The organism is Spirosoma aerolatum (genome assembly GCF_002056795.1).
Classification (GTDB): Bacteria; Bacteroidota; Bacteroidia; order Cytophagales; family Spirosomataceae; genus Spirosoma; species Spirosoma aerolatum.
This window is the reverse complement of sequence record NZ_CP020104.1, coordinates 7,050,686-7,165,688: the sequence shown is the minus strand read 5'-3', so window position 1 is coordinate 7,165,688 and position 115,003 is coordinate 7,050,686. Positions and strand designations below refer to the sequence as shown.

Sequence of the window (115,003 nt, the reverse complement as noted above, 5' to 3'; positions counted from 1 at the left end):
TACCTAATAAGCATTTAACTGCTTCACTGTTCAACTAGAATCACAAGTGCTGGCCATTTTTCGTAAAGAAATCAATCAATTTTTTTCGTCGCCCATTGCGTATATCATCATGGGCGTCTTTCTGACAGCTATGGGGCTGCTCCTGTGGGTGTTTCCAGATACGAGCCTACTGGAAAATGGGTATGCCGACATGGGTACGTTTTTCAATCTGACTCCCTACCTGCTGCTATTTCTGGTACCGGCTATCACGATGCGTTCCATTGCAGACGAAGTACGGCTTGGTACGTTAGAATGGCTATTGACAAAGCCCGTTAGCCGCTGGAGTATCATAGGGGGTAAGTTTCTGGCAAGCTGGCTGCTGGTAATCATTGTTCTGTTGCCAACGCTTCTTTATTATATTAGTCTTTATAAACTTGGTTCGCCCGTTGGGAATATCGACTCGGCAGGGGTGTTTGGTTCCTACACGGGTTTGATCTTACTAGCTGGTGTATTTGTGGCTATCGGCTTATGGGCCTCATCGTTCAACGATAATCAGGTGGTGGCCTTTGTCCTGGGTGTATTTGTAAGCTTTCTGCTGTATGTTGGGCTAAGTGCGCTGGCAGGCCTATCGGTACTGGGCGGTATAGCGTACTATTTATCTTTGTTGGCGTTAGACGAACAGTATCGATCGCTTGGGCGTGGGGTAATTGACAGTCGAAATGTTATTTATCTGATTAGCGTGATCGTGCTTTTTCTTCTTCTGACAACCAATCGATTAAAATCAACTTTATGAAAATTTCGCCAATACTAGCTCGGTGGCTGGCTATAATCTGGACAATCATTATGCTGATTGGCTGTCTTACTCCTCATGAAGAGTTACCTGATGAGTTACTATCCTGGAGCGACAAACTGTTACATGTGCTTATTTTTGCGCCATTTACGCTGCTATGGGCACTGGCTGGTTTTCCTATGGGCCGAGTACTCATTGCTGGTGTACTTTTCGGCGCCCTGATCGAAATCCTTCAATATGTTCTGCCCATAAATCGAAGTGCTGATTGGATTGATCTGTTGGCCGATAGTCTGGGGGCTGTTGTCGGAATAGGTATGGCATGGCTAATTCCGCAGAGGTATCGATTCGTTTAAAAACGGCATCAGGTTTCAAGTTGCTCTCTTGCACAACTTGAAACCTGATGCCACAAGTTACAACTTACAATTTTGCGGCTGTTGCCCGATGAACAGAGTTGCATTTAGCGCTAATAATTTTGTAGGCCTCCGTGTAGCCCAGCTCGCCAGCCCGACTCATATCGATACAGGCATTAGCCTCATCTCCCGAATCGTAACGAATGATTCCCCGCAAATAATAAGCCTCTGCATGGCGTGGATTCAATTTGATGGTGCTGTTGCAGTCGATCATTGAGCCCCGTTGGTCGCCCAGTGAAGAGCGAACGATTCCCCGGATAAAGTAGGCTTCGGCATTGGTCGGATTCAGTTCTACGGCACGGTTTAAGTCCTGTAAAGCTAGTTTGCCATCGCCAGCCGCATTTTTCAATATACCTCGCACTAAAAAAGCATCTGAACGGTCATCGGCAAGTTCGACCACTTTATATCGATCCTGTACAACAGAGCCAAATAAAGGTAAGGTACTGGTTGTGATAAAATCGCTGTAATACGCCTTGTTCTGGTTGGTGGCCGATCCCGTTTCAATGGCTTTGTCGAGATCGCTGATCGCCTGTTTCGTCGTATTCAGACGGCTCTTGGCAAAGCCACGACTAAAAAGAGCTTTATGGTGGTTGGGGCTTAGCTGGATTGTTTTGTCGAAATCGGCTATTGCGTTCTCAAATTCACTCAAGCGGGACTTGACCAGGCCACGCCGATAGTATAAGTCAGCTTCGTCTTTACTGAGTTCAATGGCCCGGTTGAAGTCGGCCATCGAGCCTTTGTAATCTTCCAGTTTAAAACGGGCATAGCCACGACCGCTCAGAGCCTGGGTTTTGTTGGGCATTTTTTCCAGCGCCAACCCATAATCGGCCAAAGCGCCTTTGTAGTCGTTCAACTGCATTTTGCAGTTACCTCGAGCGGTCAGAATATTGGCATCGGTAGGAGCAAGCCCAGCCGCTTTATTAAAATCGGCCAGAGCACTATTGGTATAGTTGATCTGAAGACGACATAGACCGCGTTGATAGTAGAGTATGGCATCGTTGGGATTAAGGTCAATGGCCCGGTTGAAATCCTGCATAGCTCCCCGAAAATCCTCCTGACGAGTTCGGTTTAACCCTCGATATAAATACGCATTGGCATCGTTGGGATTAAGGTCAATGGCCTGATCGAGGTCGAGGTTAGCGCCCTGAATATCATTTAAGCTGATTTTGGCTAATGCTCGGTTATAGTAGCTGGGTGCATTTTCAGGATTCAGAATGATGGCTGTCGAAAAAGCCTGTAAAGCGCCGGGGTAGTCTTTAGCGTTACTTTTCTGAACGCCTTCGTTGAAAAAGTCAGCCGCCGTTTGCTGAGCGACAGCCAGTCGTCCCACTGCGCAGAAGAGTAACAGTAAGGCAGTTACGGATAATTTTTGCATATACATGATGGATTAGGTTTATGAAAGAGTATTCAGGCAAATGTATAGTTTTATTACTATTTTATCCGATAATGGCTAAAAATCTGTTATCTATTTTTTGATTTTATTACTGTTTATGTAAACTATATAAAAATAATATACTTTTTAAAGGAGGTGTATGAACGAACCTAACCAAAAAGAGTACAAAACGTGTAAAAGGACTTTATAAGTAACTTTTTAGTTTGACTATAAAATAACAATGCACCAATAATGTGGTTTTAGATTGACAGTTAATTGAATTCTAATGGAGCAGGTGGGCAGAGGTAATTAGGAATTTACCAACTTGGTCATCTAATCTTACATAGCTATGCATATTGGATTTATTGGTTTAGGCAAGATGGGTTATAACCTCGTCAGCAACTTGGTGGGGCATGGTCATACCGTGGTGGGTTACGACATAAATGAAGCACTGGTTGAGGCTGTGAAGCAGGAAGGAGCTCAAGGGGCCAATTCCCTACAAGACATGTATAATGCGCTTCCAGAGAAACGAGTCCTTTGGCTGATGATTCCGGCCGGGTCGTTGATCGATAAAGTGATCGAGCAATTGTTACAGGTTATGAATCCAGGGGATGTGGTGATTGACGGCGGAAACTCCCATTACAAAGATTCAATTCGGCGGCATGATTACCTGAAGCAGAAAGGAATTGGTTTTCTGGACTGTGGTACTAGTGGGGGTATGAGTGGAGCATTGCATGGAGCCTGTACCATGGTTGGTGGCGATCCAGATGTTATTGAGCCATTGCATGCGGTTTTTAAGGATATTTCGGTTGAAGATGGCTATCTCTATACCGGCCCAGCGGGCAGCGGCCATTTTACGAAGATGGTCCACAACGGTATCGAGTATGGCATGATGCAGTCGATCGCCGAAGGGTTCGAAGTATTATCCAAAAGTCCGTTCCCGATGGATTATCAGGCGGTTGCAAAAATGTGGAATCATGGCTCGGTTATTCGAAGCTGGCTGATGGAGCTGACAGAAGATGCATTTACGAAAGATCCTAACCTTGATTCGATAAAAGGGAAGATGTTTTCGTCGGGCGAAGGGAAATGGACGCTCGAGACAGCCCTCGATCTTGAGGTGCCAACACCCGTTATTGCCCTGTCGTTATTGATGCGTTATCGGTCATTGCAGGAGGATACGTTTACCGGAAAAGTGGTGGCCGCTTTACGGAATGAGTTTGGTGGACATGCCGTCGAGAAAAAATAAAATTCGCACAAACAAAAAAATAGTTCAATTTCGTTCGTTTTTTTTCGTTAGTATTACACGAAGGTTCGGGCAGTTTCGATTGTCGTCCATAACGATATCGAACTGTTTCGGACCTTTTTCTTTACTCTTAACCACCGTAAAAGCTAATATGAAGCTTCTAGGCGCGATCAAAGACCCTACGTTTACAGGAAAGAATTACAATCGATTTGATCGGTTTTTTCTTCAGTTTATCAAAGATGAGCGCGATTTGCCATTTATTTATCTGACCCTTCGCATCACATTTGTGCTGATTCCATTAAGTGTGTTGCTATTTATGCCGTTTGTAACAGGTTGGATTTGGTGGACGATCGCGGCTGCACATTTTTATGTAAGTAACTTTGTGTTTAAAGGCCCCTTTGGACTTATGCTTCACTGCACCAGCCACCGCCAGTTCTTCAAATCGGAATATGGCTGGATGAATAATTATCTGCCCTGGATTGTTGCCCCTTTCTTCGGGCATACGCCCGAAACCTATTACAGCCATCATATTGGTATGCACCATCCGGAAAACAATCTGGAAGATGATGACAGTAGTACCATGACATTCCAGCGGGATAGCTTCCGCAGCTTTCTAGCTTATTTCGGACGGTTTTTTGTGATTGGTGTGCGGAATTTGCTGGCTTATCTTCACCGGAAGAATCGTTCAAAACTAGCTACCCGTGCGCTTACTGGCGAAATTATATTTGCCGTTGTTGCCTGTATTTTGCTCTATGTGAATTGGGCCGCAACAGTACTGGTATTTTTGTTTCCACTTCTGGTGTATCGGTTAATTGCCATGATGGGCAACTGGACACAGCACGCCTTTGTCGATGGCGATGAACCAGGTAACGCCTATAAAAACAGTATTACCTGTATCAATGTGAAGTACAATAAAAAATGCTGGAACGACGGCTATCATATCAGTCATCATGTTCGGCCTGCTTTGCACTGGACTGAACACCCTACATTTTTTCTGAAAACAATTGATAAATATGCCCATAATCAGGCCATTGTTTTTGATGGGCTTGATTTCCTCCAGATTTTTTTCCTGCTGATGCGCGGTCGGTATGATGTGTTGGTGAAATATATGGTGAACATAAACGATGCCTTTGCCAGCGACGAAGAAGCCATTGCCTTGTTACGTCGGCGTACGCGACGAATCACGACTAATGATACCGTATTAGATGTACCCCAAGTGGCTGTTGCCTAGCTACATTTCGGTATAAAGCAGAAAGCTACAGAGAAGTATCAAAACAGATTCTCTGTAGCTTTCTGCTTTTTGTATTAGCAACGTTAGTTAGTACCTCCGTCGATTCGGGCTTCAATAACCTGTTGAATGTCAGTAGGTATATTTGACAGGAAGTCGTACCCAGTCAATGCTTCGAGTTTGTCGACAGTCGTGATGTAGGCACGCCAGGGTTTATCGGCGGCTGATTGTTCATTGGGAATATTGACGGCAATGATGCGTGTATTTTCTGTGAGCTGAAAGGTATTGTCAGGTCCGGTTGGAACAACAATCAGGATTTTCCAGAGTGTGGCTGGTACAGCTAATTTTCCGTTGGCTATGGATGTGGCAAAGCCGTTTTGGCCCGTACCACCTGTGCCGCTTACACCCGCAATAATGTAGACGTCGTTGCCGTTGCTCATCAGTTGACGCTCATACTCTTCTAAATTTTTCCAGACCTCGCGGTTATGTCGTGGGGCTTGTGGCACGATGTTGGTTAGGAGAAACGTAGCGGCATTATCTTCGGGGGTTGCATCGCGATCGTCCGATGGACAAAGGTGCCCCCGATCGAAGCCTGTATTGGTATAGTCGGAAGGACGGGCAGCATACCAGCCAGTTGGCAATGTGGGGTCAGGCCTGAAATCATTGGTACGTTTGCTATCGCCTTTTGAGGTGGATGTCAATCGCCAACTGACCCAATTAGCAATGCCACGGCTACGATTGTAGGATAGCGTATACTGTGGCTTTGTCAGTAGGTAATTGTCAGGGCTGTTGCTGGATGCGTTGCTTGGATTACCCAGGGCCAGATTGTCGGGCCGATTTAGCGTACTCGTTGTGCTGGTGCTGGGCAAGGTTGGCCGAACACTAACACAGCCACTGATGAGCAGACTTGCCCCAATGGCGAACGCAAATGTTTTTAATTGATAATGTATCTGAATTGATTTTGCTAACATTCTTACGGAACTTTACAATCAATCCATAAATGTAGTGATTCTCTACGTAGTCAATATCTGATTTCCAGAAGAGAATTAATACGTCCTCAATAGATGAGTAACTGCTATCATGGCTAAAAAGAAGCAACCTACTGCCTACGAGAATCCTCGTTCGGCATCATCCAAACCTGCTCAAACCACCGCAACGAATTCTACCCGGCCAAGTTCAACCCGTGTTAACGAGACGGCTCAGCGTCCGGTAACGCGCCCAACGACAACTAAACCGACTACGACACCGCCCTCGTCGGATCTACCTATCGAAAAACGCCCGGTCGTCTGGTGGCCTGTAGCGGCTCTGGCTCTATTAGGCTTCGTTTTGTACATTAACACCTTTGGACACCAGTACGCGCTCGACGATATAGCGGCCGTTGGTCAGAATTTATTCGTTAAAAAAGGGCTAGCTGGTATACCTGACCTGCTTCGTACCGAATTCTGGCATTTCAGCAATATCTCTCTGGGGTATTATCGCCCACTATCGCTGATTACGTTTGCGATGGAGCAGGAGTATTTCAAAGATAATCCAAACATCAGCCACATGATCAATGCCGGTTTGTACGCATTAACTGGTTTGTCTATTGGCGCATTGCTTCAGAAATGGCTACCGGGTCAAACGATCACCGCTTTTCTGATTGGGCTGGTGTTTATTGCACATCCTATCCATACTGAGATTGTAGCGAATATCAAGGGACGTGACGAAATCCTGAGCTTCCTGTTTATCTCGCTTATGTTACTGTCGTACTGGAAGCACCTGGAATCGGCTTCGTCGTTCTGGTATAAGGGGGCAGTTGGCGACTGGGCGTTTGGTGGATTATTTGGCCTGTTTGCTATTGTCGGGGGCTGGGTAATTGGGAGTAGTCTGACGGGAAGTACGTTTGGTGGTATCGTCGGGGTGCTGATTATGGGCTCTTTGTCGGCAAGTTGGGTGGGGCTGGCATGTGTATCATTGTATTTCGCGTTCCTGTCCAAAGAGTCGTCTATTGTGAGTCTGGCACTGATTCCGGCCATGCAATACTGGTTTGCCCGTCGGAATGTGTGGCAGTCGCTCATCAGTTTATGGCCATTTCTAATTGTGGCTGCTCTGTTTTTCTTCCAGAAACAGAAGATGATTGGTACTCTAAGCGGAACCCCTCCGGTCGACTGGGCCAACTATCCGTACAAGATTTTACAGACTGAGAAATCGACAACCTTCAAATTCCTGATGTATTATATCCGGTTGTTGATCTTGCCACATCCGCTTGTCTATGACTATTCGTATAATGTGATCCCATCGGGTAGCAAAGGCGATTTACTGACCTGGGCTGGCTTCTTGTCGCTGATCGCCTTAGCCTGGTTAGGCTGGAAGGGGTTCATGAAGCGTACACTCTGGGGCTTTGGTATATTCTGGTTCTTTGTTACGATGGCTCCTGGTCTGGGTTTTATCTGGATGCGGGGTGGTATTTTCGCTGAACGGTTTGCCTACGCAGCTGTGATGGGCTTCGCGTTCATTCTAATCTGGGCCTTACAAAAACTGCTTGTTCGGGGAGACGCCAATGCATCGGATGAGTCTGCTACCAAACCCGCATTGGTTCGTTATGCGCCGTTGCTAGGGCTGATGGCTGTTGTCGCTGGGCTCTATTCGTTCAAAACGGTTGAACGTAACCGCGACTGGGAGAACAATTTCATCCTGTTTAATTCGGCGCTACCCTATGCACCCAATAGCTGCCAGGTACAACGACATGTAGCGAATGAGTGGATTGAGAAAGGGCTGAAAGATCGTGCCAAAGCGGATTCAATTGCAAATGCAACCAATGCGATCAAGCCTAAACCGACACCTGAACAGATCAAGAAAGCGCAGGCTTTGATCGACACTAATATCGCCCACGCGAATGTGCACGGTCGTTGGGCACTCGACCATCTGCAGGAGTCGACCCGTATCTATCCAAACTTTGGGGAAGCGTATTTCTCGATGGCCTATGTTTTTCAGAAAATTACACCCAATGTCGATTCGGCCAAGTACTACTATAAGCAAACCATTCGGGCAGCCAACGCGTATGCACCAGCTTACAACAACCTGGGGGTAATCTATCAGGGGGAAGCTCAGGCACAAAATAATCGGCAGAAGCTCGAACTGGCGTCGTACTATTACAATCGCTCGATGGTTGTAAACCCAGCTTATGTGGATGGGCAGAACAACCGGGCTAACTTACTGAAAGCGTATGGAATCGATGTGAAAGTGCTACCAGATTCGATTATTAATAAGTACTAGATAACTCAAGGCGGTGGAGAGCTAGTGTAAAGCTGCTTAGGGTCGCTGGTTCCTCTCATATTGTATAATTGACGTTTATCTTTTGGGGGTTGACGATATCGTCAACCCCGATTTGTTTTATTCTTCCGCCAGCGTACGGGAGATATTCATTCGGTAAACGCCCAAAGCAGGCAAGGCAGCGGCCAGTATACCAATGAGGAGGGCAATGCCCAGAAGTGCCCACTCTTCGGGCAGAATGCCAAAAGCCGCCAGATTATAATGATACTCATCCGAAACAGTCCCCGAGAATAGCCATAAACCAACCCGACTTAATAACAACCCCAACACAAAGCCAATCAGCGCCAGTACAATACCTTCCAGCAAGAGCATGCCAAACAACTGGGCGCGTGTGGCGCCCATCGACAGCATGAGCGCCATTTCGTAGCGCCGTTCTTTTAGGGAGTTATAGAGTGATACGAACACACTAACGCCCGAAATCAGCATAATTACAATAGCAAGACCGCGCAGGGTTTCTACACCTATACCCAGCAGAGAAAAAAGCCGATTGATTTCAATATTTGGTAAAGCCGCCTGAAGTTTGGAGTTGCTGTTGATACCCCGTGCCAGCATCATACCCATCGGATTCCGGAACTTGATGAGCATGCTGGTGATTTCGCGGGGCTCTTCCTCATGTTCGTCGTGGGTTTCACCGGCTTCATGCGCTTCTCCTTCTTCGTGATGCTCGTCATGATGTGCGTGAATGGCCCATACGCTCGATACGGGGGTCAGAATAAGTTGGTCGGTAACTGTGTTGGTTGGGTTGAGGACACCGACAACCTTGTATTTGGAGTCCCCGTGCACTTCACCGTCTTTATCCAGCCCATGCGAACTGGCAAAAGTATCCCCGATTTTTAAGCCCGTCACATCCGCTACGCGAGGACCAATGACTACTTCCAGGTCCTTTTGAAATAGCTTTCCCTGACCCACCGTGGCACCAAAATGATCGAGGTATTTTTTGTTGGTACCTATGATCCGAAACGACCGATAATTGTCGCCCATGGCCAGTGGAATGGCCGTTTTAATCATTGGATTACGGGAAAGCCGCTCGGCTTCATCGAGGGGGATATTACCAACGGGTGAGTCGATCTGATAAATACTGGACAGAATCAATTGTAAGGGGCTTCCTTTCGCACCCAGCACCATATCGATGCCCCGAATATTTTTCCGAAACTGATCGTCCAGCTGTTTGTTGAGCAGCAACAGCAGCGAGATAATCGTAATTCCAAACGTCATCAACAGGCCGCTTAGGAAGCTGCTCAGAGGCTTGTCGCGTAGATTACTCCAACTAATTCGGAAAAGATTCATCCTGAAGAAATTTAATAGATAATGAACAATGGATAATGTAAAAATGAAAAACTACCAAGCTAATTATTCATTCTACATTATTCATTAACCTAAAGGTCCAGTTTGAAATGGTGACTGACTATATTGAACCGTTTGTTCAGGTAGAGCCGATGGGCATCGTACCGAGCCGGGTTTTGCCCCGAATCGAGCGAAACGCATTGGCAACCCGCCTGCTGGGCCTGATCGATAATGAAATCGACGAGAGCACCAGCGTAACCTTTTCCACGCGCTTCAGGTAGGGTGGACAGATCGTCGATATAGAGCGTTTTGCCACTGTACAAAAAATTCAGGTAACGATAGCCCGTAACGGCCGGGATGGGCTCATCAGGGTTTCCGGTATCGATATAGGCCAGTACGAAGCCATCCGTTTGTTGCTGGGAACGAATCCGGTCGAAAGCCTCGGCTGGGGTCAGGTGCGAACGCAGAGCCAGCATAGCAGGAATACACCGTTCAATTTCGGCGTCGGTAGTGGCAATCTTAATCGTCATAATTGTTGGCGGATTTGCTGTAAAATTACATCGCCCCCTCGTTCCAGAATAGCTTCGGCCAACGAATGGCCTAACGCTGACGCTTCGACTGGAGAGCTTGTAAAGGTTTCGCGGAGTAACTGGCTCCCGTCCAGGCTGACAAGTCCGCCTGTAAGGCTGATGGTCTGGTCGGATGTCCAGTGCGCCAGCGCAAAGGATGGAATACTACAGCCTCCTTCCAGCCGGGCCAGAAAAGCACGTTCGGCCCGTAAACAGGCCGCCGTTGGGGCATGATCGATACGCTGCGTAATGGCTTCACTTACCAATGGGTCTAACGCTGTGGCGGCTTCGATCGCAATGGTTCCCTGGCCTACGGCGGGTATAAATTCGGTAATGGGCAACTGTTCGGCAATCAGATCGTCGTATCCCATCCGGTGTACACCCGCATACGCCAGCAGCAGCGCATCGCATTGCCCTTCGTCGAGCTTACGGATACGCGTTTGCAGATTGCCCCGCATTTCAACCGTAGTTAGGTGTGGGCAATAGTGTTTAAGCAGGGCCACCCGGCGCGTGGATGATGTACCGATGCGGAAGGGCTGTCCGCTACTAAGTGACAGCGATTTATTTCGGCTGACGAGTACATCATTCGCCTGTTCGCGTTCGGTGAAGGCAATAATGGTCAGATCGGCCGGTAAACTAGAGGGTAAATCTTTGGCACTATGAACAGCAATATCGATACTACCATCACGAAGTTGGTCTTCCAGTTCCTGCGTAAAGACGCCTTTACTGCCAATTTTGGCGAGCGATCGGTCGAGTACCAGATCCCCTTTGGTCTCAATCAATACCAGTTCGGAGGATAAGCCTCCCTGTTGAAGCAGTGTTTGAATATGCTCCGCCTGCCAAACGGCCAGGCGACTACTTCGGGTTCCTATTCGAATATGCATGATTCACAAAGATACGGCATGAAACACAGCTTTCCGTATATCAACAAATTGATATTGTGGTGTGGCCGACTTTCCACAGAAAGCCCAGAAATCGCAACAGTCTGACTAAACGTAAGTATTTGTAAGAAATTGGCACAAAGCCATCTAAACGTGTCAAAAAGGCATTTTTTGGGCGATTTTTTCAAGATTTTGCCTGTCATACTGGCCGAAAAAGTCAGAATAAACCTTTAGGCACGAGGTTTGTCTATAATACAGTAATTGAACAGTAAACAACACCACTATGAAAGCGATAGAAAACGTGTTTCAGGGAACAGGCGGGCAGATCGACTTGCTGAATACCCTTTATGGTGGATCTAGTCAGACCACTATGAATGTAGAGCGGGAAGATGAACGCTTAATTATCACCCTGTCAGCTCCTGGTGTCAAGGCCAACTCGTTTAATGTGCTGGTTGAGGGCAGTAAACTCGTTCTCTATACCTTACTGGTTGGCACAAGTGAGCATCAGGAAGATGGTATCAGCCAGCGATTGGCCGTACCAATGTTCCTTCGGGTTTTGGATATTCCGTCCTTTGTTGACGCTGATCATATCGAAGCCATTCATGAACAGGGTCGGGTAATGGTCATGTTGCCTTTCAAAGATGAAGAGCAGATGCACCGTCGAATCGATATAAAAAACTTATTTTAAGCAAACTACCGCGAATCTCTTTCGGAACCCAGAGACGGTTCTGTTGCCTATAGATGAGTTCGGCCGCTTCTACGGAAGCGGCTTTTTGCGTTTAAGGGCTTCGCTTGATTTTGGAGGCTTTACGTTTTTTGACAATGCCGATTAGGTCAGACAATACTGATTTCCTGTTCGTCGTGGTATTGCCTGCGTCCATCCGACCATTCGAGGTACACCCGCCAAAGACCCTTCGCGAGTTTATCAGTCGGTACTACATATCTGGACTTACTCGTTGGCTGAACAGGTATATGAATGTCGTCATCGATACCATTCCGCTTGCTGAACGTTAGATTACATCGTAGGAACGACATAGGCAAAACAAAAGCCAGTATTTGGGAGGCAGGTTCGAATGTCATGGTTCAAAAGAGTAGGTGTCAAGATTATTCCCTGTCAAAAATAGCCCTATTTATTGGCACCCTCTATGATATACGTCAGGAAACCGCTTGACTGGTTTCAAGTTATAGGCTGATCTCTATCAGGATTGTGTCACCAAATCGTGTGCAGTTTTGGGCTGTCATTACAACTGCTCAGTATGCTGAACCGACTGATAATCATACTACTCTGCTTCCCTTCGATGGCCTTTGCTCAACAGCCTGACGACTGGGCCAGATTACGGCAATATGCCAGTGAAATTGGTATAGAAGCGCCATGTGATACGCCCACTGCTAGCTGTCTGCGGTCGTATTTTACGCAGATCGTTTACGGAAAGCCTCATGTAAGGCTGGGCTATCAGGGGTTAAAAGAGCAAGTGGATACCGCTCGTATTCATCGACTGACGGCCTTGTTCCTGACAGGCGACGACTGGTGCCCGCTGCTGGATTCGCTGGAGTCACATGCCCCTACCTATCAACAGCTTAAGGCTTATTGCATACGCTGTCTGGTTGATGATTATATGGCCGATTCACTAACGATTGAGCAGGTCAAATCCACGCTGAATTTTTACCGATGGCTTAATCGGTTTCCGGCCGATAAACGTGTGATTGTCAACATCCCGTCGGCTACGTTACGGGTAGTTGATCAGGAGGGCATTACGCGGCTAAGCAGTCGAGTGATTGTCGGAAAAGCAGGCACGCCCACTCCTTTGTTCAATGCGCAAATTACGGGTCTGGTTACTTATCCGTACTGGAATGTACCACGCTCGATAGCGATAAACGAATTACTGCCTAAAATCTGGAAAAATCCGGCAGGGGTGTTGGCCGCTATGAATCTACAAATCATCGACGGAACAGGAGCGATTGTGTCGCCAGAGTCAGTCAACTGGTCGACCTATACGGTCAGAACGTTTCCGTATCGGCTTCGGCAATCAACTGGTTGCGACAATGCGCTGGGCGTCCTGAAATTCAATGTAAACGACCCATACGACATTTACCTGCACGATACCAATCAACGTACCCTGTTTACCCATGACAAGCGGACGCTGAGCCACGGCTGCATCCGGGTTGAAAAACCCGTTGAACTAGCTAACCTGATGCTGGGCAAACCCCGTTTTGCCCCTTCATTCCTGACGACCTGTCAGAAGCAGGCACAGCCTAAAACAATCGCTATTCCAAAACCGATTCCGGTGATCGTAACCTACAATTTGCTCGATATTGACGACCAGGGTGCCATTTTGGTGTACAAAGACGTGTACGGCTGGTGGAAACTGGATTCATAACCTTGCCTTGACCAATAGGCTATCAATAAGTTGTTCTACTAAATCATACAGACCATGAAACGGATTACAAAAGGAGTTTTTACTCTGGCATTAGGTGTTTTGCTTATCGCCTGTGCCACCAAAGAGCCAAATGAAACGGTTGAGAAAGCATTTGTTAAAAAATTTGGTAAAGTAGAGTCGGTCAAGTGGACGCGTAACGCCGATTATTCATATGCCCATTTTGTTTTTGATGGCAAACCGGTAGTGGCAGTATTTGGTAATGATGGCCAGTATATCGAAACCGACCTGGCTAAACCAACACCACAATGAAACCTAAATCGTGAACTAGTCAAAGGAACTAACCGATTACCAGTGTCTGCATAGGGCACTTTGGTGTTTGCATACGTACACCTGTATGGATAAAGTTATTTGACCATTCTGATCATCCGTCTATCCGCCTATAAATCATGCTACGTGTCTTGTTTATAGTGGTATTAATCACTCATGGATTAATACAATTGATGGGGTTTGTCAGTCAGTGGCAACTGGCAATTCTACCTCAACTGACCGGAAGAAGCCTAATTCCCGTTTCATCCGATATGGCGAAAGTGCTGGGTATCGGCTGGTTAGTTGCTTGTGTGGGGTTTGTTCTGGCGGCTGTAAGCTACGGACTACGGAAAGACTTGTGGCTGGTAACGGCCTTATTAAGTATAGTTGTGTCGCAGGCGCTCATCGTTGTGTACTGGCCCGATGCCAAAGCCGGAACAATAGCTAATCTGATTGTTCTGGTCGTAATTGGATTTGCCTATGCGAATCTGCGATTTGACCAAAAAGCCGATCAGGCAGCGCAACAGCTTCTGGCGAAAGAGCCTCTCGACCGGACAATTATAACAACGGATATGCTGGTAAACTTGCCAGAGCCGGTAAAGCAGTGGCTAATGAAGGCAGACGTGTTGGGTAAGGAGAAAATTCGTACCGTTCGGTTACGGCAACAGGGTTTGATGCGAACCCGTCAGGATGGAAAGTGGATGGCCGCCGAAGCTGAGCAGTATTTTACCGTCGACCAACCCGGATTTGTCTGGAAGGCTACTATTCAGATGGCACCCCTGCTTCAACTAAATGGTTTTGACCAGTACAAAAATGGCCATGGTGGAATGACCATTCAGTTTATGTCGCTTATCAATATCGCTGATGAAAAAGGGCCCGAAATGGACCAGGGAGCCCTGGTACGTTTCCTGAGCGAAATTATATGGTTCCCAACGGCCGTTCTGAGTTCGTATATTCGTTGGGAGGCTGTTGATGATCGATCAGCGAAAGCCACGATGACTTATGGAGGGGTGACGGCTTCGGGTATATTTCGGTTCAATAGCCACGGAGATATTGCAGGTTTTGAGGCACAACGTTACCGGCAAGCGGATAGTCATTATATACTGGATACCTGGACAACCACCAGCGATACCTACCGAGCCCTCTGCAATGGTATTCGTATACCTACGCAGGGAGCAGCCACCTGGAAATTTAAAACAGGCGATTTTACCTGGTATAAACTGGCTATTACGGCCATCGATTACAATCAATCGGCTCTTTATTAGGTACCTAGCGTATAAAGACGCTAGTAATCAATCCCGATTCTTGAAGTGTAGCAGTAGCTCTAGCTTGCGTTAGATCAGCTTAAGCACTAACCAGTATCATTGAGGTATCGGAGTCAACCGGATTAGTTTGTATCGACCTAAAATCACTTCCTAATGAAAAAGATTCTGCTCCCAACCGATTTTTCGGCCGCATCGAAAAATGCGATTCAGCACGCACTCCGATACTTCTCGAAAACACCCGTTGAATTTGTTCTGCTTAATGCCTGTGGCAACACACTGGGCGTATCGCCCGACGGGCTGGCGTTATATGCTGATCTGACAAAACAGGTTGAGGCCAATCTACAGAAACTGGCAGAGGAGCTAACAAGCGCGAATCGAGATACAAATTGCCAGTTCCGAACCGTTGCGATGGCTGTAGAACCCGATCTGGCTATTAGTATGATGCTTCAGGCTGAACATGTTGACTGGGTAGTAGTCGGCGCAACGGGGAGCGAAAAGACGATCAGATTTGGGAGTGTCGCTACGGCACTGGTGCGGGCTAATCGGTGCCATGTGCTTGTGATTCCGGCCACCAGCCAGCCGGGGCCACTGCTCAACGTTGTGTTGGCTACCGACTACCAGCCGCTCGGCTTCGCTGGCGCTAAAGCGTTACAGGACTTAGTCGGCAATCACCACGCGCAGCTTACCTTTCTGACGATTTTGGCTAAGGACGCCATGACGTCAGCCCCTGATAAAGCTATTCGTGAAGCGTTCCAATCCCGATTTGCTGATCTCAACACAACTGAAGTAATCGAATCGCATGTTGGGTTACAGGCCGGTATTAGTAACTATGTAGAATCGCACTATGTCGATCTGCTGGTAACCGCTTCGCACCATCGGTCCTTACTTGACGTATTACTTAATCGGAGTACAACTTGCTTATCATCCTCTGATTCCGTTAGCTGTTCTGGCCGATAACGAACCCGTTGCATCGGGCCTTTGGGAGCGTAGCCTGAATGGTGAGCTCATATTTTAAGCTGTGTCTGGTGTAGGTCTTTTTAGAAGGGAATGCAACTTGCTAAACTAGGTTTCGGTTAATGATAGCGATAGACTTCAACCATGTTTGTTGCTATGAACATAAGCCTGAACTACCTACAGGAAACATTCAAAGGTCAGTTTGAATACGCTTTGCTTGACGATCTGGCTAAAGTTGGCCAACAGAAGATTGTTCCGGCAGGAGAATATCTGATCCGTCCGGGCGAATACATCCGTTCTGTTCCAATAATTGTTCGGGGCTCGGTTAAAATCATGCGCCCTGATCAGGAAGGCCGCGAAGCGTTGCTCTATTACCTGGGCGGTCTGGATGCCTGTGCCATGTCGCTTACGTGCTGCCTGGGTAGCCGACGCAGTGAAATTACGGCTGTTGCCGAGGAAGAAACCGAACTGATTGCCATACCTGTCGATAAAGTGGACGAGTGGCTTTGCCGCTATTCGACCTGGAAGCAATTTGTTTTTCAGACCTACCAGAAACGATTCGACAACCTGCTGACCACCATCGACGAAGTTACCTTTCATAAACTTGACGAGCGACTGCTGGCCTATCTTCAGAAAAAAATGCAGAATTGTCAATGCCGCGAACTGACGATCACCCACGAAGAAATTGCCAATGAGTTAGCTACTTCCCGTGAAGTGATTTCGCGGTTATTGAAGCAACTCGAAAAAATGAACAAACTAAAGTTGCAACGGGGCAAAATTGAGATGGTAGCCGTTTAGTACTGTTGGTTTTATGAATCGCAGACGAGCATGGCTATGTCAAGTTAAGCTTCATGAACGGGCTGTGTAACAATTATCACGGAAAAGGCTCGGGGCGTGCTGTTGCTTTGCATAAAAGTTAAACGGGCATGACCACAATTCAACTAATTGGCTTTTCGGCTTCCATTTTCATTGGCATCAGCCTCGGACTGATCGGAGGAGGGGGGAGTATCTTAACGCTTCCTGTTCTGGTATATATGATGGGGATTAACCCCGTCCTGTCCACAGCCTATTCCCTGTTCGTTGTTGGCGCTACATCGCTTGTCGGTTCAGTTAATTACATGCGAAACGAGCAGGTTAATTATCGGGCGGCTATTGTTTTTGCCATTCCTTCCTTCCTGGCTGTTTTCTTAACCCGTAAGTATCTGGTTCCCGTTATTCCCGACCCGGTGCTTACTATAAACTCCTTCGCACTTAGCCGGAATGTGGCTATTATGCTATTTTTTGCCCTGGTTATGCTGGCCGCTTCGCTGTCTATGATTCGCGACAAGAAAAATGAAACGAATACGGAAGCTGATGAACCACACTTTAACCTACCCATGATTGCCCTCGAAGGGGCATTGGTTGGCACGCTCACAGGCATTGTGGGCGCCGGGGGTGGGTTCCTGATTATTCCGGCGTTGGTACTGCTGGCCCGGCTGCCCATGAAAATGGCGGTTGGCACCTCATTGCTGATCATTGCAGCCAAATCACTGATCGGTTTTCTAGGCGATTTGTCCAATATGCAGGTCGATTGGCCATTTCTACTCGAATTCACCGCTCTTTCGATTGTTGGTATTTTTGTGGGTTCGTATCTGTCCAAGTATGTAGCCGGTGAGAAACTTAAAAAGGCCTTTGGCTGGTTTGTACTCATGATGGGTGTTTATATCATTGCCAAAGAGCTTCTTTTTTAATCGACTCGATTTTTCTCCAGTTATCAAACACGAATGAACATGAACATAGAACAGATTTATACGGGTTGCCTTGCGCAGGGCGCTTATTATATTGAGAGCCAGGGCGAAGTAGCCATTATTGATCCACTCCGGGAAGTAAAGCCTTATATAGAACGTGCCGAGCGTGCAGGGGCTACGATAAAATACGTTCTGGAAACTCATTTTCATGCTGATTTCGTGTCGGGGCACCTTGATCTGGCTAAACAGACTGGCGCAACGATTGTCTACGGTCCGAATGCCCAGACGGGTTTTCAGGCTTATATTGCTAAAGACGGCGAAGAATTGCCATTAGGACATGTGAAAATCCGGGTGCTGCACACACCGGGCCATACGATGGAGTCAACCTGTTATCTGCTGATTGATGAAGAGGGCAACGAGAAAGCCTTGTTTAGTGGGGATACGCTGTTCATTGGTGATGTTGGCCGTCCCGATCTGGCCCAGAAATCAGACCTGACCATGAACGATCTGGCGGGCTATCTCTTCGACTCGCTCCGTACCAAAATCATGACCCTGCCCAACGATGTGATCGTATATCCGGCTCATGGTGCCGGTTCGGCCTGTGGCAAAAACATGAGCAAGGAAACCACCGATACACTGGGGAACCAGAAACTATACAACTATGCGCTTCGGGCTACAATGACCCGCGACGAATTTATTAAGGAGGTTACCGATGGGCTACTGGCTCCCCCGAAATATTTTCCGCAAAACGTGATGATGAACAAGCAGGGCTACGAAAGCATCGATACTGTATTGGACCGGGGTGCCCAACCGCTGAGCCCGGAAGCTTTCGAAGCGGCTGCCAACGAAACGGGGGCGGTGGTACTCGATGTGCGGTCGGCGCAGGTGTTTGCGAAGGGTTTTATTCCCAACTCGATCAATATTGGCCTGGGTGGGCAGTTTGCGCCCTGGGTGGGTGCCCTTGTTCCCGACGTTCGGCAGGAACTTTTACTGGTGTGCGAACCTGGTACTGAACAGGAAACGCTGACCCGGCTGGCCCGTGTAGGTTACGATCAGGTACTGGGGTATCTGGAAGGTGGCTTTAGCAGTTGGGTATCCAGTGGCAAAGAAGTAGACACCATCACGTCGATTTCGGCTGATGAACTGGCTGAGCGGCTCGAACAGGGGCTTATTCCGGTTATCGACGTTCGGAAACCTGGTGAGTTTACAGCTGAGCATATCGACGGAGCTAAGAATGTTCCGCTCGATTACATCAGCGAGTATATGGCCGAGTTTCCTAAAAACGAACCATTCTATGTGCATTGTGCAGGCGGCTATCGGTCAATGATGGCGGCCTCTATCCTGAAATCGCGGGGGTACGATAACGTGATCGATGTGGCCGGGGGCTTCGGGGCTATTCAGAAAAGTGGACGCATCAACACGACCGATTACGTTTGCCCAAGCACCCTAAAGAAGGATTGATTACCCGTTTCGATAAAATTCTGTACATCCTGTCAAAAACTTCTTCGGCATAATTCACAAGTAAGCTATTTAAACATTTACGAATGGAGCGAAAACGTCCGTTTTCCTGGCCTGAGCAGAAAAGTTTAAACAGCTTCAGGATTTATTCACTTACCAGAATCAGCCTCCTGTGTAACAATTATCACAGATTTCGGTAAAATGGCCGGCTACTTTTGAGCTATAAGTGATCGCCAGCCAATGAACGGCCCGATCAGCACATAAACTCGATAAGGCCATGTTAAAGGGAACCAAACTCAATAGCATTCTTTTCAATAAATGCCCACGTTGCCAGGAAGGTGATTTTTTTGTGAGTAAAAGCGCCTATAACCTGAAACAGTTCGACAAAATGCACGAGGAGTGCAGCCATTGCCATCTGCGGTATTCGCCGGAGCCGGGCTTTTTTACCGGAGCCATGTATGTGAGCTATGCCTATTACGTAGCCTTTATCATTAGCTCCTTCGTACTCTTTTATGCCATACTGGACATCAATCTGGACTACTATCTGATCGTCCTCCTGCCGTCGCTAATAATTCTGACTCCCTTCTTTTTTCGGCTTGCCCGACGAACCTGGATCAATTTTTTTGTGAATTATCGACCGGAAATGGCAAGAATGGCTGGTAACTCCTTGCAAATGAAAGCGAATTCGAAGGCGTTGCAATAGTTGGTTATGTGATTTTTATCACGGAAACAGGTTTACAGCTAGTCGTACTTAGCCTAAAAAATACAGCTATGAAAAAGAACATGGGTTCTGCTGACCGAATCATTCGGATTATTATTGCCGTGATACTAATTGCCCTGTTTGCGACAGATATTCTTACCGGCACCTGGGGCATGATAAGTTTGGTGGTTGCTGCCATATTCATCGCTACCAGCCTGGTTAGTACTTGTCCGCTCTATCTGCCGTTTGGCATTCGAACCAACCGGGCCCGAAAACACGCCAATTAACCATAGCCTATGGAAACTTTACTGAAAAACTGGGATGTCATGCGGATTGTCCGGTTAATAGCCGGAAGCCTCATCATCTGGAGTGCCATTACGGATCGTCAGCCGCTGCTTGGCCTGATGGGTGGTATACTGCTGTTGCAGAGCCTGTTGAACATGGGCTGTGGGGCGGCTGGCTGCGACATTCCCAGGCGAACGCCTATGAGCAAAGTGAATACAAAGGAAGCTCTGGACGAGATACCATATGAAGAAGTATAGTAACCGATGGCAATGGGTTGGTGCTTTGCTGGGAGCCGTGGGTGGGTTCGTGTACTGGCGCGAGATTGGCTGTTTGACCGGGCATTGCCCGATACAATCGCATTGGCAAACGATGACCATTTGGGGAGCTGCCACCGGATTTTTGCTGGGCGATATGCTTCATCAAATCAGGCAAAAACGAACGAATACCTATGGAAACGCCGAAAAAAGAAACGTTTAATGAAATCATCCAGGGCGATATCCCCGTCCTCGTCGATTTCTCTGCCGAATGGTGCGGGCCCTGTAAAATGATGACCCCTATTCTGAACGAGTTTGCCGGACACATGGGCGACCGAGTCCGCGTCTTGAAAATTGATGTCGACCAAAGCCCTACCGTTGCCAGTTCATACCGGATTCAGGGTGTACCCACCCTTATCCTGTTTCAAAAAGGGCGGGTCGTTTGGCGACAGTCAGGTATAACCGAGGCTCGGCAACTGGAATACGTAGTGAATCAGCTTGCAGCGGCCCCAGCCCGATAAATAATCATTACCCACTTTTCTTAACTTGGACGAAAACGGCGCCATGGGATGATCCCGTGGCGTTCGTGTTTGCGGTCGATTTTTAGGGTTACCTACGAAAACGCTGAGCTATCTTTTTTAACCAGTTTGGTACATGAACCCGCCATCGAATTATGGGTGATACCATGGCGTTGAATTCCTGGCCAATTTCGGTTGGTATTGCACTGGACTTGGGTATAGTAAGAACCTGCGATGCGTACAGGCTACGATGGCCGGACATCAGAAAGCTAATAACGCAGGAAATAGCTGCGTAGGGGGCAACCTCAGCGCCAAACAGTTCGATGGCTAAAATGCTACAGGCAATGGGCGTGTTGGCCGAACCCGCCAGCAGACTTACAAAGCCAATGGCCGCGAATGTTGAATGATCTGCTCCGATAAGGTCAGCGTAAAAACTACCTGCCGTAGCGCCAATAAATAAAGTGGGTGTAATAACGCTTCCACTCCGGCTGATGCTCAGGGTAATAACCGTGAAGAGGGCTTTCAACAAAAAAGTATACGACCTCACGGGATGTCCTTCGATCGCATTTTCCATCAGATTGAGCCCCAGGCCCAGATAATCGCGGGAGAACAAAAGTGTCAGGCCAACCAGTACCACACCGCCCAACAAGCCTTTCCAGGGGCGCCAGATTGGAATGGAATTTACTACCGATGTACTGGATTGAATTGCCCGAATCAGCCCATAGGCGCAAAGCCCGAAGAAGATGCCACCACCCAGCAATTGCAGGAAGAAACCTCGGCCGAATGCCGGAACAAACTGAAGCGGGTAATAGAAAAAAGTGACCCCCAACGCCGAGGAAATCTGATAGGCCGTGATCGAAGCCACGAAAGCGGGTAGTAGCACATCGTAGAGAATAACGCCTACGGCCAGTACTTCAATGCCGAACAATGCCCCTGCAATGGGAGCGCCAAACACACAGGAGAAACCCGCACAAAAGCCACATAGCACCATTTTTCGTCGGTCAATATCATCAACTCGGAATAGATTGGCGCAGAAACTGCCTAATCCCGCTCCGATTTGTGCACACGGACTTTCTTTACCCGCCGATCCTCCCGTAGCCAGAATCAGGATGACATTTATGATTTTGGTAGGAACGAAGCTTCCTTCGATTTTGCCAAAGTTTCGGTTGATGGCTGCAATCAGGGCATCGGTGCCAATATGATGTTTTAAGACAAACTGACTCAGTAGGTTAGCGACGAAAAAGCTGAGTGGAAGCCAATAAAATACATACTGATAGTGATTGCTTTGCTCGATCACATAATGAATAAAGAGAATGAAGCCCGATGCCGCCAGACCCGTCAGACAACCAATCAGTACCGACAGAATGACCCATTTAAGGACACTAAAAAACAAAACCAGTTCTTCATGGATGCGCATGGTCGTTTAACCCGTTAGCGGCCTATGTGTTAAGGTAAGTCGTTTCTTTACTAGAATGGGGACTAGTTGCAATTCATCTTAATCATAAAACCCTTGTTTCGGCGAGTTTAAATACGCTATGTAACAATTGTCACGGAAAACAGTCGGTCGTCTGAGGAGCTTTGTGAAATTACTCAACAAAACATAGGGGTTGATCGGACGTTTCTGGTCTACGGGCTAATGGCCATACTTGCGGCTAATGTGTCGATGGTAGGGGTCAATCAGTTTATCTGGATGAGTTGAGTGATGTATACGCCTGGGGAGTAGGGCGGGGGTTATCAATCTCCACGACTATTCAATAGGTAGCCTACGACAATCAATCGGGTAGGTAGGCACCAATTTAATTCTCAACTATCGTTTATCAATCAATTCATGGAGTTTATCGACCTCATTCGTAAGCCCTGGCCCTGGTATGTGGCCGGGCCACTGATCGGCCTAACCGTTCCAACCCTGTTACTGATCGGCAATAAATCATTCGGTATTTCGTCGTCGCTTCGGCATATCTGTGCTGCCTGCCTACCCGCTGGTATTCCGTTTTTTCAGTACAACTGGAAACGGGAAATCTGGAATTTGTTTTTTGTAACGGGTGTGCTGCTTGGTGGTTTTCTGGCGGCTAATTTTCTGGAAAATCCAACTGCTATTCAACTTGCTCCCGCTACCATTTCTGACCTTAGGGTGCTTGGCATACAGGACTTTTCGGGACTGATGCCCGCCGACTTATTTAATACTGCCAATCTGTTTACCCTGAAAGGACTGATATTTTTTGTAGTTGGTGGGTTTCTGGTAGGCTTCGGTACGCGCTGGGCGGGTGGCTGTACAGCTGGTCATTCTATTACGGGCTTGTCGAATCTGCAATGGCCGTCGTTGATAGCCACCTGTTGTTTTATGATCGGTGGTTTCACGATGACCCACCTGATTCTGCCTTACCTGATGAAATGGTTCTAGAATTATGCAACACATAGAAAACTTTGATGCGTTGGCGTGCGATGCGCCCAACGATATGAAAAAAGCCGAAAGCGGTCTTGCCAATCTCAAGTTCCTGATGGTTGGGGTCATGTTCGGCATTGTGTTCGTAAAAGCTGAAATCATTTCGTGGTTTCGTATTCAGGAAATGTTCCGGATGCAGAGCTTCCATATGTATGGCGTTATTGGCTCGGCGGTGCTGGTCGCTATGCTGTCGGTATGGCTCATTAAACGCTTCAGGATCAAAACACTGGCGGGTGAAACGGTCGAATTTCACACCAAGGCGTTCAACAAAGGGCAAATTTTTGGTGGCTTGTTGTTTGGCCTTGGGTGGGTTATTACAGGGGCCTGTCCGGGTCCATTGTTTGCCCAGATTGGTAGCGGTTATGTAGTTGTAGTGGCTACCTTGCTGAGTGCTGTGGCGGGTACGTGGGTGTATGGGTATCTACGAGAAAAACTACCTCACTGAACCGAGTCTAAACTGACGATAATCATGTACTCTCTGTAACATACATCACAGAAGCAGCCTCGCCTTTCAGCCAATTTTGATCTATCCATTTAATCATCAAAATACCATGAAGGTAGAGCAAATTTATACCGGCTGTCTGGCCGAGGCCGCTTATTACATTGAGAGTGAAGGCGAAGCGGCTATCATCGACCCCCTGCGCGAAACCAGTCCTTATCTCGAACGGGCAACTGCCGATGGGGCTACGATTAAATACATTTTTGAAACCCATTTCCATGCCGACTTTGTATCGGGTCACCTCGACCTATCGGCCAAGACTGGAGCCACCATCGTATTCGGCCCAACGGCCCAACCTGGTTATACTGCCCATATCGCTAAAGACGACGAGGAATTTCCAGTAGGCAAGGTGACGATTCGGTTGCTGCATACGCCGGGTCATACGATGGAATCATCGACGTTTTTATTGATCGACGAGAATGGCAAAGAAACCGCCATTTTCACGGGCGATACCCTATTTATTGGCGATGTTGGTCGCCCTGACCTGGCCGTAAAAACCGACCTTACCCGCGAAGACCTGGCCGGGTATCTGTACGACAGCCTGCATACAAAAATTTTACCCCTGCCCGATGCGGTAATTGTGTACCCAGGCCATGGGGCTGGCTCGGCCTGTGGTAAAAATATGAGTAAAGAAATCACCGATACGCTGGGGAATCAGAAACGCTTCAATTACGCCTTGCAGGCTCGCTCGAAAGAGGAGTTCGTGAAGGAAGTTACAGCCGGACTGATGCCCCCTCCGCAGTATTTTCCGAAAAATGCAGTGCTCAATAAAATGGGCTACGAACGGGTCGATGCGATACTTCAGCAAGGTACTCAGGCACTGTCGCCAGCTGCGTTCGAAGCAGCCGCCAATGAGGTTGGGGCTTTGATGATCGATGTTCGAACGGCCCAGGAGTTTGCCAAAGGATTTATTCTGAACTCGGTCAATATTGGCTTGGAAGGGCAGTTTGCTAGCTGGGTTGGTACACTGGTGCCTGATCTGAAACAACCGATTTTATTGATTGCCCCCGAAGGGAAAGAGGAGGAAGCAGTGCTGCGACTAGCCCGTGTTGGCTACGACAATTGCATTGGCTATTTGCTGGGTGGGTTTGCGTCCTGGCAGGCAGAAAACCGGGCGGTCGACACGATTACCTTCGTTACTGCCGATACGTTTGTTGAACGCTACGAAAAGAACCCAGATTTACCCATACTGGACGTTCGGCGGAAAAGCGAATTTGAGTCAGAGCATATTGTCGGCGCTGAGAACCTGCCGCTCGATTACCTGAACGACAACATGGCTCGAATCGACCGTCGTAAAACGTATTACGTTCACTGTGCTGGTGGCTATCGGTCGATGGTGGCCATCTCGATTCTGAAAGCACGGGGGTTCACCAATCTGATCGACGTAGCCGGTGGCTTTGCAGCCATCAAGAAGACCGGGAACCTACCGCTTACTGATTACGTGTGTCCAACTACACTTCTTTAACATACACCATAACCGTGAGCCTGATTTGCAAGGCAGGCCCACTTCTTCTCGTTTATTCTCATGGAAACGCATGAATATAAAGTAAATCTCGACTGGCAATATGCTCGGCTGGGCCGACTCAGTTCGGCCGATTTAACCGAAACGATTGAGGTAGCTACTCCTCCCGAATTCCGGAAGGGAATGCCCGGAATCTGGTCGCCGGAACATTTGCTGGTGGCCGCCGTTTCAAGCTGTTTTATGACTACGTTTCTGGCCATTGCCGAAAATTCAAAACTGAATTTTGAAGACTTTAATTGTCGGGCCATTGGTAAGCTTGAGCAGGTAGACAATAAACTGTTGATTAGCGAAATAAAACTGTTTCCCCAGGTTCTGCTCAATCATGAAGGCGATATGGAAAAAGCCCAGCGTGTGCTTCAAAAGACGGAACAAGCCTGCCTCATCACCAACTCGGTTAAATCGAAAGTGACTATGGAGCCTAAGGTTCAGCTCTCGATTCAGGTATATGATTAATAGCTGGGTAAAGCGCTGTACTAACCGCGAGGGCGCAATAGACGCAAAGAGTTTTTTCTCCTTTGCGTCTATTGCGCCCTCGCGGTTAGTACAAAATTCAGTACCTCTGCTATTCCAGATTTCGCCAGCTACCGGCATCGTGTACATTGGCTACGCCGTGACTGGCTAAGAACGCTTTGGCGCGGGCACTCCGCATACCCGAAGCACAGCAGACCACAACCGGTTTCTGATAGCCTTTGATCTTGTTTAGTTTCGTCTCAAGCTGGTCTAGTGGGATGTTTACGGCCCCTTTGGCATGACCTCCGGCAAACTCCCCCGCCGAACGAACATCGACAATAACGGCACCCTGTTCCAGGACTTCTTTGAGCTGCGTATTCCCCGAACCGCCAAATACTGATTTTAATAAATTTATCATGGTTGTTAATGGCTATACTTGATGATGTGAAGTTCGGAAATGTTAAAGGGTGATTACGTGATAAATGTCACGTAGTGAGGAATATATCGGAATTTTAGGGGCCAGTTGTTCAGACACGCATGACCAGTACCGGCTTTTTTGAGTGGTTGAGCACATCTTCCGCTACACTACCCGATAGCAAATGCCGAAGCCCTTTATACCCGTGAGTGAACAGAACGATCAGATCGGCATTGACCTCATCGGCATAGTTGATGATTCCGTCGGGGATGTTTCGGGCCTGTCGAACGGCAAAATCGAACCCGGCAATGTTCTGTGAGCGGGCAAATTCACTGACCCAGTCATGTACCCCCTCCGGTACATGATTATCCAAAGGCGTAGTCACATACAGAAATTGATGCAAGCCCTGTTTCCCCATCTGGAACGGGTAATGCTGCGCTACTTTCAGTCGGTCGTCGATGTCGATGCCGCAAACAATGGTCTCGGGCTGGAAATGAGCAATGGGTTCCTTTACAATCAATACCGGGCATTTGGCATACCGGACAATGGCTTCGGCGTTGGAGCCAATCAGCCACTCTTCCAGGCCTGTTGCTCCTTCCGACGTCATCACAATCAGGTCGGCCGACTGCTCAGTAATGTTATGAACCAGACCCTCGCCATTGGTTAGTAGGACGGGCACAATAGTAACACCTTTGTATTTTTCGTTGGCAGCCAGGCGCTCTAGTGTAGTTCTGGCTGCCTGCTCAATGGCCTGACACTCCTCCAGCGTACGATTTACGGCAATGGTGGCCGCTTCGGCATAGGCAGGTACGGGCAACGGGTATACAACCGAATGAATGAGCTGTATGGTGGCCCCGGACGTTCGGGCAATATCCACAGCTACAGACAAGGCGACATCGGTTTCCGTACTTAAATCGGATGGGACAACAATCGTGTTCATACTCATTGGTGGTTTTAGATACGTATCAAAGCAACGGTGATAGGGTCGGATTTGTACTGATCAATGAGGTGTAATGCGCTGATTTTCATCACTGATAATAATCACCTGATTGCCTGACGACGCTCTGTATATGCCTTCCGTATAGCCTGTAGTTTTGGGTATTCCAAACCCATTGAATAGGTCTAACCACGAGCGCCATGTTACACAATTTATCGCCAGAAGTGACCGATTTTGTCTTGCGTAATCAGTTCTTTGGACGCATTGGCTGCTATGCTGATGGGCAGGTATTGGTTTTGCCGGTTTCCTATCTCTACGATGGGCAGGCCATTTATGGCCAAACGCGGGAAGGAACTAAAACGCATCTGCTTCGGCAAAATCCGAAAGTATGTTTTGAAGTGGATGAAATGACTACACCAACCTGCTGGCGAAGTGTGGTAATACAGGGGGAATACGAGGAATTGGAAGGTGATGAGCGGATGTATGTAGCGCAACGCCTGGGGCCTGGGCGGGTCGCCCCACGCATATATACTCAGGAAGTGGTCGCTGAGCCGGTTATCGAGAAACCCATGATTGTGTATCGGATTCGGATTCTGAGTAAGACGGGGCGTAGTGAAACAAAAGAGTAGAACCGAAAACCTGTTTTAATCCATACAGTCATGGAAGCGCTTGATACCACCATCATTACCGTGTACATAGTTGTCAATAGCCTGTCGGTGCTCCAGTTGATCGCCAGTTTTCGATGGCCGCTGGTCGCGCGGATCGGCTTCTTTGTACTCTTCCTGGGAGCAGCTATCATCAATACCCGTACCGGGCTGGAGACGCCCTGGCTTTATCAGGATTTTGCCGATTACGCCATTCCATTGTACCGTCGATTTATTCTGGGGTCTTTTGAATCAATCATCACACCCATGGTGCAAAGCATTGCTGTAGGTCAATTGCTTATCGCAGCATCGATGTTTATGGAAGGCAACTGGTTTAGGGCTGGGTGCCTGGGTGGCATTATTTTCTGCCTGGCTATTACTCCGCTTGGGTTCTCAGCCGCTTTCCCGGCTACCCTACTCATGGCGATGGCTTTTTATCAGCTTTATCGACGGGGTAATAATCGACTGAATAAGAAAGAAGTAGCCACCAGAACATTGGCTTTGCCTTTTAATTAAGATGAACGTTTACAGATCTGCGTTATGGCTATCTGAATGGTAGGGCTCTTAGGCTGATTACGCTTGTTTGTTTTTGCAATTCTTGTCAACATGATACCAACCGAAACCCCTCCCCAGGCTCGCTCTGATCAGCACCGTATTCGACCGCTGGTGACGAATGCACTCACTCAGGCGCTCGATGGGCCCAAAGATCGCCGGTCGGAACTCCGGTTTATTGTCCAGGTTGGCTGGCAGTTTTTGAAAGGGCTACGGACGCTGCACTTTGTGGGGCCATGTGTTACGGTCTTTGGGTCAGCACGTTTTCAGGAGGACCACCCCTATTATAGCCTGGCGCGCCAGGTTGGTCGAGCCATTCGGGAGCTTGGCTTTACGGTGATGACGGGTGGTGGACCAGGGCTGATGGAGGCAGCTAATCGGGGTGCGTATGAGGCTGGTGGCCGGTCGGTTGGGTGCAACATCCGGCTGCCATTTGAGCAGCGGCCCAATCCCTATTTGCACACCGGCGTTACGATCGACTTCTTTTTTGTACGGAAGGTTCTCCTGCTGAAGTATTCCTACGCTTTTGTGGTAATGCCTGGTGGCTGGGGAACGATGGATGAGCTATTTGAAACGCTGACGCTCGTACAAACCGGCGTAATTCACCGGTTTCCGGTGGTTTTGATGGGCCGCGACTATTATCAGCCTTTGCTGGAGTATATGCAGGCTATGATTCAGGCGGGAACGATCAGTCAGAACGATTTACAGTATGTCTGTTTAACCGACGATGTAGCGGAAGCCCAGCGGCATATTCAGACGTATGTTCAGCAAAACTATAAGGTTGTTAAACGGCGCAAGCCTTTATGGTGGTTGCTGGAACGGGTGTGAGCGCGTTGTTTTTGCTATAGAACCTTACCGAGTCATTTCTTAAGACGTATCATGTATAAAATCCTTCTATTAACCGATTTCTCAGCGGCCTCGCAACATGCGATTGCGTATACCCAGGCCCTTTTCGACGATACAGCGGCCGACTTTTGTTTGCTGTATGCCTGCCCCATTGAGCCCGATATGGAATATGCTGGTGCTACGCTATTAGCCGAACGCTGGCAGATGGCCGAAAAATTGCTCAAACAACTCCGTGCCGAAATGACTGGCCAATCAGCACCTGCGTACCATAGCTACCGAACTATGGCCGTGATGGGGTCACCAGCCGCTATTGTGAATCAACTGCTGGTGAAAGAGCCTTATGATTTGGTCGTACTAGGGGCTACGGGTTCAGGATGGAGCGAACTATTGGGAAGTGTAGCCACCGATCTGGTCCGTGATGCGAAAACAAACGTGCTGGTTATTCCGGCGTCGGCGCCTATCCGACCTACGAAAACGATTGTTCTGGCAACCGATTATCGGTCTGTCAACGATTCACGGTCGCTGCGCATACTGAACGATCTGGCGAGTCGGAAAGACGCTGACCTGACGGTACTAACGATCGAAAATCCAGAAAAACCCGAAACCCGGACATCTGCATTAGGGCGTCAATATGTACTGGACGCCTTTCAGGAAGTGCAGACGGATACCTACACCATTTATGACGACAGTGTGTTACATGGCATCAGGACCTACCTGAAAATGCATACGGTCGATATGCTGGTTATGCTGCCGCATCATAAAAGCTTATTCGACATTATCCGGCACAAAAGTGTGAGCCGCACAATGGCTTTTCAGCCTACGGTTCCCTTCCTTGCCCTTTACGATGCCCCGTTACGAGACCAGCCATCGAAATTTGATAAAATACCATTTGCCACTTACCTAGACTAATATACGTATGAAAACCGACAAATATCGTCAGCTCACGGATGTGCATCTGCTGCATCGGATCTGGCGCAGCGAACTGGAACTGGCTCTTCAGGAGGTGAACTTTTGGGAAGATCTGCTGGGAACCTTAGATGAAACAATAGACCCAACGTTGATGCCTGTCGAAACCTGGCGAACAGAAATTAGCCAGCTTCACCATTTTCGACGCTTGATCAAGCGGTTGCTGAATGAGATTCAGGAAGTGAATGAACAGGTCGCTTTGGGGGTGCGGTTCGATCAGGTGCTGGATAAAGATACCCGTCTGAACCACCAGTATTTACGCGAAGAAATGGATAGCTTCCATACTGATTTTCGTGCCTTCAAAAACGACATACGGCAGTACCTGGCCGCTCAGCCTGCCTTATAAAGACAGCTAGTTTCGTCCTGATAATCCCGCTACAGCCTACAGGGTCGGTAGCGGCAGGGCTTTTAAGTTCCGCGTTTCACCCCCCGGCCCCCTGAAGGGGGAGCGGGGGGAAGAGGCCAAACAAAAGTTGGTTAAAATTAGAACCAACCAGAGTACTTAACAGCCCTACCTGTAGCGCCATTGTCGTTTCAGCATAAAAAACCAGTTCAGGAAGCCCGAACTGGTTTCTACACTCTTATACTAGTTTAATTAACCAACTACAACGCAACTGTTTGCTGGGTGCGCTTGCTCTGGATGAGTGAGATTGTTGAGGGTTACCTGAGCGATCTGTGAAAGCGCTTCTTCGGTTAAGAAGCCCTGATGAGAAGTTACCACTACATTCGGCAAATGGGTCAGCGTATTGAGTGCTGAATCCGGTAAGAGTTTCTCCGACCAATCGGCAAAGAAGAAGTCATCTTCAAGTTCGTATACATCTATGCCCAAAGCTCCCAGTCGGCCCGATTGCAGAGCATGTAGCACAGCTGAGGTATCTATCAGGCCACCCCGACTGGTATTGAGCAGGTAAACCCCCGTTTTCATCAGCTTCAGTGAATCGCTGTTGATCAGATGATGCGTTTCGGGAGTAAGTGGGCAATGTAACGAGATAATATCGGATGCCGATAGTAGCTCAGGCAGTGTCCGGTATTCGACACCCAACTGTTGCAATACCGCCGACCTTACCTTGTCGTAGGCAATCACATGGCAACCAAAACCAAGCATAATTCGGGCAAAGGCGACCCCGATCTTTCCAGTACCCACAATGCCAACCCGCTTTCCGTAGAGATCAAAGCCCAGCAGGCCATCGAGTGTGAAGTTATTTTTTCGGGTACGCTGGTAAGCCAGATGTATTTTTCGATTCAGCGCCATTAGCAGTGCTACCGTATGTTCGGCTACCGAGTGGGGCGAGTAAGTTGGGACTCGTAAAACCCGAATGCCTAGTTGCTGGGCCATTTCTACATCGAGCTGGTTATATCCTGTACAGCGTAAAGCCACCAATTTGATACCAAGATCGGCCAGGCGCTGAAGCGTAGGCGCATTAAGCTGATCATGGACAAACACACAGATCGCGTCGTGACCAGCCGCCAGTATTGCCGTTTCTGGAGAAAGCGCCTGAGGAATAAACGTCAGTTGATGTTGCGTAGCCCGATTGGCCGATTCCAGAAACGGCTGTTCAAACGGCTGGTAGCTAAAAAAGGCAATTTTCATCGTGTGGCGAAACGGAGTTCGATTTAAACAATAGCCAGTAAGGGCAAATCCGTCAGGCGGGCCATGCGTTGGGTCTCGCCTTCCGAAAATAACTGCCATAACCAGCTTCGGCTTTGGGGAAGCATCATGATCAGATCCGCTTTGTTGGTGTGCGAAAAGTCAAGCAGGGTTGTGTATACTTCCTGCCCTTCGACAATACTCAATGTATGCGGTTGCTGACTAAGCAGTCGACGAATGAGCTCGGCTCCCTCTTTCACCTGAGGATCTGCCGGGGTTTCGCTGATGCAGAGAACGTTGATGACGCTGCCAAACTCCCGGGCAAATGTGAGGGCGGTTTCCAGCGCAATCGCATTCGGTGGTACCGCAAGGTCAATACCTAATACGATGTTTTTCAGTCCAGCATAGGCTGTCCCTGGTGGAACCAACAGTAACGGGACTTCGGTTTCGGCAACCATATTGGTGGCAATACTGCCCATTAGCTGCGCACTTTGCGGAGCCGTACCTACCGTCGACATGACGAGCAGATCAGCCCGTTGGGCTTTGGTAAACTGCCGGATGGCGTTCATAGTATGCCCTTCCTGAGCAACACACTCAACCGGGATGGTAAGGCCAAAATCCGTTTCAAGTTGTTGGGCAAGATGGTTTAAGGCCTTTTCACTATTGGCCTGCATGGCTTTTACCGACAAGGGGAAGTCGCCTTCTTTAGCCGGATTATCGGGCCAGAGGTGAAGGGCATGAAAAAGAACAAGGCGGGCTTTTTGCTCATTTGCCAGTTGGGCCGCAAACTGAGCAACCCGATTGGCATTCGCCGAAAAATCAGTAGCAAGAACAATCGTTTTCATAAGTGAAGTAGAGGCTGGCATGCGCTGCGAACCAGTCGGGCAAAGCGCCTGCGTGTTAAATGACCGTGTAAAACAACGGCTATTCTGCCACAGCACTTATGATAGCAATCAGATGATTGGCTGATTTTGGTAAGTAATCGAGCCCTGAACAAGGCCGCTGATCCGAATGGGCCTTCTCCGTTTATCGGCTATTTTCGACAACCTATTGACCCATTCCGACGCTTCGTCAAGTTTTGCTTTTAGCCGGACAGGGCAACCCACTACTTTTGTCCACAAGTGAACGAGGCCTGTCCAGTTATGGACACTATCCAAAAATGGGACGACGGATAATAGTCTGATTTTTAGATGGTTAATTAAATTGGCACAACCTTTGGATTCATATAGGCAACACAGTAAACAACACATTCAAAACACACAACACAAATACTACCATGTTAACACTAATGAGCAAAGTCGCAGCGTCAATCTTAGTAAGTGCTTCGGCGTTAATGAACCCTACTACCCCTAAAGGCCTTTCTTTCGATGCAAGTGCCTATGTTACGGCCAATCATGAAATTCGGGTGGCTGTTCAGAAATCAGCACCTATTCCAGTCGTTGTTTTATTGAAAAACAAGAACAACCAGGTTGTTTTTGAGCAAAACATTGGCAAGAAGGAAGAGAAGTATGCGATGAAACTGAACGTAGACGAACTGACCGACGGCGATTACGAACTGGAGATAAAATCCAGCGAAGGCAGTATCCGCAAACAGGTGAATTTGTCAACGAAACCAGTTCTGCAAAGTAATCGGGTTATTGCTATGCAATAAACCTAGATGAACAAAAAAGCACCAAAGCCCGGTAATGCCGGGCTTTGGTGCTTTTTTGTAAATGGCAATTAATAAAGGCTCAATTGCGAGGCACAGATGGCTTGTATACGCTCACGGCTACGTTTCAGCCGCATCTTAACGGCACTTGGCTTGAGCTTATACAACTGAGCAATATCATCGATACTCATTCCATCTTCATATTTCAGGCGTAAAAACTTTCGTTCACTGTCGGTCAGCCGATCCATCGCAACCCGCATGAGTTGTAAGGTCTCTTCATGAAGTTGAGTATCACCATAATCGGCCTGGGTTTCCTGTAGATGGATCGTTAAATCCGTGGTAGGTATACGCCGGGCTAGTCGAAGCTGGTCGGCACAGTAATTGTAGGCAATGGAGTAAAGCCAGGTAGAAAAACTTGAGCGCTGTTGAAAAGCATCTAGCTTATGAAATGCCTTCAGAAAGATGTCTTGTGTGAAATCCTGAGCCTGCTCAGAGTCGTTGGTCATCGATAGGCATTGCTGATAGACCTTTCCTACATACCGGTTGTAAAGAGCTTCAAAACATTGGTTAGGCTGCTGGGGCAGGTAGTGGCGAATCATTTCTTCGTCACTTAAGTGAACTTTCATGGTGTAAGAGTAACAAGTAGTTTAGAATTATTCTTCAAATTTAATTAAATATTTCATTATGGAGTATATAGGTCTGAAAAACAGGCTGTAAACTTAATGAATCTATTAAACGGTGTATATACATGGATTATAAATAGTCGAATAGTTATTTAAATAAACAAAATATTAATATTTTCAACACTATTTTTCTTGCTTTATTGGGTGAGAATCTGCACTCAGGCTTGCCTATGAGCCTATGTATAGAGTGGGATTAATTTAGCTATGCAGTAAAATAAATGCGCCAAAGCACGGTGAGATCGGCTTTTGTTTAACTTTGAAGGCTTTGAATCCTTTTAATGTTAAACAAAAATTTGCGTGGAAGATGAATCTTCACCAGATGGCCTTCCTGCACATGGAGGGAGCTATAAGCGTGTGTTGATGAACTGGCTACTGGTTACTGCCGATTTTCATTCAAATTATAATCGACTGGTTAAGTACCTGAATGCTCATAGTGCCCAACAGAAACCGCCTGAACATGGTAAACTATACGCAGGTCAATGCCCGATTGGTCCGTTAATCTCGCTGGTGAATACGATGCAACAAGAACTGGAAAGGTTAGTCACCGATATAGATCAGTACCATCAACCAGATTCCGCTAATCATAACGAGTACTATACCAAACTTGCAGATCATACGCGGACGATCAGGGCGTTAAATAAGCAGGCGAATACGCTGCTGCAATTGGCCACGCTGCCATCGCTGCAACGGTGAGGGAGTTACGCCAGAGGCAGATAGAGCTGAAATATAGCCCCGTGACCCGGTTGGCTGATGGCCGTAATGGCCCCACCGTGGTTTTGAGCCACCTTCTCACAAATGGCAAGGCCCACACCCGTTCCAGCAAATTCATTCTTTCCATGCAGCCGTTGAAACACCTGAAAAATGCGGTCCAGGTACTTTTCATCGAAGCCGATGCCGTTGTCGGCTACACTGATGCAGGTATACACAGCCGACAGCCGAACTGGTTTAATCGAGCCGGGCAACTCTGTAGACGGAACGGTATGAGAAAACACTCGAATCTTCGGTGTAGTATTTTTTTGTCTGAACTTCAGTGAGTTGCTTAATAGGTTCTGGAATAACTGAGTAAGCTGGGCAACATCGGCTGAAATTATGGGTAGGTCTTCAACCGTAATTTCAGCCATCGACTCCTCAACGCTCACTGATAAATTGTCCAGGGCTGTGTTGATCACCTGCGTCAGAGGAATTTCGACGGGTTCTTCCTGCCGAGTAGACAGACGCGAGTAGGTGAGGAGGTCTTTGATTAGAACCGACATACGGGCTGCGGCCGACTGCATACGGTCCAGGTACAGCAAATCTTCGCTCGACAGGGTTGTACTGCGGGTTTTGACCAGATCGCCAAACTGCTGTATTTTTCGTAAAGGCTCCTGTAAATCGTGACTGGCAATGTAGGCAAACTGACTGAGCTTGGCATTACTCAGGTTGAGTTCTTTAATAGTTGTTTCCAGTTTACGCTGCGATTGTTCCAGCTCTTCTTTGGCGCGGCTTAGCTCTTCTTTTTCCTGGAGGGTTTGTCCAACAATCTTTTGTGCATCAATATTGACGACAAACCCTGTCCAGGCATTTACTTTGCCGAGGTCATTTGCGACGGGCTGGGCCGAGAATAAATGCCACAAATAATCCTGCGTCGCTTTTTCTTTTAGCCGGAACTCATACTGAAAAGGCTGATGCTGGCCTGCCTGTTCGGTCCATAGTTTCCAGAAAGGAAGGTAATCGTTCGGGTGAATAATGTCCGACCATTTACTTTGATTAAGACTTTGAATGGATCGGCCCGTAAATTCGGTTACCCACTCATTGGCATACAGTAGCTGTCCCATCTGATTGGCGGTAAAAATCATCAGCGGCAGCGAGTTGGTTACCTGTTTATAGTGCTGCTCGCTGGCTTTCAGCCGTTGTGACAGTTCCTGTAACTGATCATTTTTTCGCTTTATTTCATCATAAGCAGACAATGGCTGATCGGCCATGAACTGAGCACGCCAATCCTGAATTCGCTCAGCGCTGATCCGGCGACTGATGGGCAAGTTGAAATATAACGTAATCTTACTTTCGCGTCCGGTGGTGCTAATTTCCAGTTTTTCAACCAGGCGCTGTGCATACTGCAATCCCTGATGAAGCGGATTGGCTACAGTAAGGGTTTTATCTTCAATAACTGCAACCAGTGCCTGATTACGCTGATAATGGGTTGCTCCTAGCATCAGAATGGGCTCGGTGCCATGTTCCAGGCTATAGCGGGCCACTTCTGATACGGCGGTAGCGAAAGTCGTTTGAGCAGCCAGCGACAATCCGGCCAGCTCGGCTAATTTCATAGCGCGTTTATGGGCCAGAATCAGGTCCATTTCATTGCTAAGCAGTACTTTAGCTAATTCCTCCATAGGTAGCCTGCATACGCCCGATAAACAGCGACACATCATCGGTTTGTCGGGCGTAATCTTTATATAGAGCTGCGGCCAGAACCGTTAGGTCGTAGCGATGAATTAAAGGATATTTATTGGCATCCCAACGGGATTGAATCCCGTCGGAACACATAATCAGTAACTGGCCCGGTTCGAGCGGTAAAAAGTGGTCATTCATGGCTGAGGGAAGATTCATGCCAATAATACCATTATACGACAACAGGTTTTTATTGGTGATGGCTCCACTCAGCCGAGTCGAAATATTGCCAACGCCACACCAGTTCCACCGATGATTCTGAACATCATACACAACAATGGAACCGACCAAACCGCGCGTTTTATGTACGGAGCGGTGTAAAAACCGGATAATGTCTGCCGGGCGCTGATCGACACAAACCCGAAACGCATTGATAGCGGCCTGAACAGCCGTATACGCTTCTGGACCATGCCCCAGCCCATCTCCTACAAAGAGTTTGATGTAACCGTCGGTCTTCTTAACGTAAATGCCATCACCACACATCGTTTCGCCCGGTTTGGCAACTATTAAGGAGCGAAACTCGAATCCCGATGCCTTTGCCTGCGCAGTCAATGGGTTTTTGAAAATCCTGACTAATAAAATGGTTCCCCACCCTTTAATCGAATAAAGCTGCGACTGATCTGCCAGGCGTTTTATCGACCCCAGGCCATGCCCCAACGTATTGGTGGTCGATATGCCATCCTGCATCATCCGGGCCGGATCGGCCATCCCTGGGCCATTATCCAGGCTGATGATTTCCAGCCCCGCATTGCTGGCAAGTTGAAAGTGCCGGACCAGCAACTCACCTCCTCCTGCGTGCTTGATGAGGTTGGAAGTTAGCTCGGCTATAATCAAATCAATTTCGTTCAGCCGTTGCGTAGTAAACCCTACCAGCGTGGCGAGTTGATAGATGCCTTTTTTGATGCTTGATAAATAACTTCGATCAAGCGCCTGAAAGCGTACATGGGGGGAGTTATCCATTCTTCCATTTTAAAATAGTTACTGTCGTTCCCTGTCCCACAGTGCTTTGGATTGAGAATTCATTGACCAGCCGCTTGGTGCCTGGTAATCCTAAACCCAGGCTCTTTCCGGTCGAGTAGCCATCCTGCATAGCCAGACCGATGTCGACAATGCCCGGCCCTTTGTCGGAAAATGTCAAGCGAACCCCCGTGTCGCGTCCACGGCTTACCACTTCAATCAATACATTACCTGTACCCGCGTAACGGAGCATGTTGCGGACCAGTTCACTGGCGGCCGTAATGAGCTTGGTTTGATTAACAACGCCCATCCCAATTTTCACGGCTACCTCTTTGACGCGGTTACGGAGAGGCACCACATCCTGCTCCCGCGTGATAGCGATGCTGTCTTTATTCAGGGTTATCAGCATCGTCGTCAATCAGTTCATCGTCGGAGCCGAGTTTTGTTTGCAGAAGAGCCATACCACGCTCTACATCAAGGGCCGTATACACACCACTTAACGATAAGCCCAGTTCAATTAAGGTAATGGCAACCGCAGGCTGCATACCTACAACCACCGTTTCGGCATCAAGGACTCGGGTCATGCTGGCAATATTGCCCAGGATACGACCCATAAATGAATCGACGATTGAGACTGCCGAAATATCGATCAGTACTCCACGAGCGCCGGTTTTATGAACCATATTCACCAGATCAGTTTCCAGATTCAAGGCTAACCGATCGTATAAATCAACCTGAATGGTGACCAGCAGAAAGGGGCCCATTCGCAGAATTGGTATTTTATCCATCTGGTAACGACGCTATAGGACTTTCTTTTCGGACTCTACTCGTTTCACTGTCAGTTTATTCATACTGAATGCGTGTTTGAGGGCACTGGCCAGCGAGGCTTTAGTAATGATATTTGACAGGTCGATGCCCAGGTGAACGACCGTCTGGGCAATTTCTGGCCGAATACCGCTGATAATACAGTCGGCACCCATCAATCGGGTAGCACTGACAGTTTTGATCAGGTGTTGCGCTACCAGTGAGTCGACGGCCGGTACGCCGGATATATCCAGAATAGCAATACTACTACCCGTATCGACAATTTTTTGGAGGAGGCTCTCCATCACAACCTGTGTTCGGGCACTGTCTAGCGTACCTATGATCGGCAGGGCAAGAATACCATCCCATACCTGAATAACTGGCGTTGAGATATCGCTGATCTCTTCGGTTTGTCGGAAAATAACTTCCTCACGGCCTTTAATAAACGTTTCGAACGTAACGACGCCAAAACTATCCAGCAGGCGATTGAATTTCAGAACGGTTTGAAAGAGTAGAACGGGATCGCTGCTTAACTCCTGTTGGAGCAACTCAAAAATGGCTTCTTTCAGGCTGAAAATATAAAGGCCGGTTTCGCGCGGGGAGAAGCCCTGCCGCGCTCTCGACATAGAAATACCCGACAATAGCTCGAATAACTCGTCGAAGCTGGACGACTCGATTTGGTTTATATTGTCGTCGTTTACGGTCTTTACCAGCAGATTAACCAATTCGTCAGATTGCAGACGAAGTTCGTCATTCGTCATCAAATCATCCCGAAGGGTATCACTGGCTAACTGTTTCTGCGTCCAAGTATCTAAAAGGCGGGCCTTGTTTTTTTTTAGGAATTGAGCTATGCTACTGGTCATGAGGCAAGTTGATTGTATAACAAACAAATGTATAAATTACTGGATGATTACTATAAATAGTTAGGGAGTGGTTCGACTAAATACCCCGTGAAAATAACAGCTCTACCAGTCTATGATCTATATAATGTAGATATGTTGAAATGTATGATTGGTTAGCAGGCAGGTCGTCATCAACTCAATCATTTTGGCGAAAAAAAAGCCTGGGCTCACTAATGCCGAAGGACGAATAAATAAGCACGGGCTCTCTCATAACGTTTCTGGCTGGTAAACCAGAAACGTTATGAGAGAGCCCACCTTAATTCAGGATTTATGGGTGGAGGAATACGAGGCAGGTTAGGTTGCTGAACAGGCTCTCAGACCTACTATCCCTATGCCCATAACCACTAAAAAGAAGAGTTCGGTAACTGACCATGAAGCTCTAAAAACGGCTACATCAACGAGTTTTACCAGCGCTAAAGTCATGGCAGTCCAAATGGCGAAAGCCGTTGGTGTAGGAATTTGTTTTATAGCCAGCGAGAAGAAGAACATGTTGACGAAGCCGAATACGATATTCCCCAGAAATGGTAATAGCACTGGTAAACCGGCATCTGGAGAATAAAATGAGTCCCAGCGTAAGGTTTTCAGGTCATCGAAGGCCATGTATTTGAGCGAATACGTCCAGCCGGTCTGAAAGAATGCTGCAATCAACAGAAATAACCAGGCATGCATAGGTAAACGAGGTATTGTACTCAAAAGGTAGCTGTCGCTGGTAAAAGTAAGGCGTTCCCATGATCTATATGTTACCGGGCTGTTATTGATTTATAAAGGATTCGCTCAGAGGTGATTGTTTCCTATAAGTGGTCGGGTTGCCTATCAGGTAGAGGCTCAAAACGAGTGAAAAATCAGGAACTTTTGAAATCATAACAGTTTGAAAATACTTCGGTAAAACTGGGGTAATCTCTAACTGCTTGTTTTGCGCTTTCATTGATGGCTTTTTCGGGATGGCCTTTCGTTCAGTTGTCTGTTTTATCGGTTAGCTGAGTACACTCTCTCAACAATAGATGCATGATAATGAAGGCTTTACTCTTCATTGCGGTTGGTTTGGCCGGGTTTTCTCCCTTTTTTAAATGGGATCTTGCCATTAGCTTAAACTCCTCTACCACAGTTGATTCGCTCGGAGCCTGTCAGGGCGTAAGTTACCAACAGGATAAGGTGTACTTGTATGGCGATCGGGAGGTCGGTATGATCCGCTCCTATTCGGTCGGAAAAGAATCGCTCACCTTTACCGGGCAGGAGGTGAAACTAACTGTCGATGGTAAGGATGTAATTAATCACCCGACGGGTATTGCCTACAACCAAACAGGGCCGACCTTCATCGGCAACAGCATCCGGCTGAACCCTGAAGGTACCAAATGGCGGGCCGTGATTTATATGGTCAATTGGGCGGGGCTGCTTCGGGCGGGTACGCTGGATGATAATCTGCTGAATACAATTGAGGATGATGCGTGCATTCAGGGCACACGGCCCGAATATGTGCGCTACCAGAATAAATGGTACGTAGCTACAGCCGATTATGGCGATAAAGCCAATGAAGTGCGGCTCTACGATCCGATGCTGCTGGCGAAAGCGAAAAAGACCAGTGAAACTGGGGTAGTTGTGAAAAAATTTACCTGCTCACCCTGGGTACAAAATCTCCATTGGATACCATCGAAAGGCGTGTTGGTCCTGATTCAGAATCAGATAGAAGGACGGCGCTGGCGATTTACGTTTCTGGACCTTAAACGGTCTATCGAGTCGGGACGGGAACAGGTCATTAAAACCGTCGACATCGACAAAGCGGACGAATTAGAAGGGTTTGCTCTCCTGGGCGATAAACTGACTGGTCTTGCTGTGACCTCATCGCGGACGAATAACGTGCATTTTATGAACCTTGCCTGGTAACCCACCAGGATTTTGCTGTACAACTAATCCAATACTATACAACTTGACATGAATCGTTACTCAATTTCATTGAGCAGGTGTCTCTTTTGCCTAACATTGCTGGCCTGCCTGCTCGCCAGCCATCAACCAACGCTGGCGAGTCCACGTACAAGGTCTTTGCTTCATCAGGTTATTCGTATTAGCGGTACGGTCACCGATGAACAGAACCAACCCATTCCGGGCGTTAATATTGTTGAAAAACAAACCCGGAAAGGAACTGTTACGGATGCCAATGGCCAGTTTTCGCTGGATGTAAACGCTGGGGCTACGCTGGTGTTTTCGTCGGTAGGGTTCGCCACGCAGGAGGTGACGGTAGGTTCGCAACCGATACTAACAGTACGGCTGAAAGAAGACGTCAACCAGTTGAGCGAAGTAGTGGCCGTGGGGTATCAGACTCTGCGGAAAAGCGATGTAACGGGCGCTATCGCCAATGTGAAAGCCCGCGAACTGAACGTAGCCGCCCCAACACTGGGTCAGGCACTGGTCGGTAAGCTGGCGGGGGTACAGGTGTCGCAGGTGAGCGGGGCTCCGTATGTGAGTACTAAAATTCGGGTGCGGGGTATCGGGTCAATTAATGCCAGTTCCGATCCTTTGTATGTGATCGACGGCTTTCCGGCGGGCAACGATGTATTCATCAACCCAAACGATATTGAAAGCATTGATATTCTGAAAGATGCCGCTTCGGCCGCTATCTATGGGTCGCGGGCATCAGGCGGGGTCGTACTGATCACCACCAAACGCGGGAAAGATGGCAAGGGTAAGTTCGATTACGAATACCAGTATGGCATTAACCAACTGGCTAAAAAAGTAAAACTGCTGGATGCCAGCGGCTTTGCGCAACTAGTGATCGATGGTCGCAATAACACCTACCGCGACCTGGTGCAGAATAGCGGCAAAACCTGGAGCGATGCCATGTTCTCGGACGATAATGCAACCCGGATTGCCAAAGTGGGGAATGCCTCGTCGGTCAGTATCCCCACCGAATTCTACGATTTCGCTAACCAGAAACTGATTACCCCTAAATACAATACCGACTGGCAGGACGAGCTGTACCGAAATGCTCCCTTCAGTCGCCACAATCTAACGTTCTCAGGTGGAAATAATGGAGTTCGCTACTTGATTAGCGGTGGCTACCAGAATCAGCAGGGCATCATCGTGGCTACCAAACAGGAGCGGTTGAATTTTCGCGCCAATATCGATGCCGACATCAGCAAGAAGTTTAAGGTAGGCACCAGTATGTTTGTGACCTCGACCAGCAACCGTGAAGTGCAGGAAGGACGTTTTAATCAGGGGCCAATTCTGGGCGCTTTGATCTATGCGCCGATTTTCCGGGCGCGCGACGAGAATGGTAATCTAGTCAAAAATGAGATGGCGTCTCAGCAACCGGTTTATGGGTATCAGACTATTGAGAATCCGGTGGCGATGGCTATGGAAACGAACATTACCCGCAAAGGGCTTCGTGGCACATTCAATGGTACGGCCAGCTACGAAATCATTCCGGGCCTCGTAGCCAAAGCGAATGTGGGTATGCAGACTTACAATGAGAAATATGAGTATTATCTGCCCACCAGCCTCAGCAGTGGTAATAACCCACCGTATTCGCCCCAGGCCATTGCAGCCGCTACCGCTCAGGCCCTCTCGCTCAATACGCAGAATCTGCTGGCTGAGTTTACGGCTACCTACGCCAAACAGATCGGCCGTCACCGGATCAATGGATTAATTGGCTACACGGCGCAGAAAACCAACCTCGACCAGATCAGTGTATCGGCCCAGGGATTCCAGAATGATGCCGTGCAGGAAATTACAGCCAAGGGTGCCGATCCTACCAACTTTTTCCTGAATACCACCACTACTACCAGCAGTGTTGGCTTTACCGGAACGGGTAAGCAGGAAGAAACGCTGCTATCGTATCTGGCGCGGGCTGAGTACAACTACGACGACCGCTATTACCTCACGGCTGCCTTCCGTACTGATGGCTCGTCACGCTTCGGGCCATTGAATCGCTGGGGTAGTTTCCCATCTATTTCGGGTGGCTGGACGATCTCGAACGAACCGTTCTATGCCGATGTGTTTGGCTCGTCATCGACTCTGAAACTGCGGGGAAGTTGGGGGCTTACCGGGAACTACAACGTAGGCAACTACAATTACCTGCAAACGATGGCTAGCCCAACTGGAGCGGTATTTGGATCAGGAACTATTCAGACGGCCTTTTATTCTGGGCCTATCAAAGACCAGAAGCTGGGTTGGGAGTCAACGTCGCAGTATAATCTGGGCGTAGATCTGGGCTTATTTAATAACCGAATACTGCTGATTGCCAATGGGTATCTGAGCTATTCCTATAACCTGCTATTTAACCAGCCAATCTCGGCTATTTCGGGCACTACTAGTATCCTGACCAATCTGCGCGACTCGAAAATCCGGAACCAGGGCGTTGAATTGCAGATCGATGGCCGGGCTATTTCGACACCGGATTTCAAACTGAACCTGAGTGGTAACATCTCGCTTAACCGCAACAAAGTATTGAATATGGGCGGAGCCAACACCATTCTGGTAGCCGGTGCCGAGCGGTCGTATATCACACACATCACGCAGGAAGGCCAGCCCGTCGGCATGTTTTATGGGTTCAAAGCGATCGGTATGGTACGCCAGAAAGACATGGACAATCTGGCGGCCGACAATGCCGTCTACAACGCAGCTACGCAATCGTTTCCGGCAGGCTATGTTCTGAAAGGCCCCGCCCGGTCAACTGCTTCGACGAACCCGCTCCGTCCCGGGGATCTGATTTTCCAGGACGTAAATGGCGATGGTGTCGTGAACGATGCCGACAAACAGGTGATTGGCAGTCCGTATCCAAAATTTACGTATGGACTTTCCGTGAACGCCAGCTACAAAGCGCTGGATTTCAATGCCTCGTTCAACGGTATTTATGGCAGTCAGGTACTGGATGGTCAGGACTACTACCTGTTCAATATGGAAGGGTCGGGCAACCAGTATTCGGTGGTGGCTGATCGGTATCGGTCAGAAGATCAACCCGGTAATGGACAGGTATACCGGGCATCGCGCGGGGGAACGCAAAGCAACAGCACCCGCTTGTCGACTTTCTACCTGCAAAACGGGTCATACTTCCGATGCACAAATCTGACGCTGGGCTACAATTTGCCCGCTAGCCTGGTGGCCAGAGCACATGTCAGTGGGCTGCGGCTATATGTAAACGTCAACAACGCCTTTACCATCACCAAATACAAGGGCTATAACCCAGAGGTAGATTATAACAACGGGGCTAACCTGGCTCCGGGTGTCGATTACGGCAAATATCCGCTGGCTCGTGGCTACAACCTGGGTGCACGCATCACTTTTTAAAAATGGATAATGGACCGTGTAAAATGAATAATGAGCAGTGAGGTCGGGCGAGGTCTCAAGCCTTATCCATTATCCAGTGTTCATTTTACATTACCCATTATCAATTATTCATTAATCAACCATGATATCTAAATCATCATTTCGCTATATGCCGCTGTTGACCCTGTTGTTGCTGGGTTCGTGCAGCCAGGATTTTCTGATTGAAACCAATCCAAACGCAATTGCAACCTCTGACTATTATAAGACAGAAAATGATGTATTACTGGCGCTGAATGGGGCTTATAATGCCCTTCGCGACAACAGTGGTATCGCAGAGGGCAGTGGACTATATTCCGAGGAACGCTCCGATAATACGGGCCGAAACGATAACCAGTCGAATGCCGGGGAGCCGTTTCAGTTTAATGCCTTCGCCCTGCTGCCAAGTAACTCGTATCTGCAAACGCACTGGACTTCGCTATATCAGATCATTACCCGAGCCAATTACGTGCTGGCCGGTTCGGAAAAAGTAACCTATGCGAAGACCGACACAAAAGCGCAATATCAGGCTGAAGCCAAATTTATCCGGGCACTCATTTACTTTCAACTAGTTCGGAAATGGGGCGATGTACCGCTGGTGACCAAGCCGTTAACCACGGTCGATGAGGTGACGGCCAATACATTCCGGGAGAAGAAAGAGAAAGTATACGCTCAGATCGTGGCCGACCTGACGGATGTAGTCAACAGTTCACTGCCCGACGTTCGGGTTGCTGCTGATAAAGGTCGGGTGTCGAAAGTGGCCGGAAATGCACTGCTCGGGCAGGTATACCTGACCATGGCAACTACGCTGGATCAGGCGAATCGGGCTACGAATCTGGCGCAGGCAAAAACATACCTGACCTACGCCTATAGCAAGCGGACATTCGGTACGCTGAAGGAAATTCCGTATACCGACGTGTTCGATGTAACCAAAAAAACGACCAATCCCGAAGCCATATTCCAGATTGTTTACAAACAGGGCGATATCAACTATTCGTCGAGCATTGCCGCCAACAACCAGGCGCAGGGCGAAACCATCAACTCGCTGAAAACGACCACGGGTGTAGGCGGCAACGTAACACCTGATTTGGTAAAAGACTATGAGGACGGCGATGTTCGGAAAGATTACTCGATCAAGTACGCCAACGCAGCCGTCGTAAAAGACTATTTCATTACCAAGTTTCGGGATGCCAGCTCGGCGGCCGGAACGAGTGGCTATGGTGGTAACGACTGGCTGCTGATTCGGTATGCCGATGTCATTCTGATGCTGGCTGAGGTGAATATGTACCTGGGCGATGAGGCAACGGCCATTGGCTTTCTGGATCAGGTACGCGAACGGGCAAAACTGCCACTCTACAATGTGGCTAAAACAAATCCGGCCTATAGTGCTAAATACCCTACGCTGAAGCTGGCTATCCTGCACGAACGACGGGTTGAACTTGCCTTCGAAAACCAACGCTGGTTCGATCTGTTGCGGTTCTTTACGCCTGACGAGCTGGTTACTTATTTCAAGTCGAAAAGTCAGGCTGATTTTGGCGCGGCCCAACTGTCGAATTTCGGCACGAAAGATTATTACTACCCAATTCCGTTCAACGAGTATAAGCTGAACCCGAGCGGTATGTATCAGAATCTGGGTTACTAGATCAATTTTTCATAAACCGCGAAGGCGCAAGGACACGAAGAATAAGTTTCTGGCTTATACCCTTCGCGTCTTTGCGCCTTCGCGGTTTATGAAATGCTAGTTCAAAGAGCTAGTTAGCTCATTTCAACAAAATAGATGAGCAGAAAAGTAATCAGCAAAAAGGCCAGAATGCCTAGTATAAAAAGAGATTGCCGGTTTCTTGAATAACGTATATATCGGCTATTGCCAGCCAGTAGATTCATAAGCTCATTGATCCAGTGTTCAAGCATGGCAAATACATAAATGTCTGTCTAGTATTGACTGACTTGCCGAACAGAGTCACTGATTTTCAGATTATCAAATTGTTATAGTTAATGTATATGGTTTGCCCGTTACCTATAATTCGACCATTCTTTCGGATCTACGGTTCTTTTTTAAAACGGATTGGTTTGTGCCGGAAATGAAGATTGGCAAACTGGATAAAATGGCGCCAGTCGTAGGCAGTTAGGTTGTGTTCGCCTTCGCGATTATGATAGCCAATCGGGGAGTTGATAATCGGATGATTGATGGCCGGGGGACGAGCGGGCAGGTGAGACGTTAAGCCATATAAAGCATACACGCTCTCGGCCTGTTTTAAAGCCAGGAAAGTACCCGTTGGATCTGCCCACAGATCCTTCGACGCATTAGTTGCATAAAGCGGTCGTGGGGCTACGGCAGCCAGCAGCATATGCTGATCGAGGGGTAAGGCATCTTCGTTGTTGTTGAATTTTTTGTAGTTGTTTGTAAACCAGTGGGGGAAGGTCGTGTTGATTCGGCTAATCGTTTCGCCAAAACGTCTGTGCGATAAAGCGGCTCCCGTATTTCCTGAACAGTTCGTTATACACATAGCGAATCGAGGGTCTTCGGCAGCCGCCCATAAAGACGCTTTCCCGCCCCGCGAATGCCCCACAAGTGCTACTCTTTTGGTGTCGATGGTGGCATCTTTTTCCAGATAATCCAACACACGACTGGCGCCCCAGGCCCAGGCTCCTATAGCCTTCATACCGTTATTGGCCGTCAATTGGTCAGGATAAAGCTGTAGTACCCCATTTACGTACCGAACGCTATCGTCGGGGGCCAGGTCGCTGACGTGGAAAGCGGCAATAGCATAACCGCTATCAATCACCATTTCGGCTGGCCAGAAGTCACTTTTGTGGGCTCGGGTAGGATCGGTATTATCTTTGCCCCGGTTGTTGATCAACAAAAAAGCCGGAACGGGCTTTTTCGGCTGATTCGGTACGAAAAGAACGAGGTTTATTTTTACTGACTTTGCGTGGTTGACAACCTCAATGAGTACCTCGTTCAGGGTAGCTTTTCCTCCCATAGCGTTGGCATCTTCATGGGTTACCGAGTACGTAAGCCGATCATAAGACCTGGGCATTTGTCCATACACATTCTCTTCAAAAAGCCGGATGATTTCAGGGCGTCGCTGCTTTTCCCAGGTTGTTTTGTTACGAACAGGTCGATTGGCCGTTGTGTTGAGCAGCGCCGGTAAGACATAGGTCGGAACCTTGGCTTCGTTATAGTTTACCTGTTCCGTAGGTTGCGCCTGAAGCCTTGTCCCTATAGCAAGCAAAAGAAAAATCAGGTAAACCAACTTATAAACTGTGCGATGCGGCTCCATCGGGAAATAGACTGTTGAGTTGTATCGGAAATGGGATAGAGAGATTCCTCAGACGAATCGATAGAATAAGCCGCAAGCCTTATAGAATTACTTGCCGATCAATACGAGTAGAGAGGTAGATCATGGAGATAGCCAGGCTATTCCCATGATCTACCAGCGACCTCTATAAACCCGTACTGATGTGGGCGTAGAGGTTGTTGAGCTGGTTGAGATTGGGTCCCCGCGTTGCTACCATCAGTTAGGTTTACAACCGGACTGGATGAACTACTTACTGTTTTGTTACCGCCGGGTGTCAGCACACCGATACAGGATCAGAACCTACTCCCGAGACGGGGCAACGGGTCACTGTATTGTTGAAACCGACGCTGGAGCCAATAAGGACTGTAATCGTACTTGATTCATTTGCCTTTCCTACTTCCAGCCGCAAAGCTGGCATCAGGAAGGCAGACAAGAAAACTGCCTGGAGTTACGAACTAAACCGCATGATTCGCTCATTGTATTGATCTAGTAAGGCATCGTCCGGCGCGCCAGCCTGCTGTAGTTCGAAGCGTAGAAAATCAACTCGATCGGCTCCTTCTACCATCCCTTCAAATTTTAACTCCTGTTCCACCCACTCCGATGTTTTGTGAAGTTGGGCAGCCTGCCTCAGCACAGCCTTTACGATCTGCGAGGTCCGGTCTACATCTTGAGTTGTCAGTAGTAAAATGCGTATATTGGTCAGATAATCGCCATACGTTAGCTGTTGGGTGGGCAGTTCGGCCAGTGCCCATTCCAGAGCCAGACCTCGAATGAATTCATTGTAGGGCGATCTTTCCAGATCATTAAAGCCAATACGTTGATCCATAACGTAATGAATAAGCTACGGCTATATACGTTGCCGGGGTTATAACGAAGCGGTCACTAAGGCCAAAGAAGCCACGTTGATTGACTCTAAAAAATACTTCAGGCACAGATGCGCACTCGGGTAAGCCGAATGTCTGGTCGATTAAACTGCTGTTGCATTTGGGTGAAAACCTGATCAATCGCTTCGTCGGGATCAGCAGCGGTGATCGATAGATCGCCATTTATAAAGAGACTATGGTTTCGCTCATCCAAAACATCGAATACGATACGAATTACCTGTTTTTTTGCTGCCATTGTATAGAGTAATTAGAAGATTTGGAAAATCCACGCCAACTACCTGGGGTACATAGGTAGAGTCCATCAAAGCGACGGGAGCTTTGCCGCATGGATCTCTAGCAAAAATACAGCGACTATGTCATAGTTGTATTATATATAGCAAAATAAAAATAGGAAGTCGTTTCTAGTTGAAATCGTGTAGCACCCCTACTGACTAGCCAACCTCCTACCGAACAGGAAGCCTGCAATGAGTTGTATCAAAGATTTACTTTTTGGGTTGCTAAAGAGTAGTAAAAAGGCCTAAACGCAAAATTCCCCTGTAAATGGTTAATTTACAGGGGAATCAATGAAGTGTGCACTTTGCTTTTTGTAGCCCGACCAGGATTCGAACCTAGACAAACAGAACCAAAATCTGTCGTACTACCCTTATACTATCGGGCTATTTTGCATTTGCGAGTGCAAAGATAACGGATTGTGGGTGTTAAAAACAAATTATGGTCTAAAAAAAGTAGCCCTTTTGTGTAAAAAAACGCTTGGGCATTGATTTACAGTTGGCTAGCATTTCTTAAATGCCTGCTACAGGTATAGCTGGGCTGATCTTTTTAACCAGGCCCTGAAGAACCTTACCAGGACCGCACTCAAAAAATTCAGTAGCGCCATCTGCCACCATCCGTTCAACAGACTGGGTCCAGCGAACTGGCGACGTGAGTTGCGCAATCAGGTTGGCTTTGATTTGAGCCGGGTCAGTGACCGCCTGGGCATTTACATTCTGATAAACTGGGCAACGGGGCGTATTGAAGGTCATCCGTTCGACGGCTTCGGCAAATTCGGTACGGGCGGGTTCCATAAACGGAGAGTGGAAGGCTCCACTTACCGCCAGCGGAACGACACGCTTGGCTCCGGCTGCCTTTAGCCGCTCTTCGGCTAGTTGAATACCCGCTACGCTACCCGAAATCACAACCTGACCGGGACAGTTATAGTTGGCTGGTACCACAATTTCTTCGGTGATCTCAGCGCATACGCTTTCGATGACTGCATCGGTCAGACCCAATACTGCGGCCATCGTTGAAGGCGTCAGATCGCAGGCTCGCTGCATGGCCGTAGCACGTACCGATGCCAGGCTTAATCCATCGGCAAACGACAGAACACCAGCTGCCGTAAGCGCCGATAGTTCGCCCAGGGAGTGACCCGCTACCATGTCAGGAGCGAATGAATCGGTTGTCAGGGCCAGTACTACACCGTGTGCAAAAACAGCGGGCTGGGTATAAATGGTTTGTTTGAGTTCTTCGTCGGAACCTTCAAACATAATGCCGGTGAGGTTATAACCAAGCACCTCATTGGCCTGATCGAACAATTGGCGGGCCGCTTCGGAAGCCTGGTAGAGATCCTGTCCCATACCCCGAAACTGAGAGCCCTGACCGGGAAAAACGTATGCTTTCATTGTAAAGAGCGAAAGAATGATAGAATAAAATCGAACGACACAGTCTGCCCTGCACCGTAACGAAAGAGCGCAAAAATAGAGCGATATTTAGCGTTGTTCAAAATACCGCCACGTTTGCTGGTTGTTTGGGCAGAAATGTGCCAACTTATCTAACAACTAACCACAACGTAGTGTTGAGCAGGTCAGTCGTTGATTTCGACTAATTTATATCAGCTGTAAATAAACTATAAAACCGTTTAGAAAGGGGCTTTAACTTGTTTCCATCGGGTTTGTGGCTTAGTTTTGATGCGCCATTCAAACCGGCTTTTTTTCAATTGTTTACCACTAAATTTTTCGTGTCGTTCATCCTATGGCTTGGGTAACACAAACGCTATCCAGCTCCCTCGGTCGAAAGGTTATCATGTCGCTGACGGGACTGTTTCTAAGTTCATTTCTGATTGTACATATGGCTGGAAATCTCCAGTTGTTTAAAGGCGATGGCGGTCGGGCTTTCAATGAGTACACCTACTTCATGACCCACAACCCGCTTATTATCACCATCTCCTACCTCCTCTACACGTCGATTCTGGTTCATGCGCTGATGGCTTTTGTGCTGACGCGTCATAATCAGGCGTCTCGCCCCATTAAATATGCCTATAGCAAGCCCGAAGCAAACAGCGCCTGGGCTTCGCGGAATATGGGTATTCTGGGGACCATTTTGCTGCTCTTCATTGTTATTCACATGCGGACATTCTGGTACGAAATGCATTTCGGATCAGTGCCTATGGCTGAGTATGATGGAAAGGAGTATAAGGATTTGTATGCTGTAGTGCAGGTCGCTTTTGGTGAGTTATGGTACGTTGTTCTGTACGTCATCTGTATGGTAGCTATTGGCTATCACCTGTGGCATGGTTTCCAGAGCGGGTTCCAGACTCTGGGTGTCCGGCATAAGAAGTATACCCCAGTCATTGAATTTCTGGGCAAGTACTTTTTTGCCATCATCATTCCGGCGGCTTTCGCAGCCATGCCGATTTACGTGTATTTACAGGTTCACAATATTATTTGAATGACTGAATGATTGACTGATTGGATTGGTGAATAGGCGAAAACTACACGCTGTCTCTGTCAATTCAATCAGTCAATTATTCAATCATTCGATCATTCAAAATTTGACGAATGAAACTGGAATCTAAAATCCCCGAAGGCCCTTTAGCCGAGAAATGGGCACGGCATAAGTTTTCGCTGAAGCTGGTTAACCCGGCTAACAAGCGTAAATACGATATTATTGTCGTTGGTACAGGTCTGGCGGGAGCATCAGCTGCCGCTTCGTTGGCTGAACTGGGATATAATGTAAAAGCGTTTTGCTATCAGGATAGTCCTCGTCGGGCACACTCAATTGCCGCTCAGGGAGGGATTAACGCTGCTAAAAACTATCAAAACGACGGCGACAGTGTTTTCCGGTTGTTCTATGATACCATCAAAGGGGGCGATTACCGCGCTCGCGAAGGGAACGTACACCGGCTGGCTGAAGTGAGTGTTAATATCATTGACCAATGCGTGGCTCAGGGCGTACCGTTTGCGCGTGAATATGGCGGAACCCTGGCTAACCGTTCCTTTGGGGGCGCTCAGGTATCCCGGACGTTCTATGCACGGGGGCAGACGGGCCAGCAACTGCTGCTAGGGGCCTATTCGGCGCTGAGCCGTCAGGTTTCTAACGGGAAAGTAAAACTCTATACCCGTACCGAAATGCTTGACCTCGTTGTGGAAGGGGGTAAGGCACGGGGTATTGTCGTTCGTAACCTGGTTACCGGCAAAATTGAATCGCACTCAGGGCACGCCGTTCTGCTTTGTACGGGTGGTTATGGTAATGTATTCTACCTGTCGACCAATGCGATGGGTTGTAATGTAACAGCCGCCTGGCGGGCACACAAGAAAGGGGCTCTGTTTGGTAATCCCTGCTTTACGCAAATTCACCCTACCTGTATTCCCGTATCGGGTCACTACCAGTCGAAGCTCACACTGATGTCCGAATCGCTTCGGAACGATGGGCGTGTATGGGTACCAAAAACCGTTGAAGACGCTGAGAAGATTCGGAAAGGGCAATTGAAGCCTACTGACCTGCCTGAAGATAAACGCGACTACTTCCTGGAGCGTCGCTACCCATCGTTCGGTAACCTCGTACCACGCGACGTTGCCTCCCGAAACGCGAAAAATATGTGCGACGAAGGCCGTGGCGTGTCGAAAACGGGATTGGCTGTTTATCTGGATTTTGCCGACGCTATCAAACGGGACGGGCATAAAACCATCGAAGCCAAGTACGGTAACCTCTTTGAGATGTACGAAAAAATCACCGGTGAGAACCCTTACGAAACACCGATGATGATTTATCCGGCTGTTCACTACACCATGGGCGGCTTGTGGGTCGATTATAACCTGATGACGACCATCCCCGGCTTATATGCATTGGGTGAAGCCAATTTCTCCGACCACGGTGCTAACCGGCTAGGTGCTTCGGCGCTGATGCAGGGGCTGGCCGACGGGTATTTCGTGATTCCGTATACTATCGGTGATTATTTGGCTACGATTGGCCCGACCGATAAAATTCCCGTGGACGCTCCGGCTTTTAAAGAGGCTGAAAAGAAAATCCAGGACCAAATTCAGAAGTTCCTGTCAATCAAAGGCAGTCGTCCGGTCGACGATCTGCATAAAGAACTCGGTCATATCATGTGGGAATACTGCGGTATGGCTCGTACGGCTGAAGGACTGAAAATTGCCAAAGAGAAAATTCAGGCGCTTCGGAAAGAGTTCTGGACAAATGCCAAAGTACTGGGCGATGCCGATGAAATGAACCAGGCGCTCGAACAGGCTGGCCGTGTCGCCGACTTTATCGAACTGGGCGAGCTGATGGTGGATGATGCCTTGAATCGGAATGAATCCTGCGGTGGGCACTTCCGTGAGGAGTACCAAACTCCTGATGGCGAAGCCCTCCGCGACGACGAAAACTTTGCCTACGTGGCTGCCTGGGAGTATCAGGGTGAAGGTAAGCCTGAAATTCTGAATAAAGAGCCACTGGTATTCGAAAACGTAAAACTGACACAGCGGAGTTATAAATAAATGCTGGGTTCATGGTATCCGGTTTACAGCGGTGAAAAACAAACGCTATGGTAAACCGGATACCGTAAACCGAAAACCCATCGACAATGAAAATCACACTCAAAGTCTGGAGACAAAAAAATAGTAATACACCCGGTAAACTAGTCGAATATCAACTGGATAACGTGTCGGAAGATATGTCGTTCCTGGAGATGTTCGACGTACTGAACGACTCGCTGACCCGCAAAGGTGAAGAGCCTGTAGCGTTCGATCACGATTGTCGGGAGGGTATCTGTGGGACCTGTTCTATGTACATCAATGGACGGCCACACGGTCCACAAACGGGTGCAACTACCTGCCAGTTGCACATGCGCTCGTTCAACGACGGCGACACCATTGTAGTAGAACCCTGGCGGGCGCGGGCCTTTCCGGTCATTAAAGACCTGATGGTTGACCGGCTTGCTTTTGACCGGATCATTCAGGCGGGTGGATACGTTTCCGTCAATACGGGATCAGCGCCGGATGCCAACGAAATCCTGATTCCACGTAGCATTGCCGACGAAGCTATGGATGCGGCTGCCTGTATCGGTTGTGGCGCTTGCGTAGCAGCTTGTAAAAATGCTTCGGCTATGCTGTTTGTGTCGGCGAAAGTGTCGCAGCTGGCCATTTTACCACAAGGTAAGGCTGAGCACAAAGAGCGGGCCGAACGGATGGTTGCTCAAATGGACGCCGAAGGATTTGGGGCCTGTTCGTTTACGGGTGCCTGTTCCGTTGAGTGTCCGAAGTCCATTTCGCTCGACCACATTGCCCGGCTGAATCGTGAATATCTGGGAGCTAAACTAACCTCTGATAACGTTCAGGGCTAATTTGTTTATCGGTACCGATAAATCCGGTGCTTTCTCAATGAGGAAGGGCCGGATTTTTTTTAAGTTGTCTTTTTTCGTAAAAGTGAACGAAGCGATGAGGCATATATAAAAAGCCGCTGTTTTGTTGCTTATTCTTTGAAAGAATACATGTCAAGTGATCTTTTTAACCGCCGGGATGTACTGGCTTACTTTATTGTTGCTGCTATTGGTGCTTCGTTACAGTTAATTGCCGGTAGTTTATTGCAGGAGTGGTTTCAAATTAGTTACCGGGAGGCTTTGCTTATTGGGTATGTTGTCGCGTTTTTCGTGGGTTTTCTGCTAACCAAATTGTTTGCTTTTAATGCCCGAAATTCGGCCCAGACCAATCGGGAGGCCATTAAGTTTACACTTGTTTCGATTCTTTCCTGCCTGATTACGGTGTATGTTGCCTCTTTTCTATATGATTTTTCGGTCAATAATTTTGAGCCATTCACCGTACTAATTCCTTTTTCGGTAAAAGAGGTAAATGTGAATAAACTCGTGGCTCAGATTATCGGTATGGGGTTGAGCTTTATTAGCAATTATGTGTTACACAAGCAGTTTACGTTTCGTAACACGGGCTTTTATGAACGCCTGAAAAGCTTGCTGAATCTGTAAAACAATCGCACAGTGTTCGACAAAATAAGTATGCTCCCGATGGGATCAACTGTTTATGGAAAGTCATAATAGCCATAAACAGTTAACCCCATCGGGGGCATACTTATTTTGCAAAGCAATTTACGCAGCTGCTCCTTCTTTGAGTCGTTCGGCGTTTTCGGCAATGCGGAGTTGCTCGATGAAATCGCCAATGTCGCCGTCCATAACCGATGGGAGATTATAAACCGTCATACCAATGCGGTGGTCCGTAACGCGGCTCTGAGGGTAGTTGTAGGTGCGAATCTTATCAGAGCGGTCGCCACTACCCACCATCGTTTTCCGTTGCGAGGCAATGGCTTCATTATGTTTCTGCAATTCGATCTCGTAAAGTCGCGACCGCAATACCGTCAGGGCTTTGTCGAAGTTCTTTAACTGAGAGCGCTCATCCTGGCATTGGACAACCAGTCCGGTAGGAATGTGCGTAAGTCGAACGGCTGAATACGTCGTGTTTACCGATTGCCCACCCGCTCCCGACGAACAGAAGGTATCCTTACGGATGTCGTTCATATTGAGTTCCACATCGACCTCTTCGGCTTCGGGCAATACGGCTACACTAGCCGCTGAAGTATGAATGCGTCCCTGTGTTTCCGTGGCGGGTACGCGCTGAACCCGGTGAACACCCGATTCGAACTTAAGCTTTCCATACACATCTTCCCCTTCGATTTCGGTCACAATTTCTTTGTAGCCACCCGACGTGCCTTCTGTGTAATCGACCAACGACATGCGCCAGCCCATTTTTTCGCAGAAGCGCTGATACATCCGGAACAGGTCACCCGCGAAGATAGCGGCTTCATCGCCACCAGTACCACCCCGAATTTCGAGAATGACGTTTTTGCTGTCGTTGGGGTCTTTCGGAATCAGCATCTCTTTGAGCGTTTCCTCCATTGTTTCCCGGCGGGGGAGGAGCTCGTCCAGTTCAGCTTTCGCCAATTCACGGAAATCTTCGTCCTTTTCGGTGGAGATGATCTGTTTGGCGTTCTCTATTTCTTCGAGCAGTTGCGTGTACGCCTTATACTGCACAACAATTTTCTCTAAATCTTTATATTCTTTGCTCAGCTTCATGAAGCGTTTCTGGTCCGAAACTACTTCGGGCTGCACAATTTGCTGAGATACTTCATCGAAGCGTTCACGAATGGCTTCTAGCTGTTCGAGCATAGTATATACCTTTACTTGCCATCCAGTGAGAATGACAACGAATAAGACAAATGAATAAAAAACAAAGTTACAAAAATCCTGTGGTCTGGCATTCCGGCAGTTGGGCTTATTTTGGCGGTATGCAACCAAGCAGAGTAGAGGTATGTTGTCCTAAAACAATGACAAAATAATGCTTAAGTACGTTCTAACCATGTTTCGTATCGTCGTCTTATCGGGTTTATCAATCAGTTTTTTATTGTCCTGTAATCCTGAACGAGTACAGTATACCAATGAATTGAAGCAGGAAATGGCTGATTCGAAAATTAAACGGGTTACGGATGCCGACCTGATCGAAACCATTGATAATCTGGGCGGCAAAGTAAGCGCAACCATACAAAAAGAGTTGACTACAGCGCTTCAGAGAACAACAGACCCAGCCGAACGAACCAGGCTGTGTCAATTACAAGACCTGCCCCGAACCAAAGCTATTGCGGATCGGTATGTGCTGGACATCCGTTTGCTGGGGCCAGCTGATATTCAGGATAAAGACATCAGTGCGAAAGAGCGCGAGATTCTGTCGGCTTATTTCTATAATGCCAAACAGAAACTGGCTCCTGTTTCAAATATTCAGAAAACGTCGGATACGTCATTTGTGTATAATCTGGCCGTGCCTGCCGATAGCCCCATCTGCGAGGCCTGTTTTGGCAAGCAGGACGTACCGTTTGCGGTCTGGCATATTGGTTTTCAGAAGCGCGAAGTAGTCCGGCGAATGGGTGCCTCAAAAAAGTAAATCACCGCAAAACGCCACTGGCAGGTTGACCATTGGCCCACTGGAGGAGCTGTTGAGCTGTCTCAAACGGATTATCTTCATCCATTTCTAGTGAATAAATACTTTCTGGGTCGCGTTGAGCCAGTGCGTGTGTATAGGCCTTGTCATAATAAGCCAGCGTTAAATCGGCAACGGTTGCGTAATCCTGTCGGATAAGGGCCTCGAGGGCGTCCTGAGTGGCTTTGCCTCCCAGCCGTTTTTTAATTCGCTCGGTTGCCTGTACCAACAGATTATGATCAATGCCCGTATATTCAGTGACCAGTCGATGAATACGTCTGTCTTTCGGAACATCGACAAAAACGGTAGTAGCCTGCTGCATCTGCTGCCAGAGCAGTAACGGGATAAAACAACTGCCTAGACTGCGGCTTTCATCTTCTAACCAGATACGGCGAGATACATCTAACGTTTTCAGCTGCCTGAAAATGAGGTTTTCGAATTGCTCATTACTCGGTTGAGGGTGCTGCCCAATAGCGCCATACGATGAGCCTTTGTGATTGGCCAGTGCTTCCAGGTCAACGATTTGTTCACCCTGCCGGGCTAGTTCTTTCAAAATATCCGTTTTGCCACTGCCTGTTTTACCACCCAGAATAATCAAATTGAGCGGCTGACCAAACGCCGACAGCACGGCATTTCGGTAAGCTTTATAGCCACCCACGAGCGTCGATGTCCTGATACCAGCCGTATCGAGTAACCAGGCAAACGAACCGCTTCGCATACCACCCCGCCAGCAATGGACCAGTACTTCTTTATTGGTAGGGGTTAGTTTTTTAGACTGTATAACGAAATCAGCCAGCTTTGGCCCTACCATTGTAAGTCCCAATAATACGGCGGCATCTTTTCCGGCATGCTTGTATTTAGTGCCCACCTGTGCCCGTTCGTCGTTATCGAACAAAGGAATACTGAATGCTCCTGGAATGTGAGCATGTTCGTACTCGGCGGGTGAGCGAACATCAATAACCGGAAGCTGTTGCGCTTTCTCTAAAAACTCGTCAACGGAAAGTTGATGAACCATGACCGGGATTGAGTTGATTTTTGGATTAAAGCTGATTTTGACTTTTGATCTGCGAAAGCAAAACAAAATCCTGTCAATCCCAAAATCAGCTAAATCCCAGTTCAGAAGAAAGACAGCGACGATACATCTGGATCGTATTTTCAAGGCCGTAATACAGGGCGTCGCAGATCAGCGCATGACCAATCGAAACTTCCAGTAGTCCAGGAATGTGCTCGTCGAAATAACGGAGGTTTTCCAGGCTTAAATCGTGCCCCGCATTTAGGCCCAGCCCCAGTTCATTGGCTCGTTGAGCGGCTTTAACAAAAGGAGCAATGGCCACTTCCTGATTTTCGGCATAGTGGGCTGCATACGGTTCGGTATACAATTCAATTCGGTCTGTACCAACGGCTTTCGCTCCTTCGACCATCCGCTCGTCAGCATCCACAAAAATGGAGACACGAATGTTATCTTCCTTAAAGATGGCGATTAAGTGGCGAAGGAGGTCGGCATAACGGACCGTATCCCAACCCGCATTCGACGTAATGGCATCAGGCGCGTCGGGCACAAGCGTTACCTGATGGGGTTTTACCCGTTTAACCAACTCGATAAAGCGGTCGTCGGGATTCCCTTCGATGTTAAACTCGGTCGTCACCACCTCTTTCAGATCCAGCACATCCTGATACCGGATATGCCGTTCGTCGGGGCGAGGGTGTACGGTAATGCCCTGGGCGCCAAAACGTTCGCAGTCGAGAGCAACCTGAACTAAATCGGGGTTGTTGCCTCCACGGGCATTCCGCAGGGTGGCTATTTTGTTAATATTGACGGATAAGCGAGTCATATTTAGTAAAGAGCGAAAGAGTGAATGAGCGAAAGAGCGAAATCGGTCTGCCGAAGCGGAGCGAAATACGAATTACAAATTTGTAACTTTGCCAATCAAGTGAAGGTTCAGATCTGCATGTTCGCTCTTTCACTCATTCACTCTTTCGCTCTTTAATTATGTCGCTGAAACAACAAATTGACGCCGATATTAAGCAGGCCATGCTGGCCAAAGATCAGGATAAACTTCGTGCTTTACGGGCCGTAAAGTCAATGATTCTGCTCGAAGAAACCAAAGAAGGCCAAACCGGCGGTCTTAAACCCGAAGAAGAAACCCGCATTTTAACGAAGGCCGTAAAACAGCGTAAAGATTCGGCCGATATTTACCGGCAGCAAAATCGCGCTGATCTACTGGCTGTTGAAGAAGCTGAAATTGCGGTTATCGAGCATTATCTGCCCAAACAATTGTCGGAAGACGAATTGAAAGAAAAGCTTAAGGCGATTATGACTCGCATCGGCGCATCGGCTCCGTCGGATATGGGTAAAGTGATGGGTGTAGCTACAAAAGAGCTTGCCGGTCTGGCTGATGGGAAGGCCATTTCGGCCATGGTGAAGCAACTACTTTCTTAAAGAGCGAAAGAGCGAGAGAGTGAATGAGCGAATTAATCGCGCAGACTTTTTCGCTCTTTCGCCATTCACTCTTTCGCTCTTTGAATAGCCTCGACTTATTCATGTTTATTCCCCTCGCCTGGGGGGCTTTTAACGGGTACCGCAAAGGGTTGCTGGTCGAAATCGTGGCCATCATAGCCTTTGTGGTCGCTATGATTGTTGGGCTTAAATTTCTGGCTTTTGGTATCGACCTGCTGAGTCCGTACATCAGCCGCGAACTAGCCCGGAAAGTATTGCCATTACTGGGCTTCTCCATAATATTCTTTCCAACTGTATTGATGGTCAATCAGTTGGGTCTGGCGCTTCGTCGTTCACTGAAATACACCTTACTCGGCACATTCGACAGTGTAGCTGGAGCAACCGTAGGGCTTTTTACCTGGGTGTTTGGAATTAGTGTTATCCTTTGGTTGTTCAGCTATATGAACGTCGTCATACCTCCACGTTATACCGAAAACGCCTTTCTATATCCCTATGTACGGCCCATTGCGCCCAAAGTGATGGACAAAGCCGCTGTCTGGGTTCCCAAAGGTCTGGATGCCGGGAAAAAATGGCGAGCTGAAAACATAAAGAGTGAAAGAGCGAAAGAGTGAAAGAGTGGTTATTCTGCTCCGCTCTTTCACTCTTTCGCTCTTTCACTCTTTGAAAAATGCAGGACATCCGCAAACTAACAACGATTCAACTTAAGGACTGGCTGACACAACACGGTGAGCAGGGATTTCGGGCCAAACAGATTCAGGAATGGCTCTGGAAGAAATCGGTATTGTCGTTTGACCAAATGACAAACCTGTCGCTACCGATGCGGGAATTGCTAAAGACCCACTTCGAAATCCGACCGCTTATGGTTGATCAGGAGCAACGCAGCAGCGATGGGACAATTAAATCGTCGTTTCGGCTGTTCGATGGCAATCTGGTTGAGGGTGTACTGATTCCGGCGCTTCGCAACGATGACGTGGACCGGATGACGGCCTGCGTGTCGAGCCAGGTAGGATGTTCGCTGACGTGTAAGTTCTGCGCAACGGGTTATATGGATCGCAAACGTAATCTGGATGCGGCCGAAATCTACGACCAGGTGGTAGCGATTGACCGACAGGCTAAAGAGAACTATGATGTTCCACTTTCAAACATCGTGTATATGGGTATGGGCGAGCCGTTGCTCAACTACAAAAACGTACTGGAATCGGTTGATCGCATTACGTCGCCCGATGGCTTAGGCATGTCGCCCAAACGGATTACGGTATCGACGGCGGGGATTGCCAAAATGATTCGGCAACTGGGCGATGATGCGGTAAAGTTCAATCTGGCGCTCTCATTACACGCGGCCAATGATCAGAAGCGCGACCAGATTATGCCCATCAATGAAAGCAACACGTTACAGGCTTTGGGCGACGCATTAAGTTATTTCTACAAAAAGACGGGCACGCGTATCACCTTCGAGTACATTCTCTTCTATAACTTCAACGATACCCTTCAGGATGCAACCGAGCTTTGGAAGTTCACGAAACGAGTGCCTGCCAAAGTGAACATCATTGAATATAACCCGATTGCCGAAGCTAATTTCAAAAATACAGATCCCCAAACGCTGGACAAGTTTGCGGGTTTTCTGGATGGTAAAGGGGTAACGGTGAACGTTCGCCGAAGCCGGGGTAAAGATATCGATGCTGCCTGCGGCCAATTGGCCGGCAAAAAGTAGCGACAGGCGACCTGGTCTCTACTTAACAATTTGTTAACACTGCTCTGAACAGTTTGACGTACTTTTGTGGCAATCATTGGCTTACGGACCCACTGTTAGCCTACTTACTGAAGATACTTCACTTATGTTTGGATTAGAAACGGATGTTTTTATCCTCCTTTTTATCAGCTTATTTGCTGCTTGTGCCTTCGAATTTGTCAATGGTTTCCACGATACTGCCAACGCCGTTGCTACGGTTATTTACACCAATTCTCTAAAACCGACCGTTGCGGTAGTATGGTCCGGGATTTGCAATTTCACGGGTGTGTTGCTGGGCGGTATTGGTGTGGCGATGGGGATTGTTAACCTGTTGCCCGTCGAACTGCTGGTCGATCAGAATGTGTACCATAGTGTAGCTATGGTACTGGCGCTGCTGCTGAGTGCCATTATCTGGAACCTTGGAACCTGGTATTTTGGTATTCCCAGTTCCAGTTCGCATACGTTGATTGGTTCAATTCTGGGTGTTGGCTTAGCGTTTTCTACGCTCCCTGAAAATAAAACCGGCGCTGCCGTCAACTGGGATAAAGCTATTGAAACGGGCGAAGCACTACTGCTTTCTCCATTACTCGGTTTCAGCCTGGCCATTGTGCTGATGTTCGTTTTGCGTCGATCCGTATCGCAGGATGTTAAAGATCAGCTTTTTAAAGAACCAAAGAAAAATACCGAACCACCATCCTGGATTCGGGGTGTCCTTATTCTGACGTGTTCGCTGGTGAGTTTCTTTCATGGCAGCAACGATGGACAAAAAGGTGTAGGCTTGATTATGCTGATTCTGATTGGCATCGTACCCTACCATTTTGCCATAAAATCGGAGCTTGATCCACGGCTGATGCAAACCAATATCACGGGCATTGAACAGACAATTGCTACCCTGGACTCCAGCCAGCTTTCGCCCGCCAACCGTGAACGACTGGTTGAAACCCGGTCGGAATTGGCTGAGCTTAGCAAGTTGATCAATGGACCGCTGGTCGAGAATAAGGTCCCAAACGAAAAGCGACTGGACGTACGGAAAGACTTGTTGCTGATCAACAGCAATATGAAAAAGATTACGGCCGATGAAGGCGCTAATGTGAGTTCGGCCCAGATGGCGGTATTGAACAAGAGTTTGGGCGAGGAAAGTGGCTTGCGTCGATTTACAGACTATGCGCCTTTCTGGGTTATTCTGATGATTGCCTTGTCGCTGGGTTTAGGGACGATGATCGGCTGGCGCCGAATTGTGGTGACGGTGGGCGAAAAGATCGGTAAACAACACCTGACCTATGCACAGGGAGCTTCGGCCGAATTAGTGGCCGCCAGTATGATCGGGTTTGCTTCCTGGCTGAAACTGCCAGTTAGTACCACCCACGTTTTGTCGTCGGGAATTGCCGGGAGCATGGTGGCCAGCAAAGGGGTTAAAAATTTACAGGCCGATACCATTCGGAATATTGCCCTGGCGTGGGTGCTGACGCTACCTGTGTCGGTTCTGCTGTCTTTTTCATTATATATTTTCTTCCGCTGGTTGCTGTAACTGTAACGAGGGCAGAAGCCAGCGAATTAAAAGAACTACTAGTCTTTAACTCGCTGGCTTCCGCCCTCGTTACAGTTCTTTAATCGCGACGTTGCGGAAGCGGTGAGCGGCACCGGGTTTCCAGGAGCCCGCCATGTTGAACGCTTCAGCGGCTACCGAATACACCGCCGACCAGTGCGATTGCAGACCAATCATGCCTGTTGTAGCGTCGGCAATAAAATCATTTTTGGGCTCGGTCACATCCCACATAAGCTCATCATTGACCCACAATCGAATGCGGGGAATGGCGCCCTCCATTCGAATACGAAACGAGTTCCAGTTCCCTGCTTTCCAGACGTTACGAATGTTGGTGGCCTGAGCCCCCTTGCTGACGTTCATGCGTTCGCCCAACAGATCGCCCAGTCCGCCGGGGGTCGCCAGTTCAACCTGATAGGCCATGCCGCTTTCCGTTGACCGTAGGAAGATACCGCCATTGCAGAACGAATCAATTTTGGCTTCCAGATACAGTTCGTAGTTGCCGTATTTCTTGTCGGTCAGCAAGATGCCACCCTGACCATATGGATATTGTTTGAGGGTGATAACCCCATTTTCCACGTAAAAATTACCCGTAGTCCCCTGGTGAGATGTACGGCTGGTATGCCACCCTTTCAAATCTTTCCCATTGAAAATAGGGGTAAATCTTGGCGGTATTTTCCCAATCTGGGCGTGCGCCAGACAAGCGACCAATGATAGGCAGAGAATGAGTGTTATTGTTTGCAAGCGCATGATTAACGTGAGATTATTGCTTTGCTTCCATTACTACCCGGAAACCAACATCCCATCCGTTACCAGGCCCGGCAGCGTGGGTCATGTAGGTTGCATTTTTTACATCACCGACAAATGAGGCCCCTTTCAGAACGTGTTGCGTACCCGAACGCGTAGGGGTTGGATCAGCAAAGGTTTTTTCATTATAGTAGTCCTGTACCCATTCCCAAACGTTGCCCAGTGTATCGTATAAGCCCCAGGCGTTGGGTGTTTTCTGGCCTACTTTGGCCGTTGTTGGCGAACCCATCTGCGCTGATGCCCAGATCGTTTTCCAGGGGATGTCGTCATCGGCACCAGCACGGGCGGCATATTCCCATTCGAATTCGGTGGGTAATCGATAGTGATGCTCTTTGTCGAGCGCGTTTAGTTTGGCGAGAAATTTTTGGGTATCCTGCCAGCTAACCTGTTCTACCGGATGCTGATCGGCATCGTCTGTGACGCGATCGCCCTGGAATGTGGATGGATTCGTTCCCATAACACGCTTCCACTGTCCCTGCGTTACTTCAAATTTGCCGATGTAGAACGGCTTAGATATCTTGACGTCAAATCCTGGCCGGGCGTCCTGATTAACTAGATTTTCGGCAAGCTGATAGTCTACCTTCGTCCACTGAACCCCGTTCTTCTTAGCCGCTTCCTCCGATTGGGATGGTTTGGGATAAGGCGGCTGAAATCGACCAACGACCATGCTCCCCGGTTGGATACGCACAAACTCCATGCCGATAGTATTGGTAAAGATAGTGGGTTGAGCGGCCAGCCGAGCCACAAGGCCAATAAGAATACCGCTGATAATGAGTGTCTTCATGATGGTCCGTGACGATGGTTATTTCGTTTCGGGTTTGCTCCAATTTGTCCGCTCGGCCCGGCCTAACTTAAATATTTCCAACTCCTGCTGGGTCATACCTCCGGCAATGACGGGTGTTGTAGCTCGTACCTCAGCCACTTCTTTGGGTGTTACCACAGAGGCTTTATTCCCCAGTTCGCCACTATTCCGAATATAACTCAGCACCGATGCGATCCATTTGTCGTCGTTGCTACCCATCGATGGCATTATATCTCGGTAGGTCTTGCCATCCAGTGGCCCTTTCATGCCATTGAGCAATAATTGGATAACCAGCGTTTTGTCGCCTTTTACCCGTGGTGAACCAACTAATGGAGGAGCTGGCATCTGCGAACTTCCGGCTACTACGATGCCTTTGCCGTCGGGACCATGACAGGTGGCACACAATTGCTTAAAAATAGTAGCGCCATTTGTGACCAGTGCCCGGTCGGCGGGGCTTAAGTTGCGAGTACGCTCCTGTTCGGCCAGAAGCATTTTCTGTGCTTCTGTAAAGGTTTTGTACGAGAACTGCATCAGTTCGTTCTGCGGGTTATCAGCCAGAAGTTGGGTCACCACGGCCTTTGTACGAGGAGTCGAATGGCTCCGAAGCGATAGAGCCAGTTGGATACGAACGTCGGGGCTTGGGTCATTGGTCATGGCGGCCAGTTTCTCAATCACCTCCGGATCTTTCTTCTTCAGATAAACTTCACTGATCCAGACGGCTGCTTTACGAACCTGCGCGTCGGTATCCGTCAATGCTTTGAACAGCGTAGGCTTGTCGACGGCTTCGAGTCCTTCTAGAGTCCAGAGAGCGTGGATGCGGGCGAGGGCGCTGGGGTCTTTGGCTAAGGAGGCTTTCTGCCCAGTGGCGATTTGTTGCAGCGTTGGCACAACCGATTGATCATTTCTGACGACCAGAAGCTGTTGGGCGTTATCGCGCCACCAACCGTTTGGATGATCCAGATAGGTTACCAGTTTACTACTTGGCTCATTGAGTAGGGAAGGCTTTTGGGAGTCGCGTTTGAAGTCGTCATGTACAATACGATAAATTCGACCCATACCCCGGTTTTTATACAAGCCTTTGTCCTGAATAACTTTACCCAGATACGAACCCGGTTTGGTCCACTCGCTTTCCTGAATGATACCATGATACATATCCACTATGTAGAAGCAGCCATCGGGTCCCGTATAGGTGTTTATGGGGCGGAAATTCATATCGGCCGATGCCAGCCAGTCTTTCTGTTTATAGGCGTCCTCGATATAGATTTTTCCGTTTCGGTTAATAACTTTCCCTCGTTTGATGATCCGGCCGACAGGTTCCGGGATGAAGTAATCGCCCTGCATATCGGCGGGCAGTCGGTCGCCCCGAAAAATGGACTGTCCACAACCGGCGGTGTATTTGTTCAGGGTGTTGTCTTCCTTTCGAAGGGCTTCCCGGCCGCCCTGGGCATCAACATTTCCAATAATAGGCCAGGGTTTGGTGAAATCTTCGGTATACTGATCGACGAAGTTCAATGCGCCATAAGCCGGGTTTTGCTGAATCTGTACAGCTGGTAGGCCCGGCCCGGCTTCAGAGTAAAACAGGCGACCGTAATTGTCTGTCGTCATACCCCACTGGCCAATCATGTTATCGACCAGCGTATCGGCAATGAGTTTCCCTGCTTTGTACTTGTACCGGAGGTTGTCGCGGGTGGGGTAAATCCAGTTGTCGAGATTCCAGATCAGGCCACCATTCTGATGCTCCAGATTCCGGGAGTCGATGACGTCGTTTCGGAAAACGATTTTTTTCTCGTCGGCTTTCCCATCTCCATTCGTATCCCGATAACTCCAGATGTGCTGAATATTGGTAATACCGACCAGCAATTGATCGCCTACGGGCAGAATGGTACGGGGTAAAACAAGACTGTCGATAAAAATGGTCGACTTATCCATTTTGCCATCACCGTCCGTGTCTTCCAACCGTTTGATCCGACTGGTTGGTGCATACTCACCGGTGGCATTGGCATCTTTCATGTAGGTGTTCATTTCAGCCACATACAGGCGTCCATTACCATCCCAGGCTATCGCTACGGGTTCCTGAACCATAGGTTCACTGGCAACCAGTTCGACATGAAATCCGGGCGGTAACTGAATTTTGGCCATACTCGCTTCGGGCGATAGCGGTTCAATAGGTGGATTGGTATCCAGCACAACTCGGGTGAAATCGCTTTTAGATGTGGTTGTAGAGGTTTTATTACAACCAAACGCTAGAGCAATCAGCGAAGCAAAAAGAGTTGGTGATAGGAACGATTTCATAGTTAGGTAAGGGTAACGCGCATTACCGCGTTGCGTTAGCGTTGTTCCTGCGCCCATTCTGGGGCATCCTGTTCAATGGCATGACGGACTCGGGCCACCAGATCATCGACGGTATCTTCCGGGCTGTAGGGAAGGGGCGGTTTGAACTGGACAGTCAACAGGGTATTTCGTTTTTTAAAACGCAGCCCCTTCTTGTCGAATGCCCGGCGAAAACCATTGATAACAACGGGTATTACGATAGGCTCATTGTTTTTAATCAGGTGACCAGTGCCTTTGCGAATGGGTGCGTAAGGTGTTGTGGTTCCCTGCGGAAAACTAACCACCCAGCCGTGAGCCAGCGCCTTCGCAATTTTATCATTGGCGGAGGTATCTACGCTCCGTTGTACTTCGCGCCCTTCGGCCCGCCAGGAACGTTCGATGGTTAAGGCGCCAATGGCTGAAAAAACGCGAGGAACAAAGCCCTTCTTCATCGTTTCAGAAGCCGCTACGTAGTACTGACGCGCCCTGGGGCCGAACAAATACATAGGCGGAACAATAGTGTTCTGAAACCCCCATTTCACGGCGCAGAAAATATGAAAGAACGCGATGACATCAGCGAAGTAAGTCTGATGATTGGAAAGAAACAGGACGTTGTTGATGGGCAGATTCTCCAGGTTTTCGGTGCCTTCGATCTGAATGCGGTTCACTACAGTATAGCGGGCATAAGTTAACCAGCCCACAATACAGATAAGTATTCGCCTGAGCAGGAGCGAGCTACCGAACGGATCGCAGTCAAACAGCCCAAGAATATCCAACGGCATCAGAAACTTCGGCAGGTAGCTGAATTTGGTTGGCTTGATGTAGTTCATTTCGGTAATAGGGTCAATAGGTAAGGGTAAAGTTAAAAGGACGCTGCAATGTTTTCAAGAAAAAATACAACACCTTGATTCGCAGCATGCCACTACCGTAACAAATCGTCAAAATCGCTGCGTGTAAATTTTTTTTTCATCGGATTAATCCTTTTGTATTCACGGCTCTCTAATCCATGAAAGCACTTAAAAAACAACACTGCCTATAGCCGACGCTTTACACAATCAACTTCAGGTTTACCCGTTTTTCATTTTCAATTTTTTCCCTTCAGAACCATGAAACGAATTGTGCTTGCCGGTGCCATTGCCCTCTTAACCCTTGTTGTTGTCCCTGCTTCTTTTGCTCAGGTTCAGGTCGGAATTCGGGGCGGTGCTAACTGGGGGTTTGCTTCTAAACCCGATTTTATGGGTAGCTTACTGCCCGACTTATACCCCACCGTTGGCCCTACTGGTGCTATCTTCCTGGATATTCCACTCAGTGACCGCGTATCGTTCCGACCCGAGTTTGCCTATGTTCAGAAAGGGGTGGCCATCAAAGAAGGTATGGATTTGAATCTGGGTGGCTTTAACCTGCCGATTGGGGCAACCATCGCCTATCAGTCGCAACATCTGGAGATTCCGCTGCTGGCAAAAATCAACCTGACCGATGGCGCGGTTCAGCCCTACCTGATTGTTGGTCCTTCGGTAAGTTACGCTGTTGACGGGCGAATTCGCACACGGGCTTCTGCCTTATTTACGACCCAGCCATACGATATCGATGTTAATTATGGCAGTACACTCAGCCGCTGGGACGTTGGCGCCGTGGGTGGCCTAGGTCTGGCGATGGATGCGGGTCCCGGAAAGTTCTTCTTCGAAGGCCGCTACACACAAGGATTTACCCGTCAGATACAGATTCCCGTTGTCAATCTCAATGTACGTAACCGTGGAGTCGCGGTTTCGCTCGGATACTCATTTCCGATTGGTTATTAACCAGTCCACCATTCACCATCCCACCCACTATACGAATTTGTTGAATCAACCTGAATCAGTAAAGGCGGAGCTAATCAGCTTCGCCTTTCTTATTTTGGTGGAATATCTGATTAAAATCAGGCAATTTTCGATTCGCTAAGTAGGATTGCCTGCTAAGATTGTGTTAATTTTACTGTCTATTTTTTCACTGAGCCGCTCGCACGGCTATTGTTGTTCAGGCGACACCTTATTTATGGCAAGATTCACAGATTTTGTTCGTTCAAACGCAACCGAACCGCACCGTATTCGTACCCGACAAATTCTTAAAGCGCATCCTGAAATCAAACAGTTAATCGGTCAGAAAAACCCTACTACGTTCTGGGTTATTCTGGGCTGTGTAACTATGATGGTAGGCATGGCCTGGCTGGTACGTGATCAGTCGTGGTGGATTGTTGTGGCGGCTGCCTGGTTTATTGGTGCGTTTCCAGCGCATACCTTATTCGTTTGTATTCACGAAGCGGCCCACAATTTAATTTTCCGCAAGCCAGGAGCCAATGCCTGGGCGGCTATTTTGGCGAACCTGCCAACGGTATTACCAACGGCTTTGTCGTTCAAAAATTTTCACATTAAACACCATGCCTTTCAGGGCGTACACGAACTTGATGCCGATCTGCCCGATTGGTACGAAGCCAAACTCATCAACAATTACTCCATTGGTAAAGCTCTTTGGCTGCTTTTCTTTCCGATTTTCCAGGCCATTCGTACGCTTCGGATGCACGAACTCGCGGTGATCGATAAATGGGTAGCGGCTAATATTGTCGTACAGGTAGCGTTCGATGCTGTAATTGTCTTCTTCTTTGGCTGGAAAGCACTGGCCTTTCTGCTGCTTTGTTTGTTCTTCTCAGTCGGCCTGCACCCACTGGGTGCTCGCTGGATTCAGGAGCATTACCTGACGCTCGATCCTGAGCAGGAAACGTACAGCTATTACGGTCAGTTGAACGGCTTGAACCTGAACGTTGGCTTCCATAACGAGCACCACGATTTTCCGTCTATCCCCTGGAATAAACTGCCTGACATCAAAAAGTCGGCTCCTGAGTATTACGATACGCTGAAATACCATACGTCATACGTTCGGTTATTCTTCCGGTTCCTGTTCGATCAGGAGATTTCGCTTTACTCCCGGATTGTGCGTAAGGAACGCGGTCGTGTTACGGTTGCCGACCAATCGAAACCGGATTTGGAACTGATCGAGTCACAAGCCTTGAATCGACCCACTAAAACGGCTGCTTGATCGTAGCGCCTGTTTTGACTTAGTCAAGCGTATTCAATGAAAAAGACCTAGCTATCAGCGCTAGGTCTTTTTCATTTGCAGACTACTACTAATTCAGGTTATGGATTTTGCTTTACCTTACCCCCACCCCCCGAAGGGGGCTTAGGTCAATTATAGTCAACCCTGGATGGGGGGTGGGGTAAAGCGAAAAAAGTAGTTTAACTTGATATAACCAGTGCTATTGCGCTTCGGCTCGCCAGGTGTTGTTCTTGGGGTTGATGTCCGGCAGCTTTTCGTCGGGGTCAATCACAACGGTCTTGATGGACGATGTCGAGCTGTATTTAAGCGTCCAGGAACCACCGCGTTGCCAAACTTCGATTGGTAAGTTTACCCGGCCTTTTTTGCCATTGCTTTCAGTCACCTCAATCGTTGCAGGCATAGCCATTTTGTCAAGGTTTTCAATGGTAATCAATGAGCCTTTGTCAGCGCTGCCATCTACATATTTGACGTCTTTAACGCCTTGGTCCAGCCGCCAGGTTTCGTAGAAAAAGCCGCGCCAGAACCAACCCAGATCTTCGCCAGCACCGTCTTCGATACTGCGGAAGAAATCATAGGGAGTTGGGTGCTTGAACGCCCAGCGCTGCACGTAATTTTTAAAAGCAAAATCAAAACGGTCGGGGCCAAGAATCACATCACGCAGCAGTTTCAGACCGATACCCGGCTTGTAATACGCCAAAATGCCTAAGGCTCTGGGCTGCTGCACATCAGGGATGGTCATAATTGGTTCAGTTGGGAAGGCCAGTGCAGGAGCCAGATCGTGCATGGTTCCCCGCTCGCGGTTGTACTCTCCTTTATTAAAATTGGCCGTCGACAGCCCGTTGATAAAGGTGTTGAAGCCTTCGTCCATCCAGGGGAACTTTCGTTCGTTATTGCCCACAATCATTGGGAACCAGTTGTGCCCAAATTCGTGGTCGGTAACGCCCCAGAGCGCGTCTTTTTTATCGCGATGGTCGCAGAAGATGATGCCCGGATATTCCATTCCACCTACGATGCCAGCTACATTTGTAGCAACGGGATAGCTAAATTCATAGAGGTATTTGGAGTAGAACTCAACGCAGCCTTTTACGTATTCGGTCGAGCGGTTCCACGAATCATTGGTAGCACTTTCGGCGGGGTAAACGGATTGGGCAAGAGCAGTTTTGCCACTGGGGAGATTGATTCTGGCCGCGTCCCAGACAAACGCGCGCGACGAAGCCCAGGCTACGTCGCGGCTATTCTCACACCGAAATTTCCAGGTAAGCGTGCCTGACTTTTTCGGGCGGGAGTTGGCATTTGTTACTTCATCTTTTCCACGAATGATTACGGTCTGGTCACTTTTACGAGCCTGTTCCAATCGTTTCTGTTGATCGGCCGTTAGCACTTCGTTTGGGTTGAGCAGCTCGCCGGAACCAACTACGATATGATCCCAGGGAGCGGTAATACTGTATTCATAGTCGCCATAATCCAGGTAGAACTCACCAGCGCCTAAGTAGGGGAGTACGTTCCAGCCTTCAATATCATCGTAAACGCACATACGCGGATACCACTGGGCAATTTCGTAAATGATGCCGTCTTTCCGCTTGAGTTGCCCCATCCGATCGGAACCGTATTCCGGAATTTTAAAGGAGTAGGCAATTTTTACTTTTATAACGTCACCTTTGGGCTTTACGGACTCGGCCAGGCGAACCTGCATGCGGGTATCTGTAATGACATAAGGAACGGTTGAAAACTTTCCTTTGCCCTGATCGACAGTTACATTAGAGATTGTTAACCCACCCGCAAAACCCTGATTGCCAAACCGACCACCTGAAACAGGAGTCGTTTTGGAGGCCCGTGAGGTATCGCTAAACGCATTTTGATCTAGCTGAAGCCACAAATAGGCTAATGACTCCGGCGAGTTGTTTTTGTAGGTGATCGTTACTTCGCCTGTAATAGAATTCTGCTGATCATCGAGCGTAATATTGATCTGATAATCCGAGCGATTTTGCCAGTAGTTGGGGCCAGGAGCACCACTACCGGTTCGATAATCATTGCCCGGTTGCATGTTGAATAATGGATGAAATAGAGCCAGTGGGTCATATTTGGAACCCGGTGTGGATGTTGACGAAGGAGACGTTTGAGCGAAGGACGAGACACATAATGCCCAAAAGCCTGCCCAAAGAGCGATTTTTCTCATGAAATTCAGATGCCTAACTCGATTAATTGAGTGAACTTACTTTTCGATTTGCGGATGATGCTTACAAAAGCAGAACTAACTTTCTGATTCGTATTCTCTTACAAATAACGCTATAAAGCCTTAAAATTAGCTAATGTCCTATGGGTAGCCCCCAGTTGATGCCATGATGGACAAGTAAAAATAAAAATAGGCCCAGCCAGAGCACATCAACAAAATGCCAGTACAAAGCAATGAGTTTGAGCTTGAGCCGATTGGGCGGATTTACACTATAGACAAAGGCGTCGACATACGGGCGTCGGAGTAAGGCTTCCCATAAGACTATACCCAGTAGAATCAGCCCAAGCAGTATATGCAGCAAATGCAGGCCGGAGATGATGTAGATGAAGCTACCAGCGGGGTTGCCTTCCAAACGAATGCCGGCTCTGAACAGATCGCGCCAGCCCCAACCCTGAAGCAACATAAACAGAATACCCAGCCCGAGTGTAGTGGCCAGATTCGTACGATAACTCCCAAATCGTTCGTGCCAGAAAGCCTGTTTGGCATTGTTAAGTGTTAAACTGCTCAGCAGGATAACACCGGTACTAACCAAAAAGACGAGGGGTAGTTTTACGGTAGCCCAATCTGACGCGGTTTGACGAACAACATAGGTAACCAACAACATTGTGAAGAGCATCGTACTGCTGGCGATGCCCAACCAGACCATAAAACGAGACGGCTCACGCCGTTTGGTCACGAAGTTGCTCATGGAAACAGAAGTTCTTAATCAAGACTTGTTAGAATAGTAACGATTGGATGATATTTATAATTTCCCTTGCCAAACGTTGTAGTCCAGAAATTGGTTTGGCATGGGTATAGGTGCATTAAAAATGCCGTATAGGGTAGACCCGGACCCGCTCATGCTCGCATAAACAGCTCCTTCCTCATACAGTTGTTGTTTGATGTCGGCTAAACGTGGATACTTGGGAAATAGGCTGTCTTCGAAATCGTTATGAATGGTATTGCGCCAGTTATCGATTGGTGCCTGTAACTGTTCGAACAACGACAGTTCGGGTTGATGTGGTCGAACACCTGCATACGCTTCGGCCGTTGAGATAGCCAGATTGGGGTAAACGAGCAGGACATAATAGCCAGTCAGATTAACCGAAATCTCTGAGAAAACATCACCTTTCTCCAGGCAATACAGGGGGCGATTCTGAACAAAAAAGGCACAGTCACTTCCCAACGTCCGGGCATAATCCTCCAACTGGGCGATGCCTAAGCCAAGGCCAAACTGGTCATTCAGCAATTTCAGTGTGAATGCTGCATCGGCCGAGCCACCGCCTAACCCCGCTCCAATAGGCACAATCTTGTGTAAATGCATGGACACAGGGGGCAGGTCAAAATCGGTCTTCAGTAGATTGTAGGCCCGAACGCACAGATTCGTTTGGCCATCACCCGGAATAGGCAGACCACTGCTGCTGAAGCTAAAATCAGTGGCTGGAATAGTTTCCAGTATATCCCCCCAGCTTACGGGATAAAAACAGGATTGTAGATTATGGTAGCCATCCGGCCGTTTTTCGGTGATCCGAAGGCCAATGTTGATTTTACAGGTTGGAAACGCAATCAAATGAAGGATGAATTAAAGCTTTTACACGATGATGTAAAAATAGGATGCTATAGTTCATCATTTACTTGATGGAGACAACTTTAAATTCGGTTCGGCGATTTCGCTGGTGTTCGGCTTCGGTACAGATCACACCATCGGTGCAGTTATTGACGAGCTGCGATTCACCCATGCCCAGGGTAGCCATTCGCCGACGGCTAATGCCTTTGGAAACCAGGTAATTCGCAACCTGTTTGGCTCGCTCCAGCGACAGGGCCTTGTTCCGCTCTGCATCGCCCCGGCTGTCGGTATGCGACCGGATTTCAATGATTAGCGACGGATATTTTCGCATGGTAGCCACAACCTTATCCAGTTCACGCATGGCCGCAGGACGGAGGCTGAACTGATCGAGATCGTAATAAATATTATCAATCGTAACCACATCGCCCACACTCAGCATTTTCAGGTCAGCCGACAGTTCCTTGGGCTTTGCCTTGGGAGCTATCTTTTTGATTTTGCTGGTATTGGTACCAAAGGATGGCTTTGAAGCAATCAACGTATAATCGCAACCCTCGTTGATGTCGAACGAGTAATGGCCATCGGCCCCGGTTATGTATTCTTTTATCGAATTATCGCATTCATTCCGAAGACGTACTTTCACCCCGGCGAGTGGCTTGCGGTTATTGTCGCCTAAAACAGTCCCCTGAATGCGTGATTGGGTAAGGGCGGGGGCAGGTGTCGATTGCGCTTCTGAAATGGTATCGACCGGAACGGTTGGCTTCAATAAGCCGATTTCCAGTCGGCTGGGCTGATCATCGACTAATGAACGAGTTGTGAAACCAACGGTACTGTTGATATACCCATCGCGGCTGGCTTTGAAGGTAAACGTATTACTTCCGGGAAGACAAATGCGAACGAGGCCGTTCTGGTCACTTAGCAGGGTTTGGTCGGGTTGCCCATCTGCATTGGACTTCACCAGCACACTGACGCTATCTAAAGGCTGATCGGTAAAGGTGTCGTATAATCGAATGGTCAGGTCGCGGCACCCATACAGAGAGCTTTCGCGGACAAACCGATAAATGTCGTCGCTGCCATCGCGTCGGTTTGTACTGAAATAACCCGCTTTTCGATTGGCATCGGTGATGAGACCAAAGTCGTCCTGTGGTGAATTGATGGGCGCATCCAGATGTTCAATTGACTGAACGGTTATTCCATTGGTTAAGGTAGCATAATAAATATCCAGTCCACCCAGTCCCTTTCGGCCATCGGAAGAAAAGTAGAGATTACCTGCATCATCGGCAAACGGGAATAATTCGTTTCCTTTCGAGTTAATGGTACTGCCCAGATTGACAGGCCGGCTCCATTTTCCATTCTGGAAGCGCGTTACATACAGGTCGGTTCCACCAAAGCCACCGGGCATATCCGAAGAGAAATAGAGCAGTTCGTCACTCTTGTTCAGGGTCGGATGCCCCACCGAATACTCATCACTATTGAACGGCAGTTCGACAATGTCGGTCCAGGCGCCATTTTCCTGAACAGCCGTGTACAGTTTAAGCTTATTGACCCCCTCCGAACTCTTACTGGCTCGACCGTTATTGTAATTGTTACGGGTAAAAATGATCTGTGAGCCGTCGTGCGAGAATGTAGCTGGCCCTTCATGATATTTGGTGTTCAGCGTCTGGCTGAAGCGTTTGGAAACATTCTGCGAACTCGCATTCGCTGCGTAGCCCAGCCCTTCTGAAATGTTGATGCCCTGGCCAAAATTGGGTATAGTCGGCGAATCATTCGGCGTTTGACGGCTGTAGTTTCCGGCGGAGCGGTCATCTCGGGCAGGAGTATTTACAGGGCGGCTGGTGGTGCCGTCGGTATTGAGAATGCTGCTCACCTTCAGGTTGTTCCGATTGGGTAAGTAAAAGAGATCAAGGTAGCCTGCCCCGCCACCACTGCCTGTGGTTTCGATGGCTGACCCTCCCTTTTTACCGGCCACATAGACGAGGCCATCCTGGTAATAGGCCGGGCTGAACTCTTCTCCCGATGTGTTGAAATCCAGAAACTCCAGTCGGTACTTAACCGGCTCCTTACGAAGGCTTGCCGAAGAGCTGCCTGCCGTCGAAGCCGTTATAGCTGCGCGGGGTGGTTGTTTGTCTTTGAGTTGTTCATAACGCTCAAACATTTTCTGCCCTTCCTGGAACTTACCATTGCCGACCAGCGTCTGGGCAAAAAGCAGAAGTAGTTGAGGGTTAGGGTCAGGATTAGCGGCCAGGGCTTCCCGATAATAGCGCTCAGCTTTTGCCCCATCGCCAACCTGGTGGTAGGCAGAAGCCAACTGACTTTGTACAGTTATTTTTTGCGTGGGCGTGAGCTGATCGGCCTGCTCGTTCAATAGCTGCGAGTAGGCTTCAATAGCTCGGCCATAGGCCTTATAGCTGAGCAGACGGTCGGCCTGCTGCAGCAACGAGTCTACCTGTGCCCAAGTCTGTAAACTGCTTAGCCACAGAAACCCGCCTATGATCCATACGATCCACTTGTTACTCATTGGTATTACCCCCTACGGCCAGCTACACGATCTCCCTACGAAAAACGAAATTGGCCAAAAATCATTGCTACAAAAGTTATCTTACTAAGGTCAGGAACCGAACAAATTCGCGTCCGTCGCTGAGTCGAATCTGGTAATAGTACGTACCATCTGGCAACCCCTGTCGACTATCGGCAGTTTTGACGCCCTGATTGGATGTGCCGTCCCAGTCATTTTTGTAATTCATATTCTGATAAACCAGATGCCCCCATCGGTTGTAAATCTCTACCTGTATGGTTATCCCTGTAGGAACATTCTGAATCACGAATCGATCATTCACTCCGTCGCCGTTGGGCGAAAAACCTTCCGGAATGAAAACGCTCGAATAGTCTTCGCCCTGTACCGAATGCAGCGAGATAACGGTCGGTTCATCGTTATCGGCTGGGTTGCCATTCTGGTCAGGGTCGGTGTCAAGACCATTGGTCGACCGGTCGCGGCAGATGTTGCCCGTTGCATCGACAGCCTGGGCCATCGCTTTATTGGTGAATGTCAGGGTGTTTGCCTGGCTTACATCCAATCGGACCGTCAACCACGCATGAGCCTGTTCACCCGCCTGTAATGTTCCTCCGGTTACTAAAATGGTATCGGTGCCTAGCCCAGTATAGTTCTTGTTTATAACCAGATCGCTATCGACGCGAACGTTGACCGATTGAATCTGAGCACCAGCCCCCGAAAAAGCTGCGTCCAGATCATCGGCTAGTTGTATACCTGTTAAGGCCTGCTTACCAAGGTTGGCAACGGTGAGTTGATATGTAAGCTCAACCAGGCGTTTTTGGTTTTCGGTTAGCCAGATCGGTTCAGCTACTTTTTTGCTAAGTCCCACAAGTTCGCGTGAAGATGTCATCACCAGTTTTTGGGCCGATGCACCCACACAAGGCCCATCACCATCCGGGTCTGCTATAGACACCGTAAACAATGTGGCTCCTCGTTGACGGTCGGCCTCAGAGAGTAGATAGCGGGCCTTGGTTTCGGTATTAGTAAATAAGCCCCCGCCGTCACTCTGCCAGGAGGGGTTATTGGCCGAGCCTCCTAGCTGTGCCGTTAAACGAACAACGCCTTTTGCCGGGTCGAGTGAGTCGAGTCGGATGGCTACGAAAGCTGGGTTGCTTAGGCAGGGAGGTATTGCGTTCTGGCAGGGTTTGATGGTGGCAACGATGGCTATCGGCTCTGTATAACACCCATCAACTGTTCGGCCAAATAGGTAATAGGTTCCTGCTCCCACGGCTCCAGGTGATTGTACTGCCGGGGCGAGTAGCGAGGCTTCGGTTCGAAATTCATACCGTTGTATCGAAGCGTCTTTGTTGATAATTGCCTTCGACAGATCAACGGTTTGAAAAGGACAGTTACTTGTTAACTTGGTTTGCAGGTTGAGCGGGTTGCTGGCCGATCGAACGGTTATCGAAACGGCCTGAGAGCTGTCACTCTGGCATGAACCAATTTGACAAATAGCCCGATAGTTAATTGATGAGTAAGGCGTTACTGTTCGGGTTAGTCCTTCGGCTCCATCGGTCCAGCGAATGTTTCCGAGGCAGCCCGAAGCCGTCAGTCGGATCGTCTGGCCTGCGCATATATCACGCCTGTCGGTAGTAACGACGGGCGTTTGGGGAGCGGCTACTTCGACGGCACGAGGAATGGATGGATTGCTTGTGCAATTGTTTTGCTCGCAGGTGGCCCTGAAAGCGGTCGTCGTCTGTAAGGCAGTTGTCCAGGTTTTTCCGACAGTTTGTTCACTCCCATCCTGACTAATCCAGTGAACGGTTCCGGTACAATTAGTTGCCGTTAAGGTTACTGTCTGGCCAGGGCAAACCAGTTTTGACGACGTCGTTACTGTGGGGGCTTCGGGCGTATTGACTGTAATTTTCCAGACGTCGGCAAAGCAACTGATACACCCAGGTTTTGCCCGGCAAATAGCGGTATATTTTGTTGTTTGCTGTGGTTTTACGCTGATTGTTGGTCCTGTGTCGCCGTTCGACCAGATGACTGTTCCCGAACAGCCAGTAGCGGTTAACGAAACAACTTCATTGCGGCAAATTGCTTTGGCAGAACCCGTAATTATGGGTGGTTCGGGGTGTAGGCAGGTATCGGCTGGGCTATAGTTGTTCGACGTAGCCATGGCGCCTGACCACGAAAGTAGCCAGACGACTATCCACCCATACCTTTCGATAAATATATACAGTAGTCGTTTCCTCATCAATATACGTTGCTTGATACGATATAGGACGAATTTCATGCCAAGCCCATTTTTTTAGTAAATGAACCTGATTGATCGAGGGATTTATCGGATTCCCTTATCGATTTTGTGAGTGAATGGTCAGTTCAGAAGCCTAGGGGAAATGACCGGGGTATGCCTCATAAACCATGCCAACATAAAGGCCATTTTGTTTACAAAAGGATACCATTACGATTATAGAAGACTACAAGTTTAATTAAGTGTATACCAAAAGCCGTTAAAAGGATTTATTTGATTTTTAAGAAGCAGTAACATGAATAGAAAAGACCTGATTGATGCTGCCCGGCAGTTCAGATTGGTCGTGCGTAACGAACAGGATTGTTTTATTGGTAAAACTGTCGATCAACTGCCTGGCCAGCTGAACATGGCTATGGTCGATGGCTTGAAACGGTTCGTCGAGAAGTAGAACAGGGGCATTTTTTAAAAAGGCTCGAATCAGCAATATCAATCGCTGCTCACCTGCCGACAGTGTGCCAAACGAGCGGTGAAGCAATTGGGTCAGCCCGAAATAAGCAAACAAGGACGATAAATCCACTTCAGAAACAGCTGCAACCTGGCTGGGAGGGGTAAGCGTATCGGTCAGCCCGGTAAGGGCTACCTGACGAGCGGTCAGATTTTGAGGGAAATAAAGATGTAATTCGGGCGAAATAAAGCCGATACGACGTTTTACATCCCAAATGCTTTCGCCCGACTTCCCGCGTCGATGGCCGAATACACGCACATCATTCGAATAAGCCTGCGGATGGTCGCCATATAGCAGACTAAGCAGCACAGACTTACCAGCCCCATTCCGGCCAAACAAGGCCCATCGTTCACCAGTCCGAACCGTCCAGCCGATGTGATCGAGGATGATGGTGTCGCCATAACGTACCGTTACATCACAAAGGCGAAAGGCCTCTTCAAAGTCGGGTGCTGGAGCCGAGACCTGTAAGGCTGGGGGGGCTATCGATGGAGGCTCTGGCGGGCTATATTGATAGGCTTCTTTGGGGCCAGACCAGGCAATTCGCCCCTTCTCCAGCACGACCACGTGTGTTACAAACGCCGGAATATCATCGGGCTCTTTGACTAGCATAAGTGTTAACCCGTGGTGCATGAGTTCACCGAGCCAATCGGTTAGTTCCGCACGGGAAATGGCATCGAGACCCACAAAAGGGCTATCCAGCAATAGAACGGACGGGTGTTTTAGCAGGGCTTTGCCAATGCGAGCTTTACGAGTCTGACCGTTGGATAACTTGATGAACGATCGATTGAGCAATGGAGATAAACCTAAACGGTCGACCAGCGTTGCTGATTCCTCCGTATTGGTCAGTTGCAAGAAGTCGCGTAAGGTTGGGGTCGATGAATAGCTACCGTCTGTGCCTTCGTCGCTCATGGTAGCCTGATAGCGTTGTTGGTAGAAATAACTGCTGTAGGAAAAGCGGCTGGATTCTTCTTTGAACGACACGAACTCTGTGCGCGCCTGTCGCATGAGTGTATCTGGTGGCGCATGAAATTGCCCGGCAAGCGTCTGTAAAAATGTGGTTTTACCACTACCCGTTGGACCTACTACGGCCCAGCATTCGCCTGGACGGAGTGTAAAGGTTAAATCAGTTAAAACAGGCTGGCCACTTCGACGGACAGTCAGGCCATTTAGCGTAATCAACTCAGCAGAAAGTGACATAAAAAAAGTAGGCAACTTTACAAAGTTACCTACTTCGTTGTATTTCAGTCATCGATTTACCGGGCAAATGATGCCAATAAACCTGACTTCATCAGTTAGTTGGTCATTGACCGGGGACGTGTTGTTGTTGGCGATGTGGTCGTACCACTACGTGTACGGGTTGAACCGTTAGTTGTGGTCCCGTTATTTAACCGATCAGTAGTACCCATTGTACTTTGTGGATCGGTTGTCGTTGTTGTACCGGTATTGGTCGTACCTGTATTCATTGTACCGGTTCCAGTGCCATTGGTTGTGCCTGTTCCGGTCGTTGAGTTATTGATACCCGTTTGCGGCTGCGTTTGGTAAGTCCCCGTTGTAGGCTGCGGATTCACCGTTGTTGGGGTCGTTGGCTGAGTAGGGTACGTACTCATGTTCGTATTGGTTGCCGGATTTGTTGAATTCGTGGTTCCGGTTGGCGGCTGCGACTGGTATGTACCCGAATTAGTCCGTGTTCCGGTTGTTGGCGATGTTGCGGTTGTACCCGCATTTGTATTTGTCGTCGTATTGGTCGATTGTGCCGTGGCACTAAAGGCGATGCCAGCTACTAGCATACATCCCATCATCATTACTTTTTTCATCGTTGAGTTCTATTATTGCTTGATATTCTATGGTATAACTATACTAATGGCGGGTTGTTTTAAAATTTAATTAAAAATGTAATTTGCTTCATAAAAAAGGCAGGAAGAGTAGCTCTCCCTGCCTTTGACGTACATAAAAACGGTATTACAGATTGCCCTTCTTCATTTCCTTCACGGCAAAGTCAGCTGCACGGGCCGTCAGCGCCATATAGGTTAAGGAAGGGTTCACGCACGAAGCGGATGTCATGCAGGCACCGTCCGTATTGAATACGTTTTTGACCGCATGAATCTGATTGTGGGCATTTAAAACCGACGTTTTAGGATCACGGCCCATGCGGGCCGTACCCATCTCGTGAATACCAATACCTGGGTTCTTGGTCGTGTCGTTATAAGGCGTGACGTTTTTGAAGCCAGCAGCTTCCAGCATTTCGGCTGCGTCGTTCATCATATCGATCCGCATTTTCTTCTCGTTTTCGCCGTAAGCTGCGTCGAAAACAATCAGGGGTAATCCCCATTTGTCTTTCTGATCAGGCGAAAGCGTCATGCGGTTGTTGGGATCGGCAATCATTTCGCCGAAACCACCCAGGCTCATGGTCCAGGGGCCGGGTTGCGTCAGACTTTCTTTGAAGTCGGCTCCGAAGCCTTCCATACCGTTTCCACGTCCCCAGCCGCCACGGCCAGCGCCACCCTGATAACCGAACCCACGGACGTAATCGCGCTTGTCGCCATTCCAGTTGCGGTAACGAGGGATGTATACTCCATTGGCCCGACGACCGAAATAGTATTGGTCTTCCATGCCTTCGAAGCTACCAGCCGCACCTGCCGCCAGATGGTGGTCCATGATGTTGCGGCCAAGTTGATCCGAGTCATTACCCATGCCGTTCGGGAACCGATGCGACTTAGAGTTCATCAGAATAGATGTACTGGCAAAGGCCGATGCGTTCAGGAAGATAATCCGGGCATAGTATTCACGGACTTCTTTGGTGTTCTGGTCAATCACCCGAACGCCGGTAGCTTTTCCTTTTTTCTCATCGTACAATACCTCCGATACGATGGAATCCGGTCGGAGCGTCAGTCGTCCGGTTTTCATAGCTGCTGGTAAAGTAGCGGCCTGGGTGCTGAAATAAGCCCCATAAGGACATCCCCGCATACACTGATTGCGGAATTGACAAGCAGCCCGCCCCAGATCGGTATGCCATTTCTGGGGTTGGGTCAGGTGAGCGGTACGGCCAATGGTAACGAGCCGTTTGGGGAACGCTTTTTCAATTCGCTTTTTGGCTTCCCGTTCGAGGCAATTGAGCTGCATGGGGGGCAGGAAGTTACCATCGGGCAGTACGTCAATACCATCTTTATTACCCGAAACACCGATAAACGTTTCGACGTGGGTGTACCAGGGAGCCAGGTCTTCGTAACGAATGGGCCAGTCCACACCGATGCCCTCTTTGCCGTTAGCCATGAAGTCTTCTTTATTCCAGCGGTAACTCTGACGCCCCCACATCAGCGAACGGCCTCCTACGTGGTAACCACGAATCCAGTCGACTTTCCGTTTTTCGAGGTATGGGTTTTCCTTGTCATTCTCGAAAAAGTGCCGCCATTCTTCGTTAGCCGTGTAGCCCGTCCGCATGTTGGCCCAGTATTCTTCAGCTGCCAGAGTCGTGATGCGACCCCGGTGAGGGAAATCCCAGGGATTATTCATGGCTGTTGGGTAGCCTTCAATGTGTTTTACATCACGGCCCCGTTCCAGCATAAGTACTTTTAAGCCTAGCCGGGTTAGCTCTTTCGATGCCCAGCCTCCCGAAATGCCTGATCCTACAACGATTGCGTCGTAGGTCATATCTTTTTTTGCGTCTATATTGAGATTCATGTCTTTATTAAGGAGTGAGGAGCCAGGAGTGAAGAGTGAGAATAGCTGGCGCAATCTCGTCATGCGAAGCATTCTCACTCTTCACTCCCCGCGCCTAATACTAAAAATTAGATAGCCCACGCTTTCTGGCCCGGCTTCAATGTAATACAGCCATCATAACGGCCCGGAACAGGCACATACTCCAGTGCTTGTGTGCAGCCGATTTCGGAGGTGAAATAGCCAGTAAGTGTCAAATCTTTCAGTATTGAATAGAAAGGCGTGTACCGTTTTTTGGCGGTAGGCATCTGGAGGTCGGCCTGGGAGTTTTCGACTTTAGCAACGGATTTAGCCGGAGCCATTTGGGCCCGCTGCGCTTTGTCGTCAGCTTCAAGTTTTTTGACGATCTCAATCCGCTGTGCCGGATCAAGTTGCACAAATGCTTTTCCGTAGGCTTCCTGGCTCCACTTATTGGTTTGCGCTAACCCTTCGACGAAGCGTTGCTGATCATCAGGTTTATAGCAGTCCTTCAGAATAACGTCGATAACTTCATTGACCTTAGCCGCTTTGGCTCCCGGAGTCTTAGTGGTCGGGATAATGGTATCGGCCAGTTCAGCGACAGTAGCGTCCTGATCGGCCGTAAAGAAGACAGGTTTGCCGGTGAGGGCACGTCGAGTGGCTGAGGCTTCAAGCGTATCGGCCAGAGCTGGCAACGACATGGTTGCGCCTGCCAGCGCGGCCACCCGCATGAGGGCATCTCTTCTGTTCATAGGTTATAGCAATTAGACTTTCAGGTAGAACGAATTAAGGAATTACAAATGTATAACAATCAAGGAATGGTTTGTGCTATTTAGGGATAGAGTTTTCAGGTGTGATGAGGTCTATCCCCAGATGGATGGAGCCAGGAATTCGTCCAGTAGCGTTAACCGAAGTTTTAGGCCTGTCAGGTTACGCCATTTTCAAAATAAACTCCGGGCTAATATCTAAACGCTCGTAAAGTTTTTTCGCTAAGTCAATGGTAATGCGTCGTTTCCCATTCATTACCTCCGACAAACGGGCGGTTGATACTCCCAGAAGCTTTGCCATATCCTTTTGTTTCATATTTCGTTCCGCCATTTTGATATGGATCATTCCTGGCAACGTATCTGGTGTACGAATTGGCATGAGCGGGATGCTGTCTTCAAATGCCTCAATCGCTTTTGCCAAAACCAAAAACCTAGTTTCTAGCTCAGCATTGCCCTCAAAGCCCTGTGCGATAAGGGCATCAATTTTCTGGAGGGCAATCCTATGTTCATCCCAGTTTGTTATGTTCATCAATCCTGTAAGTCTATTGTTCCAGCGTCAATCTTATCGTATTCTGCATGGGTACCAATAAATTTAATATAGACTGTGCGAACCGAAAAGAAGATCATCGCTACTAATCGGTAGTGGTTTCCTTTGATATTGAAAACATATCGGTTATCGGCCACGTAATCAACAGAATTGAAAGACTGTTTGATATCGGCTAAATTCTTCCAATCTGCGTCTTTGACAAGCGTATACCAGTCATTTAAGGCAGAGCCTACGTCAGGATGTATATCGGCATATTTGCTTAGTACCGTTTTGCTGATAACAACCATAAACATAACAAATTATAGCTGAGAAATATTTCATGATTCGGAATTATATTTCCAAATATGAAATTATAGAATTGCCAATTCCTGAACCGCTAGCCAGCTCATAAGCCCAGCACCCGTTTCGAGAGCCGCTTCGTCGATGTCGAACGTGGGCGTGTGGACTCCAGAGATGATCCCCCTCGCTTCATTGCGGGTGCCGAGTCGGTAAAAGCAGGAGTCAACCACTTGTGAGTAAAATGCAAAATCTTCACCAGCCATCCACAAATCCAGATCGACTACATTTTCGGCACCCATGTAGGTTACGGCTTCGGCCCGTACTCGGCGGGTCAGTTCGGGGTGGTTTTTGAGGTAAGGATAGCCGTGGACAATTTCAAATTCGCAGGAGCCACCCATGGCTTCGGCAATGCCCTGGGCCAATTTTACCATGCGTCGTTTACCTTCGGCCCGCCATTCTTCATTCATGCAGCGGAACGTCCCCTGAATGGTAACTTCGTTGGGAATCACGTTGGTAACGCCATCGGCGATGAATCGGCCAAAGGATAATACGGATGGGCTGGCTGGTGGCCGATTTCGACTAATAACCTGCTGCAAGGCCACAATGATATGCGACGCAATCAGAACGGGGTCTACCAGGTTGTCGGGCATGGCGGCATGGCCCCCTTTGCCCCGGACAGTCAGGTACAATTCGTCGGTACTGGCCATGTACATACCTTCGCGGAACCCGATTTTGCCCACCGGAATATTGGGTGCTACATGTTGCCCAATCATACTGACAGGAGTCGGATTTTCGAGTACGCCTTCTTTAATCATAAGCGAGGCCCCACCAGGCGCTTTCTCCTCGCCGGGCTGAAAAACCAGCTTGACGGTTCCATCGAACTGGTCACGCAGTACATGAAGGATACGCGCTACACCCAGTAAGCTGGCGGTATGCACATCGTGTCCGCAGGCATGCATTACCCCATCGATGGTCGATTTGTAGGGGACATCATTGGCTTCGTGGATGGGCAGAGCGTCCATGTCGGCCCGTAAACCAACTACCCTTGTACTACCCGACGACCCTTTGTTTCCTTCAATTAAGGCAACCAAACCCGTATCGGCAATACCTTCCTGGGGCGTTATACCAATGGCTTTTAACTGGTCGGCGACGAACCGGGCCGTGTTGCGCTCCTGAAAGGATAGCTCGGGATGGGCATGCAAATGTCGGCGGGTCTGAATGATGTCAGCCGCATACTGACGGGCGAGCGATTTAATTGAATCAAGCATAGGCAACGCGGCTGGAAAGCCGTTCATTAAATAGTTTGCGGCTTTCCAGCCGCGTTACTGTGTTGTAATAAACTGATAGTCATTAATAACGGTAAGCAGAAACTCCCGGTTTTCCAGATCACTACGAATTCCGGTAACGTCTTTAACCTTGTCGGCAGTACGTTGGAAAAGAGGTTGGTCGCCCTGCCGTACTACATTTCGCACAATGGCGATGTCGTGATCGGAAAGTAGCCGAACGTCGGGAAACTGAACGATGTAGTTGTCTGTAAAGGGTTTAATAACGACGTCGTCGAGCGTAACAGCGGGTTTCAGCCGGACAACGGTGGTCCCGGCAGCTATGTCGCCAAGGCGTTGGCCTTTTCCATTAGCAGCTATCGTAATGACGGGGACAATGCCTCCTAAAAACGCAGCCGACTCAATGATTCGGAACAACCACCGAATCAGATAGGCGCCAATCCCCGGTGGTGATCCGTCGAGCATAACCACCCGAATACGCATGGCGAGCTTACCGATGCTGCGGCCGTTGAGTAACCACTCGCTCAGGAGGTCGTAAAAAACGGCGGGTAGAGCAATGAAAAGGCTGTAAAAGCTATTGATCTGATAACCTAGCGAAGTGGGCAAAAAAACGGTCAGGATAAGCCAGCCAAATATCACCAGGTAATCCATCAGTGCTGCCAGAATTCGTTCGCCAATGCTGGCTGGTTCGTATTCCAGAAGAACGTTTTGGGAGGTGCGAATCGCAACAGCCATGCAGGAGAAATGAATAAGTCGTCTGTCAAAAGTCGTAAGTTACGATGGTTTAGTCAAAAGTTTTTCATAGAAAACGAATGCCCAACTTGGTCGCCATTGGGAACTTCACTAATTTACCCTTTCCTAGCCGACTGACGGCTACAGACCGACGACTTCCTATGCGTGAAGCCCTTTTCGTTAAACGCAACTCTGATAAGTGGCGCGACATTGAACAGAACCCGACCCGTGATCCTGATGAACTGACGGCCCGTTTTGTGGAACTGACCGATGATCTGTCGTACGCCCGAACCTTCTACCCGAACGCGAATGTAACGCGATACCTCAATGGGCTGGCCGGGCAAATGCACCGGGGACTGATGCAGAATCGGCGGGACGATCGGGGACGGTTTCGGCTGTTCTGGCAATACGAACTGCCGCTTTTATTTCAACAGTCGCATCGAATGCTGGCGCTGGCGGCTGCGATTTTTCTGGTGGCATGTATACTCGGTTGGGTTTCGGCGGCACACGATAATACATTTGTACGGCTTATTCTGGGCGATTGGTATGTAAACATGACCCTCGAAAACATCAAGAAGGGAGATCCACTGGGCGTTTATAACAGCAGCGATCAGGCTACGATGTTTGTTCAGATTACCATGAATAACATTTTTGTGGCTTTCCGCACGTTCATTTTCGGGTTGTTTGCCTCGGTGGGTACCATCGTTATGTTGTTTTATAACGGGGTGATGCTGGGATCGTTTCAGTATTTCTTTTACGAACGAGGTCTGCTGCTCGATTCGGTTCTGAAAATCTGGATTCACGGTACGCTCGAAATTTCGGCTATTGTTATTGCGGGTTGTGCAGGACTGACGGTAGGGAACAGCCTTCTGTTTCCGGGTACGTATTCGCGGCTGGAATCGTTTAAGCGAGGAGTCAAACAAGGGCTTAAAATAGCCATTGGGTTGGTCCCCATTTTTATCACGGCTGGCTTTCTCGAAAGTTTTATTACCCGTATGACGTTGCCCCCGGTAGTTAGTGGCGGAATTATTCTTATTTCAGCTACTTTCATTGGCTGGTATTTTGTGTATTACCCGATTCACCTAAACCGTAAACTGCAACCATGATTCAGCTGTTTCAACAACGTGATTTTGGCGATAAAATCAACGTAACCTTTCAGTACATCACCCAGAATTTTCGGAGCCTGGGGTTATCGCTCCTGTACATTGTCGGTCCGGTTGCTTTAGTGGCGGGAATCGCTTCGGGAGTGATGCAGTCGAATATATTTGACCTGGCCACATTATCGAGAGGGGGAGGTGACCCGGACGAGGCTCCTTTTCAGATGATACAGGCTGTATTTTCACCGTCCTTCGGTATTTCGATTCTGTTTAGCCTACTGGCTATTCTGGCCGTCAGTCTGGCTACCTACGCCCATATGAAGGTGTATGCCCGTAAAGCGGAGTTTAATGCACCGACGAGTTTTACCGGAACGGTTGACATCAGCGTCACAGAGGTTTGGGAAGAAATGCAGCCGCTGATTGGTCGGGGCGTTCTGATAAGTGTACTGAGCGCGATTATTTCATTTATAGCGACTATGTTTTTTGTCATTCCGGGCGTTTATGTCGGTATTGTTTTATCGCTGGGACTGGTCGTTACTACGTTTGAAGGAACTGATTTTGGGCAGACCTGGAACCGATGTTTCACCCTGATTCGGGATAAGTGGTGGTCGACCTTTGGGCTGATTGTGGTGATGGGGATTATTTCCGCAATTGTTGGGATGATTTTTTCCGTTCCTGCAGGCATTATTGGTGTTCTGACGGGTATGAAATTACTGCCCAATATGACTAGTTTCTGGCTTGTATTGGGCAATGTAATCGCAACCGTGGGCGGTACACTGTTGCGGGCTTTAATTTATGTAGCCATTGGTTTTCAATATACGAATCTGGTAGAACGTCAGGAAGGTCGAGGATTACTGTCAGCCATCGATTCGATTGGTACCAGCCCAACTCAGCCTCGCGCATCGGATGAAGGAACGTATTGATTGTGAGTTTTTAGTTTTCAGGTTGCGGTTCATGGTTTTGAATGTGGGCCAATTTTGGCTGATTATTTTTTTGTGCCTGATCGGTAGCCCAGGCGTTTATGCCCAGCAAAAGCCGACTACAAAGCAGGTAAGTGCTGTTCGTGACGATCGTTCGCCCATACACGTACGATACCCGGAGGCTGATCACCTGCAGGATCTGCAAACCGATCATGATTACCAGTACGGTAACGATACGCCACCGCCCGAAAATCCGATTGCCCGTTTTTTTAACTGGCTATTTCGAAAACTAGCCCAGTTTTTTTCCAGCAAAGCGTATCAGAATGTCTGGCAGTATGTAATTCTGGCAGCTATTGCCTGTTTTGCAATCTATCTGCTCATGAAAGCGGAAGTACTGGGTTTTCTATTTCCGAAAAAAGCACAATCGGGTACGCTGGATTATGAAAATCTGGCGGAGAATATCCATGAAATCAACTTCGAGACAGCTATTGACGAAGCCGTCGCTGCCCGAAATTTCCGGCTGGCCGTTCGGTTACTCTATCTGCAAACACTGAAGCGATTAACCGATGCCGGGCGTGTGCACTATAAGCCTGAAAAAACCAATCGGCAGTATGTGGCCGAACTGGTCAATTCGCCCTTGCAACCAGAATTTGAAACCCTAACCCGACAATTTGAATTTGTCTGGTATGGTGATTTTCCGGTTGACGAGCAGCGATTTCAGGCCATACAAAATCAGTTTCGGCAGTTTAATCAGGCCCCATTAACCAAAACCACCCATTCTATCCAGTAATTACGCTTTGCGAAAACCGAATAAATACCTGCTGATTTTACTAACGACGGTGGTGGCGTACATGCTCTTTGAGTACTATCGTCCAAAACCGATTGATTGGTCGCCAACCTACCAGAATGACGACAAAATTCCGTTTGGTACGCAGGCCTTGTTTGAATTACTACCCGATGTACTGCCGCAATCGTCTCTGCAAACGGTACGCTTACCTATTTATAATTTTCTGGGAGAAAGTAAGTTGCCCAGTCGAAGTAACTACGTATTTATCTGTCAGGAATTTAAGGCCGATAGTATCGAACAACTACGGCTGCTTGATTATGTAAAACGAGGCAATACGGTATTCATTTCCGCTTACGCTATACCTGAATCGCTGGGCGATACACTTGGCTTTAAGGCTGATGTGAAAGAGCAAAGTGAAGCTGACACGACATTACGTCAGAATCTGGTCAATCCGCAACTGCGAAAACCGGGTGGGTATAATTTTTTTCATGACGACGGACGCAACTTTCTGGTTATTAAGAAGCCGAAAAATAGTACCGTATTGGGACGAAACGCTCGGAAAGAGCCCGTTTTTATTGAGATACACTTTGGTAAAGGAACGTTCTTCATTCATAATCTACCCCTTGCCTTTACCAACTATTACGTACTCGATACGAAGACAGCCGACTATGCGTTTAAGGCCTTATCGTATTTGCCTGTGCAACAAACGTATTGGGATGAGTATCAGAAACAGGGTCGTTTTAACGAGGATCAACAGTCGATCTTCCGCTACATTCGATCACAACCAGCCTTGAACTGGGCCTATTATCTCATTCTTATTGGGTTATTGGCCTATGCCATCTTCGCTGGAAAACGTACGCAACGAATTATTCCAGTGGTAGAAGCGCCCAAAAATACATCACTCGACTTTGTGAAGACTGTAGGACGAATGTATTTTCAGCAGGGCGACCACGATAATCTGGCCCGGAAGAAAATTCAGTATTTTCTGGCTGATATCCGTGAGCGGTATAGCCTCAATACAACTAGTTTAGATAAAGAATTTACAGAAGCCCTTGCCCGGAAAAGTGGCGTTTCGTTAGTTGAAACGTCGGAGTTGGTGATGCTCCTGCGTAATGCACAAAAGAGCGTTTCACTTTCCGAATTTGATTTACTGACGCTGAACCGGGCAATAGAAAAATTTAAACAATCAGAACCGGGATTTAACTGATTTATGGATTTGCAGGATTTTGTGATCTCATTGCTTCAGAGAAGCGAAAAACAAAATCAGATTAATCTTAAAATCAGCTAAATCCCGGTTCAGACATCCTATGGAAACATTCGATTCTCGCTTAGACCTAACCCCTCTTAAAACGGCCGTTGACGCTATCCGGGTGGAGGTTGGTAAAGTAATTGTTGGCCAACATCAGACGGTTGACTTACTGCTTACGGCCCTACTGGCCGATGGACACGTATTGATTGAAGGCGTACCTGGTGTTGCAAAGACATTGACCGCAAAGCTGCTGGCTAAAACCATGTCAGTGGGCTTCAGTCGTATTCAGTTTACTCCCGATCTGATGCCATCTGATGTGTTGGGTACATCGGTATTTATGCCCAAAACCGGCGATTTTACCTTTCGGCACGGCCCCATTTTCTCCAATCTGGTGCTGATCGATGAAATTAACCGGGCCCCGGCCAAAACCCAGGCGGCCTTGTTTGAAGTAATGGAAGAACGGCAGGTGACTAACGATGGGACTACCTACACGCTCGATGAACCCTTCATGGTTCTGGCTACACAGAACCCGATTGAGCAGGAAGGGACCTATCGGTTGCCCGAAGCCCAACTCGACCGTTTTCTATTTAAAGTAGTAGTTGGCTATCCGGCCGTCAATGAAGAAGTCGATATCCTGCGTGGGCACCACGAACGTCGCAATCTGGCTACGGCCATTGATGCCGTCAGCGCTGTTTTAACTGCTGATCAACTGGCAACTCTACGCAGCCAAGTGCATCAGGTGCATGTTGAAGACAAATTGTTCGATTATATCGCGCAGATTGTACAGGCTACACGTGCCAATAAGTCACTGTACCTGGGAGCCTCTCCGCGTGCTTCAGTAGCGTTGTTGAATAGTGCCAAAGCGCTGGCTACCTTACGAGGACGCGATTTTATTACGCCTGAAGATGTGCAGGAACTAGCCGCACCCGTATTACGCCACCGGGTACTGCTTACGCCCGAACGCGAAATGGAAGGCGGCACAGCCGATGAAGTGGTTGTTCAGTTAGTGCAAAAAATTGAAGTACCGCGTTGATAAATGCACAGTGGATAATGAATAAAAGGGAATGGCAAAGTCGGTTGCTCTGCCTATGGGTAGTCATGGCTCATTATCCATTTTTCATTGTGCATTCTTATGCTCAGGGGCCTACCTACGAACAGCTAGTAGGCACCTGGATAGGCGTCCATATCGAACAGGACATTGATTTTGTCTGCCCATTACCCAACTACATCCGGTTGGATGCCGACAGTACCTATCACCTGGGTATGGTCGACGGGTCGGCACAAGAGCAGGTGTCGAGGTGGGCTATTCGTGGAGAAAGTGTACGGTTCGATACCGTTCACTTTGCTCCTAAGCTGGTAACCGTACAGAACGATCTGCTGCGAATTGGTAAAAACTATCCGATGGTGCTTCGGCGGTTTGTCGATATACCCGTTGATTCGGCGCGAGCTTACCAACAATTGAGTGGGCGAGTCTGGCAGTCAGATAGCCTGGTCATGGCCTTTTATGCCAATGGAAAAGTGAGCCTTGAAAACCGCACAACAAAGCAGCGAACGGCCCACTTCTGGCGATTGGCCCGGTTTGGTAAATCGGTATTCGTCGTCATTCGGGGTAATCAGTACAATCGGTTCAGAGGGTATAAACCACTTTGGCAACTTAGCTCGCTACAGCCTGGCCAGCTAGAAGCGATTGGCTGGAACGGACGTAGTGTATCAACCGAACGGTTTACGTTCGTCAGCAAACTACTCCCTAGCGATTCCTGCCGCCCCAGCGGTTTTCAGGCTTGTGGCAATTGTTTCAGGCCTACTTGGTATGAGCGTTCGTTAACGCTTGGCCAGAAACGATACGACCTGCTTGCCTTTGTGATGAAACAGTATCAGCCCGTTCAACGGGAAATCGAAACCGGTTTGATACAAATTCAGTTTGCCGTCAATTGTGAAGGCGAAAAAGGCCCGATAACCCTGAACAGCTTTGGTGAAGACTATTGCCCCAGGCGATTCGCTCCACAAATAACCAGTCAACTGATTACAATCTGCCAGAATTATGTGGCTACTGACACGTCGCTTCGGGAACCTGAACGCTCCGGCGAATGGCCGTTGGATCTCTGGGTTTCGCTTACGTTTCGGCTTAAAGAAGGGCGTATAACAGAATTATTGCCATGAAAGGACGTTGGGTTTTCTTTCTGCTAGTACCGCTGGTAAGTTGGGCGCAGGATGGCGAACGATTCCTTCAATCATTTTCTTCGACACTGGCTGCTAATCGGACGGTGCCTCCTCAGTTCTTCTTCCGGGAACGACGGGAACGGCTTCGATTAGATACCTTATCGGCTAGTGCGCAGAATTATCGTTTTCGGGCGTTCAATTACGTTTGGCGGGGCGACTATGAACAGGCTGTCGTCTGGCTTGAAAAAACAACGGCGCTTTATCCCAAGGAACATGGCATTGTCGGCGAACTTTACCTGGCACAGTTGCGGGACTACCCCCGTGCGCTGGCCCACTTTGATGCTTACGATGCCTTGACGCCGAATTTTGATGACATTATAGGGTATAACCCGGTTAGCTACATGCGGGGTCTGGCCTACCGAAGTCAGGGGAATCATGAAAAGGCCATCGAGCAGTTTTCGAAAGCTATTGATCCTTTAGCCGAAAAGCACGGGGACGAATGGGTTAACTACAAGCATTTTGTGAGTCGGGCGGTTAGTTATATCGCTACTAATCAGGCGGAAAAAGCCTTGGTCGATCTGGAAAAAGCGACTAAGAATTTCCCCCGTAGTGCACTCGTCTATTATCATCGTGGCCGAGCCTTGCTGCAACTGAATCGGATTGCCGAAGCCCGCAACGCTTTCCAGGATGCATCGTTTTTCTTTAAAGCCCTTCGTGCCGAACGAACGGGCGATTATCAGGAAGATGACTTCAACCCGGTTTACGAGTCAGAGATTGATGAAGCCGTCCGACGACTGAAACCGTAACTTTTTATGACTACTTTTTACGAGCAAATAAAAACCGTTCTGGAAGAGGCCCGCCAGAAAGCGTATCGTGCCGTTAATTTCGGTATGGTTGAAGCGTATTGGCACATCGGTCAGCTCATTGTTGAAGAAGAACAAGGAGGTAACAGTCGGGCTGAATACGGAAGTTGCCTGCTTAAGTACCTCGCTGAATGGCTGACTCAGGATTTTGACGAAAGTAACCTCCGTTATATTCGACTGTTTTATAAGGCATTTCCAATTCGTGACGCACTGCGTCACGAATTAAGCTGGACTCATGTTCTGAATGGAAGCCAACAGTTGTTTGCCTCGAAATGCAAACTGTTTTTACCTACCGAAGAGGAATTAATGGCTGAAATAGAACGTGATAAACAATTATTGGAACAAAACCGCCGAATAAAATGAAATTCATCCGCGCCCTGTTTATCGCCAACCGCTTGTGGTTTAGCCTGATTGCCATTATTCTGCTATTTGTTGCTTCCTATGCATTTCCAATTCTGTTTCCATTGATGCAGGTCGTTTTTGCTGTCTTTATTCTACTAATCGCAATTGATGCAGGACTGTTGTTTCGGCAGAAAGCGGCCTTTTTCGCCCGTCGTGAATTGCCCGAGCGCTTATCAAATGGCGACGAGAATCCGTTGACGATTTACCTCGAAAACCGCTATACGTTCCGGGCCGATGTGGAGGTGATCGATGAAATACCGTTCCAGTTCCAACGGCGTGATGTGTTGTTTCGGGCTCGATTGAAGCCACGCGAAACGCAGGCGATTCGTTACGAACTTCGCCCCACACGTCGGGGTGAGTACAGTTTTGGAGCCGTCAATGTGTTTGTGTTGTCGCCATTGGGTTTGTTGAAACGGCGCTATCAGTTTGAACAGGGCAGAATGGTAGCTGTATATCCATCTTTTTTGCAGATGCGGCAGTATGAACTACTGGCTGCTACCAACCGTCTGACGGAAGTGGGCGTGAAGCGAATCCGACGGATTGGCCATAGCATGGAGTTTGAACAAGTACGCCCTTACACAACCGGCGACGATGTGCGGACCATCAACTGGAAGGCCACGTCTCGTCGGAGTGATTCCCAGGGAACCTCGCTGATGATCAATGCATTTCAGGATGAACGGTCGCAGCCGATTTATTGCCTGATTGATAAAGGTCGAGTAATGCAGTCGCCGTTTGATGGATTAACACTACTCGATTATGCGATCAATGCCAGCCTGGTGTTGAGTAATATCGCTCTCATGAAACAGGATCGGGCTGGAATTCTAACGTTTTCGGATCATATAGGCCAGCTTTTGCCGGCTGACCGTCGGTCGGGACAGATGCTGAAAATTCTGGAATTGCTATATCGACAGAAGACCCGCTTTCTGGAAACTGATTACGAAAACCTATACGCAAGTGTTCGGACGCACATTCGCCAGCGGAGTTTACTGTTGTTATTTACCAATTTTGAAACCGTGAGTGGCATGCATCGGCAATTGCCCTACCTGCGTCGGTTGGCTAAAGACCATCTGTTGCTAGTCATCTTCTTTGAAAACACCGAGCTACGCGCTTTACTTACCGAACCGGCTGCGGATACCGAAGATATTTACCTCAAAACCATTGGTGAAAAGTTTGCCTTTGAGAAACGTCAGATCGTGAAAGAGCTAGGCCAGTACGGTATTCAGACCATTCTGACCGCCCCACAAAACCTGACAGCTAACACGGTCAATAAGTACCTGGAGCTGAAGGCAAGGGGTATGATTTAGTTTTTTTCTGCTTCCTTCGTCAGCAGGAAAATTTATCAATTATCGCTAAAACTTCCTTTGACGGACTCGTAATCGGTTTTCAGCCGGCCCATTTCTTTAGCCAGGAAAGTCTGTAACTGTCGATTAAAATCTTCTTTTTCATCATCAGGTAAAGACGCATACAACTCTTTCAATTCCTGATTGATGGCCGCTCGTTCGGCATTAGTGGCCGCGTTGATGGAGCGGTAATGATATTTACGGAAATCGTATTGGGGCATAGTTTACTCTTCTGGTAGGTTGGCAAAAATTTCGTTGAGTGGTAGCTGATAGCCGTCAATATTGATTAGTTGTTCAGGCAAAGAATAGGCAGTTTCAAGCCAGGCATTGGCCTGTTCGGTTCGTCGGCAAACAATAACTTCCTTGGCAAACGGATCTACGAATACCAGTTCCTGAAGGGTTTCCATTTGCTCATAGTTCCGGCGTTTAGCCCCCAGATCATAATTAAGCGTTGACTCGGAGAGGATTTCTACAACCAGGTAGGGATTCGTGATTATGGAGCGAGATTTGCCTTGGAACACAGGCTTGTCTTTTACGACCAGCACATCGCCATTGTAGTGACCTTTTTTGCCATCCTTTCGAATACCGGCATTACTACCGGCTACATAAAAAGGTTTGCCAGCATAGAAGCCAGTAAGTATATAGCCAAGTCTGATAACTAATAACTCGTGAATAATGCTAGCTAATCCCATAATAACAATTTGCCCATTGTGATACTCGACTCGGTAGTCGGTCTCAATAAGAAATTCCTCAAATTCTTCCCAGGATGCAGCTATCATGACAAGTTCACTCCGTTCAAGCGCTGCTTTCTGCTCATCGGTCAACCGTATTTTCTCTACAACCTGCATACATTTTGGCGTTTAGGTAAAGATACAGGAATCTGTTACAAAGCAAAAAAGCCCTCTCCGTAGAAAGGGCTTTTGGTTAACACGCTTTATTTATGAATTCATTAACTCCTTCCGATCTTCTTCGCGCATACGCTGGACTCTTCCAGAAACCACAATACTTACCTCGTAAAGAAGGGCAAGCGGTAAGGCAACCAGCACCTGACTGTAAATATCAGGCGACGGCGTAATAATACCCGCTACGACCAGAATGACAATCCAGGCATGCTTGCGGTATTCGCGCATGAAAGCAGGTGTTAGAACACCAACTTTCGACAAAACAAAGGCAACAATCGGCATCTGGAAAATGAGCCCGCAGCCCAACGCCAGCGTCACAATAACTGAAATGTAGGACGTAATGTCAATGTTGTTCTCAATTTTACTCGATAGCGTGTAGTTGACTAAGAAGTTGATTGCCAGCGGAGATACGATGTAATAACCGAACAATACACCTAGTCCAAATAATAGGGAGACGTAGAAAACGGCTCCTCGGGCTGCGCGTCGTTCAACCGGGCGAAGACCAGGTTTTACAAATCGCCACAGTTCCCAGAAGGCATAAGGAAAGGTAAAGCTCAGTCCAACAAAAAACGACGACGTAAGTGACATCGTAAACTGATCCGATAAGCCCAGCGCCTGTAGCTTAAACGTCAGAGTTTTGACGCATAAATCGGCATAGCCTGTCAGATCAGCCAGTTTACACATCTGCCGATACGTCCAGAAGTCCGTTTTGGCAGGGCCCAGCAGCACATATTCAAAAATATCGTCGATGAAAATGAAGGCGGTAATTGTAAATACCAGAATGGCTGCGGCCGAGCGGATAATGTGCCAGCGCAGTTCTTCCAGATGGTCCAGAAAGGACATCTCTTTACCTTCAGAATCAATCTCTTCGTCAGTCAGTTGGTCGAGTGGCATTGTTGTTAAGAGTGAAAGAGTGAAAGAGCGAAAGAGTGATAAAGATTGGTGGTACATTACATACGCTCTTTCACTCTTTCACTCTTTCGCTCTTTAATGATTAACTTTTATAGAGCGGAAATGCTTTCATCCACTCGTTGATTTCTTCTTTAACGGTAGCTAGAACCGAATCGTTGTCATGGTTCATCAGCACTTTGTCGATATATACGACAATTTGCTCCATGTCCGATTCTTTCAGGCCGCGTGTGGTCATAGCTGCCGTTCCGACGCGCATTCCCGAGGTAACCATCGGTGATTTGTCATCGAACGGAACCATGTTTTTGTTGATCGTAATGTCGGCTTTGATCAGCGTATTTTCAGCCAGTTTCCCGGTTAGTCCTTTCGAGCGTAAGTCGATCAACATCAGATGGTTATCGGTGCCCCCTGAAATGATTTGATACCCTCGGCTTAAGAAGGCTGCTGCCATTGCCTGCGCGTTGGCTTTCACCTGGACAGCATAATCGTAGAAATCGTCACTAAGAGCTTCGCCAAAAGCAACGGCTTTGGCCGCAATGATGTGTTCCAGTGGGCCGCCCTGCGTACCGGGGAACACGCCTGAATCGAGCAGTGAGGACATTAAACGAGTTTCGCCTTTCGGTGTTTTAATACCAAATGGATTCTCGAAATCATTCCGCATCATGATGATACCACCACGCGTGCCTCGTAAGGTTTTGTGCGTCGTAGTCGTTACGATGTGTGCATGGGCGAGCGGATCGTTTAATAGGCCTTTGGCAATCAGGCCCGCAGGGTGCGAAACATCAGCCAGCAACAAGGCGCCAACTTCGTCGGCAATGGCACGTAGGCGGGCATAATCCCAGTCGCGGCTATACGCCGACGCACCACAGATCAGTACTTTGGGCCGTTCGCGCTTGGCTGTTTCTTCTACGACGTCGTAGTTAATTACGCCGGTTTCCTGCTCCACACCGTAGAAGGTTGGCCGGAAGTATTTACCGGAAATATTTACGGGTGAACCGTGGGTAAGATGACCACCATGCGAAAGGTTGAAACCCAGAATAGTATCACCGGGTTGCAGACAAGCCAGAAAAACAGCTGTATTGGCGTTAGCACCCGAGTGAGGCTGTACGTTCACCCAGGTAGCACCGAACAATTCTTTAGCACGGTCAATGGCAATTTGCTCAATCTGGTCAACTACTTCACAACCGCCATAATACCGCTTGCCAGGCAAGCCTTCGGCGTATTTATTGGTGAGAACGCTTCCAGCCGCTTCCATCACGGCGGGCGACACAAAGTTTTCAGAAGCAATTAATTCAATACCCGATTCCTGCCGGTGCTGTTCTTTCGCAATCAGATCAAACACCTGCGTATCGCGGGTGGTGGTAGCGGTTGTCATCAGAATGAGCGATTTATTGTGTTGGTTATCTGCTGGTTCGATCTAATAAAGTCAGTAGTGTAAATGTGCGAACAGCCAGATAGTTATACTGCAAAGGTACGGCGGAAAATGGTGAAATGAGGAAGAATTTCCTGACAAAACCAACAAAACCGCTTGGGCGATTTAGAGGACATGTTTTGTTGTTGATTAAACCTTTTAGCAACCTTATAATCTGATTAAAAAGGACAACGAGTACAAACACTACATAGTTAGTTTTCATTGGTAGTGTAATATTATATAATTCAAGTATTTAACGCTATGAAAACGAAAAGAAATGTATTAGTAGTAGTTAGTTTTGTGTGTATAGCGCTGGTGTCGGCCTGTACGGCTACCACCACCGTACAGGGGCCTCCGGCTGCACGAGTTGAACGAATTCCTCCACCACCTTCGGCCCGCCACGTTTGGGTGCCAGGTCACTATGTGCGTCGAGGGCGGGATTACCGCTGGGTAGGCGGCTCGTATCGGCTAGCTCCCGGACGGTATACGGCCTGGTCGCCGGGGCATTGGCAACAAACCCGTCGTGGCCCAGTTTGGGTTGAAGGCCATTGGCAATAAGTAGTGATTGATGATAATGTCTGAGTTAAACTCCCCGAAAGACCTAATCTTTCGGGGAGTTTTGTTTTGACCGGAAATGCATAGTGGACCCATGCTCCTGAATGGTAGACGAGACTCTGTTTCGCCTTATGAGTCTAATCTATTTTTCGCTAAACCTATGGAAGCGCTGGCAGACAAATCTCTCTTGCTGAGTCAACTTGCTGAACCGTATACGATTGGCCCGGAAGCCGTCGATTTTTACCGGGAAAATGGGTATGTAAAACTCAAGCACGTATTAAGCCCGGCTGTGCTGGACTATTACGGGACGATCATTACCGATTTGGTTTTTCGGCTCAATACACTCGTTAAACCTATGGAAGAGCGCACGACCTATGAGCGGGCGTTTTTGCAAATCATGAATCTCTGGCGGCAAGATGAACAGGCTAAAGAGTTCGTTTTTTCGAAACGATTAGCCAAAATAGCCGCTGACCTGATGGAAGTAGACGGAGTACGACTTTATCATGACCAGGCTTTATATAAGGAACCGTCGGGTGGCATTACGCCCTGGCATGCCGATCAGTTTTACTGGCCGCTGGCATCGCCAAAAACGGTTACCGTCTGGATTCCGTTTCAGGAGACACCTATGGAAATGGGACCGCTTGCCTTTGCCGAAGGAAGTCAGCACGTTGAAATTGGGCGTGATATTGAAATCAGCGACGAGAGTGAGACGATTCTGGCCGACGAACTACAACGTCAGAATTTCAGTATGAACGACACGCCGTTTGAACTGGGTGAGGTTAGTTACCATGCTGGCTGGACATTTCACCGGGCTGGCCCTAATCTGTCAGATCGCCCTCGTAAGGTAATGACCATGATTTATATGGATAAAGATCAGATCATTAGCCAGCCGCGAAATCAATATCAGGTGGCCGATCATGTTACCTGGCTGGGAGGTTTACCAGTTGGGAGCCAGCCTCAGGATGAAATGAATCCAGTACTTTATAGTCGGTAAGGCACAAGCGATTCAGACTACTTTCTAATCGTTAATCGGGGTGAAATGAGCAAAATCACCGTCGATTAACGACTATTCTTAGTTAATGGAAATATTTTTGCAGTATTTCTGTTCTAAAACAGAACCATTATTTACCCGGAGTGGTATGAAATCTATTCTTACGCTTGTGGTGGGCCTCCTGCTTCCCCTGGCAACATTTGCTCAATTACTTAAGCCAGTCACCTGGAGCTATAAAGCTACGAAGTCATCGGCCAAAATAGGCGACGTGATTGAGCTTCGATTTTCGGCATCAATCAAAGATGGCTACCACATTTATTCGTCCGATGTAAACCCTAAGATTGAAGGGCCTCTACCAACCGAGTTTAAGTTTACGCCGAACAAAACGTATGAGTTAGTTGGGAAAGTAAAACCAATCAGTAAGGTCGAAACCAAGTACGAAGAAGTATTTGAAGGCGATACGTACGTGATGCATGGTGTGGCGCAGTTTTCGCAACGGGTAAAGATTTTAGCCGAAAAGCCAGTTATTGACGGAACGGTTAGCTTTCAATCCTGTACTGATAAAGACGGCCAATGTATCCCGGGCGATGATAATTTTTCGTTCACAGGCATACTGGTCACAGGTAGTCCCGCGAGTACAACGACGGCCGTAGCCGAAACGCCTAAAGCAACATCAGTAGCTACTACGCCAACGCCCGAGACGGTTGCTGTGGCTAGTGCACCCGCATCAACGACAACGGTTGCAGAAGCGTCAAAACAGCCGGATCAGACCACCACAGACCTGGCACCCAAGGCAGAGGTTTCACTAGCTGAGCCGAAGGGGGCATCCAGCGAATCATTAGGCGGTTTTCTGGTAGCGGCTTTTCTTTCGGGTTTGGTGGCCTTACTGACTCCCTGCGTATTTCCCATCATTCCAGCTACGGTTAGCTTCTTTACCAACCAAAAGGGGGGGCAGTGGAAGGCGCTGCTCTATGGTGTGTTTATCATTGGTATTTACGTGTTGGTAGGTACGGTAGTATCCCGATTCAATGGCCCGGCATTTGCCAATTTTGTTAGTACACACTGGGTGCCGAACGTGTTATTCTTTGCCATCTTCTTCATTTTTGGCCTGTCGTTTCTCGGCTTGTTTGAAATTGTATTGCCCAACTCGTTGATCAATGCGTCGGATGCAAAGTCGGAGCAGGGCGGCCTACTGGGGGTTTTCTTTATGGCATTTACCCTGGTGCTGGTTTCATTCTCTTGTACGGGGCCTATTGTGGGTAGTCTGCTGGTGGCATCGGCAGGAGGGGAGGTTGTCAAGCCAATTCTGGGTATGGCCGCTTTTTCGTCGGCGTTTGCGGTGCCGTTTACCTTGTTTGCTGCGTTTCCGCAATGGCTCAAAAACTTACCCCGCTCGGGTGGATGGCTCAATTCCGTTAAGGTGGTTCTGGGTTTTCTGGAGCTTGCGCTTGCGCTTAAGTTTCTGAGCGTGGCCGACCAGGTATATCACTGGCATTTGCTGGACCGTGAAGTGTTTCTGTCGATATGGATTGTAATTTTTTCCCTGATCGGGTTCTACTTCCTGGGTAAACTCAGACTGCCGCACGATAGCGAAGTGAAAGTTATTAGCGTTCAGAAACTGCTGTTAGCTATTGTGACGTTCTCGTTTGTGGTTTATATGATTCCGGGTTTGTGGGGCGCTCCTTTAAAAGCTCTTTCAGGCTACCTGCCTCCCGAATCCTCCCAGGACTTTAATCTGCATGAGCAGCGAACAGCCGTGAGTGGACCGACAGGGGCTGGCATTACGGAGAATGTTAAATACGCCGATCTTTTCCATTTACCACACGGCTTGCAGGGATTCTTCGACTACAAGCAGGCACTGGCCTATGCCAAAAAGGTGAATAAGCCTGTCTTTATCGACTTCACCGGGCATGGTTGCGTCAACTGTCGCGAAATGGAAGCGCGCGTCTGGTCGGACCCCGCTGTTTTGTCGCGATTGCAAAATGATTTTGTGATGCTGGCCCTTTACGTAGACGATAAGACCGAATTGCCCGAATCGGAGTGGTATACGTCTACCTACGACCAGAAAGTGAAGAAGACAATTGGAGCCCAGAATGCGGATCTACAGATCATAAAATATAACAACAACGCGCAACCGCATTACTGCCTGGTCAACAGCGACGGGAAGTTGTTAGTACCGCCTAAGAATTACGACCGCGACGTGGCCAACTTTGTCGCGTTTCTGGATTCGGGAAAAGCGAAATTTTAATGTGATGTAACCTGGGCGGGAGCCCGCGAAGCTGTAGAGTCTGCATAGTTAGCCTACAGCTTCGCGGGCTCCCGCCCAGGTTACACTTCTACTAGCATCGCCCCGTAGGAATAGCCTCCGCCAAATACGGTGATGACAATATGCTGGCCCTTTTTGAACGTATCCCACTGTTCGGAAAGCGCTATGGCGCAACCGGCACAACCCGTGTTGCCATAATGCTGAATATTGGAAATTAATTTCTCTTCGGGTAGGCCAAGCGTATTCATTACGTTGCGGGAAATACGCAGATTCGCCTGGTGGGGTAGTATATAATCGACATCGGCGAGGGTAAGTCCGCAACGCTCCAATACCTGTAGGCTAGCTTTGGGCATGTACTGGCAGGCATTGATAAAGACATCACGTCCGTGGGGCATCGTAACACCTCCATCGGCAGGGCGCATCATCACACCAGTAGTAGCTTTGGGTGTATGGGCAGCTCCGCCTGTCAATAAAGCTTTAATTGAGAAATCATTTTCGCTTTGCCGTTCTTTAGTAATTAGCAAGGCAGCCGCACCATCGCCCCATAAATGCCCCGAAATCGTATCCTGTTCGTTGTAGTAGAGCGTATTGTGCTCTGCTACTATGACTAACGCACGCGTTGCTTTATTCAACGCAAAGTAGCCTTCAACAACTTCTATGGCATTGAGCAATGAGGAACAGGCTGTTGATACCGAAATAACCGGAATATCGGCAATACCTAGATAATGCTGAGCTTCGTGAGCGAGTGAAACGATGGTATCGTATGGTGTATAAGTAGCACCTACAATTAAATCGATGGTCGAGAGATCGGTTTTTTCCTGAAGCCGTTTTACGACTTCGATGGTCATGGTATTGGTATTCTCACCGGGAGCAGCTTTACGTCGCTCCTTAATTCCGGTACGTTCAATAATCCAGTCGCTGGATAAGCCATTGAGCTGGGTAAAGTGTTCATTGCCAACTACCTCTGTTGGAAGGTAATGGCTTACTGCATGTATATACATCAGGCCAAATAAGTTGGGCTATGCGAAGATAACCCTTAATTAACGTCTAAAGTTAAATCCTTCCGGGAAAACGTAGTATTACACATTGGAACAATACCATAAAGTATTTGATATGTCCTGTTAATTCGCTCTATACGGCTCCCTGGTTACGAGTGAAGTACCCGCTCATAAAAGCTAAGTAGCTTTCTGGCCTCCATTGTCCAGTTATAGTGCTTTTCGACAGCTTCGTGTCCGAGTCGTCCCATGGCCAGAGCATCTTTAGGATGCTCGATCAAATACCTGAGGGCATCGGCAATTTGAGTTGGCTCGTTTGGCGACACACAAAAGCCACACTGGTGTTGTTCTACGACTTGTTTATAAAGCGGGAAATCGGAGGTGATGACGGGCAACCCCAGCGCCATGTACTCGAACAATTTGGTTGTATACGAATCGGGGTAATCACCAACGGGCTTCAGTAACGCCAGGCCAGCCGTTGCGCCGGCTGCATATCGAAAGGCCTCCCGTTGATCAGTATAGCCATAGAAGCGCAGATTCGCTTTTACTTCGTTGAAACGGGGCAATCTGGCCAGATCGGCATCGGTAAATGTGCGATTGCCGAACAGATGCACCACAAATTCAGGATAGCTAGCTTTCAGTTGGGCCAAAGCATCGACCAATGTATCGAAAGCCCGTTCGAAGCTAAGTAGGCCAATGTGGAAAAAAGAAGGTTTGGTCGGGCTAGGATGATACGGTGCCCGAAACGGTTCCAGAAAGCTAGGTAATGGGTAATTGTAAATCACTTCGTGTGGTTTGGCCAGCTCAGTATAAGTATTCAGATAGGCATGTTCCGTAAAAACCAGATAGCAGTGTTTGCGGGCAAGCTGATCAATTTTATAAAAGGCTTTTTCTAGTAAACGGCCGCGGTTTAGAGTTTTAAAGTGCATCTTCTTGTACAGATTTTCCTGCACTTCATAAATCACGTCAGCGCCCAAAAACTGGAAGACAAAGGCAAATGGCAGAAATTCGGGTACGTACACATGCACGAGTTTCGGACGAAGCCATAAACCTCGAATAAGGGCATAAGGACTGGTAAATAAAGCTCGCCAGATAACCCGCCGAAAATACGGCAAACGAATAAAGTGGATGGTGTTAGAACGGTTGGAGTCTGCGTGTGGCAGGGCACAGTACACCTCATACTGTTCGGCCAGGGTAGGGCATTGCTTAAAAACAATTCTTGGGTCCTGAGCCGGATGGGCTGTACTGATGTGCAATACACGGATTTTCTTCATCTGATCACACCCAGACTACGCAGTTCGGCATCAATCTTCTGGTTCCAGCGCTCCTGAGCAGCCTGGTTGATGCTGTGATTGGTTTCGTCGTCGTACTGAGTCTGCATCTTGTTTAATTCCCTGAACGACTCGATAAACTTGTATTGAGCAATGCTGTTGTAATCCTCCAGCGTCAGGCTATCGGCCACCAGCTTGCGTTTGAATCGTTCCACAATGATTTTGGTAATATCAAAGTGGCGTTGCTCATGGTTGAGCGAATAGGCATTACGAGCATCAGCGCGGCCCCACGATGAGGTTTTCAGCATATAGGCTTTTGCCGCCAGATTCAGGCTAATGATCCCATCCTTGACCGAACTTTTGCCTTCATACGAAAAGCTGGTAAATACTTCGGCTGCATAATGGCTACCCTTACGGGGCTCGGCTTTAAAGTCGGCCCAGGTTAGCTTACGCACAGGATTATAAAGAACAGTATCATCGTCAGTAATACGAGTATCATCAATGAAGTTGACCCGCAGGGTTTTTGCCAGTTTCTCATTCTGATTGCTCTCCCGATTCATATATTCGTTGAACCGGCGAAGTGCAGCTACCAGCGTCTGTCGAATTGACGACTCAATAACCGCTGTCTGGCCCAGCGGACGTATGTATTTAGTCCCCCCCCGGTAATCCATCAGATGCGTGTGCGTTTCTGTCCCGTTATCATCCTTTCCGAGCAGTTCAAAATCGACATCGAACGCCAACTGACCATTGACCCGATTGCCACTAGCTGTTTCGATGACCTTACACTCCCGTACGTTCAGCCCAATAGGACGCAGGGCTTTGTTTTGCTTAAGGTTTTGATTAATAAAGGATTGAAAACTACCTATGAGGCCGCCTTCCAGATCGACCGGCAGGGGCGGCTGATTCAGGTTCAGCGCCAGACGGGCAATCGGTCCTCGGTCTGATCGTTGGTCAATAACTTTGGCAATATAAAATTCTTTTGGGACCAGCGACAGTGATTCAGCGTGAAGTCTGATTGGATCGGCTTGTGGGGAAAACGACAAGAGTCCAGCAAAAAGCAGGGTAAAAAAGATGTAACGCATGCTGTACTAATAACGATTCTGTTTACCAGAAAGTGTCTGTTGATTACCTATCCATAAAGTGTGCCGAAAGGTATAAATAGCTTCAAAAAATCAGGCAGTAAAAATGCCCGCTAAACAGATAGTTCGGCGGGCATTTTTACTGCCTGATTTCAGAATCGTTTAGTCGATGAGCATAGCTTTGCCACTAATCACATCGTTTTCAACCGTTTTGAACTTAACATCTCGCTTTACTGACCCATCCGCATACTGTACATTGACGCGGGCGTTCCGGTCAAGCTTGGCCACCCGTACTGGAGCCTGGCGTTGGGCAGGCATAGGCGGAGCACCTGCCCCCATCGCGTCGTTTTCGGCCATCCGACGAGCATACTCCTCAGGGCCTGTGGCCAGGTGGTCGTCAGAAAAGTCCTGTGCATTCGTTTGCAGTTTAGGTTGCGGCTGTGGTTTTCGTTGGGCCGGAGCCTGACGGATTTCCTGCTGCACTTCTTCTGGCTCCTGGGCTGGAATGTCGGCTTTGGTCAGGAAGCTGATGGTATCGAAATTTACCTTGTTCAGGAATCGCTTGAATAGCTCTACAGACTCAAACTTATACACCAGCAAGGGGTCTTTCTGTTCAAACACCGCATTCTGTACCGATTGCTTAAGGTCATCCATTTCGCGGAGGTGTTCTTTCCACTCCTGGTCGATGACCGATAGCGTGACTGCTTTCTCCATTTCGGTCACGATTTCACGAGCGCCCGATTCAACGGCTTTACGCAGGTCGGCTACAACGGTCAATTCATGGATACCATCGGAGAAGGGTACAACAATATTCTTAATCTGATGTCCCTGCTCGTTCAGCACTTGTGTCAGAATGGGCAATGCTTTCTCAGCAATAGCCTGGTTCTTGGCCTGATAGTGCGCTTCGGCCTCATCGTATAAACGCCGGGTCAGATCAGGTTTTTTCAGACGATTAAACTCTTCGTTACTTAAATCTGGCGAAAAGCCCAGCGTGGTCAGTAATTGAAGTTTAATCTCCTCATAATTGCCTTCGGAGTTATTAACCACCTCCTCAACCACATCGTACATGGTGTTGGCAATATCCAGCGGCAAACGGTCGCCAAACAGAGCATTCCGACGGCGTTTGTAAATAGCTTCCCGCTGATAGTTCATCACATCATCATATTCAAGCAATCGTTTCCGAATGCCGAAGTTGTTTTCTTCAACTTTCTTCTGCGCTCGTTCGATGGACTTTGTGATCATCGAGTGCTGAATCACTTCACCTTCTTCCAGACCCATGCGGTCCATAACTTTAGCAATCCGTTCGGAACCGAACAACCGCATCAGGCTATCTTCCAGCGAAACAAAGAATTGGGAGGTACCCGGATCGCCCTGACGGCCAGAACGACCCCGTAACTGACGGTCGACCCGACGCGATTCATGGCGCTCAGTACCGATAATGGCCAACCCACCGGCTGCACGCGATTCGGGGGTTAGTTTAATATCGGTACCCCGACCAGCCATGTTGGTAGCGATCGTAACCGTCCCTGGCAAACCTGCCGTAGCAACAATTTCGGCTTCGCGCTGGTGGTACTTGGCGTTCAGAACCTGGTGTTGGATTTTGCGAAGCGTAAGTAGGCGGCTCAGTAATTCAGAGTTTTCGACCGACGTTGTGCCCACCAGTACCGGACGACCCTTTTCGACCAGGCTGGTAATTTCGTCAACGACTGCATTGTATTTTTCCCGGACCGAACGATATACTTTGTCCTCTTCGTCTTTCCGGCTAATGGCGCGGTTTGTTGGAATCACAACCACGTCCATTTTATAGATCTGCCAGAATTCAGATGCTTCCGTTTCAGCCGTACCCGTCATACCAGCTCGTTTGTGATACATTCGGAAGTAGTTCTGAAGCGTAACGGTGGCGTAGGTTTGAGTAGCGTCTTCTACCTTAACGTTTTCCTTGGCTTCAACGGCCTGGTGCAAACCATCCGACCACCGACGACCTTCCATAATTCGGCCCGTCTGCTCATCAACGATTTTAACCTTTCCGTCCATAATGACGTATTCGGTGTCTCGTTCGAACAGGCAATACGCTTTCAGAAGCTGGTTGACAGTATTAATTCGTTGGGTCTTAACGGAATAGTCACGAATGACAGCCTCTTTGTGAAGCAACTTTTCCTGCTCTGAGTACTCCGAATCTTTGTCAATAGCGTTTAGATCAATTGACAGGTCGGGCAGGATAAAGAAGTTTGGGTCTTCGCCCGAACCAGTGATGTAATCGATACCTTTTTCGGTGAGATCAATGCTATTGTGCCGCTCATCGATGGTGAAATAAAGGGGAGCATCCGCTTCTGGCATCAGCTTCTGGTTTTCGGCCAGATAAATTGCTTCCGTTTTCTGAAGCAGCGCCTTATTCCCGGTTTCACTCAAAAACTTGATCAGGGGCTTATGCTTGGGCAAGCCCCGGTGTGCGCGGAACAGTGATAAACCTCCTTCTTTTTCATCGCCAGCGGCAATCTTCCGTTTGGCATCATTCAAGAAGTCGTATACTAATTTCCGTTGCGCTTCAACAACTCGAGCAACCCGAGGTTTTAATTCGATGTAATCCTGCTCATCACCACGCGGAACGGGACCGCTGATAATCAACGGTGTCCGGGCATCATCAATCAGAACGGAGTCAACCTCATCGACCATGGCGTAGTGGTGCTTCCGTTGCACCAGTTCGCCGGTTTCGCGCGCCATGTTGTCGCGGAGATAATCGAAGCCGAACTCGTTGTTCGTGCCATACGTAATATCGGCAAGGTATGCTCTCTTACGCTGTTCGGAGTTTGGCTGGTGTTTATCGATACAGTCAACACGTAGGCCGTGAAATTCGAACAGCGGCCCCATCCATTCGGAGTCACGCTTGGCCAGGTAATCGTTGACCGTTACGATGTGCACACCCTGACCTGCCAGGCCATTCAGAAAAGCAGGGAACGTAGCCACAAGGGTCTTTCCTTCGCCCGTGGCCATCTCCGCAATTTTACCCTGGTGCAGAACAACGCCCCCAATAATTTGAACGTCGTAATGAACCATATCCCATTTGATGAGCGATCCGGCAGCATCCCAGCTATTGGCCCAATGTGCCAATTCGCCATCAATAACTACACTTTTTTTCCGAGCGGCCAATTCACGATCGAAATCCGTAGCGGTAACGGTAAGCTGCTCGTTTTCGGTGAACCGCCGGGCTGTTTCTTTTACGACGGCAAACGCACGGGGTAGAATGTCGAGCAGAACCCGTTCCAGTTCGGTGTTACGTTCAACTTCGAGTTTGTCAATCCGATTGAAGAGTTGTTCTTTTTCGTTGACGTCGATTTCTGGATGGCCAGCCTGTTCTTTAAGCTCGGTGAGCTGGTTATCAATATCGGCTAACTCATCGGTAATCTGAGCTTTAAGGGATGCCGAAACCTGCCGCAATTCATCATTGGACAGATCTTTTAACCGGACAAATTCGGCATTTACCTTTTCCACATAAGGGAGCAATTCTTTAATGTCCCGTTGGGATTTGGTACCGAAAAGTTTCGCTATGAGGTTAATCATTTTGCTAGTCGTTAGTCGTCAGCCGTTAGTCGACAGGAGATAAGTCAATGACAAACGACTATCGACTGACGGCTTTTTTTCTACAAATTTAGTGCATTAACGTGGGACTACAAGGTAAGACCATGTTGCACAGACACCTTATTATAAGGGAATGATGATTTGAAAGGAATCTATTACTTTTGCAGTTCAATTTTCGGCCCAACAGCCACTGTTCATGCATACTAAGGACAAATTGTCACGTTTTCCCCATTGTATTAACCTGTTCCAAGCTGTTGTCCTGCTATTTTTACTGACAGGATCGTACGAAATCTTCGCTCAGACTCCTCGCTCTCGGGTAGATCAGCTAACGGATGATGAAGTAGAAAGTTTTTATCGACGCGCCCAGGCTAGTGGTCTTTCAGAAGCACAGATTGAACAGGCTGCCATGTCGCAGGGCTATACGCTGGACGATATTGCCAAGATGCGGAAGCGTATTGACGCGATCCGTACCAAAACATCCGGTGCTTTAAGTTTAACATCCGTTGATTCAAAAACAACGGGCCGGACCCTTCCTTCAGACCTTTCCCGTCGATCAGATTCTCTATTCGTAACGCGTAAAGATACCAGCCGAAAACTGCGCGTATTCGGGGCTACCTTATTTGAAAACGCCAATTTATCATTTGAACCCAATTTACGTATTGCCACACCCCGTAATTATGTAGTTGGCCCTGACGACGAAATTCGCATCGACATTGCCGGCGCATCGACGGGCGAGTTCCTCTTAAAAGTTAGCCCGGACGGAACTGTGAAGGTGCCTAATCTGGCTCCCATTTTTGTCAGTGGGCTGACCATAGAACAGGCAGAGCAACGCATCATTGCCCGACTACGGCAGGGAGGTTACCAAGGTTTAGGAACACCGGGTAGTAATACGACGGCTAATCTGACCCTCACAAATATTCGCAGTATCCGTGTTACATTGGTAGGTGAGGTAGTTCGTCCAGGTACTTATACGATTTCGTCGCTGGGGTCAGCATTCAATGCACTTTATTTAGCGGGGGGACCAAATCCAGAAACGGGATCATTTCGTAAGATTAGCGTTATTCGCGGTAATCGGATCGTTCGTACGATTGATTTGTATGATTTCATTCTACGGGCCGATCAGCGCGACAATATTCAATTGCGGGATCAGGACGTAATCCGGGTAGCTGATTACGAAACGCGTGTTGAACTGGCAGGCCAAGTTCGCCGTCCGGCTATTTTTGAGTTATTACCAGGAGAAACACTGCAAACGCTATTGAGTTTTGCTGGTGGTTTTGCTGACGACGCTTATCGGGCTGCAATTACTCTTCGGCGTAATACCAACCGTGAGCGACGAATCGTTACCATCACGGAAGATCAGATTAAAAGTTTCATCCCACAGAAAGGCGATAAATACGATGTCGGGAAAATTTTGGAGCGGTATGAGAACCGGGTTCAGGTGGCAGGTGCTGTGATGCGTCCTGGCGATTATGCCTTAGAGCCTGGTCTGGAAACGGTTCGTCAATTAATCAATCGGGCCGATGGGCTCCGCAAGGATGCATTTACGAATCGGGCGTCAATTATTCGGGAGCGCCCTGATATGGATAGAGAGAATCTGTCATTTGATTTGGGTAAACTGATGCGTGGCGAAATGGCCGATATTCCACTTATGCGGCAGGATAGCTTAACGGTCTTATCAATCCGGGATTTGCGTGAAGCGTATTATGTAACGATTGAAGGCGCTGTTAACAAGCCGGATACAGTCGAATATGTCTCGAACATGAGCGTAGCTGACTTAATTGCGCAGGCAGGTGGTTTCCAGGAAGGAGCCAAACCCAACCTAATCGAAGTGGCCCGACGGATTCGGCAGGATTCGGCTGGAATCAGTACCACATTACAGGAAATTCACCGCTTTTCAATAGATCGTAATCTACAGATTACAGCCTTAGAAGGTACCTCCCCCGAATTCAGGTTGCGCCCATTTGACATCGTTTATGTGCGGACTTCTGTCAACTATGAACCACAGCAACAGGTATATATTTATGGGGAGGTAATGCAACCAGGAAACTACTCTATTTTTAGTAGGGCTGAGCGTATAAGTGATATTATCAAACGGGCAGGTGGACTTAAGCCACAAGCTTATCTACCTGGAGCACAGTTCAGGCGAAAAGGTACTATAATTGCCAATGATTTGAGTAATATTCTTGTTAGTTCAGGAATAGAAGAGAATCTGTTAGTTCAGGAGGGTGATTCTTTATATATTCCTCAACGACAGGAAGTTGTCGCTGTTCAGGGCGCTGTTTTAAACCCAGGGATCGTTAGCTATAAAGTAGATTATGGGTTTAACGATTATGTTAGCGAAGCGGGAGGATTTACTGACAATGCACGAAAAAGTAAGTCCTATATAGTTTATCCGAACGGTCGAAAGGATCGTACGCATCATTTCCTCTTTTTTTCGTCTCGCCCTAAAGTTTACCCTGGCTCAACAGTTGTAATACCATTTAAGCCGCTGGATAATAATAAATTAAGTGTTGCCGAGCGACTTGGTATTCTTTCGTTATTAACTACAGTTTCGATCGCACTTGTTAATTTGATTCTTCGTTAAGGATGCTTTTGCGTTATGTCAGTTAAAGATGCTAATTTAGGGAAAGCAGGTAAAGGGGACGAAATAGAAATTCGACTGAGCGATATTATTCAATTTTTAAAAGATAGTCGTAAAACTGTTTTTTACTGGGGGATGGCTTTTCTCGTATTGGGTATTCTGTATGCTTTCTCTCAAAAAAACGAATATACGACGATTGTTAAAGTGATGCCTGAGTTGAAAACGACAGGCACTGGAGCAGGATTAGGTGATTTGAAGTCGATAGCTAGTTTAGCTGGCGTTAATTTAGGGACTTTAGGCAGTGCATCAGAAGCCATTCGCCCCGATCTGTATCCTGATATAGTACAAAGTCTACCTTTCACTTTACATTTGCTTAAGCAACCGGTTACGACGGTAGAGATAACTAAGCCGCAATCTTTACAAAATTATCTGCTAGAGGAATCCCACAAGGGTATATTTAGTTTCTTGCGGGGTAGTGACAATGATGCAATGAAGGGCCTGCCTACTGCAACAGTGAATGTGTTACATCTTACCCGTCAGCAAGAAGAACTGAGCAAGCAGGTGAATAGCCGAATAACGGCTGATATCGATAAAAAATCAGGAATAATTACCATAACATCACGAATGCCTGATGCTGTTGTGGCGGCCACAGTGGCCCAGCAAACGCTTAATTATTTGACGTCTTACGTCACTAATTATCGAACTAGTAAAGCTCGTCAACAACTTAAATTCTTGAAAAATCAGGTCAATGATGCTCGGAAGCGTTATGAGGCTTCAGAATTACAGCTATCTGCATATCGAGACCGTAACAGGAATCTGTTTTTGAATACAGCTAAAATCGAAGAACAACGTCTTCAGGCTGATTATATTTTAGCGCAAAGTGTTTATGGCGATCTTTCAAAACAATTAGAACAGGCACGAATAAAAGTAGAAGAAGAGGCACCTGTGTTTCAGGTGCTTGAGCCATCTCGTATACCCCTGAAAAAAAGTGGTCCTAAGCGAACTGCAATTGCTGCTGTATTTGGGATATTAGGTATAATACTAGGATCGGCAGTTTTTTTTTCAAAGCATTTCTTTAATCATTATAAATCAAATAGAATGTCATGAAGAAAGCGCTGATTTGTGGCATTTCAGGGCAGGATGGAGCCTACCTTGCAAAATTATTGTTAGAGCGAGGATACGAAGTATACGGAAGTTCTAGAGATGCACAAATGGCATCTTTTTCTAATTTAAGTCGATTAGCTATTCGCCAGTCTGTTAAGTTTGTATCAATCAGTATTCAAGATTTTCGTAGTGTACTACAAGCTCTACTTAAGATTAAGCCAGACGAAGTTTATAATCTCGCAGGTCAAAGTTCGGTAGGGCTATCATTTGAACAGCCCGTTGAAACTCTTGAAAGCATTAGTATAGGTACATTGAATCTATTAGAGGCTATTCGCTTTAGTGATTTGCCTATTAAATTTTATAATGCTGGTTCAAGCGAATGCTTCGGTGATACTGGTAGCTTATCAGCTGACGAGAATACCCCATTTCGCCCCCGGAGCCCCTACGGGGTAGCTAAAGCTGCCGCTTTCTGGCAAGTAGCAAATTACCGTGAAGCCTATCAGTTACATGCTTGTACAGGCATATTGTTTAACCATGAATCTCCTCTTCGGCCTGAACGTTTTGTAACGCAAAAAATAGTTGCGTCTGCTTGCCGTATCGCTCAGGGGAGTAACGAGATTTTGACATTAGGCAATATTAATATTGCTCGAGATTGGGGTTGGGCACCGGATTATGTAGAAGCTATGTGGTTAATGCTTCAACAACGTAGTGCTGATGATTATGTGATTGCCACTGGCCGAACTCACCAATTGCGGGACTTCATACAAGTCGTCTTCGATGAGGTGGGTCTGAACTGGGAGGAGCATACGAATATCGATGAATCTTTTTTTCGGCCGACGGATATTGCTGAAGGGCATGCTAATCCATCTAAAGCTCATCAAAAATTAGGCTGGGTAGCACGGCACTCTATGGAAAATGTGGGGTATTTGATGGTAAAGGGATATAAAGAAATTCGGGATAAATCAGGTAGATAATTTGTTATCTGATTTTCAAAGATACTTCCTGTGATAGTTTGAAGGGGCAGGCGGATTAAACTCTAAAACATTCATAATTGTACCATTTGTTATATGAAAGTAGTAATTCTTGCTGGAGGTTTAGGCACTCGTCTTAGTGAAGAGACAATAATAAAGCCTAAACCAATGGTAGAAATAGGAGGAAAACCTATTCTTTGGCATATAATGAAGATATATGCTCATTATGGATATAATGAGTTTATAATTTGCCTAGGTTACAAAGGCCATATGATTAAAGAATACTTTATAAATTATTTTCTCTACAATTCAGATATTACTGTCGAACTGCACAATAACAAACTGGATGTTCATTACTCAAGTGCAGAGTCTTTTAAAGTTACATTAGTTGATACTGGGATTGATACGAATACCGCCGGTAGAATTAAACACATAGAGCCATACTTAGGTAAAGACGAAACATTTATGCTTACTTATGGTGATGGCGTAGCTGATATCAATATCCAAAAGTTAGCCAACTTTCATGAAGCGCATGGGAAATTAGCTACCCTAACATCGATACAACTTCCAGGAAGATACGGTAATATTCAAACAGACGAACAAGGTATAGTTCATCATTTTCAAGAAAAGCCTCAAGGAGATGGTACCTGGATTAATGGCGGTTTTTTCGTGTTAAGCAAGGGTATTTTTCAGTTTTTGCAAGAAGATATGCGTACAATTCAATGGGAGAAGAAGCCATTAATTGATATTGCTCAACAAAATCAGTTAGCAGCCTACAAGCACTATGGTTTCTGGAAAGCTATGGATGCTATGAGAGATAAGATAGAGTTAGAAGAGTTATGGAATACTAATCAGGCTGCATGGAAAGTATGGTGATCAGGAATGAATATGAAACTTGTTATCGAAACAAGAAAGTGTTTTTAACAGGCCATACAGGATTCAAAGGCTCCTGGATGTTATGTTGGTTGCAAATGCTGGGTGCCGAAGTGAAAGGGTATTCATTAAAAGCTGAAGAAACAAGTCTTTACAATGAAATACATGGTGATCATTTATGTCAGTCAATTATAGCTGATATACGTGATCAAGATAAATTAAGAACTGAAATTTTAGAGTTTCAACCTGACTTCATTTTTCATTTAGCCGCTCAACCATTGGTCAGACGTTCTTACGATATACCTACGGAAACGTTTGAAGTAAATATGTTGGGGACAATGTATATTCTGGATGCTGTTCGTTATTTACATAAACCTTGTGCGATTATCTTGATAACAACGGATAAGGTTTATGAAAACAAGGAATGGCATTACCCTTATCGAGAGTCAGACCGGTTAGGAGGATATGACCCTTATAGCGCGAGTAAAGCAACTGCGGAACTCGTTATTTCGTCGTACCGGAATTCGTTCTTTAATCTGGAACAGTACAACGAGCATACTAAATCCATTGCTTCAGCACGAGCCGGTAATGTTATTGGAGGTGGCGACTGGTCAAAAGACCGCATCATCCCTGATATTGTGCGATCATTACAGGCAAATGTCCCTATTCCAGTTAGAAATCCTAAAGCAATACGTCCATGGCAGCATGTTCTTGAACCAGTCCATGGCTACTTAGTACTAGGTGCACAAAT

At 48.0% G+C, this 115,003-nt stretch carries 111 protein-coding genes and 1 tRNA gene (1 of these 112 only partly in view); 60 read left to right on the top strand and 52 right to left on the bottom strand.

Annotated features, from left to right (window positions below; genetic code table 11):
- Nucleotides 1-46: 46 nt before the first annotated feature.
- Nucleotides 47-772: a gliding motility-associated ABC transporter permease subunit GldF gene (gene gldF, locus B5M13_RS29930; protein ID WP_080059152.1), complete on the top strand. Its 726-nt coding sequence runs from the start codon at nt 47-49 to the stop codon at nt 770-772.
- On the top strand, nt 769-1,122 hold the full coding sequence (locus tag B5M13_RS29925) for a VanZ family protein (protein WP_080059151.1): 354 nt from the start codon (nt 769-771) through the stop codon (nt 1,120-1,122). Before gldF ends, B5M13_RS29925 begins: the two co-directional genes overlap by 4 nt.
- 64 nt (nt 1,123-1,186) lie before the next feature.
- Here the strand turns inward: B5M13_RS29925 and B5M13_RS29920 are convergent, their stop codons facing one another.
- Nucleotides 1,187-2,554: a tetratricopeptide repeat protein gene (locus B5M13_RS29920; protein WP_245859559.1), complete on the bottom strand. Its 1,368-nt coding sequence runs from the start codon at nt 2,552-2,554 to the stop codon at nt 1,187-1,189.
- A 346-nt stretch (nt 2,555-2,900) separates the two neighbouring features.
- Here B5M13_RS29920 and gnd point away from each other — a divergent pair, with 346 nt between their 5' ends.
- Nucleotides 2,901-3,797: a phosphogluconate dehydrogenase (NAD(+)-dependent, decarboxylating) gene (gene gnd, locus B5M13_RS29915; RefSeq protein ID WP_080059149.1), complete on the top strand. Its 897-nt coding sequence runs from the start codon at nt 2,901-2,903 to the stop codon at nt 3,795-3,797.
- A gap of 148 nt (nt 3,798-3,945) precedes the next feature.
- Nucleotides 3,946-5,025, top strand: coding sequence for a fatty acid desaturase family protein (locus B5M13_RS29910; protein ID WP_080059148.1), 1,080 nt, complete (start codon nt 3,946-3,948; stop codon nt 5,023-5,025).
- Between the two features lie 83 nt (nt 5,026-5,108).
- Here the strand turns inward: B5M13_RS29910 and B5M13_RS29905 are convergent, their stop codons facing one another.
- Entirely contained in the window at nt 5,109-5,993 is an 885-nt protein-coding gene (locus B5M13_RS29905; RefSeq protein WP_080059147.1) for a DNA/RNA non-specific endonuclease, read from the bottom strand.
- A 109-nt stretch (nt 5,994-6,102) separates the two neighbouring features.
- Here B5M13_RS29905 and B5M13_RS29900 point away from each other — a divergent pair, with 109 nt between their 5' ends.
- A complete protein-coding gene (locus B5M13_RS29900; RefSeq protein WP_080059146.1) occupies nt 6,103-8,277 on the top strand; it encodes a tetratricopeptide repeat protein in 2,175 nt (724 codons plus the stop codon).
- A 117-nt stretch (nt 8,278-8,394) separates the two neighbouring features.
- Here the strand turns inward: B5M13_RS29900 and B5M13_RS29895 are convergent, their stop codons facing one another.
- From B5M13_RS29895 to hemC, 3 genes are all read right to left on the bottom strand, one after another.
- Nucleotides 8,395-9,621, bottom strand: coding sequence for an ABC transporter permease (locus B5M13_RS29895; RefSeq protein WP_080059145.1), 1,227 nt, complete (start codon nt 9,619-9,621; stop codon nt 8,395-8,397).
- Between the two features lie 89 nt (nt 9,622-9,710).
- Nucleotides 9,711-10,148: a GNAT family N-acetyltransferase gene (locus B5M13_RS29890; protein ID WP_080059144.1), complete on the bottom strand. Its 438-nt coding sequence runs from the start codon at nt 10,146-10,148 to the stop codon at nt 9,711-9,713.
- Nucleotides 10,145-11,071, bottom strand: coding sequence for a hydroxymethylbilane synthase (gene hemC, locus B5M13_RS29885; protein WP_080059143.1), 927 nt, complete (start codon nt 11,069-11,071; stop codon nt 10,145-10,147). The genes B5M13_RS29890 and hemC overlap by 4 nt, the downstream gene beginning before the upstream one ends.
- Nucleotides 11,072-11,351: 280 nt before the next feature.
- Here hemC and B5M13_RS29880 point away from each other — a divergent pair, with 280 nt between their 5' ends.
- A complete protein-coding gene (locus tag B5M13_RS29880; RefSeq protein ID WP_020597639.1) occupies nt 11,352-11,756 on the top strand; it encodes an Hsp20/alpha crystallin family protein in 405 nt (134 codons plus the stop codon).
- A gap of 146 nt (nt 11,757-11,902) precedes the next feature.
- Here B5M13_RS29880 and B5M13_RS29875 read toward each other — a convergent pair whose 3' ends face one another.
- Entirely contained in the window at nt 11,903-12,148 is a 246-nt protein-coding gene (locus tag B5M13_RS29875; protein ID WP_080059142.1) for a FixH family protein, read from the bottom strand.
- A gap of 176 nt (nt 12,149-12,324) precedes the next feature.
- Between B5M13_RS29875 and B5M13_RS29870 the strand changes: the two genes are divergently transcribed.
- The 12 genes from B5M13_RS29870 (at nt 12,325) to trxA (ending at nt 20,916) form a co-directional block, all read left to right on the top strand.
- Nucleotides 12,325-13,446 (top strand): L,D-transpeptidase family protein, encoded by a 1,122-nt coding sequence (locus B5M13_RS29870; protein WP_080059141.1) that lies wholly within the window; start codon nt 12,325-12,327, stop codon nt 13,444-13,446.
- A 54-nt stretch (nt 13,447-13,500) separates the two neighbouring features.
- Entirely contained in the window at nt 13,501-13,755 is a 255-nt protein-coding gene (locus B5M13_RS29865; protein ID WP_080059140.1) for an RNA-binding protein, read from the top strand.
- 137 nt (nt 13,756-13,892) lie between these two features.
- On the top strand, nt 13,893-15,017 hold the full coding sequence (locus B5M13_RS29860; protein ID WP_218919466.1) for a DUF6544 family protein: 1,125 nt from the start codon (nt 13,893-13,895) through the stop codon (nt 15,015-15,017).
- Nucleotides 15,018-15,170: 153 nt separating this feature from the next.
- Nucleotides 15,171-15,974: a universal stress protein gene (locus B5M13_RS29855; RefSeq protein WP_080059139.1), complete on the top strand. Its 804-nt coding sequence runs from the start codon at nt 15,171-15,173 to the stop codon at nt 15,972-15,974.
- A 153-nt stretch (nt 15,975-16,127) separates the two neighbouring features.
- Entirely contained in the window at nt 16,128-16,769 is a 642-nt protein-coding gene (locus tag B5M13_RS29850; RefSeq protein WP_080060132.1) for a Crp/Fnr family transcriptional regulator, read from the top strand.
- Nucleotides 16,770-16,897: 128 nt separating this feature from the next.
- On the top strand, nt 16,898-17,701 hold the full coding sequence (locus B5M13_RS29845) for a sulfite exporter TauE/SafE family protein (RefSeq protein WP_080059138.1): 804 nt from the start codon (nt 16,898-16,900) through the stop codon (nt 17,699-17,701).
- Between the two features lie 39 nt (nt 17,702-17,740).
- The gene (locus tag B5M13_RS29840; protein ID WP_080060131.1) at nt 17,741-19,159 is read left to right on the top strand and encodes an MBL fold metallo-hydrolase; all 1,419 of its coding nucleotides are present in this window, start codon (nt 17,741-17,743) and stop codon (nt 19,157-19,159) included.
- A gap of 274 nt (nt 19,160-19,433) precedes the next feature.
- Nucleotides 19,434-19,859: a DUF983 domain-containing protein gene (locus tag B5M13_RS29835; RefSeq protein WP_080059137.1), complete on the top strand. Its 426-nt coding sequence runs from the start codon at nt 19,434-19,436 to the stop codon at nt 19,857-19,859.
- Nucleotides 19,860-19,927: 68 nt separating this feature from the next.
- Entirely contained in the window at nt 19,928-20,143 is a 216-nt protein-coding gene (locus B5M13_RS29830; RefSeq protein WP_080059136.1) for a YgaP family membrane protein, read from the top strand.
- Nucleotides 20,144-20,152: 9 nt separating this feature from the next.
- Nucleotides 20,153-20,398 carry a hypothetical protein gene (locus B5M13_RS29825; RefSeq protein ID WP_080059135.1) on the top strand — a complete coding sequence of 82 codons (246 nt, stop codon included), beginning with the start codon at nt 20,153-20,155 and terminating at the stop codon, nt 20,396-20,398.
- Nucleotides 20,385-20,618, top strand: a complete 234-nt coding sequence (locus tag B5M13_RS29820; RefSeq protein WP_080059134.1) for a hypothetical protein — start codon at nt 20,385-20,387, stop codon at nt 20,616-20,618. Before B5M13_RS29825 ends, B5M13_RS29820 begins: the two co-directional genes overlap by 14 nt.
- The gene (trxA, locus tag B5M13_RS29815) at nt 20,590-20,916 is read left to right on the top strand and encodes a thioredoxin (RefSeq protein ID WP_080059133.1); all 327 of its coding nucleotides are present in this window, start codon (nt 20,590-20,592) and stop codon (nt 20,914-20,916) included. The genes B5M13_RS29820 and trxA overlap by 29 nt, the downstream gene beginning before the upstream one ends.
- Before the next feature lie 88 nt (nt 20,917-21,004).
- Here the strand turns inward: trxA and B5M13_RS29810 are convergent, their stop codons facing one another.
- Nucleotides 21,005-22,330 (bottom strand): chloride channel protein, encoded by a 1,326-nt coding sequence (locus tag B5M13_RS29810; protein ID WP_080059132.1) that lies wholly within the window; start codon nt 22,328-22,330, stop codon nt 21,005-21,007.
- Between the two features lie 411 nt (nt 22,331-22,741).
- On the opposite strand from B5M13_RS29810, the gene B5M13_RS29805 reads away from it, so the two are divergent.
- The 4 genes from B5M13_RS29805 to B5M13_RS29790 all read left to right on the top strand — a co-directional run bounded on the left by B5M13_RS29805 (nt 22,742) and on the right by B5M13_RS29790 (nt 25,830).
- Nucleotides 22,742-23,314: a YeeE/YedE family protein gene (locus B5M13_RS29805; RefSeq protein WP_080059131.1), complete on the top strand. Its 573-nt coding sequence runs from the start codon at nt 22,742-22,744 to the stop codon at nt 23,312-23,314.
- 4 nt (nt 23,315-23,318) lie between these two features.
- On the top strand, nt 23,319-23,801 hold the full coding sequence (locus B5M13_RS29800; protein ID WP_080059130.1) for a DUF6691 family protein: 483 nt from the start codon (nt 23,319-23,321) through the stop codon (nt 23,799-23,801).
- Nucleotides 23,802-23,907: 106 nt separating this feature from the next.
- Nucleotides 23,908-25,320: an MBL fold metallo-hydrolase gene (locus tag B5M13_RS29795; protein WP_080059129.1), complete on the top strand. Its 1,413-nt coding sequence runs from the start codon at nt 23,908-23,910 to the stop codon at nt 25,318-25,320.
- A 60-nt stretch (nt 25,321-25,380) separates the two neighbouring features.
- Nucleotides 25,381-25,830 carry an OsmC family protein gene (locus B5M13_RS29790; RefSeq protein ID WP_080059128.1) on the top strand — a complete coding sequence of 150 codons (450 nt, stop codon included), beginning with the start codon at nt 25,381-25,383 and terminating at the stop codon, nt 25,828-25,830.
- A gap of 109 nt (nt 25,831-25,939) precedes the next feature.
- Here the strand turns inward: B5M13_RS29790 and B5M13_RS29785 are convergent, their stop codons facing one another.
- Together B5M13_RS29785 and B5M13_RS29780 are read right to left on the bottom strand one after the other, a co-directional pair.
- Nucleotides 25,940-26,245, bottom strand: coding sequence for a rhodanese-like domain-containing protein (locus tag B5M13_RS29785; protein ID WP_080059127.1), 306 nt, complete (start codon nt 26,243-26,245; stop codon nt 25,940-25,942).
- Between the two features lie 109 nt (nt 26,246-26,354).
- Entirely contained in the window at nt 26,355-27,182 is an 828-nt protein-coding gene (locus B5M13_RS29780; protein ID WP_245859557.1) for a universal stress protein, read from the bottom strand.
- A 197-nt stretch (nt 27,183-27,379) separates the two neighbouring features.
- Between B5M13_RS29780 and B5M13_RS29775 the strand changes: the two genes are divergently transcribed.
- From B5M13_RS29775 to B5M13_RS29755, 5 genes are all read left to right on the top strand, one after another.
- Entirely contained in the window at nt 27,380-27,808 is a 429-nt protein-coding gene (locus tag B5M13_RS29775; protein WP_080059125.1) for a pyridoxamine 5'-phosphate oxidase family protein, read from the top strand.
- Between the two features lie 30 nt (nt 27,809-27,838).
- Entirely contained in the window at nt 27,839-28,339 is a 501-nt protein-coding gene (locus tag B5M13_RS29770; protein WP_080059124.1) for a hypothetical protein, read from the top strand.
- 90 nt (nt 28,340-28,429) lie between these two features.
- Nucleotides 28,430-29,203: an LOG family protein gene (locus tag B5M13_RS29765; protein ID WP_080059123.1), complete on the top strand. Its 774-nt coding sequence runs from the start codon at nt 28,430-28,432 to the stop codon at nt 29,201-29,203.
- A 51-nt stretch (nt 29,204-29,254) separates the two neighbouring features.
- Nucleotides 29,255-30,130 (top strand): universal stress protein, encoded by an 876-nt coding sequence (locus tag B5M13_RS29760; protein WP_080059122.1) that lies wholly within the window; start codon nt 29,255-29,257, stop codon nt 30,128-30,130.
- 7 nt (nt 30,131-30,137) lie between these two features.
- Nucleotides 30,138-30,533, top strand: a complete 396-nt coding sequence (locus B5M13_RS29755; RefSeq protein WP_080059121.1) for a hypothetical protein — start codon at nt 30,138-30,140, stop codon at nt 30,531-30,533.
- Nucleotides 30,534-30,782: 249 nt separating this feature from the next.
- Here the strand turns inward: B5M13_RS29755 and B5M13_RS29750 are convergent, their stop codons facing one another.
- Both B5M13_RS29750 and B5M13_RS29745 read right to left on the bottom strand, forming a co-directional pair.
- Nucleotides 30,783-31,778: a 2-hydroxyacid dehydrogenase gene (locus tag B5M13_RS29750; RefSeq protein ID WP_080059120.1), complete on the bottom strand. Its 996-nt coding sequence runs from the start codon at nt 31,776-31,778 to the stop codon at nt 30,783-30,785.
- A gap of 23 nt (nt 31,779-31,801) precedes the next feature.
- Nucleotides 31,802-32,620: a universal stress protein gene (locus B5M13_RS29745; RefSeq protein WP_080059119.1), complete on the bottom strand. Its 819-nt coding sequence runs from the start codon at nt 32,618-32,620 to the stop codon at nt 31,802-31,804.
- Nucleotides 32,621-33,063: 443 nt separating this feature from the next.
- Between B5M13_RS29745 and B5M13_RS29740 the strand changes: the two genes are divergently transcribed.
- Nucleotides 33,064-33,426 (top strand): hypothetical protein, encoded by a 363-nt coding sequence (locus B5M13_RS29740; protein WP_080059118.1) that lies wholly within the window; start codon nt 33,064-33,066, stop codon nt 33,424-33,426.
- Between the two features lie 68 nt (nt 33,427-33,494).
- Here B5M13_RS29740 and B5M13_RS29735 read toward each other — a convergent pair whose 3' ends face one another.
- Nucleotides 33,495-34,049 (bottom strand): RNA polymerase sigma factor, encoded by a 555-nt coding sequence (locus tag B5M13_RS29735; protein WP_080059117.1) that lies wholly within the window; start codon nt 34,047-34,049, stop codon nt 33,495-33,497.
- 354 nt (nt 34,050-34,403) lie between these two features.
- Between B5M13_RS29735 and B5M13_RS29730 the strand changes: the two genes are divergently transcribed.
- Nucleotides 34,404-34,799 (top strand): hypothetical protein, encoded by a 396-nt coding sequence (locus B5M13_RS29730; protein ID WP_155297353.1) that lies wholly within the window; start codon nt 34,404-34,406, stop codon nt 34,797-34,799.
- 5 nt (nt 34,800-34,804) lie between these two features.
- Here the strand turns inward: B5M13_RS29730 and B5M13_RS29725 are convergent, their stop codons facing one another.
- The 6 genes from B5M13_RS29725 to B5M13_RS29700 all read right to left on the bottom strand — a co-directional run bounded on the left by B5M13_RS29725 (nt 34,805) and on the right by B5M13_RS29700 (nt 39,865).
- Nucleotides 34,805-36,475, bottom strand: a complete 1,671-nt coding sequence (locus B5M13_RS29725; protein ID WP_080059115.1) for a sensor histidine kinase — start codon at nt 36,473-36,475, stop codon at nt 34,805-34,807.
- A complete protein-coding gene (locus tag B5M13_RS29720; protein WP_080059114.1) occupies nt 36,459-37,493 on the bottom strand; it encodes an ATP-binding SpoIIE family protein phosphatase in 1,035 nt (344 codons plus the stop codon). The genes B5M13_RS29725 and B5M13_RS29720 overlap by 17 nt, the downstream gene beginning before the upstream one ends.
- Nucleotides 37,486-37,899 (bottom strand): anti-sigma regulatory factor, encoded by a 414-nt coding sequence (locus B5M13_RS29715; RefSeq protein ID WP_080059113.1) that lies wholly within the window; start codon nt 37,897-37,899, stop codon nt 37,486-37,488. Before B5M13_RS29715 ends, B5M13_RS29720 begins: the two co-directional genes overlap by 8 nt.
- Nucleotides 37,880-38,278 (bottom strand): STAS domain-containing protein, encoded by a 399-nt coding sequence (locus B5M13_RS29710; protein WP_080059112.1) that lies wholly within the window; start codon nt 38,276-38,278, stop codon nt 37,880-37,882. The genes B5M13_RS29715 and B5M13_RS29710 overlap by 20 nt, the downstream gene beginning before the upstream one ends.
- A 12-nt stretch (nt 38,279-38,290) precedes the next feature.
- Nucleotides 38,291-39,157: an STAS domain-containing protein gene (locus tag B5M13_RS29705; protein ID WP_080059111.1), complete on the bottom strand. Its 867-nt coding sequence runs from the start codon at nt 39,155-39,157 to the stop codon at nt 38,291-38,293.
- Between the two features lie 333 nt (nt 39,158-39,490).
- A complete protein-coding gene (locus tag B5M13_RS29700; RefSeq protein ID WP_080059110.1) occupies nt 39,491-39,865 on the bottom strand; it encodes a DMT family transporter in 375 nt (124 codons plus the stop codon).
- 342 nt (nt 39,866-40,207) lie between these two features.
- On the opposite strand from B5M13_RS29700, the gene B5M13_RS29695 reads away from it, so the two are divergent.
- From B5M13_RS29695 to B5M13_RS29685, 3 genes are all read left to right on the top strand, one after another.
- The gene (locus B5M13_RS29695; protein WP_080059109.1) at nt 40,208-41,077 is read left to right on the top strand and encodes a hypothetical protein; all 870 of its coding nucleotides are present in this window, start codon (nt 40,208-40,210) and stop codon (nt 41,075-41,077) included.
- A gap of 156 nt (nt 41,078-41,233) precedes the next feature.
- On the top strand, nt 41,234-44,476 hold the full coding sequence (locus B5M13_RS29690; RefSeq protein WP_245859555.1) for a SusC/RagA family TonB-linked outer membrane protein: 3,243 nt from the start codon (nt 41,234-41,236) through the stop codon (nt 44,474-44,476).
- A 121-nt stretch (nt 44,477-44,597) separates the two neighbouring features.
- Nucleotides 44,598-46,133: a RagB/SusD family nutrient uptake outer membrane protein gene (locus tag B5M13_RS29685; RefSeq protein ID WP_080059107.1), complete on the top strand. Its 1,536-nt coding sequence runs from the start codon at nt 44,598-44,600 to the stop codon at nt 46,131-46,133.
- Between the two features lie 113 nt (nt 46,134-46,246).
- On the opposite strand, the gene B5M13_RS33765 is transcribed toward B5M13_RS29685, so the two are convergent.
- The 6 genes from B5M13_RS33765 to fabD all read right to left on the bottom strand — a co-directional run bounded on the left by B5M13_RS33765 (nt 46,247) and on the right by fabD (nt 50,335).
- Nucleotides 46,247-46,402, bottom strand: a complete 156-nt coding sequence (locus B5M13_RS33765; RefSeq protein WP_170061216.1) for a hypothetical protein — start codon at nt 46,400-46,402, stop codon at nt 46,247-46,249.
- Nucleotides 46,403-46,533: 131 nt separating this feature from the next.
- Nucleotides 46,534-47,775, bottom strand: a complete 1,242-nt coding sequence (locus B5M13_RS29680) for an alpha/beta fold hydrolase (RefSeq protein ID WP_080059106.1) — start codon at nt 47,773-47,775, stop codon at nt 46,534-46,536.
- A gap of 466 nt (nt 47,776-48,241) precedes the next feature.
- Nucleotides 48,242-48,619: a hypothetical protein gene (locus tag B5M13_RS29675; protein WP_080059105.1), complete on the bottom strand. Its 378-nt coding sequence runs from the start codon at nt 48,617-48,619 to the stop codon at nt 48,242-48,244.
- 98 nt (nt 48,620-48,717) lie between these two features.
- Nucleotides 48,718-48,912 (bottom strand): hypothetical protein, encoded by a 195-nt coding sequence (locus B5M13_RS29670; RefSeq protein WP_080059104.1) that lies wholly within the window; start codon nt 48,910-48,912, stop codon nt 48,718-48,720.
- Nucleotides 48,913-49,264: 352 nt separating this feature from the next.
- Nucleotides 49,265-49,335, bottom strand: a tRNA-Gln gene (locus tag B5M13_RS29665).
- A 124-nt stretch (nt 49,336-49,459) separates the two neighbouring features.
- Entirely contained in the window at nt 49,460-50,335 is an 876-nt protein-coding gene (gene fabD, locus B5M13_RS29660) for an ACP S-malonyltransferase (RefSeq protein WP_080059103.1), read from the bottom strand.
- 349 nt (nt 50,336-50,684) lie between these two features.
- On the opposite strand from fabD, the gene B5M13_RS29655 reads away from it, so the two are divergent.
- The 4 genes from B5M13_RS29655 (at nt 50,685) to B5M13_RS29640 (ending at nt 54,909) form a co-directional block, all read left to right on the top strand.
- Nucleotides 50,685-51,380, top strand: coding sequence for a succinate dehydrogenase cytochrome b subunit (locus B5M13_RS29655; protein ID WP_080059102.1), 696 nt, complete (start codon nt 50,685-50,687; stop codon nt 51,378-51,380).
- A gap of 110 nt (nt 51,381-51,490) precedes the next feature.
- A complete protein-coding gene (locus tag B5M13_RS29650) occupies nt 51,491-53,428 on the top strand; it encodes a fumarate reductase/succinate dehydrogenase flavoprotein subunit (RefSeq protein ID WP_080059101.1) in 1,938 nt (645 codons plus the stop codon).
- Between the two features lie 86 nt (nt 53,429-53,514).
- Nucleotides 53,515-54,273: a succinate dehydrogenase/fumarate reductase iron-sulfur subunit gene (locus tag B5M13_RS29645; RefSeq protein ID WP_080059100.1), complete on the top strand. Its 759-nt coding sequence runs from the start codon at nt 53,515-53,517 to the stop codon at nt 54,271-54,273.
- Between the two features lie 147 nt (nt 54,274-54,420).
- Complete coding sequence (locus B5M13_RS29640; RefSeq protein WP_080059099.1) at nt 54,421-54,909, top strand: GtrA family protein; 489 nt, start codon at nt 54,421-54,423, stop codon at nt 54,907-54,909.
- Nucleotides 54,910-55,029: 120 nt separating this feature from the next.
- Here the strand turns inward: B5M13_RS29640 and prfA are convergent, their stop codons facing one another.
- Nucleotides 55,030-56,103, bottom strand: a complete 1,074-nt coding sequence (gene prfA / locus B5M13_RS29635; RefSeq protein WP_080059098.1) for a peptide chain release factor 1 — start codon at nt 56,101-56,103, stop codon at nt 55,030-55,032.
- Nucleotides 56,104-56,293: 190 nt separating this feature from the next.
- On the opposite strand from prfA, the gene B5M13_RS29630 reads away from it, so the two are divergent.
- Nucleotides 56,294-56,872 (top strand): hypothetical protein, encoded by a 579-nt coding sequence (locus B5M13_RS29630; protein ID WP_170061215.1) that lies wholly within the window; start codon nt 56,294-56,296, stop codon nt 56,870-56,872.
- A 1-nt stretch (nt 56,873) separates the two neighbouring features.
- On the opposite strand, the gene mnmH is transcribed toward B5M13_RS29630, so the two are convergent.
- Both mnmH and B5M13_RS29620 read right to left on the bottom strand, forming a co-directional pair.
- The gene (gene mnmH, locus B5M13_RS29625; protein WP_080059096.1) at nt 56,874-57,923 is read right to left on the bottom strand and encodes a tRNA 2-selenouridine(34) synthase MnmH; all 1,050 of its coding nucleotides are present in this window, start codon (nt 57,921-57,923) and stop codon (nt 56,874-56,876) included.
- Nucleotides 57,924-58,008: 85 nt separating this feature from the next.
- Nucleotides 58,009-58,740: a pyridoxine 5'-phosphate synthase gene (locus B5M13_RS29620; RefSeq protein WP_080059095.1), complete on the bottom strand. Its 732-nt coding sequence runs from the start codon at nt 58,738-58,740 to the stop codon at nt 58,009-58,011.
- Between the two features lie 158 nt (nt 58,741-58,898).
- Here B5M13_RS29620 and B5M13_RS29615 point away from each other — a divergent pair, with 158 nt between their 5' ends.
- The 4 genes from B5M13_RS29615 to B5M13_RS29600 all read left to right on the top strand — a co-directional run bounded on the left by B5M13_RS29615 (nt 58,899) and on the right by B5M13_RS29600 (nt 62,623).
- Nucleotides 58,899-59,348, top strand: coding sequence for a GatB/YqeY domain-containing protein (locus tag B5M13_RS29615; RefSeq protein WP_080059094.1), 450 nt, complete (start codon nt 58,899-58,901; stop codon nt 59,346-59,348).
- 101 nt (nt 59,349-59,449) lie between these two features.
- Nucleotides 59,450-59,977 (top strand): CvpA family protein, encoded by a 528-nt coding sequence (locus tag B5M13_RS29610; RefSeq protein WP_080059093.1) that lies wholly within the window; start codon nt 59,450-59,452, stop codon nt 59,975-59,977.
- Between the two features lie 56 nt (nt 59,978-60,033).
- Entirely contained in the window at nt 60,034-61,077 is a 1,044-nt protein-coding gene (gene rlmN / locus B5M13_RS29605; protein WP_080059092.1) for a 23S rRNA (adenine(2503)-C(2))-methyltransferase RlmN, read from the top strand.
- 124 nt (nt 61,078-61,201) lie between these two features.
- A complete protein-coding gene (locus B5M13_RS29600) occupies nt 61,202-62,623 on the top strand; it encodes an inorganic phosphate transporter (protein ID WP_080059091.1) in 1,422 nt (473 codons plus the stop codon).
- 69 nt (nt 62,624-62,692) lie between these two features.
- Here B5M13_RS29600 and B5M13_RS29595 read toward each other — a convergent pair whose 3' ends face one another.
- The 4 genes from B5M13_RS29595 to B5M13_RS29580 are packed head-to-tail and all read right to left on the bottom strand — an operon-like array spanning nt 62,693 to nt 67,387.
- Entirely contained in the window at nt 62,693-63,388 is a 696-nt protein-coding gene (locus tag B5M13_RS29595; protein WP_080059090.1) for a 3-keto-disaccharide hydrolase, read from the bottom strand.
- 13 nt (nt 63,389-63,401) lie between these two features.
- Nucleotides 63,402-64,229, bottom strand: coding sequence for a formylglycine-generating enzyme family protein (locus B5M13_RS29590; protein ID WP_080059089.1), 828 nt, complete (start codon nt 64,227-64,229; stop codon nt 63,402-63,404).
- Nucleotides 64,230-64,247: 18 nt separating this feature from the next.
- A complete protein-coding gene (locus B5M13_RS29585) occupies nt 64,248-66,539 on the bottom strand; it encodes a DUF7133 domain-containing protein (RefSeq protein ID WP_080060130.1) in 2,292 nt (763 codons plus the stop codon).
- Nucleotides 66,540-66,574: 35 nt separating this feature from the next.
- Nucleotides 66,575-67,387, bottom strand: a complete 813-nt coding sequence (locus B5M13_RS29580) for a lysophospholipid acyltransferase family protein (protein WP_080059088.1) — start codon at nt 67,385-67,387, stop codon at nt 66,575-66,577.
- A gap of 276 nt (nt 67,388-67,663) precedes the next feature.
- On the opposite strand from B5M13_RS29580, the gene B5M13_RS29575 reads away from it, so the two are divergent.
- Both B5M13_RS29575 and B5M13_RS29570 read left to right on the top strand, forming a co-directional pair.
- Complete coding sequence (locus B5M13_RS29575; RefSeq protein WP_080059087.1) at nt 67,664-68,356, top strand: porin family protein; 693 nt, start codon at nt 67,664-67,666, stop codon at nt 68,354-68,356.
- Nucleotides 68,357-68,588: 232 nt separating this feature from the next.
- On the top strand, nt 68,589-69,626 hold the full coding sequence (locus B5M13_RS29570; RefSeq protein ID WP_080060129.1) for a fatty acid desaturase: 1,038 nt from the start codon (nt 68,589-68,591) through the stop codon (nt 69,624-69,626).
- 217 nt (nt 69,627-69,843) lie between these two features.
- Here the strand turns inward: B5M13_RS29570 and B5M13_RS29565 are convergent, their stop codons facing one another.
- From B5M13_RS29565 to B5M13_RS29505, 13 genes are all read right to left on the bottom strand, one after another.
- Nucleotides 69,844-71,820 (bottom strand): M1 family metallopeptidase, encoded by a 1,977-nt coding sequence (locus B5M13_RS29565; protein WP_170061214.1) that lies wholly within the window; start codon nt 71,818-71,820, stop codon nt 69,844-69,846.
- 130 nt (nt 71,821-71,950) lie between these two features.
- Nucleotides 71,951-72,565 (bottom strand): cytochrome c oxidase subunit 3, encoded by a 615-nt coding sequence (locus B5M13_RS29560; RefSeq protein ID WP_080059085.1) that lies wholly within the window; start codon nt 72,563-72,565, stop codon nt 71,951-71,953.
- Between the two features lie 54 nt (nt 72,566-72,619).
- Nucleotides 72,620-73,426 carry a 4-(cytidine 5'-diphospho)-2-C-methyl-D-erythritol kinase gene (ispE, locus tag B5M13_RS29555; RefSeq protein WP_080059084.1) on the bottom strand — a complete coding sequence of 269 codons (807 nt, stop codon included), beginning with the start codon at nt 73,424-73,426 and terminating at the stop codon, nt 72,620-72,622.
- 61 nt (nt 73,427-73,487) lie between these two features.
- Nucleotides 73,488-75,938 (bottom strand): OmpA family protein, encoded by a 2,451-nt coding sequence (locus B5M13_RS29550; protein ID WP_080059083.1) that lies wholly within the window; start codon nt 75,936-75,938, stop codon nt 73,488-73,490.
- 76 nt (nt 75,939-76,014) lie between these two features.
- Entirely contained in the window at nt 76,015-78,090 is a 2,076-nt protein-coding gene (locus B5M13_RS29545) for a gliding motility-associated C-terminal domain-containing protein (RefSeq protein WP_245859554.1), read from the bottom strand.
- Between the two features lie 355 nt (nt 78,091-78,445).
- Nucleotides 78,446-79,867 carry an ATP-binding cassette domain-containing protein gene (locus B5M13_RS29540; protein ID WP_080059082.1) on the bottom strand — a complete coding sequence of 474 codons (1,422 nt, stop codon included), beginning with the start codon at nt 79,865-79,867 and terminating at the stop codon, nt 78,446-78,448.
- Between the two features lie 95 nt (nt 79,868-79,962).
- Nucleotides 79,963-80,484, bottom strand: coding sequence for a hypothetical protein (locus tag B5M13_RS29535; RefSeq protein WP_080059081.1), 522 nt, complete (start codon nt 80,482-80,484; stop codon nt 79,963-79,965).
- A gap of 145 nt (nt 80,485-80,629) precedes the next feature.
- The gene (locus B5M13_RS29530; RefSeq protein WP_080059080.1) at nt 80,630-82,348 is read right to left on the bottom strand and encodes a GMC oxidoreductase; all 1,719 of its coding nucleotides are present in this window, start codon (nt 82,346-82,348) and stop codon (nt 80,630-80,632) included.
- 107 nt (nt 82,349-82,455) lie between these two features.
- Nucleotides 82,456-83,094 (bottom strand): gluconate 2-dehydrogenase subunit 3 family protein, encoded by a 639-nt coding sequence (locus tag B5M13_RS29525; protein WP_245859552.1) that lies wholly within the window; start codon nt 83,092-83,094, stop codon nt 82,456-82,458.
- A gap of 178 nt (nt 83,095-83,272) precedes the next feature.
- On the bottom strand, nt 83,273-83,638 hold the full coding sequence (locus B5M13_RS29520) for a helix-turn-helix domain-containing protein (RefSeq protein ID WP_080059078.1): 366 nt from the start codon (nt 83,636-83,638) through the stop codon (nt 83,273-83,275).
- Nucleotides 83,638-83,949, bottom strand: coding sequence for a type II toxin-antitoxin system HigB family toxin (locus tag B5M13_RS29515; protein ID WP_317046960.1), 312 nt, complete (start codon nt 83,947-83,949; stop codon nt 83,638-83,640). Before B5M13_RS29515 ends, B5M13_RS29520 begins: the two co-directional genes overlap by 1 nt.
- A 57-nt stretch (nt 83,950-84,006) precedes the next feature.
- Entirely contained in the window at nt 84,007-85,203 is a 1,197-nt protein-coding gene (locus tag B5M13_RS29510) for a M20 metallopeptidase family protein (protein ID WP_080060126.1), read from the bottom strand.
- 54 nt (nt 85,204-85,257) lie between these two features.
- Nucleotides 85,258-85,953, bottom strand: coding sequence for an RDD family protein (locus B5M13_RS29505; protein ID WP_080059077.1), 696 nt, complete (start codon nt 85,951-85,953; stop codon nt 85,258-85,260).
- Between the two features lie 158 nt (nt 85,954-86,111).
- Between B5M13_RS29505 and B5M13_RS29500 the strand changes: the two genes are divergently transcribed.
- The 9 genes from B5M13_RS29500 (at nt 86,112) to B5M13_RS29460 (ending at nt 94,732) form a co-directional block, all read left to right on the top strand.
- Nucleotides 86,112-87,056 carry a stage II sporulation protein M gene (locus tag B5M13_RS29500; protein ID WP_080060125.1) on the top strand — a complete coding sequence of 315 codons (945 nt, stop codon included), beginning with the start codon at nt 86,112-86,114 and terminating at the stop codon, nt 87,054-87,056.
- Nucleotides 87,053-87,970 (top strand): hypothetical protein, encoded by a 918-nt coding sequence (locus B5M13_RS29495; protein ID WP_080059076.1) that lies wholly within the window; start codon nt 87,053-87,055, stop codon nt 87,968-87,970. Before B5M13_RS29500 ends, B5M13_RS29495 begins: the two co-directional genes overlap by 4 nt.
- The gene (locus tag B5M13_RS29490; protein WP_080059075.1) at nt 87,954-88,757 is read left to right on the top strand and encodes a DUF4129 domain-containing protein; all 804 of its coding nucleotides are present in this window, start codon (nt 87,954-87,956) and stop codon (nt 88,755-88,757) included. Before B5M13_RS29495 ends, B5M13_RS29490 begins: the two co-directional genes overlap by 17 nt.
- A 7-nt stretch (nt 88,758-88,764) precedes the next feature.
- On the top strand, nt 88,765-89,961 hold the full coding sequence (locus B5M13_RS29485) for a DUF4350 domain-containing protein (protein WP_080059074.1): 1,197 nt from the start codon (nt 88,765-88,767) through the stop codon (nt 89,959-89,961).
- A gap of 100 nt (nt 89,962-90,061) precedes the next feature.
- On the top strand, nt 90,062-91,036 hold the full coding sequence (locus B5M13_RS29480) for an AAA family ATPase (protein WP_080059073.1): 975 nt from the start codon (nt 90,062-90,064) through the stop codon (nt 91,034-91,036).
- A gap of 17 nt (nt 91,037-91,053) precedes the next feature.
- Nucleotides 91,054-92,163 carry a hypothetical protein gene (locus tag B5M13_RS29475; RefSeq protein ID WP_179950466.1) on the top strand — a complete coding sequence of 370 codons (1,110 nt, stop codon included), beginning with the start codon at nt 91,054-91,056 and terminating at the stop codon, nt 92,161-92,163.
- A complete protein-coding gene (locus B5M13_RS29470) occupies nt 92,160-92,969 on the top strand; it encodes a tetratricopeptide repeat protein (RefSeq protein WP_080059072.1) in 810 nt (269 codons plus the stop codon). The genes B5M13_RS29475 and B5M13_RS29470 overlap by 4 nt, the downstream gene beginning before the upstream one ends.
- A 6-nt stretch (nt 92,970-92,975) precedes the next feature.
- A complete protein-coding gene (locus B5M13_RS29465) occupies nt 92,976-93,389 on the top strand; it encodes a DUF1016 N-terminal domain-containing protein (RefSeq protein WP_080059071.1) in 414 nt (137 codons plus the stop codon).
- The gene (locus B5M13_RS29460) at nt 93,386-94,732 is read left to right on the top strand and encodes a DUF58 domain-containing protein (RefSeq protein WP_080059070.1); all 1,347 of its coding nucleotides are present in this window, start codon (nt 93,386-93,388) and stop codon (nt 94,730-94,732) included. Before B5M13_RS29465 ends, B5M13_RS29460 begins: the two co-directional genes overlap by 4 nt.
- A gap of 35 nt (nt 94,733-94,767) precedes the next feature.
- On the opposite strand, the gene B5M13_RS29455 is transcribed toward B5M13_RS29460, so the two are convergent.
- The 4 genes from B5M13_RS29455 to B5M13_RS29440 form a co-directional block, all read right to left on the bottom strand.
- Nucleotides 94,768-94,989, bottom strand: a complete 222-nt coding sequence (locus B5M13_RS29455) for a hypothetical protein (protein ID WP_179950465.1) — start codon at nt 94,987-94,989, stop codon at nt 94,768-94,770.
- Between the two features lie 3 nt (nt 94,990-94,992).
- Complete coding sequence (locus B5M13_RS29450; protein ID WP_080059069.1) at nt 94,993-95,616, bottom strand: Uma2 family endonuclease; 624 nt, start codon at nt 95,614-95,616, stop codon at nt 94,993-94,995.
- A gap of 90 nt (nt 95,617-95,706) precedes the next feature.
- Nucleotides 95,707-96,564: a twin-arginine translocase subunit TatC gene (gene tatC, locus B5M13_RS29445; RefSeq protein ID WP_080059068.1), complete on the bottom strand. Its 858-nt coding sequence runs from the start codon at nt 96,562-96,564 to the stop codon at nt 95,707-95,709.
- 100 nt (nt 96,565-96,664) lie between these two features.
- Nucleotides 96,665-97,954: a serine hydroxymethyltransferase gene (locus tag B5M13_RS29440; protein WP_080059067.1), complete on the bottom strand. Its 1,290-nt coding sequence runs from the start codon at nt 97,952-97,954 to the stop codon at nt 96,665-96,667.
- A gap of 297 nt (nt 97,955-98,251) precedes the next feature.
- Here B5M13_RS29440 and B5M13_RS29435 point away from each other — a divergent pair, with 297 nt between their 5' ends.
- From B5M13_RS29435 to B5M13_RS29425, 3 genes are all read left to right on the top strand, one after another.
- A complete protein-coding gene (locus tag B5M13_RS29435; RefSeq protein WP_080059066.1) occupies nt 98,252-98,548 on the top strand; it encodes a YXWGXW repeat-containing protein in 297 nt (98 codons plus the stop codon).
- A 157-nt stretch (nt 98,549-98,705) separates the two neighbouring features.
- Nucleotides 98,706-99,539, top strand: a complete 834-nt coding sequence (locus B5M13_RS29430; protein ID WP_080059065.1) for a phytanoyl-CoA dioxygenase family protein — start codon at nt 98,706-98,708, stop codon at nt 99,537-99,539.
- A gap of 145 nt (nt 99,540-99,684) precedes the next feature.
- Nucleotides 99,685-101,784 (top strand): protein-disulfide reductase DsbD family protein, encoded by a 2,100-nt coding sequence (locus B5M13_RS29425; RefSeq protein ID WP_080060122.1) that lies wholly within the window; start codon nt 99,685-99,687, stop codon nt 101,782-101,784.
- Nucleotides 101,785-101,864: 80 nt separating this feature from the next.
- On the opposite strand, the gene B5M13_RS29420 is transcribed toward B5M13_RS29425, so the two are convergent.
- From B5M13_RS29420 to secA, 4 genes are all read right to left on the bottom strand, one after another.
- Entirely contained in the window at nt 101,865-102,803 is a 939-nt protein-coding gene (locus B5M13_RS29420) for a 3-oxoacyl-ACP synthase III family protein (protein ID WP_080059064.1), read from the bottom strand.
- Between the two features lie 146 nt (nt 102,804-102,949).
- Nucleotides 102,950-104,071 (bottom strand): glycosyltransferase family 4 protein, encoded by a 1,122-nt coding sequence (locus tag B5M13_RS29415; RefSeq protein WP_080059063.1) that lies wholly within the window; start codon nt 104,069-104,071, stop codon nt 102,950-102,952.
- Nucleotides 104,068-105,150 (bottom strand): hypothetical protein, encoded by a 1,083-nt coding sequence (locus tag B5M13_RS29410; RefSeq protein WP_080059062.1) that lies wholly within the window; start codon nt 105,148-105,150, stop codon nt 104,068-104,070. Before B5M13_RS29410 ends, B5M13_RS29415 begins: the two co-directional genes overlap by 4 nt.
- A gap of 159 nt (nt 105,151-105,309) precedes the next feature.
- Nucleotides 105,310-108,705: a preprotein translocase subunit SecA gene (gene secA, locus B5M13_RS29405; protein WP_080059061.1), complete on the bottom strand. Its 3,396-nt coding sequence runs from the start codon at nt 108,703-108,705 to the stop codon at nt 105,310-105,312.
- 214 nt (nt 108,706-108,919) lie between these two features.
- On the opposite strand from secA, the gene B5M13_RS29400 reads away from it, so the two are divergent.
- From B5M13_RS29400 to rfbG, 5 genes are all read left to right on the top strand, one after another.
- Nucleotides 108,920-111,307: an SLBB domain-containing protein gene (locus B5M13_RS29400; protein WP_080059060.1), complete on the top strand. Its 2,388-nt coding sequence runs from the start codon at nt 108,920-108,922 to the stop codon at nt 111,305-111,307.
- 15 nt (nt 111,308-111,322) lie between these two features.
- Nucleotides 111,323-112,411 carry a lipopolysaccharide biosynthesis protein gene (locus B5M13_RS29395; RefSeq protein ID WP_080059059.1) on the top strand — a complete coding sequence of 363 codons (1,089 nt, stop codon included), beginning with the start codon at nt 111,323-111,325 and terminating at the stop codon, nt 112,409-112,411.
- On the top strand, nt 112,408-113,382 hold the full coding sequence (locus B5M13_RS29390; protein ID WP_080059058.1) for a GDP-mannose 4,6-dehydratase: 975 nt from the start codon (nt 112,408-112,410) through the stop codon (nt 113,380-113,382). The genes B5M13_RS29395 and B5M13_RS29390 overlap by 4 nt, the downstream gene beginning before the upstream one ends.
- Nucleotides 113,383-113,475: 93 nt before the next feature.
- Entirely contained in the window at nt 113,476-114,255 is a 780-nt protein-coding gene (gene rfbF / locus B5M13_RS29385) for a glucose-1-phosphate cytidylyltransferase (protein ID WP_080059057.1), read from the top strand.
- Nucleotides 114,240-115,003, top strand: partial view of a CDP-glucose 4,6-dehydratase gene (gene rfbG, locus B5M13_RS29380; protein ID WP_245859550.1) — the 5' portion only. The gene runs 328 nt beyond the window's last position; only the first 764 of its 1,092 coding nucleotides appear in the window; the start codon lies at nt 114,240-114,242; the stop codon falls past the right edge of the window. Before rfbF ends, rfbG begins: the two co-directional genes overlap by 16 nt.

What these genes read in the sequence shown, in the direction of transcription:
- B5M13_RS29925 (WP_080059151.1), top strand. Translation starts at nt 769, where the DNA reads ATGAAAATTTCGCCAATACTAGCTCGGTGGCTGGCTATAATCTGGACA.
- B5M13_RS29920 (WP_245859559.1), bottom strand. Translation starts at nt 2,554, where the DNA reads ATGCAAAAATTATCCGTAACTGCCTTACTGTTACTCTTCTGCGCAGTG.
- gnd (WP_080059149.1), top strand. Translation starts at nt 2,901, where the DNA reads ATGCATATTGGATTTATTGGTTTAGGCAAGATGGGTTATAACCTCGTC.
- B5M13_RS29910 (WP_080059148.1), top strand. Translation starts at nt 3,946, where the DNA reads ATGAAGCTTCTAGGCGCGATCAAAGACCCTACGTTTACAGGAAAGAAT.
- B5M13_RS29905 (WP_080059147.1), bottom strand. Translation starts at nt 5,993, where the DNA reads ATGTTAGCAAAATCAATTCAGATACATTATCAATTAAAAACATTTGCG.
- B5M13_RS29900 (WP_080059146.1), top strand. Translation starts at nt 6,103, where the DNA reads ATGGCTAAAAAGAAGCAACCTACTGCCTACGAGAATCCTCGTTCGGCA.
- B5M13_RS29895 (WP_080059145.1), bottom strand. Translation starts at nt 9,621, where the DNA reads ATGAATCTTTTCCGAATTAGTTGGAGTAATCTACGCGACAAGCCTCTG.
- B5M13_RS29890 (WP_080059144.1), bottom strand. Translation starts at nt 10,148, where the DNA reads ATGACGATTAAGATTGCCACTACCGACGCCGAAATTGAACGGTGTATT.
- hemC (WP_080059143.1), bottom strand. Translation starts at nt 11,071, where the DNA reads ATGCATATTCGAATAGGAACCCGAAGTAGTCGCCTGGCCGTTTGGCAG.
- B5M13_RS29880 (WP_020597639.1), top strand. Translation starts at nt 11,352, where the DNA reads ATGAAAGCGATAGAAAACGTGTTTCAGGGAACAGGCGGGCAGATCGAC.
- B5M13_RS29875 (WP_080059142.1), bottom strand. Translation starts at nt 12,148, where the DNA reads ATGACATTCGAACCTGCCTCCCAAATACTGGCTTTTGTTTTGCCTATG.
- B5M13_RS29870 (WP_080059141.1), top strand. Translation starts at nt 12,325, where the DNA reads ATGCTGAACCGACTGATAATCATACTACTCTGCTTCCCTTCGATGGCC.
- B5M13_RS29865 (WP_080059140.1), top strand. Translation starts at nt 13,501, where the DNA reads ATGAAACGGATTACAAAAGGAGTTTTTACTCTGGCATTAGGTGTTTTG.
- B5M13_RS29860 (WP_218919466.1), top strand. Translation starts at nt 13,893, where the DNA reads ATGCTACGTGTCTTGTTTATAGTGGTATTAATCACTCATGGATTAATA.
- B5M13_RS29855 (WP_080059139.1), top strand. Translation starts at nt 15,171, where the DNA reads ATGAAAAAGATTCTGCTCCCAACCGATTTTTCGGCCGCATCGAAAAAT.
- B5M13_RS29850 (WP_080060132.1), top strand. Translation starts at nt 16,128, where the DNA reads ATGAACATAAGCCTGAACTACCTACAGGAAACATTCAAAGGTCAGTTT.
- B5M13_RS29845 (WP_080059138.1), top strand. Translation starts at nt 16,898, where the DNA reads ATGACCACAATTCAACTAATTGGCTTTTCGGCTTCCATTTTCATTGGC.
- B5M13_RS29840 (WP_080060131.1), top strand. Translation starts at nt 17,741, where the DNA reads ATGAACATAGAACAGATTTATACGGGTTGCCTTGCGCAGGGCGCTTAT.
- B5M13_RS29835 (WP_080059137.1), top strand. Translation starts at nt 19,434, where the DNA reads ATGTTAAAGGGAACCAAACTCAATAGCATTCTTTTCAATAAATGCCCA.
- B5M13_RS29830 (WP_080059136.1), top strand. Translation starts at nt 19,928, where the DNA reads ATGAAAAAGAACATGGGTTCTGCTGACCGAATCATTCGGATTATTATT.
- B5M13_RS29825 (WP_080059135.1), top strand. Translation starts at nt 20,153, where the DNA reads ATGGAAACTTTACTGAAAAACTGGGATGTCATGCGGATTGTCCGGTTA.
- B5M13_RS29820 (WP_080059134.1), top strand. Translation starts at nt 20,385, where the DNA reads ATGAAGAAGTATAGTAACCGATGGCAATGGGTTGGTGCTTTGCTGGGA.
- trxA (WP_080059133.1), top strand. Translation starts at nt 20,590, where the DNA reads ATGGAAACGCCGAAAAAAGAAACGTTTAATGAAATCATCCAGGGCGAT.
- B5M13_RS29810 (WP_080059132.1), bottom strand. Translation starts at nt 22,330, where the DNA reads ATGCGCATCCATGAAGAACTGGTTTTGTTTTTTAGTGTCCTTAAATGG.
- B5M13_RS29805 (WP_080059131.1), top strand. Translation starts at nt 22,742, where the DNA reads ATGGAGTTTATCGACCTCATTCGTAAGCCCTGGCCCTGGTATGTGGCC.
- B5M13_RS29800 (WP_080059130.1), top strand. Translation starts at nt 23,319, where the DNA reads ATGCAACACATAGAAAACTTTGATGCGTTGGCGTGCGATGCGCCCAAC.
- B5M13_RS29795 (WP_080059129.1), top strand. Translation starts at nt 23,908, where the DNA reads ATGAAGGTAGAGCAAATTTATACCGGCTGTCTGGCCGAGGCCGCTTAT.
- B5M13_RS29790 (WP_080059128.1), top strand. Translation starts at nt 25,381, where the DNA reads ATGGAAACGCATGAATATAAAGTAAATCTCGACTGGCAATATGCTCGG.
- B5M13_RS29785 (WP_080059127.1), bottom strand. Translation starts at nt 26,245, where the DNA reads ATGATAAATTTATTAAAATCAGTATTTGGCGGTTCGGGGAATACGCAG.
- B5M13_RS29780 (WP_245859557.1), bottom strand. Translation starts at nt 27,182, where the DNA reads ATGAACACGATTGTTGTCCCATCCGATTTAAGTACGGAAACCGATGTC.
- B5M13_RS29775 (WP_080059125.1), top strand. Translation starts at nt 27,380, where the DNA reads ATGTTACACAATTTATCGCCAGAAGTGACCGATTTTGTCTTGCGTAAT.
- B5M13_RS29770 (WP_080059124.1), top strand. Translation starts at nt 27,839, where the DNA reads ATGGAAGCGCTTGATACCACCATCATTACCGTGTACATAGTTGTCAAT.
- B5M13_RS29765 (WP_080059123.1), top strand. Translation starts at nt 28,430, where the DNA reads ATGATACCAACCGAAACCCCTCCCCAGGCTCGCTCTGATCAGCACCGT.
- B5M13_RS29760 (WP_080059122.1), top strand. Translation starts at nt 29,255, where the DNA reads ATGTATAAAATCCTTCTATTAACCGATTTCTCAGCGGCCTCGCAACAT.
- B5M13_RS29755 (WP_080059121.1), top strand. Translation starts at nt 30,138, where the DNA reads ATGAAAACCGACAAATATCGTCAGCTCACGGATGTGCATCTGCTGCAT.
- B5M13_RS29750 (WP_080059120.1), bottom strand. Translation starts at nt 31,778, where the DNA reads ATGAAAATTGCCTTTTTTAGCTACCAGCCGTTTGAACAGCCGTTTCTG.
- B5M13_RS29745 (WP_080059119.1), bottom strand. Translation starts at nt 32,620, where the DNA reads ATGAAAACGATTGTTCTTGCTACTGATTTTTCGGCGAATGCCAATCGG.
- B5M13_RS29740 (WP_080059118.1), top strand. Translation starts at nt 33,064, where the DNA reads ATGAGCAAAGTCGCAGCGTCAATCTTAGTAAGTGCTTCGGCGTTAATG.
- B5M13_RS29735 (WP_080059117.1), bottom strand. Translation starts at nt 34,049, where the DNA reads ATGAAAGTTCACTTAAGTGACGAAGAAATGATTCGCCACTACCTGCCC.
- B5M13_RS29725 (WP_080059115.1), bottom strand. Translation starts at nt 36,475, where the DNA reads ATGGAGGAATTAGCTAAAGTACTGCTTAGCAATGAAATGGACCTGATT.
- B5M13_RS29720 (WP_080059114.1), bottom strand. Translation starts at nt 37,493, where the DNA reads ATGGATAACTCCCCCCATGTACGCTTTCAGGCGCTTGATCGAAGTTAT.
- B5M13_RS29715 (WP_080059113.1), bottom strand. Translation starts at nt 37,899, where the DNA reads ATGCTGATAACCCTGAATAAAGACAGCATCGCTATCACGCGGGAGCAG.
- B5M13_RS29710 (WP_080059112.1), bottom strand. Translation starts at nt 38,278, where the DNA reads ATGGATAAAATACCAATTCTGCGAATGGGCCCCTTTCTGCTGGTCACC.
- B5M13_RS29705 (WP_080059111.1), bottom strand. Translation starts at nt 39,157, where the DNA reads ATGACCAGTAGCATAGCTCAATTCCTAAAAAAAAACAAGGCCCGCCTT.
- B5M13_RS29700 (WP_080059110.1), bottom strand. Translation starts at nt 39,865, where the DNA reads ATGCATGCCTGGTTATTTCTGTTGATTGCAGCATTCTTTCAGACCGGC.
- B5M13_RS29695 (WP_080059109.1), top strand. Translation starts at nt 40,208, where the DNA reads ATGAAGGCTTTACTCTTCATTGCGGTTGGTTTGGCCGGGTTTTCTCCC.
- B5M13_RS29685 (WP_080059107.1), top strand. Translation starts at nt 44,598, where the DNA reads ATGATATCTAAATCATCATTTCGCTATATGCCGCTGTTGACCCTGTTG.
- B5M13_RS33765 (WP_170061216.1), bottom strand. Translation starts at nt 46,402, where the DNA reads ATGCTTGAACACTGGATCAATGAGCTTATGAATCTACTGGCTGGCAAT.
- B5M13_RS29680 (WP_080059106.1), bottom strand. Translation starts at nt 47,775, where the DNA reads ATGGAGCCGCATCGCACAGTTTATAAGTTGGTTTACCTGATTTTTCTT.
- B5M13_RS29675 (WP_080059105.1), bottom strand. Translation starts at nt 48,619, where the DNA reads ATGGATCAACGTATTGGCTTTAATGATCTGGAAAGATCGCCCTACAAT.
- B5M13_RS29670 (WP_080059104.1), bottom strand. Translation starts at nt 48,912, where the DNA reads ATGGCAGCAAAAAAACAGGTAATTCGTATCGTATTCGATGTTTTGGAT.
- fabD (WP_080059103.1), bottom strand. Translation starts at nt 50,335, where the DNA reads ATGAAAGCATACGTTTTTCCCGGTCAGGGCTCTCAGTTTCGGGGTATG.
- B5M13_RS29655 (WP_080059102.1), top strand. Translation starts at nt 50,685, where the DNA reads ATGGCTTGGGTAACACAAACGCTATCCAGCTCCCTCGGTCGAAAGGTT.
- B5M13_RS29650 (WP_080059101.1), top strand. Translation starts at nt 51,491, where the DNA reads ATGAAACTGGAATCTAAAATCCCCGAAGGCCCTTTAGCCGAGAAATGG.
- B5M13_RS29645 (WP_080059100.1), top strand. Translation starts at nt 53,515, where the DNA reads ATGAAAATCACACTCAAAGTCTGGAGACAAAAAAATAGTAATACACCC.
- B5M13_RS29640 (WP_080059099.1), top strand. Translation starts at nt 54,421, where the DNA reads ATGTCAAGTGATCTTTTTAACCGCCGGGATGTACTGGCTTACTTTATT.
- prfA (WP_080059098.1), bottom strand. Translation starts at nt 56,103, where the DNA reads ATGCTCGAACAGCTAGAAGCCATTCGTGAACGCTTCGATGAAGTATCT.
- B5M13_RS29630 (WP_170061215.1), top strand. Translation starts at nt 56,294, where the DNA reads ATGTTTCGTATCGTCGTCTTATCGGGTTTATCAATCAGTTTTTTATTG.
- mnmH (WP_080059096.1), bottom strand. Translation starts at nt 57,923, where the DNA reads ATGGTTCATCAACTTTCCGTTGACGAGTTTTTAGAGAAAGCGCAACAG.
- B5M13_RS29620 (WP_080059095.1), bottom strand. Translation starts at nt 58,740, where the DNA reads ATGACTCGCTTATCCGTCAATATTAACAAAATAGCCACCCTGCGGAAT.
- B5M13_RS29615 (WP_080059094.1), top strand. Translation starts at nt 58,899, where the DNA reads ATGTCGCTGAAACAACAAATTGACGCCGATATTAAGCAGGCCATGCTG.
- B5M13_RS29610 (WP_080059093.1), top strand. Translation starts at nt 59,450, where the DNA reads ATGTTTATTCCCCTCGCCTGGGGGGCTTTTAACGGGTACCGCAAAGGG.
- rlmN (WP_080059092.1), top strand. Translation starts at nt 60,034, where the DNA reads ATGCAGGACATCCGCAAACTAACAACGATTCAACTTAAGGACTGGCTG.
- B5M13_RS29600 (WP_080059091.1), top strand. Translation starts at nt 61,202, where the DNA reads ATGTTTGGATTAGAAACGGATGTTTTTATCCTCCTTTTTATCAGCTTA.
- B5M13_RS29595 (WP_080059090.1), bottom strand. Translation starts at nt 63,388, where the DNA reads ATGCGCTTGCAAACAATAACACTCATTCTCTGCCTATCATTGGTCGCT.
- B5M13_RS29590 (WP_080059089.1), bottom strand. Translation starts at nt 64,229, where the DNA reads ATGAAGACACTCATTATCAGCGGTATTCTTATTGGCCTTGTGGCTCGG.
- B5M13_RS29585 (WP_080060130.1), bottom strand. Translation starts at nt 66,539, where the DNA reads ATGAAATCGTTCCTATCACCAACTCTTTTTGCTTCGCTGATTGCTCTA.
- B5M13_RS29580 (WP_080059088.1), bottom strand. Translation starts at nt 67,387, where the DNA reads ATGAACTACATCAAGCCAACCAAATTCAGCTACCTGCCGAAGTTTCTG.
- B5M13_RS29575 (WP_080059087.1), top strand. Translation starts at nt 67,664, where the DNA reads ATGAAACGAATTGTGCTTGCCGGTGCCATTGCCCTCTTAACCCTTGTT.
- B5M13_RS29570 (WP_080060129.1), top strand. Translation starts at nt 68,589, where the DNA reads ATGGCAAGATTCACAGATTTTGTTCGTTCAAACGCAACCGAACCGCAC.
- B5M13_RS29565 (WP_170061214.1), bottom strand. Translation starts at nt 71,820, where the DNA reads ATGAGAAAAATCGCTCTTTGGGCAGGCTTTTGGGCATTATGTGTCTCG.
- B5M13_RS29560 (WP_080059085.1), bottom strand. Translation starts at nt 72,565, where the DNA reads ATGAGCAACTTCGTGACCAAACGGCGTGAGCCGTCTCGTTTTATGGTC.
- B5M13_RS29550 (WP_080059083.1), bottom strand. Translation starts at nt 75,938, where the DNA reads ATGAGTAACAAGTGGATCGTATGGATCATAGGCGGGTTTCTGTGGCTA.
- B5M13_RS29545 (WP_245859554.1), bottom strand. Translation starts at nt 78,090, where the DNA reads ATGGCTACGTCGAACAACTATAGCCCAGCCGATACCTGCCTACACCCC.
- B5M13_RS29540 (WP_080059082.1), bottom strand. Translation starts at nt 79,867, where the DNA reads ATGTCACTTTCTGCTGAGTTGATTACGCTAAATGGCCTGACTGTCCGT.
- B5M13_RS29535 (WP_080059081.1), bottom strand. Translation starts at nt 80,484, where the DNA reads ATGAAAAAAGTAATGATGATGGGATGTATGCTAGTAGCTGGCATCGCC.
- B5M13_RS29530 (WP_080059080.1), bottom strand. Translation starts at nt 82,348, where the DNA reads ATGAATCTCAATATAGACGCAAAAAAAGATATGACCTACGACGCAATC.
- B5M13_RS29525 (WP_245859552.1), bottom strand. Translation starts at nt 83,094, where the DNA reads ATGAACAGAAGAGATGCCCTCATGCGGGTGGCCGCGCTGGCAGGCGCA.
- B5M13_RS29520 (WP_080059078.1), bottom strand. Translation starts at nt 83,638, where the DNA reads ATGAACATAACAAACTGGGATGAACATAGGATTGCCCTCCAGAAAATT.
- B5M13_RS29515 (WP_317046960.1), bottom strand. Translation starts at nt 83,949, where the DNA reads ATGTTTATGGTTGTTATCAGCAAAACGGTACTAAGCAAATATGCCGAT.
- B5M13_RS29510 (WP_080060126.1), bottom strand. Translation starts at nt 85,203, where the DNA reads ATGCTTGATTCAATTAAATCGCTCGCCCGTCAGTATGCGGCTGACATC.
- B5M13_RS29505 (WP_080059077.1), bottom strand. Translation starts at nt 85,953, where the DNA reads ATGGCTGTTGCGATTCGCACCTCCCAAAACGTTCTTCTGGAATACGAA.
- B5M13_RS29500 (WP_080060125.1), top strand. Translation starts at nt 86,112, where the DNA reads ATGCGTGAAGCCCTTTTCGTTAAACGCAACTCTGATAAGTGGCGCGAC.
- B5M13_RS29495 (WP_080059076.1), top strand. Translation starts at nt 87,053, where the DNA reads ATGATTCAGCTGTTTCAACAACGTGATTTTGGCGATAAAATCAACGTA.
- B5M13_RS29490 (WP_080059075.1), top strand. Translation starts at nt 87,954, where the DNA reads ATGAAGGAACGTATTGATTGTGAGTTTTTAGTTTTCAGGTTGCGGTTC.
- B5M13_RS29480 (WP_080059073.1), top strand. Translation starts at nt 90,062, where the DNA reads ATGGAAACATTCGATTCTCGCTTAGACCTAACCCCTCTTAAAACGGCC.
- B5M13_RS29475 (WP_179950466.1), top strand. Translation starts at nt 91,054, where the DNA reads ATGAATAAAAGGGAATGGCAAAGTCGGTTGCTCTGCCTATGGGTAGTC.
- B5M13_RS29470 (WP_080059072.1), top strand. Translation starts at nt 92,160, where the DNA reads ATGAAAGGACGTTGGGTTTTCTTTCTGCTAGTACCGCTGGTAAGTTGG.
- B5M13_RS29465 (WP_080059071.1), top strand. Translation starts at nt 92,976, where the DNA reads ATGACTACTTTTTACGAGCAAATAAAAACCGTTCTGGAAGAGGCCCGC.
- B5M13_RS29460 (WP_080059070.1), top strand. Translation starts at nt 93,386, where the DNA reads ATGAAATTCATCCGCGCCCTGTTTATCGCCAACCGCTTGTGGTTTAGC.
- B5M13_RS29455 (WP_179950465.1), bottom strand. Translation starts at nt 94,989, where the DNA reads ATGCCCCAATACGATTTCCGTAAATATCATTACCGCTCCATCAACGCG.
- B5M13_RS29450 (WP_080059069.1), bottom strand. Translation starts at nt 95,616, where the DNA reads ATGCAGGTTGTAGAGAAAATACGGTTGACCGATGAGCAGAAAGCAGCG.
- tatC (WP_080059068.1), bottom strand. Translation starts at nt 96,564, where the DNA reads ATGCCACTCGACCAACTGACTGACGAAGAGATTGATTCTGAAGGTAAA.
- B5M13_RS29440 (WP_080059067.1), bottom strand. Translation starts at nt 97,954, where the DNA reads ATGACAACCGCTACCACCACCCGCGATACGCAGGTGTTTGATCTGATT.
- B5M13_RS29435 (WP_080059066.1), top strand. Translation starts at nt 98,252, where the DNA reads ATGAAAACGAAAAGAAATGTATTAGTAGTAGTTAGTTTTGTGTGTATA.
- B5M13_RS29430 (WP_080059065.1), top strand. Translation starts at nt 98,706, where the DNA reads ATGGAAGCGCTGGCAGACAAATCTCTCTTGCTGAGTCAACTTGCTGAA.
- B5M13_RS29425 (WP_080060122.1), top strand. Translation starts at nt 99,685, where the DNA reads ATGAAATCTATTCTTACGCTTGTGGTGGGCCTCCTGCTTCCCCTGGCA.
- B5M13_RS29420 (WP_080059064.1), bottom strand. Translation starts at nt 102,803, where the DNA reads ATGTATATACATGCAGTAAGCCATTACCTTCCAACAGAGGTAGTTGGC.
- B5M13_RS29415 (WP_080059063.1), bottom strand. Translation starts at nt 104,071, where the DNA reads ATGAAGAAAATCCGTGTATTGCACATCAGTACAGCCCATCCGGCTCAG.
- B5M13_RS29410 (WP_080059062.1), bottom strand. Translation starts at nt 105,150, where the DNA reads ATGCGTTACATCTTTTTTACCCTGCTTTTTGCTGGACTCTTGTCGTTT.
- secA (WP_080059061.1), bottom strand. Translation starts at nt 108,705, where the DNA reads ATGATTAACCTCATAGCGAAACTTTTCGGTACCAAATCCCAACGGGAC.
- B5M13_RS29400 (WP_080059060.1), top strand. Translation starts at nt 108,920, where the DNA reads ATGCATACTAAGGACAAATTGTCACGTTTTCCCCATTGTATTAACCTG.
- B5M13_RS29395 (WP_080059059.1), top strand. Translation starts at nt 111,323, where the DNA reads ATGTCAGTTAAAGATGCTAATTTAGGGAAAGCAGGTAAAGGGGACGAA.
- B5M13_RS29390 (WP_080059058.1), top strand. Translation starts at nt 112,408, where the DNA reads ATGAAGAAAGCGCTGATTTGTGGCATTTCAGGGCAGGATGGAGCCTAC.
- rfbF (WP_080059057.1), top strand. Translation starts at nt 113,476, where the DNA reads ATGAAAGTAGTAATTCTTGCTGGAGGTTTAGGCACTCGTCTTAGTGAA.